The 115343-nt window shown below is 59.3% G+C and carries 105 protein-coding genes, 2 tRNA genes and 3 pseudogenes (2 of these 110 running past the window's edge); 48 read left to right on the plus strand and 62 right to left on the minus strand.

What is annotated here, in order from left to right; all coding sequences use genetic code 11:
- From ACA066_RS01385 to ACA066_RS01445, 13 genes and pseudogenes are all read right to left on the minus strand, one after another.
- Positions 1-269 carry the 5' end (the start) of a hypothetical protein gene (locus ACA066_RS01385; protein WP_497697830.1) on the minus strand. The gene continues 727 nt to the left of window position 1, outside the view, so 269 of the gene's 996 nt are visible here — the first part of the coding sequence; the start codon lies at positions 267-269; the stop codon falls past the left edge of the window.
- A gap of 99 nt (positions 270-368) precedes the next feature.
- Positions 369-851 carry a TIR domain-containing protein gene (locus tag ACA066_RS01390; RefSeq protein ID WP_497697831.1) on the minus strand — a complete coding sequence of 161 codons (483 nt, stop codon included), beginning with the start codon at positions 849-851 and terminating at the stop codon, positions 369-371.
- Between the two features lies 1 nt (position 852).
- Positions 853-2283: pseudogene (locus tag ACA066_RS01395) on the minus strand (SIR2 family protein).
- A gap of 569 nt (positions 2284-2852) precedes the next feature.
- Positions 2853-3128: a hypothetical protein gene (locus ACA066_RS01400; protein ID WP_448193577.1), complete on the minus strand. Its 276-nt coding sequence runs from the start codon at positions 3126-3128 to the stop codon at positions 2853-2855.
- Positions 3125-4105 carry an integrase domain-containing protein gene (locus ACA066_RS01405; RefSeq protein ID WP_497697832.1) on the minus strand — a complete coding sequence of 327 codons (981 nt, stop codon included), beginning with the start codon at positions 4103-4105 and terminating at the stop codon, positions 3125-3127. The genes ACA066_RS01400 and ACA066_RS01405 overlap by 4 nt, the downstream gene beginning before the upstream one ends.
- A 906-nt stretch (positions 4106-5011) precedes the next feature.
- Positions 5012-6340, minus strand: a complete 1329-nt coding sequence (locus ACA066_RS01410) for a tyrosine-type recombinase/integrase (protein WP_497697833.1) — start codon at positions 6338-6340, stop codon at positions 5012-5014.
- Positions 6341-6504: 164 nt separating this feature from the next.
- Positions 6505-6580, minus strand: a tRNA-Thr gene (locus ACA066_RS01415).
- A 119-nt stretch (positions 6581-6699) separates the two neighbouring features.
- Positions 6700-7950, minus strand: coding sequence for a nucleoside deaminase (locus tag ACA066_RS01420; RefSeq protein ID WP_497697834.1), 1251 nt, complete (start codon positions 7948-7950; stop codon positions 6700-6702).
- Between the two features lie 298 nt (positions 7951-8248).
- Positions 8249-9478, minus strand: coding sequence for a methyltransferase (locus tag ACA066_RS01425; RefSeq protein ID WP_497697835.1), 1230 nt, complete (start codon positions 9476-9478; stop codon positions 8249-8251).
- Positions 9459-10148 carry an ABC transporter permease gene (locus ACA066_RS01430; RefSeq protein WP_214380216.1) on the minus strand — a complete coding sequence of 230 codons (690 nt, stop codon included), beginning with the start codon at positions 10146-10148 and terminating at the stop codon, positions 9459-9461. The genes ACA066_RS01425 and ACA066_RS01430 overlap by 20 nt, the downstream gene beginning before the upstream one ends.
- A complete protein-coding gene (locus ACA066_RS01435) occupies positions 10145-10840 on the minus strand; it encodes an ABC transporter permease (protein ID WP_214380217.1) in 696 nt (231 codons plus the stop codon). Before ACA066_RS01435 ends, ACA066_RS01430 begins: the two co-directional genes overlap by 4 nt.
- 78 nt (positions 10841-10918) lie before the next feature.
- Positions 10919-11665, minus strand: coding sequence for an ABC transporter substrate-binding protein (locus tag ACA066_RS01440; RefSeq protein ID WP_497697836.1), 747 nt, complete (start codon positions 11663-11665; stop codon positions 10919-10921).
- 13 nt (positions 11666-11678) lie between these two features.
- Positions 11679-12452 carry an ABC transporter ATP-binding protein gene (locus ACA066_RS01445; RefSeq protein ID WP_007897462.1) on the minus strand — a complete coding sequence of 258 codons (774 nt, stop codon included), beginning with the start codon at positions 12450-12452 and terminating at the stop codon, positions 11679-11681.
- Between the two features lie 552 nt (positions 12453-13004).
- Here ACA066_RS01445 and gabP point away from each other — a divergent pair.
- Positions 13005-14396 (plus strand): GABA permease, encoded by a 1392-nt coding sequence (gene gabP / locus ACA066_RS01450; RefSeq protein ID WP_497697837.1) that lies wholly within the window; start codon positions 13005-13007, stop codon positions 14394-14396.
- A gap of 367 nt (positions 14397-14763) precedes the next feature.
- Positions 14764-15090: a hypothetical protein gene (locus ACA066_RS01455; protein ID WP_017336019.1), complete on the plus strand. Its 327-nt coding sequence runs from the start codon at positions 14764-14766 to the stop codon at positions 15088-15090.
- An 85-nt stretch (positions 15091-15175) separates the two neighbouring features.
- Here ACA066_RS01455 and vapC read toward each other — a convergent pair whose 3' ends face one another.
- The 6 genes from vapC to ACA066_RS01485 form a co-directional block, all read right to left on the minus strand.
- Positions 15176-15583, minus strand: a complete 408-nt coding sequence (vapC, locus tag ACA066_RS01460) for a type II toxin-antitoxin system tRNA(fMet)-specific endonuclease VapC (protein WP_497697838.1) — start codon at positions 15581-15583, stop codon at positions 15176-15178.
- Positions 15583-15813, minus strand: coding sequence for a type II toxin-antitoxin system VapB family antitoxin (gene vapB / locus ACA066_RS01465; protein ID WP_017336021.1), 231 nt, complete (start codon positions 15811-15813; stop codon positions 15583-15585). The genes vapC and vapB overlap by 1 nt, the downstream gene beginning before the upstream one ends.
- Before the next feature lie 179 nt (positions 15814-15992).
- Entirely contained in the window at positions 15993-16445 is a 453-nt protein-coding gene (locus tag ACA066_RS01470) for a hypothetical protein (RefSeq protein ID WP_214380222.1), read from the minus strand.
- Positions 16446-16451: 6 nt separating this feature from the next.
- Positions 16452-16868: a hypothetical protein gene (locus ACA066_RS01475; RefSeq protein WP_497697839.1), complete on the minus strand. Its 417-nt coding sequence runs from the start codon at positions 16866-16868 to the stop codon at positions 16452-16454.
- Positions 16869-16888: 20 nt separating this feature from the next.
- On the minus strand, positions 16889-17869 hold the full coding sequence (locus ACA066_RS01480; RefSeq protein WP_497697840.1) for an alpha/beta hydrolase family protein: 981 nt from the start codon (positions 17867-17869) through the stop codon (positions 16889-16891).
- A gap of 69 nt (positions 17870-17938) precedes the next feature.
- On the minus strand, positions 17939-18997 hold the full coding sequence (locus ACA066_RS01485; RefSeq protein ID WP_497697841.1) for a PDDEXK nuclease domain-containing protein: 1059 nt from the start codon (positions 18995-18997) through the stop codon (positions 17939-17941).
- 261 nt (positions 18998-19258) lie between these two features.
- Between ACA066_RS01485 and ACA066_RS01490 the strand changes: the two genes are divergently transcribed.
- Positions 19259-19708 carry a carboxypeptidase regulatory-like domain-containing protein gene (locus ACA066_RS01490; protein ID WP_497697842.1) on the plus strand — a complete coding sequence of 150 codons (450 nt, stop codon included), beginning with the start codon at positions 19259-19261 and terminating at the stop codon, positions 19706-19708.
- 86 nt (positions 19709-19794) lie between these two features.
- Here ACA066_RS01490 and ACA066_RS01495 read toward each other — a convergent pair whose 3' ends face one another.
- From ACA066_RS01495 to ACA066_RS01525, 7 genes are all read right to left on the minus strand, one after another.
- Positions 19795-20586 (minus strand): TSUP family transporter, encoded by a 792-nt coding sequence (locus ACA066_RS01495; RefSeq protein WP_497699792.1) that lies wholly within the window; start codon positions 20584-20586, stop codon positions 19795-19797.
- 70 nt (positions 20587-20656) lie between these two features.
- Positions 20657-21736: a hypothetical protein gene (locus tag ACA066_RS01500; protein WP_497697843.1), complete on the minus strand. Its 1080-nt coding sequence runs from the start codon at positions 21734-21736 to the stop codon at positions 20657-20659.
- Between the two features lie 295 nt (positions 21737-22031).
- Positions 22032-22107: transfer RNA gene (locus ACA066_RS01505), tRNA-Phe, on the minus strand.
- 103 nt (positions 22108-22210) lie between these two features.
- Positions 22211-22483: an oxidative damage protection protein gene (locus tag ACA066_RS01510; protein ID WP_008149405.1), complete on the minus strand. Its 273-nt coding sequence runs from the start codon at positions 22481-22483 to the stop codon at positions 22211-22213.
- Positions 22480-23547, minus strand: a complete 1068-nt coding sequence (gene mutY / locus ACA066_RS01515; RefSeq protein ID WP_497697844.1) for an A/G-specific adenine glycosylase — start codon at positions 23545-23547, stop codon at positions 22480-22482. Before mutY ends, ACA066_RS01510 begins: the two co-directional genes overlap by 4 nt.
- Positions 23544-25769, minus strand: coding sequence for an AsmA family protein (locus tag ACA066_RS01520; RefSeq protein ID WP_497697845.1), 2226 nt, complete (start codon positions 25767-25769; stop codon positions 23544-23546). The genes mutY and ACA066_RS01520 overlap by 4 nt, the downstream gene beginning before the upstream one ends.
- An 84-nt stretch (positions 25770-25853) precedes the next feature.
- Positions 25854-26258, minus strand: coding sequence for an acetyl-CoA sensor PanZ family protein (locus tag ACA066_RS01525; RefSeq protein WP_497697846.1), 405 nt, complete (start codon positions 26256-26258; stop codon positions 25854-25856).
- A gap of 222 nt (positions 26259-26480) precedes the next feature.
- Between ACA066_RS01525 and ACA066_RS01530 the strand changes: the two genes are divergently transcribed.
- From ACA066_RS01530 to ACA066_RS01560, 7 genes are all read left to right on the plus strand, one after another.
- Positions 26481-28145 (plus strand): OFA family MFS transporter, encoded by a 1665-nt coding sequence (locus ACA066_RS01530; RefSeq protein ID WP_497697847.1) that lies wholly within the window; start codon positions 26481-26483, stop codon positions 28143-28145.
- A 272-nt stretch (positions 28146-28417) separates the two neighbouring features.
- Entirely contained in the window at positions 28418-29011 is a 594-nt protein-coding gene (hisB, locus tag ACA066_RS01535; protein WP_003218037.1) for an imidazoleglycerol-phosphate dehydratase HisB, read from the plus strand.
- Positions 29011-29649 (plus strand): imidazole glycerol phosphate synthase subunit HisH, encoded by a 639-nt coding sequence (gene hisH / locus ACA066_RS01540; RefSeq protein WP_497697848.1) that lies wholly within the window; start codon positions 29011-29013, stop codon positions 29647-29649. Before hisB ends, hisH begins: the two co-directional genes overlap by 1 nt.
- Positions 29650-29907 carry a DUF2164 domain-containing protein gene (locus ACA066_RS01545; RefSeq protein WP_090176775.1) on the plus strand — a complete coding sequence of 86 codons (258 nt, stop codon included), beginning with the start codon at positions 29650-29652 and terminating at the stop codon, positions 29905-29907.
- Between the two features lie 101 nt (positions 29908-30008).
- Positions 30009-30746, plus strand: a complete 738-nt coding sequence (gene hisA, locus ACA066_RS01550; protein WP_017336056.1) for a 1-(5-phosphoribosyl)-5-[(5-phosphoribosylamino)methylideneamino]imidazole-4-carboxamide isomerase — start codon at positions 30009-30011, stop codon at positions 30744-30746.
- A 9-nt stretch (positions 30747-30755) separates the two neighbouring features.
- Positions 30756-31526, plus strand: coding sequence for an imidazole glycerol phosphate synthase subunit HisF (gene hisF, locus ACA066_RS01555; RefSeq protein WP_497697849.1), 771 nt, complete (start codon positions 30756-30758; stop codon positions 31524-31526).
- Positions 31527-31604: 78 nt separating this feature from the next.
- Positions 31605-32360, plus strand: coding sequence for a substrate-binding periplasmic protein (locus ACA066_RS01560; RefSeq protein WP_497697850.1), 756 nt, complete (start codon positions 31605-31607; stop codon positions 32358-32360).
- Between the two features lie 4 nt (positions 32361-32364).
- Here ACA066_RS01560 and ACA066_RS01565 read toward each other — a convergent pair whose 3' ends face one another.
- The 5 genes from ACA066_RS01565 to gpmI form a co-directional block, all read right to left on the minus strand.
- Positions 32365-33603 (minus strand): trypsin-like peptidase domain-containing protein, encoded by a 1239-nt coding sequence (locus ACA066_RS01565; protein ID WP_497697851.1) that lies wholly within the window; start codon positions 33601-33603, stop codon positions 32365-32367.
- A 105-nt stretch (positions 33604-33708) separates the two neighbouring features.
- Positions 33709-34491 (minus strand): divergent polysaccharide deacetylase family protein, encoded by a 783-nt coding sequence (locus ACA066_RS01570; protein WP_497697852.1) that lies wholly within the window; start codon positions 34489-34491, stop codon positions 33709-33711.
- Between the two features lies 1 nt (position 34492).
- Positions 34493-35812 (minus strand): S41 family peptidase, encoded by a 1320-nt coding sequence (locus ACA066_RS01575; protein ID WP_497697853.1) that lies wholly within the window; start codon positions 35810-35812, stop codon positions 34493-34495.
- A 34-nt stretch (positions 35813-35846) separates the two neighbouring features.
- Positions 35847-37142 (minus strand): murein hydrolase activator EnvC family protein, encoded by a 1296-nt coding sequence (locus ACA066_RS01580; protein WP_497697854.1) that lies wholly within the window; start codon positions 37140-37142, stop codon positions 35847-35849.
- Between the two features lie 303 nt (positions 37143-37445).
- On the minus strand, positions 37446-38975 hold the full coding sequence (gene gpmI / locus ACA066_RS01585) for a 2,3-bisphosphoglycerate-independent phosphoglycerate mutase (RefSeq protein WP_497697855.1): 1530 nt from the start codon (positions 38973-38975) through the stop codon (positions 37446-37448).
- A 154-nt stretch (positions 38976-39129) separates the two neighbouring features.
- On the opposite strand from gpmI, the gene ACA066_RS01590 reads away from it, so the two are divergent.
- Genes ACA066_RS01590 through secB form a run of 3 tightly spaced genes read left to right on the plus strand, consistent with a single transcriptional unit; the run spans position 39130 to position 40326 of the window.
- Complete coding sequence (locus tag ACA066_RS01590) at positions 39130-39543, plus strand: rhodanese-like domain-containing protein (RefSeq protein ID WP_497697856.1); 414 nt, start codon at positions 39130-39132, stop codon at positions 39541-39543.
- Between the two features lies 1 nt (position 39544).
- Positions 39545-39799: a glutaredoxin 3 gene (gene grxC / locus ACA066_RS01595; RefSeq protein WP_461952279.1), complete on the plus strand. Its 255-nt coding sequence runs from the start codon at positions 39545-39547 to the stop codon at positions 39797-39799.
- 41 nt (positions 39800-39840) lie between these two features.
- Positions 39841-40326, plus strand: a complete 486-nt coding sequence (secB, locus tag ACA066_RS01600; RefSeq protein WP_007949026.1) for a protein-export chaperone SecB — start codon at positions 39841-39843, stop codon at positions 40324-40326.
- A gap of 132 nt (positions 40327-40458) precedes the next feature.
- Here secB and ACA066_RS01605 read toward each other — a convergent pair whose 3' ends face one another.
- Positions 40459-40914, minus strand: coding sequence for a tRNA (cytidine(34)-2'-O)-methyltransferase (locus tag ACA066_RS01605; protein ID WP_007949025.1), 456 nt, complete (start codon positions 40912-40914; stop codon positions 40459-40461).
- On the opposite strand from ACA066_RS01605, the gene ACA066_RS01610 reads away from it, so the two are divergent.
- Positions 40913-41353: a hypothetical protein gene (locus ACA066_RS01610; protein WP_497697857.1), complete on the plus strand. Its 441-nt coding sequence runs from the start codon at positions 40913-40915 to the stop codon at positions 41351-41353. The two genes, ACA066_RS01605 and ACA066_RS01610, sit on opposite strands and share 2 nt — an antisense overlap.
- Positions 41354-41897: 544 nt before the next feature.
- Here ACA066_RS01610 and ntrC read toward each other — a convergent pair.
- The 5 genes from ntrC to glnA all read right to left on the minus strand — a co-directional run bounded on the left by ntrC (position 41898) and on the right by glnA (position 47454).
- Positions 41898-43334 (minus strand): nitrogen regulation protein NR(I), encoded by a 1437-nt coding sequence (ntrC, locus tag ACA066_RS01615; protein WP_064675450.1) that lies wholly within the window; start codon positions 43332-43334, stop codon positions 41898-41900.
- Complete coding sequence (glnL, locus tag ACA066_RS01620) at positions 43331-44416, minus strand: nitrogen regulation protein NR(II) (RefSeq protein ID WP_497697858.1); 1086 nt, start codon at positions 44414-44416, stop codon at positions 43331-43333. Before glnL ends, ntrC begins: the two co-directional genes overlap by 4 nt.
- Before the next feature lie 230 nt (positions 44417-44646).
- On the minus strand, positions 44647-45267 hold the full coding sequence (locus tag ACA066_RS01625; protein ID WP_497697859.1) for a DUF4124 domain-containing protein: 621 nt from the start codon (positions 45265-45267) through the stop codon (positions 44647-44649).
- Positions 45264-45773, minus strand: coding sequence for a DUF4124 domain-containing protein (locus ACA066_RS01630; protein ID WP_497697860.1), 510 nt, complete (start codon positions 45771-45773; stop codon positions 45264-45266). The genes ACA066_RS01625 and ACA066_RS01630 overlap by 4 nt, the downstream gene beginning before the upstream one ends.
- A 274-nt stretch (positions 45774-46047) precedes the next feature.
- Positions 46048-47454, minus strand: a complete 1407-nt coding sequence (gene glnA / locus ACA066_RS01635; protein WP_258697983.1) for a glutamate--ammonia ligase — start codon at positions 47452-47454, stop codon at positions 46048-46050.
- A 328-nt stretch (positions 47455-47782) separates the two neighbouring features.
- Here glnA and thiI point away from each other — a divergent pair, with 328 nt between their 5' ends.
- Both thiI and typA read left to right on the plus strand, forming a co-directional pair.
- A complete protein-coding gene (thiI, locus tag ACA066_RS01640; protein WP_497697861.1) occupies positions 47783-49237 on the plus strand; it encodes a tRNA uracil 4-sulfurtransferase ThiI in 1455 nt (484 codons plus the stop codon).
- Between the two features lie 139 nt (positions 49238-49376).
- The gene (gene typA, locus ACA066_RS01645) at positions 49377-51197 is read left to right on the plus strand and encodes a translational GTPase TypA (RefSeq protein WP_462008397.1); all 1821 of its coding nucleotides are present in this window, start codon (positions 49377-49379) and stop codon (positions 51195-51197) included.
- A 188-nt stretch (positions 51198-51385) separates the two neighbouring features.
- Here the strand turns inward: typA and ACA066_RS01650 are convergent, their stop codons facing one another.
- The gene (locus ACA066_RS01650; RefSeq protein WP_027922155.1) at positions 51386-51826 is read right to left on the minus strand and encodes a YkgJ family cysteine cluster protein; all 441 of its coding nucleotides are present in this window, start codon (positions 51824-51826) and stop codon (positions 51386-51388) included.
- Positions 51827-52084: 258 nt separating this feature from the next.
- On the opposite strand from ACA066_RS01650, the gene ACA066_RS01655 reads away from it, so the two are divergent.
- The 5 genes from ACA066_RS01655 to ACA066_RS01675 all read left to right on the plus strand — a co-directional run bounded on the left by ACA066_RS01655 (position 52085) and on the right by ACA066_RS01675 (position 61586).
- The gene (locus tag ACA066_RS01655) at positions 52085-54535 is read left to right on the plus strand and encodes a glycogen/starch/alpha-glucan phosphorylase (RefSeq protein ID WP_497697862.1); all 2451 of its coding nucleotides are present in this window, start codon (positions 52085-52087) and stop codon (positions 54533-54535) included.
- 224 nt (positions 54536-54759) lie between these two features.
- Positions 54760-58362 carry a DUF2339 domain-containing protein gene (locus ACA066_RS01660; RefSeq protein WP_497697863.1) on the plus strand — a complete coding sequence of 1201 codons (3603 nt, stop codon included), beginning with the start codon at positions 54760-54762 and terminating at the stop codon, positions 58360-58362.
- Positions 58359-59732, plus strand: a complete 1374-nt coding sequence (locus tag ACA066_RS01665; protein ID WP_497697864.1) for a DUF3999 domain-containing protein — start codon at positions 58359-58361, stop codon at positions 59730-59732. The genes ACA066_RS01660 and ACA066_RS01665 overlap by 4 nt, the downstream gene beginning before the upstream one ends.
- A gap of 237 nt (positions 59733-59969) precedes the next feature.
- On the plus strand, positions 59970-60980 hold the full coding sequence (locus ACA066_RS01670; RefSeq protein ID WP_497697865.1) for a class 1 fructose-bisphosphatase: 1011 nt from the start codon (positions 59970-59972) through the stop codon (positions 60978-60980).
- Between the two features lie 3 nt (positions 60981-60983).
- Positions 60984-61586 (plus strand): DUF924 family protein, encoded by a 603-nt coding sequence (locus ACA066_RS01675; protein WP_497697866.1) that lies wholly within the window; start codon positions 60984-60986, stop codon positions 61584-61586.
- A 117-nt stretch (positions 61587-61703) separates the two neighbouring features.
- Here ACA066_RS01675 and ACA066_RS01680 read toward each other — a convergent pair whose 3' ends face one another.
- Both ACA066_RS01680 and ACA066_RS01685 read right to left on the minus strand, forming a co-directional pair.
- Positions 61704-62468 carry a methyl-accepting chemotaxis protein gene (locus ACA066_RS01680; RefSeq protein WP_371927683.1) on the minus strand — a complete coding sequence of 255 codons (765 nt, stop codon included), beginning with the start codon at positions 62466-62468 and terminating at the stop codon, positions 61704-61706.
- 93 nt (positions 62469-62561) lie between these two features.
- A pseudogene (locus tag ACA066_RS01685) lies at positions 62562-63596 on the minus strand (HAMP domain-containing protein); the annotation flags it as partial.
- A gap of 282 nt (positions 63597-63878) precedes the next feature.
- Between ACA066_RS01685 and ACA066_RS01690 the strand changes: the two are divergent.
- Entirely contained in the window at positions 63879-64133 is a 255-nt protein-coding gene (locus ACA066_RS01690; RefSeq protein ID WP_007907841.1) for a hypothetical protein, read from the plus strand.
- A gap of 31 nt (positions 64134-64164) precedes the next feature.
- The gene (locus ACA066_RS01695; RefSeq protein ID WP_214380261.1) at positions 64165-64734 is read left to right on the plus strand and encodes a lipocalin family protein; all 570 of its coding nucleotides are present in this window, start codon (positions 64165-64167) and stop codon (positions 64732-64734) included.
- A 105-nt stretch (positions 64735-64839) separates the two neighbouring features.
- On the opposite strand, the gene ACA066_RS01700 is transcribed toward ACA066_RS01695, so the two are convergent.
- Positions 64840-66204 (minus strand): formimidoylglutamate deiminase, encoded by a 1365-nt coding sequence (locus tag ACA066_RS01700; protein ID WP_497697867.1) that lies wholly within the window; start codon positions 66202-66204, stop codon positions 64840-64842.
- Positions 66205-66350: 146 nt separating this feature from the next.
- Here ACA066_RS01700 and hutC point away from each other — a divergent pair, with 146 nt between their 5' ends.
- The 20 genes from hutC (at position 66351) to ACA066_RS01800 (ending at position 91006) form a co-directional block, all read left to right on the plus strand.
- Positions 66351-67061 (plus strand): histidine utilization transcriptional repressor HutC, encoded by a 711-nt coding sequence (hutC, locus tag ACA066_RS01705; protein WP_174602685.1) that lies wholly within the window; start codon positions 66351-66353, stop codon positions 67059-67061.
- Positions 67058-67630 (plus strand): HutD/Ves family protein, encoded by a 573-nt coding sequence (locus ACA066_RS01710; protein WP_497697868.1) that lies wholly within the window; start codon positions 67058-67060, stop codon positions 67628-67630. The genes hutC and ACA066_RS01710 overlap by 4 nt, the downstream gene beginning before the upstream one ends.
- A 496-nt stretch (positions 67631-68126) precedes the next feature.
- Positions 68127-69809 carry a urocanate hydratase gene (hutU, locus tag ACA066_RS01715; RefSeq protein WP_497697869.1) on the plus strand — a complete coding sequence of 561 codons (1683 nt, stop codon included), beginning with the start codon at positions 68127-68129 and terminating at the stop codon, positions 69807-69809.
- Between the two features lie 145 nt (positions 69810-69954).
- Entirely contained in the window at positions 69955-71427 is a 1473-nt protein-coding gene (locus ACA066_RS01720) for a purine-cytosine permease family protein (protein WP_497697870.1), read from the plus strand.
- Between the two features lie 68 nt (positions 71428-71495).
- The gene (locus tag ACA066_RS01725; protein WP_497697871.1) at positions 71496-72464 is read left to right on the plus strand and encodes an ABC transporter substrate-binding protein; all 969 of its coding nucleotides are present in this window, start codon (positions 71496-71498) and stop codon (positions 72462-72464) included.
- A 69-nt stretch (positions 72465-72533) separates the two neighbouring features.
- Positions 72534-73385, plus strand: a complete 852-nt coding sequence (locus tag ACA066_RS01730) for an ABC transporter permease (RefSeq protein ID WP_008058061.1) — start codon at positions 72534-72536, stop codon at positions 73383-73385.
- Positions 73382-74212 carry a quaternary amine ABC transporter ATP-binding protein gene (locus ACA066_RS01735; protein ID WP_497697872.1) on the plus strand — a complete coding sequence of 277 codons (831 nt, stop codon included), beginning with the start codon at positions 73382-73384 and terminating at the stop codon, positions 74210-74212. Before ACA066_RS01730 ends, ACA066_RS01735 begins: the two co-directional genes overlap by 4 nt.
- Positions 74213-74366: 154 nt before the next feature.
- The gene (gene hutH / locus ACA066_RS01740; RefSeq protein ID WP_497697873.1) at positions 74367-75890 is read left to right on the plus strand and encodes a histidine ammonia-lyase; all 1524 of its coding nucleotides are present in this window, start codon (positions 74367-74369) and stop codon (positions 75888-75890) included.
- A gap of 115 nt (positions 75891-76005) precedes the next feature.
- Complete coding sequence (gene hutH, locus ACA066_RS01745) at positions 76006-77538, plus strand: histidine ammonia-lyase (protein ID WP_497697874.1); 1533 nt, start codon at positions 76006-76008, stop codon at positions 77536-77538.
- 101 nt (positions 77539-77639) lie between these two features.
- Positions 77640-78845 (plus strand): imidazolonepropionase, encoded by a 1206-nt coding sequence (gene hutI, locus ACA066_RS01750; protein ID WP_497697875.1) that lies wholly within the window; start codon positions 77640-77642, stop codon positions 78843-78845.
- Between the two features lie 10 nt (positions 78846-78855).
- Entirely contained in the window at positions 78856-79659 is an 804-nt protein-coding gene (gene hutG, locus ACA066_RS01755) for an N-formylglutamate deformylase (protein ID WP_497697876.1), read from the plus strand.
- 272 nt (positions 79660-79931) lie between these two features.
- Entirely contained in the window at positions 79932-80888 is a 957-nt protein-coding gene (locus ACA066_RS01760) for a choline ABC transporter substrate-binding protein (RefSeq protein ID WP_497697877.1), read from the plus strand.
- A 175-nt stretch (positions 80889-81063) separates the two neighbouring features.
- Entirely contained in the window at positions 81064-82017 is a 954-nt protein-coding gene (locus tag ACA066_RS01765) for an alpha/beta hydrolase (protein WP_497697878.1), read from the plus strand.
- Between the two features lie 81 nt (positions 82018-82098).
- Positions 82099-83070, plus strand: coding sequence for a prolyl aminopeptidase (gene pip / locus ACA066_RS01770; RefSeq protein WP_497697879.1), 972 nt, complete (start codon positions 82099-82101; stop codon positions 83068-83070).
- Entirely contained in the window at positions 83067-83504 is a 438-nt protein-coding gene (gene dtd / locus ACA066_RS01775) for a D-aminoacyl-tRNA deacylase (RefSeq protein WP_497697880.1), read from the plus strand. The genes pip and dtd overlap by 4 nt, the downstream gene beginning before the upstream one ends.
- Before the next feature lie 321 nt (positions 83505-83825).
- Positions 83826-85640 carry a glucan biosynthesis protein G gene (locus ACA066_RS01780; RefSeq protein WP_497697881.1) on the plus strand — a complete coding sequence of 605 codons (1815 nt, stop codon included), beginning with the start codon at positions 83826-83828 and terminating at the stop codon, positions 85638-85640.
- Positions 85633-88203 (plus strand): glucans biosynthesis glucosyltransferase MdoH, encoded by a 2571-nt coding sequence (gene mdoH, locus ACA066_RS01785; protein WP_497697882.1) that lies wholly within the window; start codon positions 85633-85635, stop codon positions 88201-88203. The genes ACA066_RS01780 and mdoH overlap by 8 nt, the downstream gene beginning before the upstream one ends.
- 187 nt (positions 88204-88390) lie before the next feature.
- Entirely contained in the window at positions 88391-89188 is a 798-nt protein-coding gene (locus tag ACA066_RS01790; RefSeq protein WP_497699793.1) for a transporter substrate-binding domain-containing protein, read from the plus strand.
- Positions 89189-89319: 131 nt separating this feature from the next.
- Complete coding sequence (locus ACA066_RS01795; RefSeq protein WP_497697883.1) at positions 89320-90279, plus strand: amino acid ABC transporter permease; 960 nt, start codon at positions 89320-89322, stop codon at positions 90277-90279.
- Entirely contained in the window at positions 90272-91006 is a 735-nt protein-coding gene (locus ACA066_RS01800; protein WP_253435182.1) for an amino acid ABC transporter ATP-binding protein, read from the plus strand. The genes ACA066_RS01795 and ACA066_RS01800 overlap by 8 nt, the downstream gene beginning before the upstream one ends.
- Positions 91007-91148: 142 nt before the next feature.
- Here the strand turns inward: ACA066_RS01800 and ACA066_RS01805 are convergent, their stop codons facing one another.
- From ACA066_RS01805 to ubiE, 11 genes and pseudogenes are all read right to left on the minus strand, one after another.
- Positions 91149-92021 carry a methyl-accepting chemotaxis protein gene (locus ACA066_RS01805; protein ID WP_497699794.1) on the minus strand — a complete coding sequence of 291 codons (873 nt, stop codon included), beginning with the start codon at positions 92019-92021 and terminating at the stop codon, positions 91149-91151.
- Positions 92007-93086, minus strand: a pseudogene (locus ACA066_RS01810) (methyl-accepting chemotaxis protein); the annotation flags it as partial. The gene ACA066_RS01805 and the pseudogene ACA066_RS01810, both read right to left, overlap by 15 nt.
- Positions 93087-93310: 224 nt before the next feature.
- Entirely contained in the window at positions 93311-94018 is a 708-nt protein-coding gene (locus ACA066_RS01815) for a 16S rRNA (uracil(1498)-N(3))-methyltransferase (protein WP_497697884.1), read from the minus strand.
- A complete protein-coding gene (gene tatC / locus ACA066_RS01820) occupies positions 94015-94809 on the minus strand; it encodes a twin-arginine translocase subunit TatC (RefSeq protein WP_008025235.1) in 795 nt (264 codons plus the stop codon). Before tatC ends, ACA066_RS01815 begins: the two co-directional genes overlap by 4 nt.
- Positions 94806-95258, minus strand: coding sequence for a Sec-independent protein translocase protein TatB (tatB, locus tag ACA066_RS01825; RefSeq protein ID WP_497697885.1), 453 nt, complete (start codon positions 95256-95258; stop codon positions 94806-94808). Before tatB ends, tatC begins: the two co-directional genes overlap by 4 nt.
- 10 nt (positions 95259-95268) lie before the next feature.
- A complete protein-coding gene (locus ACA066_RS01830; protein WP_497697886.1) occupies positions 95269-95547 on the minus strand; it encodes a twin-arginine translocase TatA/TatE family subunit in 279 nt (92 codons plus the stop codon).
- Between the two features lie 25 nt (positions 95548-95572).
- Positions 95573-95905, minus strand: a complete 333-nt coding sequence (locus tag ACA066_RS01835; RefSeq protein WP_008047820.1) for a phosphoribosyl-ATP diphosphatase — start codon at positions 95903-95905, stop codon at positions 95573-95575.
- Positions 95898-96299, minus strand: a complete 402-nt coding sequence (gene hisI, locus ACA066_RS01840) for a phosphoribosyl-AMP cyclohydrolase (protein ID WP_497697887.1) — start codon at positions 96297-96299, stop codon at positions 95898-95900. The genes ACA066_RS01835 and hisI overlap by 8 nt, the downstream gene beginning before the upstream one ends.
- A gap of 154 nt (positions 96300-96453) precedes the next feature.
- Entirely contained in the window at positions 96454-98058 is a 1605-nt protein-coding gene (ubiB, locus tag ACA066_RS01845; protein WP_497697888.1) for a ubiquinone biosynthesis regulatory protein kinase UbiB, read from the minus strand.
- A complete protein-coding gene (locus ACA066_RS01850) occupies positions 98055-98678 on the minus strand; it encodes a ubiquinone biosynthesis accessory factor UbiJ (protein ID WP_497697889.1) in 624 nt (207 codons plus the stop codon). The genes ubiB and ACA066_RS01850 overlap by 4 nt, the downstream gene beginning before the upstream one ends.
- Complete coding sequence (gene ubiE / locus ACA066_RS01855; protein ID WP_007948968.1) at positions 98678-99448, minus strand: bifunctional demethylmenaquinone methyltransferase/2-methoxy-6-polyprenyl-1,4-benzoquinol methylase UbiE; 771 nt, start codon at positions 99446-99448, stop codon at positions 98678-98680. The genes ACA066_RS01850 and ubiE overlap by 1 nt, the downstream gene beginning before the upstream one ends.
- Before the next feature lie 155 nt (positions 99449-99603).
- On the opposite strand from ubiE, the gene ACA066_RS01860 reads away from it, so the two are divergent.
- The 3 genes from ACA066_RS01860 to ACA066_RS01870 all read left to right on the plus strand — a co-directional run bounded on the left by ACA066_RS01860 (position 99604) and on the right by ACA066_RS01870 (position 101354).
- Positions 99604-99879, plus strand: coding sequence for a polyhydroxyalkanoic acid system family protein (locus tag ACA066_RS01860; RefSeq protein WP_497697890.1), 276 nt, complete (start codon positions 99604-99606; stop codon positions 99877-99879).
- Between the two features lie 250 nt (positions 99880-100129).
- Positions 100130-100552 (plus strand): phasin family protein, encoded by a 423-nt coding sequence (locus ACA066_RS01865; protein ID WP_497697891.1) that lies wholly within the window; start codon positions 100130-100132, stop codon positions 100550-100552.
- A 10-nt stretch (positions 100553-100562) separates the two neighbouring features.
- Positions 100563-101354 (plus strand): phasin family protein, encoded by a 792-nt coding sequence (locus ACA066_RS01870; protein ID WP_497697892.1) that lies wholly within the window; start codon positions 100563-100565, stop codon positions 101352-101354.
- 190 nt (positions 101355-101544) lie between these two features.
- Here the strand turns inward: ACA066_RS01870 and ACA066_RS01875 are convergent, their stop codons facing one another.
- The 10 genes from ACA066_RS01875 to ACA066_RS01920 form a co-directional block, all read right to left on the minus strand.
- The gene (locus ACA066_RS01875; RefSeq protein WP_150632735.1) at positions 101545-102165 is read right to left on the minus strand and encodes a TetR/AcrR family transcriptional regulator; all 621 of its coding nucleotides are present in this window, start codon (positions 102163-102165) and stop codon (positions 101545-101547) included.
- Positions 102166-102345: 180 nt separating this feature from the next.
- Positions 102346-104028, minus strand: a complete 1683-nt coding sequence (phaC, locus tag ACA066_RS01880) for a class II poly(R)-hydroxyalkanoic acid synthase (RefSeq protein WP_497697893.1) — start codon at positions 104026-104028, stop codon at positions 102346-102348.
- Between the two features lie 128 nt (positions 104029-104156).
- Positions 104157-105011 (minus strand): poly(3-hydroxyalkanoate) depolymerase, encoded by an 855-nt coding sequence (phaZ, locus tag ACA066_RS01885; protein WP_497697894.1) that lies wholly within the window; start codon positions 105009-105011, stop codon positions 104157-104159.
- Positions 105012-105160: 149 nt separating this feature from the next.
- A complete protein-coding gene (gene phaC / locus ACA066_RS01890) occupies positions 105161-106840 on the minus strand; it encodes a class II poly(R)-hydroxyalkanoic acid synthase (protein WP_497697895.1) in 1680 nt (559 codons plus the stop codon).
- Positions 106841-107098: 258 nt separating this feature from the next.
- Positions 107099-107470 carry a gamma-butyrobetaine hydroxylase family protein gene (locus ACA066_RS01895; RefSeq protein WP_497697896.1) on the minus strand — a complete coding sequence of 124 codons (372 nt, stop codon included), beginning with the start codon at positions 107468-107470 and terminating at the stop codon, positions 107099-107101.
- A gap of 80 nt (positions 107471-107550) precedes the next feature.
- The gene (hslU, locus tag ACA066_RS01900; protein WP_497697897.1) at positions 107551-108888 is read right to left on the minus strand and encodes an ATP-dependent protease ATPase subunit HslU; all 1338 of its coding nucleotides are present in this window, start codon (positions 108886-108888) and stop codon (positions 107551-107553) included.
- A 55-nt stretch (positions 108889-108943) separates the two neighbouring features.
- A complete protein-coding gene (gene hslV / locus ACA066_RS01905) occupies positions 108944-109474 on the minus strand; it encodes an ATP-dependent protease subunit HslV (protein ID WP_030129223.1) in 531 nt (176 codons plus the stop codon).
- Positions 109475-109761: 287 nt separating this feature from the next.
- Positions 109762-110460: an SPOR domain-containing protein gene (locus ACA066_RS01910; RefSeq protein WP_497697898.1), complete on the minus strand. Its 699-nt coding sequence runs from the start codon at positions 110458-110460 to the stop codon at positions 109762-109764.
- A gap of 1 nt (position 110461) precedes the next feature.
- On the minus strand, positions 110462-112198 hold the full coding sequence (gene argS, locus ACA066_RS01915; protein ID WP_497697899.1) for an arginine--tRNA ligase: 1737 nt from the start codon (positions 112196-112198) through the stop codon (positions 110462-110464).
- 239 nt (positions 112199-112437) lie between these two features.
- Complete coding sequence (locus ACA066_RS01920; protein ID WP_497697900.1) at positions 112438-114657, minus strand: primosomal protein N'; 2220 nt, start codon at positions 114655-114657, stop codon at positions 112438-112440.
- A gap of 289 nt (positions 114658-114946) precedes the next feature.
- Here ACA066_RS01920 and rpmE point away from each other — a divergent pair, with 289 nt between their 5' ends.
- Positions 114947-115177 (plus strand): 50S ribosomal protein L31, encoded by a 231-nt coding sequence (rpmE, locus tag ACA066_RS01925; protein WP_497697901.1) that lies wholly within the window; start codon positions 114947-114949, stop codon positions 115175-115177.
- Between the two features lie 14 nt (positions 115178-115191).
- Positions 115192-115343, plus strand: the start of a protein-coding gene (locus ACA066_RS01930) for a thermonuclease family protein (protein ID WP_497697902.1). Its footprint extends 652 nt past the window's final position; only the first 152 of its 804 coding nucleotides appear in the window; the start codon lies at positions 115192-115194; its stop codon lies off the right edge, out of view.

Below are 115343 nucleotides of genomic sequence, written 5' to 3' on the forward strand. Positions count from 1 at the left end.
TGATTTATTTGGTCTGGATCACTCATTGGCGGTCTTGTTTTGGCAAGTTCTGTCATTCGAAGGAGCATCATTCCATCAATACATACAGCCGCAGAGAATTTTCCCGTGTGATGCCAGATGACGGGTTCCGGAATTATACCTCGAAGTTTTTTACGTTCGACTTGGTCATCAAAATCAATCCATTCCTCAACCCAAAAGCCTTTCTCATCGTAGAATCCAATAAAATCTTCAATCCCATCGTTCATTGACTCTAAGTTCAAAATTAACATCCATAAAAGCTCAGTTTAAAAAAACGGGGTCAGACCACGATTTTCGTTATTTAACTGAAAACGTGGTCTAACCCCTATTCCCGCGTTGTCACCTATGATTCAGCCTTTACTGACCTTGATTGCATCTGAAATCCAACTTTCTATGTTATTTTTAATATCGTTATAAGCATCTGAAGCTTTTGGGGTGATACAAGGAGGTATTTTGGATACACCATTCCGTTTGTATGTAAAATGATCGAGAGGGTTTTTTCCTTTTTTACCAACGCCGTCGTTAGGGTCCTTGAGATCGTTTACATGTATCGCGAGCAAACCTTTTCTGTCATTCCATGCTTTTTTGATCTCGTGCTTGACCCAAGGCCGTTCAGAAGTTTTTTCGCCCACTAGAACAACCACGCAGTCACAGTCTTTCATTTTGCTATCGATCCAATCTTCAATAGCTTTGTCTCCTTTCTTTTTAACAGTCTCCCAATCGTTGGCTTCTACAGGCTGATTGCTTTCTAATGCGCCAATGTTACGCACTAGTTGGGTTCTCATTACGTCATTGTCAAAGTGAAAACTATAAAAAACTTTGGTCTTAGCCATTTTATTTTCCTAAGCGTTGGATGATGTTAATGGTTTTTTTGATTATTTCATGTTGTGTAAGTTTTTCGTCGTTTAGTTCCTTTATTAACGGATAAATCCAAGTGTTGGTTCCGAAATACTTGGTCGGATTTTCTTCAAGTTGTGAAGTTATGATCTTTGCCATATATCCTGTTGCTCCGATAGGGATCGGGATGACGCCATTACCAACCGCAATCTCAAACTCTCGCATTACGCCATTTGCTGGAATGATAGTGCCGTTATCATTTTTTTTATTTCCGAAAATGAAGAGTGCGATCCCCGAAAGCGCGATCATTCTTTGGCGATAATCTTCCCATAGGTCTGCGAGATTCTTGTTGTTAGTCTCAAATTGTGGGAAAGGCCTAACAATCAATTGGTCTTCTGAGAATTTTTAAGGGGCAGAGTAGATTGCCTCAAGCGCACCGTTTATTACTGCGCTCCCGACTCCCCATCCAAAACCATTTACAATTCGTAAGTTAGTGATGATGAGCTTTTTGCTTAGTTCGTGAATAAAAGATTGCGCTTCAGATCTTTGCCAATCGCCATATTCTTCGGCACTTCCTGATATGAATATAGTTTTCTTTCTGAAACGTATTTCTATCTCTTTAAGTATCTCTGTTATGGTTTCGTATTCGTCTACGAGTACCGTCTGAATTTTGTATCTTTTCAGGTCGTTTATTTTAAGTTCTTGTTTTCGGGTTTTGTATTTAAATGCTTCGTCGCAGTCATTGCTGAGTCGACTTTCACGTTTCATGAAGCAGTAATGTTGTTTGTTGCTGCTGGTACGAAGCCTGCTTAAAACATAGTCTAAGTTTGGATCGGTGAAGCTGAAGCCGATAAAAAGAAATGTCTTTGATATTAAATCACCGCTCAGAGCTGTGATGAACTGTTCATGTGTCTTGTAGTATTCTTCATACTGCTCCTTTGCAATTATTGCCTTGGATGGAGAGCTTGCATCTCCATGCATCTTGTAAACGACAACATCTCGTTTAGGTTTAGTGTTCGCTAACTGGTCTATTTCATGCTTTATATCAACAACTTTAAGTGCTTCTTTAAGGCTGTCTTCGATCAATGTGTCATAATTTGTTGTCCAATATGTAGGTATTGGAAGTCTTGCGAGTATTTTATGGTTAATCGAGCTTTCAGCTTGTTCGGAAAATTCCTCAAGGATTTTTTTTGTTATTCCTGCCTTGCTGGCTCGGTGATTTACATGGTATTGCGCAAGTGAAATTAAGTCGTGTTCATCATCAATTTTTAAACCAAGTTCGTCTGCGATGTCCCTTAGTAGTTCTTTCCAATCTACATAACCTGAACTTTTTGACATCCCTGCGCCAGCAAAGATCGCAACGTTCTTTTCGGCAATATCCTTCACAAACTCTTTTATGAAGGCCTCAATTTCGTGGTCGAAAGCCATGTTGTTCTCGTTGTTGAAAGTTGACTGGGTTTAAATTTTCATCACAGCGCTGACTCGACAATCTTTTGTGTGATGTGTTTGGGTGTGTGGGGTTTTAATATTTTGCGCACTAATAGTGTTAGTGTTGGTGTTAAATATGGTTAAACTTATCGGGCTAAGTTTTATTGGCGTTTTTCTAACTGAAAAAAAATCAACAGTAAGTTGAGGCTTCCGCGGTTCTATGCGTTGTTCTGCATGGCAGACAAAAAAATTTTCCGAAGACTGGGAAGCGGTAGAAATGTACACATTGACGTCCTTGTCGCAACCAGCAGCAAGCCAGTAGGTGGCACTATGCTATCCGCGTCTAGGCTGCTCGAATAGGTACCTAGACTAAAGAAAGGCAAATGATCTACCTCAAATTGTAAGACGAAGAAAACGTACTCTGAGAATCATCTGGCCAGCCTCTTCCACCACAAGGAGGTGGGGAGGCCGGCCAGATGATTCTCAGATCTATTTTTGGAAGAAAAGGGGACGAAGAAAAGGGCAGATCTATTCTTAGCCCTCTGCCTTTGCCGTTTTCTGACCTTCGCTTAGCGGATGAGCTGCCAGGATTTTCCTAGGCGATGAGTGAGTAATTGCATGGTCAGCAAGTAGTAATAGCGCGTCGATTCAGTGCGCTGGTTTAGGTGGTGATTCAAAAACCACTCAAGGTGTTTTCTCTGCCAAGTCCATGGATTGTCGCGTTGCCAGCGCTCAGCTATTGCTGTTTGGATAGTCTTCGCCTGACGAAGGTGGCGTTGGCGCGTGGTGTGAGACCCAGTCAGGACGCCCTCCAGGAACAGCTCCATATCGAATGGCTTGCTCATGTTCGACCACCGATATAAGTCGATACCACGTCGATACGGCCGTGCCCCAGCTCATAGCTGATTTGTACTCGGGCCTCCTGATCTAGGCGTCGGTCGAGTTGATAGCAATGGCCACCGTTGATGGGTGCGGGGTAGTGGGTGATTTTTTCATAGCGTTCGCACGCATAGGCTGCCCGCAATTCGTGGAAGCCTTTGAGGTCGTGCTTATGGATGATGTCCCGTGCGGGACGGACGATTCCCTGCACAAAATCGAGGTAGCTTTCGTTCGGTGCAAGCAGGTTGCAGCTACCGTCGAGCAAAACCTGTTCGGCAAACTTCAGTGCGTCGACAATATGATTATCTACCGTAATCCAGCGAGGTGCTGAAGCGCCTGAACGGCCACCTTTGGTGCCGTCCTGGATGTTGATCTTGCCGAATTGCTTAGCTTCACGTTTTAGACGGGGAAGGTCGGCCAATATCGCCTCGCGCAAGCGCATACCGGTGACTCGCGCTAACTGAGCGATGGCCGCGGCGCGCGGCTGCTGGTTTTCGCAAAGCACCTCTACGATCCGCTTCACCTGTTCGCGGTCTTGGCCTTGCGGCACTGAACGACGAACACTGGTGCGCCGCATTCCCAGCGCCTTGCTCGGACTCGGCACTTTTACATACTGATCACCGCGAAGCGCGGCTATGGTTCGGTTCACACTGGACAACCGATTTTGCGCGGTCGCGATGGCAAGTTCGCCTTGTTCAACTTGGTGACGCAGATATCCGGCGTAGTCCAGCAAGGTTTGCCGATCAATCTGCCGAGCATCGTTAAACCCCGGGCCATCCTCCGACCGACACCAGCGCACAAACGCCTGCCAGCGATCACCGTGCGCCTTCACCGTGCCGTAATGCCCGCCGCCAAACAGATCTTTTAGCGCTTGCGGCCCGGCATAGCTCAGCTGCCGACCATAGCCAAAATTGCGCCCATCCCGTCTACCGACCAACGCCATGATCACATTCCTCTCGAAGCCAAACTCTTAAAACCTTCCCCCACGTCATCCCGCCAAGAATCTTGAGTGTTATCAGGGATCAAGGCCCCTGCGACCTGTGAGGGTTGTCCACTAACGCGGGACTGGCGGCTCCTTACGACCGGGAGCTTGGGCATCTCATGATCTGGCCTCCTGATCACTTCCGAGGAAGTGGGCGGGTGGAGGCTGCATTGGCTGACGAGACCAGCGCCGCGAGATCCTGAGTCAGGTGAAGGCAGTGAAGCGACGACCGGGGCATACCTGACTGTCAGTCAGGTGCAGTCCATTCCGTGGGCTGCGGCACCATCATCGGCATCGCTGTTGCTGGTGACATCGGTGTTTGTCGCGCCGATTGTCACGAGGGGGAATGCCGCAAAGCCTGGTACGAGGTGGGCTGCAGCAGTGGTAGGAGCGCCCGTCTCTTTCCGGAAGAAAGAGACGGGCGCAGGTTGGCGCAATGAAATGGCCAAGCGGATAGATTGCTGCAGGGCAGCTGGGGAGGGGGATGTATTTGCCGCAATGGCAATGATCTGAAGTAGGCATCCATCACTCGGTGAGTGACCGTGCGAGCCGCCGGACGCTAATCGCACTTTGGGAGAACCACCACGGTGTGGCGTAGCCTTAAAGGTCCTGGCTACCTGGGTTGCTGTCAACGACAGCGCTTTGCCCGATCTTTTCTACGCCTGTGGATAATTCGGGTCAAGGCCCGTATTTTCGGGCGTTCTTCGGCTGTGGATGAAACTATCCACCGGTGGAAATCTGTGGTTTTCCACAGACAGTTTGCGTGGGCTTTAGATTTTTTAAATGAGGTCCATCCAAGCAGGGCGGCTTTGCAGCCCCGCTTGGATGGACCCGCGTGGAAGGGCGGACTGCGGTGATCTCTTTGGCTTACCCACGTTTGGATGCGCCACGGCTATTTTGTAGGGCGGTAATGTTGTCGCCGACCGGGTGAGCGAATTCGTGGGGCGTCACATGCCCATGGCGGTTGGCGTCGATGTAGTTGCTCCAGCACGCCATGATTAGCCGACGCTGTTCGAGGAATTCGGCCTTGTGGATATAAGCGGCGCGCACGCGGTTGCGTTCCTTGTGGCTCATTTGTCTTTCGATGGCTGCGTCGGTCCATAACCCGGACTCCAGCAGGGCGCTACAGGCCATGGTCCTGAAGCCGTGGCCGCACACGTCCTTGCTGGTGTCATAGCCGACGTTGCGGAGCATGGTGTTAACCGTGTTCTCGGACATGGGCTTCCAGTACTTGTGGTCGCCCGGTAGCACCAACTCTGAAAAGCGACTGAGGCTGCGCAGGCGCTCCAGTATTTCGATGACCTGCGGCGAGAGCGGGACCATTTGAATGTCGCCGTTCATTTTGGTCCCACGTGTGGAGTTGCGTACCCCTTCAATCGGTGCGCGTGTATCGGGGATTTCCCACATGGCGCGTTGGAGGTCGAACTCACTCCATCGCGCGAAGCGCAGTTCGCTGGAGCGGACGAATACATGCAGCGTGAGCAGGACGGCAAGGCGCGTCAGCTCGCGGCCGTTGTAGTTGTCGATACGGTGTAGCAGTTCGGGTAGGCGGTTGAGGGATAGGGCCGGGCGATGGACTGTGCGCGGCGCGTGAATCGAGCCTGCCAGATCCAGTGCAGGATTCATGGTGATCTGCCGAGCCCTTTTGGCCCCGCGCATGATGGTGGATAAGTAGTTCTGTACCCTTAACGCCACATCCATGGTGCCGCGTTCCTTGATGCGCTGGGTGATCTCTAGCAGGTCATGGGTATCGAGTTCAGCGATGGGGCGTTGGCCGATCAGCGGGAAGACGTGGGTGCGCAGTCGGCTCATTACGGTTTTTGCGTGGCCTTCGGTCCAGCGGCGGGACATATCAGCGTGCCACTCCAGGGCAACGGTTTCGAAAAGCAGTGCCGCCCGCTGGGCTACGATCCTGGCCTTCTTCTTTTCTTCCATTGGGTCGAGGTTGTCTAGCAGCAACGCCTTGGCTTCGTCTCGCTTACGTCGTGCGACGGAAAGGGTAACGATGGGGTAATTGCCGATGATGAGCGTACCTTCCTTGCCGCTGGGCTTGGTGTACTTCAAGCGCCAGGTCTTCACGCCATTGGGTTTGACGAAAAGGTACATGCCGCCGCCGTCGAACAGTTTGTAGGCGCGTTCGCGGGTTTTGGCCGTGCGGCATTGCAGGTCGCTGAGGGGGATCGCTAGACGTGGCATAGGGGTACGCGCTCCTGACCGGGAAATCGCAATACCCCTAACATACCCTCGGGGAAGGGGGATTTTGTTGGATCCCGACAGAGGGTCCTGGAACGAAAAAACCCGCCAAAGGGCGGGTTTTCGGGGCTTCCAGAGCATTCGGTGGAATGCAATGGAGCCTAATGTGGTGCCGGCACCAGGAGTCGAACCCGGGACCTACTGATTACAAGTCAGTTGCTCTACCAACTGAGCTATACCGGCGTGTTAGGGCGACGATTATAGCGATTGGATTGGTTCTGTAAACCCCTGAATTCAGACTATTTTTGCGCGGGTGTCCGACCAGCCCCGCGGACGGTTCTGCGGGGCTGGCCGGTGAAGCATTACACGCCGTTTTTAACGGCGTTGATCAAGTCCTGACTCAGCACTTGCGCGGGCGCCACTTGCACGCTTTGGGTGTAGAACGGCGGCAGGTTCTGGGCCAGTGTCGACAAGGCTTGCGGGGTGGTATTGCCCGGCAGCAACACGTATTGCAGATTGGACGGATAGCTCTGCGGCACAGGGCCTTCCATGGTCGAACCGTACGCACCGAAGGTCATCACGGCTTGCGGCGTTGTTGGGTCTGGGGCGTAGAGGAAGACGAAAGTGCCGTATTTCGGATGCGTCAGGTATTGCGCGGCTTCGGCGCGTACGGCCGGGTCGGGGTCGTTCATCAGGGTCCAGCGCATGACCGCATAGCTGCGTGTGGTTTCCATGAACGCTGTACGAATCGGCGACTCCTTCTCGGCGCCGCCCAGACACACCAACAAATTACCGAACGGATCGATGAGCGCTACCGAGTTGAATACCGGAGTTTTCGGGTTGGGTTGTGCAGTTTTCAGCAGCGGCGGGGCGAGTTCTGCGCCGGGGTCACGCGGGTTGGCCGATTGCACGGTCAGTGCGAACGGGCTGAGCGCCGTGAGTGCCTGGCGCACTTTGCTGTTGGCCGGCAGGGTGGCCGGGTTTTTTAATTGATCCGGTGGCAGACCGCTGTTGTTGCTGGCCTCGCGCACGGTGTTCACGCTGGCGGAGAAGATCGAACTGCAGAGGAAGTACGCTGCCGAATCGATCGTTTGGTTGGCAAAAACAGGACTGTTCGAGCCCTGATAGGCGCGGCTGACCGGCGCTGCAATGGCGTAATAGCCCCAAGTGTCCTGCGCTTGCTGGCGGATTTGCGGTGGCAGCGACGGAAAGGTGAACTGGCTGTTGTAGTTGATGCCTGCGTAGTCATCGATCGCACTGACGGCGACGTTGAATCCTGCGGTCAGCAGCGAACCGGCGCACATGGCGCACGGGTCCAGCGTGGTGACGACGGTCAATTGGTTGGGCGGTGGCAGGTTCAGTGGTGCAACGTTCTCGTAGTACCAGTCCACCAACTGTCGCTCGCCGTGGGCGGTCGGGTCGTGGGGTAGAAAGTAGGTGGTGCCACTGCCGGGAAAAGGCATCAGCACGTTGTTGTGCAATGCGGCGATGACCTCGCCCGTTGCGTTGTTGATGATGGCGCCGCCCACGGCGAAGGTTTGCTGCAGTGCAGCGTAAATGGCTTCGTTGGCGACGGTATCGACGGCTTCCTGCGCACTGTTCAATGTGCTCATTTTTTCCCAGCTCCTTGCTGTCCCTGACGTCAGAGAATTCTGACGCTTGGCAAAGATAGTTGAGGATCTCCAGGTCGTTTATGTTCTTTTGGCTTAATGCTTATGCACAACGGGGAGTCCGACGCACGCGGTTATGATCGAAAATGTGGATCCATTCTCATTTTCTCGCAAATGCCTGTTTTTCCGGTTTTTTATTCATGTGTACGAAAATTGAACAGTTTAGTTTCAGCCTTGAAACAGGCGCAGATATTGGATCCACGATATTTCATCAACAGAGTTATCCACAGGCTGTGGCTGTTTAGGCGCGTTCCGCCAGCAACAGGAAATTACGCGGCGTGAGTGGGGTTTCACAAAAGGTGCCGAGTCGAACGGTATAACCCTGCTCGGTTAGGAAAAGTGCTCGATCAAGGTTCAGCCAAAGCTCCAACGGGCGTCGGAAAAGTCCGCGCAACAGTTCCAGATTGCGTACTTCTGCCAGTCGCTGCCAACCGGCGGCTTCGATAGCTGACCAGTCTTGCGGACCGATTGTGGATAACTCTTTAAGTGCGGCCAAATAATGGCAGTAATCGGCGAAGGATCTGTCCAGCCAGGCGCTGGGCAGGGACGGCGTGGGCAGGTATTCATCAACGCCACGCAGCTGCCGTTGCAGCAGGTCGAACGCCAGGCGCCGGGCCATGGACGTATCGCGCTGACGTCGGACACGGGCACCGGCGGTGACGGTTTCGCTCATCGGGAGTGAAAGATCATCGAGTGACAGCTGTAGGTCGGAGCGCACACCGACAGAGGAAACTGGCTGGTACGCAGGAAGACTGATCCGGTTGTAGCAACACGGCGCAACCGCCATTTGTTTGCACCCGGCGGCGCTGGCAAGCTGGATCAGTCGCACATGCAGATCGCCACAGGCGTGCAGTGCGACAGGTGTGTGATCGGCGCTCAACAAAGAGGCGGCGCCAGGCGCAAGTACATCCTGCTCGACATGCAGCGCATGCAATTGATGACGCTGGCTAAGCGCCTGGCCACTGAGGACCAGTGCTGGATCGTGCTCAAGACAAGTGAGCAATTGACCGGGTTGCAGCAACCGCCGCCCCAAGTGGCCCTTGCCAGAGCACCAATCCAGCCAATGCTTGGGTGGCACAGCAAACGACAACCGACTGGCAAACGCTTCGATCTGCTGCCACTTGCGCCCCGGCACATCGACATTCAAGCGATGCCCGGCCGCTTCGAGCGCATGAGCCGGCAGCTCGGCCACAGAACCCAGCTCGAGGGCTGACGCCGCCAACGAAGCAAACGGTTCCGGCGCATCCAGCAGACAAGGTTGGTTATGACTGTTTTCCGCATCTTCCAGCGACCGCCCGCGTAGCCATAAAGCCAACTCCGGGTAGGACGTTTCCCAAGGAAGCTGCAGATGATTAAACGGTCGAGGCTTCCACAACGCCTGATGCTCAATCAGAAAAGCATCCAGCGCCGTGAAACGGGCGAGCAAGTCTTCGCCCGTCAACACGCGGGAATCAACGCCCCTGGCAGGCATCGACGCGCAACCAGCGCTCCAGCAGCTTGAAGCCGCGAACCAGCACGTAAGCCATCAGCAGATAGAACATGCCTGCGGCGAAGAAGATCTCCACCGGCAGATAAGTCCGGGCAATGATGGTGCGGGCCATGCCGGTCAGTTCCAGCAGGGTCACGGTGCTGGCCAGGGCACTGGCCTTGAGCATCAGGATCACTTCGTTGCTGTAGGCCGGCAGGCCGATACGCGCAGCACGAGGCAGGATGATGTAGAACAGCGCCTTGGCCCGGGACATCCCCAGCGCCCGTGCCGCTTCGATCTCGCCCGGTGGAATCGCCTGGATCGCGCCACGCAGAATCTCGGCGATGTAGGCCGCCGTGTGCAGCGTCATGGTCGCCGTGGCGCACCAGAACGGATTGCGCAGGTATGGCCACATCGAGCTGTTACGGATCGCATCGAACTGCGCCAGGCCGTAATAGACCAAAAACAGCTGAACCAGCAACGGCGTGCCACGGAAAAAGAAGATGTAGCCGTAGGGGAATGCGCGCACCCACCACAGGCGCGACGAGCGCGCGATGCCCAGCGGAATCGCCAGCAACAGACCGGCAATCACGGCAATGGCCACCAACTCCAGGGTCAGCGTCGCGCCCTGCGCCAGTTTCGGCAGCCACTTGATGATGACTTCCCAGTTCATTGGGTGCTCCTCGCGAAGCCGCGAGCGGCGCGTTTTTCCATGAAGTGCATGCCGGTCATGGCGAGAATCGTCAGGCCCAGGTACATGAACGCGGCCACCATATAGAACGTGAACGGCTGCTTGGACACGGTCACGCCGATTTGCGCGTGACGCATGATTTCTTCCAGGCCGATGACCGACACCAGCGCGGTGTCTTTCATCAGGATCATGAACAGGTTGCCCAGGCCGGGCAGGGCGATGCGCCACATCTGCGGCATGATCAATCGGGTGAAGATGCGCAATTTCGACAGGCCCAACGCCACGCCTGCTTCACGGTGACCTTTGGGGATGGCGAGGATCGCACCACGAAACACTTCCGTGGCGTAGGCGCCAAAGCACAGGCCCAGCGCAATCACGCCGGCGGCGAAGGCATTGAGTTCGAGGTCGGGATTGCCGAAAAACTCGCCAAGGGCACGCATCAGGTTGACTGTGCCGAAGTAGATCAACAGCACCCAGAGCAATTCCGGGATACCGCGAACCAGTGTCGAATAAGTGCCGCCAAGCCATTGCAGCGGCTTGTACGGGGAAGTCTTGGCCAAGGCGCCGAGCAAACCGAGCACCAGCCCGAGACACAGGGCCGAGAGTGCCAGTTTCACAGTCATCAGCGCACCAGCGGCGAGCGCCGGGCCGAATCCGTAGAGGTCGATAATCATGGATTTCTTTTCAAATCGCGGCAGGCAATGCCAGAGACTGGCACCGTCAGCGAACGGAGCCAGTCAGGCAGGTCAGAATCAATAGATGCTGAACGGGAAGTACTTGTCGTTGATCTTTTTGTAAGTGCCGTCAGCGACGATTTCTTTCAGTGCGGTGTTCAGCTTCGTGCGGATCTCATCGCCTTTACGTACTGCGATACCGATCTTGTCGCTTTCTTCCACCGGGTCGCCTTTGAATTCGTAAGACTTGCCGGCGTCGCTTTTCAGCCACTCGTAGTTGACGTATTTGTCCGCAAGGATGCCGTCCAGACGACCGGAAGTCAGATCGAGGTAAGCGTTTTCCTGGGTGTCATAGAGTTTGGTTTCAACGCCTGGCATGTTGTCTTCAAGCCAGGTGCCGGCCAGTGTCGCGCGCTGGGCGCCGATCACTTTGCCCTGCAGCGCATCCTTGTCGGTTTTGAAGTCGACGTTTTTCGGCGCGATGAATTGCAGCTTGTTCGAGTAGTACGGGTCGGTGAAGTCGACCGCTTGCTTGCGCTCGTCGGTGATCGACATCGAGGAGATCAGGAAGTCGAACTTCTTGGCGTTCAGGGCCGGGATGATGCCGTCCCAGTCGGACGTGACCACGGCGCATTCGACTTTCATCTTGGCGCACAGGGCGTCGCCGATTTCCTTGTCGAAGCCGACGACATTGCCACTGGCATCTTTGTTGTTGAACGGTGGGTAGGCCGCTTCGATGCCCATCTTCAGGGTTTCGGCCATGGCACCGGCGCTGAAGGCCAGGGTGACGGCGGCTGCCAGGAAGACCTTTTTGTAGTTCTGCATGCGGGTAGCTCCGTTAGCGGTTGCTGGACATGAATTGTTTGCAGCGCGCCGAAAGCGGGTTTTCGAACACCTGCTGTGGCGATCCTTGCTCTTCTACCAGGCCCTGGTGGAGGAACACCACTTCGCTGGACACCTGACGGGCGAACCCCATTTCGTGGGTGACCAGCAGCATGGTGCGGCCTTCTTCGGCCAGTGCGCGGATGACATTAAGTACTTCCTGGACCATTTCCGGGTCAAGGGCAGAGGTGGGTTCGTCGAACAGGATCACCTTGGGTTGCATCGCCAGCGTGCGGGCGATGGCCGCGCGTTGCTGCTGGCCGCCGGACAGTTGCGCCGGGTATGCATGGCGCTTGTCGGCGATGCCGACCTTGGCCAGCAAGGCTTCGGCGACTTCGATGGCTTCGGCCTTGCTCTGGCCGAGCACGCGACGCGGCGCTTCGATGATGTTGTCGAGCACGCTCATGTGCGGCCACAGATTAAAGTTTTGAAACACAAAACCAATCTCGCTGCGCAGGCGATTGATCTGCTTGCCGTCGGCCGCCACCAGTTCGCCGTTCTTGGCGGCTTTGAGCTTGAGTTCTTCGCCGGCCACCAGGATCTGACCCTGATGCGGGTTTTCCAGCAGGTTGATGCAACGCAGGAACGTGGACTTGCCGGAACCGGAGGAACCCAGGATCGAGATCACATCGCCGTCGCGGGCGGTCAGCGAGATGCCTTTGAGCACCTCAAGCTGTCCGTAGCGTTTGTGCAAGTTGCGGATTTCAAGCGCGGGCGTGGCCTCAGCCATGTGCGTTCCTCATAGTGTTTCGCTCCTGCTGTTGGTTGGCCTTCCTGGCGAGGCGGCCAACCTAGCATAGCGTCTGAATGGCAGCCAACAGCGCTACGGGTGGTAAACGGGTGGCATGTGGCAGGTTGTCGCATCGGTACAGCAGACTGTCGCGCTGCTATCAACCGAACAGCCGTTTGAACCAGTTGGGGGGCGGCTGTCCCGTAAAAAAGGGCGCGATGTTGCCAGCTTTGGCGGGGTGTTGGAAGCGCTAACCGGCCAAACGTTCCTGATACGCACTTTTATTGTGCGTTGAGCATTTCCTGGGTGTGTTTCCGGTGCGCAGATTCGTTCCTTAAGTGAGTCGCAGGGTAACGCTCTGGCAAAGTGCTATTGCTTTCAATGACTTGCGATGACTGTCCGGTCAGGACGAGATCGCCGGACTAGAGGGTTTTGAAACATTTTGGCGCACTTATTGCGTGCAGATTCCGGAACGCCCCGTTGGTTTCTTTTTACAGAAGAGAATTCACGGCGGGATGCATGCATTCGCTTTTCCTTACAAAGGTAGTTTCAATGAGCAATACCCAAAGCTCTAACGGCCTCGAACAGGGGCTCAAACCGCGGCATGTGACCATGCTGTCGATCGCCGGGGTTATCGGCGCCGGCCTGTTCGTTGGCTCGGGCCACGCAATCGCTGCAGCAGGCCCGGCCGTGCTGTTGGCCTACGCCGCCGCCGGTATGCTGGTGGTGTTGGTGATGCGCATGCTGGGTGAAATGGCGGTTGCCTCGCCAGACACCGGCTCCTTCTCGACATACGCCGATCGCGCGATCGGTCACTGGGCCGGTTTTACCATCGGCTGGTTGTACTGGTGGTTCTGGGTGCTGGTGATCCCGCTGGAGGCCAACGCCGCCGCAACCATCCTGCATGCCTGGTTCCCAGGCGTGGACATCTGGGCTTTCGCCCTGGTCATCACGATGCTGCTGACCGTCACCAACCTGTTCAGCGTGAAGAACTACGGCGAGTTCGAGTTCTGGTTCGCCCTGCTCAAAGTCGTGGCGATCATCGGCTTCATTATTCTCGGCGTTCTGGCGATCTTCGGTTTCCTGCCGAACAGTCAGGTCAGCGGCGTTTCGCACCTGTTTGACACCCAAGGCTTCCTGCCAAACGGCATGGGCGCGGTACTGGGCGCTATCCTGACCACCATGTTTTCCTTCATGGGCACCGAGATCGTAACCATCGCGGCCGCGGAATCGAAGAACCCTGGCAAGCAAATCTCCAAGGCCACCAACTCGGTGATCTGGCGGATCGGTTTGTTCTACCTCGTATCGATCTTCATCGTCGTGGCCCTGGTGCCATGGAACGACCCGGTACTGGCCAGCGTCGGTTCCTACCAGACCGTGCTTGAACGCATGGGCATCCCGAATGCCAAAATGATCGTCGACATTGTGGTGCTGGTTGCCGTGACCAGCTGCCTGAACTCGGCGCTCTACACGTCGTCGCGCATGATGTTTTCCCTGGGCAAACGCGGTGATGCGCCGGCCGTGTCCACGCGCACCAACAAGAGCGGCACGCCTTACTGGGCGGTGATGTTGTCCACGGGCGCAGCGTTCCTGGCCACATTCGCCAACTATGTGGCACCGACTGCGGTGTTCGAATTCCTGCTGGCCAGCTCCGGCGCCATCGCATTGCTGGTGTACCTGGTGATCGCAATCTCGCAACTGCGCATGCGCAAACAGCGCATGGGCCGCGGTGAAAAAATCGCCTTCAGCATGTGGCTGTTCCCGGGCCTGACCTACGCGGTGATCATCTTCATCGTCGCGGCCCTGACCATCATGTTGTTCCAGGACGCCCATCGCGTGGAAATCCTCGCGACCGGTTTCCTGAGCCTGTGTGTGGTGGCTGCCGGGTTGTTTGTGGCTCGCCGTCGTCGCAATGAGCAGCTGATTGGCGCGGTGGCGCGCTAGGTTTACGTCCACTGTCGATGTACCGAAAACGACCGCCATCAGCAATGATCGCGGTCGTTTTTGCTTTCATTCAGGGGCTTTATCGATCGGCTCTCTGATGGACACGATGATGTCGAGATAGTAGCCTTCCCGTCGAATGTGTATCTCGCTGTTGCGGGGTGCGATGGAGTTTCAGGACATGGATTGTTCGACGCCCCCAGCCTTCCTGGCTAAAGCCCTCGACCCTTTCTTGCCCGCTCCCTCATCTGATGCGTGTCACAGATGCATTTGCGTGCGCCTGCCGTTTGCGCGGCAGTCACGAGCCAACGCTGCATGGAGATAGCCCGGCCATTCAGCCAACCCATCTGGGCATCAAGGAGAGACAGGCATGGCGTTTACATCGGTTGTGTTCAAAAACCCTAACACCGGAGCCATGAAGGAAGCCCCGATCGGCTTCTCGTGGACCGTGTTTTTCTTTGGCTTCCTGCCGCCACTGTTCCGTGGCGACATCAAGTGGGCAGCGATCATGTTCATCGTGGCCTGCTTCACGTTCGGCCTCAGCAACTTCGTGTTCATGTTCATCTACAACAAGCTGTACGTGCGCGACCTGATCGGCGCCGGCTTCAAGGCCCAGTCCATCGCCAGCGGTGATCTGAGCTACGCCAGTGCCAAGGTCGGGATGGAAATCCCGCGTCTGGATGCTGTCGCTGCCTGATTGTTGTTTTTCAGGTTTGCAAAAAAAACGGCCGCTGTCAGTGATGACATGCGGCCGTTTTTGTTTTCGTCAGTTGTTTTTCGATTCAATCGGGGTGAACCCAGTCTTCTACACGTAATCCAGAAACCCGCTCGAACTCTCGCAGGTTGTTGGTTACGACAACTAATCCGCGTGAGCGCGCGTGCCCGGCAATCATCTGGTCATAGGGACCTATGGGCGTTCCAGCCTTTGCCAGTTCGGATCTAATCATTCCGGTGTGCGCAGCGGCCTCATTGTCGAAAGACAAAACCTCAAGACGTGCCGCGAACCCCTCAACCACGGCGATATTCTTTTCGGGAGTCGCAGATTTTTCGGCACCGTAGATCAGCTCCATCAGCGTCACCATACTGATGCACAACTGTCCGTCATGAAGGTTGAAGGCTTCTCTTACGATTTGCGGTTTGTTCTTGATGGTGAAGATGCAGATGTTGGTGTCGAGCATGAACTTGATCATCAGAACGACTCACGCTCCTGATCAGCGGGTTGGTCGCGATGGGACATGAAGTCGGTGCTCACTCCATCACCGTCGAACCAGCTGTCCCATGTTTCGTCTGCCGGGGTGATGATACGAGCCCTGCCGATGGCGACTACGTTGACTCGTTTTACATCGCTCGGCATTGCCACAGCTTTCGGAAGGCGAACAGCCTGGCTTCGATTGCTCATGAAAAGGGTGGTCTGTTCCATTTTGGCCTCCTGCGTTTTTGTGGCTATGGTGAACACAAAGAATAGAATTCTTTTGGGATATGTCAACGGGATATACGAAGCCTCTGACAAGAGGTCATATGGATTTTTGAGGATGGCTTCCAAAAAAACGGCTGCTGTCAGTGATGACATGCGGCCGTTTTTGTTTCTGACGACGATGCTTACTCGGCTTTTTCTTCCTGCGCGTCCAGCGACTGGCGATAGCTGTCCAGCGCATCGCCGAAGTCGGTGATGAACTGCGGATCGGTCAGCCAGGCCTGGGCGGCATCGCGGTCCATGCCGTCGGCCCACATGCGGTAGTCGATCAGCATGTCGGCGGCCAAGTGGGTGGCGGCCATGGCTTCGTTGTCGGCGTTTTCCATGTCCAGCAGTTCTGGATGGTCGCTGATGATTTGCGCGAGGTCCGACAGCAACGTCAGCAGCATATCGCTGCGGCTGGTGGCTTCCGCGTCGCGCATCTTGCTGAACATCGCCAGGGTGTATTCCGGGATCGGCTCGCCGATGTCGCCCAGGTCATCGTCCAGCGCGGCGGGTTTTCTGCCGTGGATATTGATCTGCCGGGCTTTGATCTTGGCGCGTTTGGCGCGTTTCTGTTGCTTGTTCAGGGATGCCATGGGAACTCAGTTCGGTTTCTGTTGGGTTTGGGCTGCGATGATGTCGGAAGCCGCTACATAGTCGGCCTGGAAGGCCGGGGATTCGATCCACGCCAGGGCGCCCGCTTCGTCCACTTCGGTGGACCATTGGCGATACTCGATCAGCGCGGCGAGGATGAAATCCATCGCGCCTTCTTCACCTTCCTGCTCGTACACCAGTTCCAGCAATGGGTCTTCGAGGAACGCGACGCACATGGCTTGCTGACTGGTTTTTTCAGCGTCGATCATTTCCTTGAACAGTTCGGTGAGGTCCACCGATTCAAAGTCGATGCGATCGTCGTTCGGATCCAGCTCGACCGGCGCGGCAGCCCGTTGGGTGCGGTTCTGCTTGGCCTTGGCTTTGGCGCGGGTGGCGCGTTTTTGCTGCTTGTTGGCGGAGGCCATGGTTGTTGATCCGTCGTGCGTTAAAAGGACTCGCTGCGCGGTACTGTCCGCCCGGGGGTATCGGGGGCCAATTCGCCGTTTTGCAGCCAGGACAATGCAATGGGCCATAGTGTGGCTTGGTATGCGCTACGAAAAAAGGCGAAATGTCCGACTTCTGCTTCGCCGATGTCTTCGGGGGTGATTCGTAAGTGGGTGTTTGTACCGCCGCTGAAGTAGCGAAGCAGGCGTTCGATGGCTGCAATGGTGCCGTAAGGATCGTCGGTAATGCTGATGGCGAGGGTTTTAGCGGTCATCGTCGCGAAGGGTAGTGCACCGGTCTTGGCGGCGATGGCTCGACCGCTGGGGCGCATTTCGTATCGGCCGGTGGGCGTGGCCCAGTCGCGAACCACTCCGGCAGGCGTGTCTTCCAGCCAGCCAAGGCGCTTCCCGGGAAAGTATCCGCAGATCATCGTGAGCAGCGGCATCACCACATGCCATTTGCCGAACATCCGCCAACGATGAGCAGGCGCATAGTCGCGCCAGTAAGCGAATTGCGCACCGACGGTCACCAGGCGCCGGATCAGATGTCCTGAAGCTCCCAGGCCCGCCGCACAGCCCCCAAAGCTGTGGCCGACGACATCGATGGGCTGACCGGGGAATTCACGCTGAGCGCGCTTGAGCATTGCCTCGAAATCCAGCGCACCCCAGTCGGACCATGAGGCGGCGAGGTTTTTTAATGACGCAGGGCGTGATTCGCCGATGCCGCGGTAATCGTAGGTGATGACGTCGAAGCCGTTGGCGAACAGGTAGTCGGCGAAGCGCGAGTAGTGGCGGCAGCGGACGGAGGTGGCGGCGTTGATGATGACGACCGGGCGCACAATGTCCGGAACGGCGTGCCGCCAGGTGAAACCGCCGAGGATGAAGCCGTCTGCGGCGGGCTCCCTGAACGGTTCGCCAGAAGCGGAGGCTGGCAGCGGCAACTCGATTTGAGTGGGGGCCAGTGACGTGTCCTGAAAATTCATCGACTTCGGACCTTTGCGGGTAGCTGCCAACGATAGTCTTCACACCGCTTATGAACAATCCATCCGCGGCTATAGGGGGATCTGATCGAGCAGTCGCTCCTTTATTGCCGCCTGTTCCCTGTCCAGTTCCGCGCGTAGTTCCTCTTCGCTGGGCAGGATTGTTTTGTATTTACTGGCGAAGAGTTGTTCGTTGTCTTTCAACACCGAGTAGCGAACCACTGATTCATCTTTTTGCGCGCAGAGAATGATGCCGACGGTGGGACCATCCTCCGGTCCGCGTTTGAGGTCGTCATACATGCGCACGTACATGTCCATTTGGCCGACATCCTGATGAGTCAGTTCGCCGCGCTTGAGATCGAAGATGACGAAACACTTGAGCAGGTAGTTGTAGAACACCAGATCAATGTAGAAGTCTTTGCTTTCGGTGCTGATGCGTTGTTGGCGGGCGATGAAGGCAAATCCTTTTCCCAGTTCAAGCAGGAAGGCTTGAAGCTGATGGATCAGTGCCTGTTCGAGATTGGTTTCCTGAGTCAAGCCCGCGTTGGTCGAGCCAAGAAACTCCAGTATCACCGGATCCCTGATGAAATCCCGTGGCTGCGCTTTCATTTTTTGGATGTTGGTGGCGGCTTCCTGTTTGACGGCAGGTCGGTCGCGGCTTGTCAGCAGGCGTTCGTAGTAGAGGGTGTTGATCTGACGTTCAAGAGCGCGGCTTGACCAGTTTTGGTTGGCAGCTTCGTCCATATACCATTTGCGTGCGGTGTCACTATCGACTCGCAGCAACCTGCGGTAGTGGGTCCAGCTCAATTCGTGACGCAGTGCGTCTCGAATTGGAAACGCTTGATAAAACAATCGCATTTTTCGCAAGTTGGTTTCGTCAAAACCCTTACCAAACTCCACTGTCAGGACCTTCGCCAGCGTTGCCAGCAACTGCTTTCCATAACCCGCCCGCCGGGCCCCCTCCTGCTCAAACTCCACAATATGCCTCCCAATCTGCCAGCAGGTTTGCACCTGGACCGTATCGACCGCCCGCAGCACCTTCTGCCGTGCCTCACGGATCAGTTCGCCAAGATTGCCTAATAGCGAGGCGAGTTGTGGGTCTTGAGTGTTAGCGGGTTTGAGTGCGCTCATGAAGTCTTCCGCGTCTATGTGGACAGGCAGAAGAGGATTGCAGGGGAGGTAGGGGCGACGATGCCGGGCGCGGCTGAGAATTGGGAAGGAAAGCCCGATTGGTTTTGCGGGATCGCTCCGACGGCAATCCGTGTTGATGGAATACATCGCGTAGTCCATTTCGCAGTGACCCCAAGATCCAATCAATCTAAAACCGCCCGCACACAGGGAAATCAAAAATAAGGTAACGAATGGGTTCTGCGGAACCCGGGAGTGCCCATTATGAAACGTGTCCATGCATTCATTCTGCCGCTCGCCGCCGTGGGGTTGTTGATGTTTCCCGTCATGCTGCAGGCGGCCAGTCTGGAGCCGATCGACAGTTCAGGCGTTCAAGTTCAGCGGCAAGAGCAAAACGGGATTACCTATCTTTCCGGTGGCGTCGGCGAGGATGAGGCGAAGGCTATCCAGCAGACCACGGGATACAACCTGCACATGACTTTTGCGATCGGGCCGGAAAATAAATACGTCCCCGATGTAGAGGTGGCCATTCAGAAAGCCCAAGGGCAAACTGTGCTCACCCTGAGTGAGGCTGGCCCGCTGGTGTACGTTCAATTGCCGCCTGGCAAGTACACCGTAGTCGCAACGCGCAATGGCGAGGAACGACGTGACACGGCTGATGTGGGAAGCGGTGCGGCTCGCAATCTGGTCTTTCATTGGAACAGCGCCGAATAGAGGCGAATGAAAGAGGCAAAAGCATTGCGCGCGGGTCAGCTGCGATCAAAGTTAAAAGCAAGAACTGGTCCGCGCTGCACTGGTAATCACAGCGAAGTCACCGACTTAAGGACCGCGACGCGCAAAGGATTGCTTTCTACGCTCAGCAGCTTGATGGCCAAGGCGCAGCAGACCACGATCAACATGGGTTTGATCAGTCGTGGACCGACGCGAACAGCGGCGCGTGCACCCAATTGAGCGCCGATGAAGGCCGCCAGAGCCATGGCTATGGCAGTCGGCCAAATAATCACGCCCTTGGTAATGAAGACCGACAAAGAACCCAGGTTGCATGAGGCGTTGGCAAGTTTGGTAAAACTCATGGCCCGCATCATGCCCAGGCCGCAGAGAAGTACAAACCCGACAATAAAGAATGAGCCCACGCCGGGGCCAAATATGCCGTCGTAAAAGCCCAGGATCGGCGCGACGGTAAACGAAAAAAGCACAACGCCGATTCTCTTGCGTCGATCTTCATTGGCCAGCTTTGGCGAGAGCGCGAAATAGATGGCTACCAGAATCAGCATGACAGGCACGCAAACTTCCAGATAACGCTTATCAACAGAACTGACCAGCAAGGCACCACTGGCGCCGCCAATAAATCCGCATATCACCAGGAAACGGCCTTCGCGCCACTCGATCATTCCTTTGCGAGCAAAGGTTACCGTTGCCGAAACAGTTGCCGAAGCGGCCTGGAACTTGTTCGTTGCAATTGCACTGATCGGATCTACACCGGCCAGAAACAATGCAGGCAAGGTGATCAAGCCTCCACCGCCGGCAATCGCATCAAAAAAACCGGCGAAAAAAGCGACAAGCGCCAACATGCCTATTAAATCCCAAGACATTTCATTCCCTCTTTTATAGTTATTGGCCACAGTCACATGACTGTCCTTCAGCAGCTTGAACACTTAAAAATCAGCCCCGCAGCAGTAACGGGTCCTCTGAAATCACGACAGGGGAAGAAAATTTTGAAAGCCCGAAAATACGAACCAGGACCCGTCGGTTGTCCTTAATGACATCGCGACAGTGCAGGGCCCGGACGTTATTGATGACCATGGCCGACTCTTGCGTCAGCGAGTACTCGACTGGAGTTGCTTCGCCTACCCCCTGGCAAAGGGCGGCGTAGGCCGTTTTGACAAAATTCGAGGCGTTGTCGTTGACCGAAAAGCGATACGAGTTGAAGCGGGCTGCGAACCCGACCTTGTCGTCAAACTCCAGAATCGAAACGTTGCGGCCATCTTCCCCTTTGCCACTGACAAAAGAGTCGCTACGAGTGAACTGGAAGTTACCCGTGGTCAGTGCGAGGCAGTGCATGACGCCGATTTTTTCGAGTATGGGAGGCAGCGGAATGACCCGCGTAGGTTCCCGGCTCGGGTTCCACAGGGCGGAAAGTATGAGCGAGGACGGAGAGGGCGAGCGCCCGTCTTTCGCGTTCACGGCGCACCAGTAAGGCGCCTCGGTATGCGGGCCAAGCGCGAGGCCGGAGTGGGAACTCAGTTCTTTGATTTCCGGCTCGGCATTGATTTTGGTAAGTCCGCCACCTTTGAAGTTGGCGACCAATCGAACCAGCTTTCCTTCGTTGTCCATGTCATAGGCAAAGGAGCTGTTATCCACCAGTTTCAACAAGATCTGATTTCGGGCGGCCAGGCAAAGGACGTCGTGTCGATTTTCCAGGGATGACAGGTCTGGCAGTTCATTTGGAGGGCTGGTATCGGTGATTTTTTGCAGCCCTTCAAAAATCAACACGCAAACAAGGCCATTGGAGTAGGCCGCCAGCAGTTCGCATTGGTCTTTCGAAAACGAGAACTTTAATTCGGTGGCTGCCAGAGAGGCTTTGGACTTGGCGCCTGGTGCCTGCGGACCGCCGATGGCGGCCAGTTCTTCGGCGAACCTGTGAAGCAATATTGACTGCCGAATATCAAAGCTGAAAATTCTGATTTCCTGCTCAGTAAAAAGCTCAGCGTTTTCGACGTCCTGTTTGATGGCGTCAGTCATTGTCTACATCCCTGTTGTGTATCTGCTCCCGGTTATGCGGCAGCTCCTTCTCCGATTCTGCCCAACCCGGTGATCAGCGTATGTCATCCATTTCCGTTAAAGCATACGGAGTGTTCCGGTAGGCCTGAGAGACTGTCGAGACTCAGCTCCGAAAGCTATACAGGCGCTTGCTGGCGGGTGATAGGACGTAGGGAATTGATGCTTTGTCCGGTGCTTCGATAGTGACTGGAACAGTGCCCACCAAATCCCGGGCATAAAAAAACCCTGAATCTTGCGATTCAGGGTTTTCGGTATTTGGTGCCCAGAGACGGAATCGAACCGCCGACACGGGGATTTTCAATCCCCTGCTCTACCGACTGAGCTATCTGGGCAACGGGGCGCATTAAACTGGTTTTTCAGGGGGTCGTCAAGAAAGTTTTCAAAAAAATTTTAATTATTACCGTCGCTTACGTTCCGACCCTCGAAAAAGCGGGATTATTCAGCCGGTGGAACGTAGCCGTCAGCCTTGGCGTATTCCTCGCCGGAAAAGAACTTGTCCATCTCGCCCTGAAGGTATTTGCGGTCTTCGGCGTTCATCATGTTCAGGCGTTTTTCATTGATCAGCAGGGTCTGGTGTTTCTGCCAGTCGGCCCAGGCCTTGGCGGAGACGTGGTCAAAAATGTCCTGACCTTTTGCCCCCGGGAATGGAGCGCGCTCCAGGGCGGGTAGTTCTTCTTTGTACTTGCGACACATGATGGTGCGGGTCATGACGACTCTCCTGCGTTCAATACGGCGGCCGCGCGTTCGAGCAAGGTTTTGACCGGGGCGGCAAGGCCCAGGCGCGGCGGGGTGGCGAGGTTATACCAGAGCCAGTCGGCCTCGGCCACGTGATGGCCGGCCTCCTGGACCTGAACCAGCCAGGGTTCGATGGATAACTGAAAATGGCTGAACGTGTGCACCAGACTCGGCAGCGCCTGTTGGCTGCCCAGTTCCAGCGAGTGCTGCGAAGCCAGATGCGGCAGGTCATCGAGGTCGTCGAGTTCCGGCAGGCTCCAGAGACCGCCCCACAAGCCCGTGGAAGGGCGGCGGTAAAGCAGAATCGCGCCCTCGCCGTTGGCGAGCATCGGCATCAGCGTGCGTTTCTGTGGCACGGCTTTGCGCGGTTTGGGGATCGGGTAGCGGGTTTCCAGGCCGAGCATGTGCGCTTCGCAGCCCTTTTCCAGCGGGCAGAGCAGGCAGCTCGGTTTGCTGCGGGTGCAAAGCGTGGCGCCCAGATCCATCATCGCCTGGGTGTAGGCGTTGACCCGATCATGGGGCGTGAAGCGCTCAGCGTTCGCCCACAGCTGTTTGGCGACTTTCGGTTCGCCCGGATAACCCTCCTGCGCCGTAAATCGCGCCAGCACCCGTTTGACGTTGCCATCAAGGATCGGCGCCCGCAGGCCCATGCTCAGGCTGGCGATGGCGCCGGCCGTGGACAGGCCGATCCCCGGCAACTCAACCAGCTTTTCCACATCCCGCGGAAATTCGCCGCCGTACTCGGCAACGACGATCTTCGCGGTTTTCTGCAAATTGCGCGCGCGGGTGTAGTAGCCGAGGCCGGTCCACAGGTGCAGCACTTCATCTTCCGGCGCAGCGGCCAGCGCTTCGACCGTCGGCAACGAGGCCATGAAACGGTCGAAGTAATTCAGCACAGTGCTGACCTGGGTCTGCTGCAACATGATTTCCGAGACCCATACCCGATACGGTGTGATGCCTTGTTGCCAAGGCAAGTCGTGGCGGCCGTGGCGGTCGTACCAATCCAGCACCGCCGATGAAAACTGCTCGGATCTCATCGCTTGAACAGCCCCTTCAATGCGTTTTTCAGTTCAGGGCTGACCTTGTCGCCAAGCTTCTCGTCGATCTTTTCGCTGATCTTGTCGCCGGCCATTTTGGTGGCGACCTGGCCCATGCGTTCGTTGTCGAGGCGGCAAGCCTTGGCGCCGAGTTCCAGCGGGCCGCGGCAGCGCAGCGGCCATTCGATGCCGACGAATTTATCGCCGACCTGACAGGCCGGATCCGGCATGGCGCTCGTATCGCCTTCGACAAGGATGCCAACGCGGTAATCCATGCCCAGCACCCGCAGGTCGACGTCGCCGTCACCCTTCACGGTCATGCCCGGAATACGAACTTTCAGGTCCGGGTTGCTGGCCACGCCGTTGCGGAAGGTCAGGTTGCCTTTCAGCTCCTGGAACGGTGTGTCCTTGCCCCGCGGCTCGCCGCTGAGGGTTTTGCGGTTGAGCGTGGCGATGCCTTTGCACAGTTGCTGTTCGAGGTTGGCATTGAGCAGCACGCCGTTGTTGATGACGAAGCTGGCGTTGCCGTTGAGGGTTTCGATCAGCGCTTTCTGGCTGTTGCCATTGCCGGTCAGGCTGCTGTCGAGCGTGACCAGGCCTTTGACCGGCGGATTTTTACCCTGGCTTTCGAGGATTTTTTCCACAGGCACTTTGCTGATGCGCGTCTGCATGTTCAGCGCCGGTGCCTGTTGGCGAACGTCAAGGGTGCCCTTGGATTCGAAGGTGCCGTCGTACAGGTCGCCGCGCAGGTTCTCAAGGGTCAGCAGGCCTTCCTTGCCATTGGCCTTGAGCGCCGCGTTCTGGATTGGCAGTTTGTCGAGGGTCAACTGGCCAAACGTCAGGTCAGCGTCCACATCAAGCTTGCTCAGGCGTTCCACCGGCAACAGGCGCTCGCTGCTCCATGCGTCTTTGGTGGGCTTCTCCGGCAGCGGCGTGCTGCCCGCACCGGCCATGGCATCGGCTTCGGTGCTGGCTACTTCGGCCTTACGCACTTGTGTCGCGCTGTTGGCTTCGGCGGATTTTGGCGGCAGGTAACGGTCGACATTGAAGGTGTCAGCCTTGAGGACTGCTCGTAACGATTGCTTGGCGAAGTCCTCGACGGCGATGCGGCCGGTGAAGGTGCTGTCGTCGACTTTCAGGTTGATGCTGTCGAACACGACGCTGGTCGGCGTACCGGCAACGCGGCTGACCAGTTCGACTTTGCTCAGGCTGCCCTCCGCCATGGCCGGGAGTGTCTGGCCGATGCTGTCGACGAACTTCGCCAGGTCGAACTGGGCAATCGAAATGCCGCCGTTGATTTGCGGTGTCTTGTCGAGGTCGTTGACCTTCAGCTCACCCAGTGCGCGCAGTTGGTTGGCAGAGATCTTGATGCCGGTCCATTCGGCGACGTTCGCCGCTTTATCCAGCAACAACTGGCCTTGGGCGGCGAAGGTCACCGTTTTGCCTTGCAGCGGATCGCCAGCGACTTCACCGGACAGCTTCATATCTTCGAATTTGTAGCGTTGCAGGGCGCGCTCGAAACGTAGCTCGCCATTGAGCTCGGTACGCACCCGCAGAACCGGCTGATTGGTGCCGAGGAACGCGGTGAGTTTGACCGGGATGTTGGTGGAGTCGTGGACCGGCCCGGTGCTCAGCTGGATGCTTTCGGCGCTGAACTGCTTGCCGGTCTTCTCGTCGCTGTATTCAACGCGGGCGTTATTGACGGTCAGGCTGTCGATGTCCAGGCGAATCGGCTGCGCAGGTTTTTCCACCTGGACGGTGGTTTCCGGTGCAGGTTCGCCAGGAGTGACGGGAGGCGCAGTCGGATTGGCAGGCGTCGGCACCTTGCCGATGTCTTCCCAGTTGCCGTGGCCGTCCTTGTCGCGGTTAAGGCGCAGGTTCAGGCCTTCGACGCGTACATCGCTCATCTGCACTTCACGGCGCAGCAGTGGCAGCACGCGCACCGACAGGCCGAGCATCTGCAAGTCAGCGAACGGCTCGGTGGGTTTGGCCAGGGTCGCGACACTGGCTTCGTGCAATTCCAGGCCGAGCCACGGGAACAGGCTCCAGCCGATGTCGCCATTGAGCGTCAGCTCGATGTGGGCCTTGTCGCGGGCAATCTGGCGGATCTCGTCTTTATAGTCGTTGGGATCGAAGAGGTGGGTCAGGGCAAAGCCCAGCGCCACAATGATCAGCAACAGCCCGAGAAGTACCAGGCCCAGGATTTTGCCGAACGCTTTCATGGGCGAGTCCTTGTAGTTAGTCGAATTCGAATATAGCCGGGGAGTATAGCGCTCCGAAGCGGACGACCGGTCAGCGATCAGCGATCAGCCCGGCAGTGTATCCAGCGGCACTTTCAGCTTGGCCGCCAGTGCTTGTGCCTCAAGGTGCCCGGCGGGCGCCAGCAGGCGTAATATCGCGCCCGATTGGGACGCCATTGCCTGGGCTTGGTTCACCAGCCGTTCAGCAACCCCGCGACGGCGGGTGATTTTTCGTACACATAGCTGGGAAAGATGCCAGACGTCCTGGTGCCTTTGCAGGCGTGCGGCCCCCAACAGGCGATCGTTGAAACGCCCGCCGATCAGCGAACCTTCCCGCAGGCAGCTTTCGATCAACTGCACATCACCGGCAAACGGAGCGAACAGCCAGTCCGGCGCGTCGCGGTAGATCTTCTGCAGGTCCTGCTGATCCTGATAGCTGGCTTCGTTCAGCAACTCGACGATGATAGGCATTGTGGCTCCTTCAGTGGTACGAGAACAGACAACTTGCGAAAAGGTGATATCAGTTTGGTTTTTCTGTCACGTGCAAATGGTAACCTCTGCCAGTTCGTCCGTCCTTCTGCGACGTGATGTCGCACCAAAATAGAGCTCCACCTTAAAAACAGTCATGCGTGCGCATAAAGGCTGGGGGGTGGGGAGTACTGGCGAACCATACTAATAATTGGGGGATACACAATGACCACGAGCATCACGGCGGACGGCCTCAGCGCCGACCAGCCCTCGTTCCTGTCCAAGGAGCGCATCATCGCCAAGCCCGGTTTCAACCGTTGGCTGGTACCACCGGCCGCGTTGGCCATCCACCTCTGCATCGGCATGGCTTACGGCTTTTCGGTGTTCTGGCTGCCACTGTCCAAGGCGCTGGGCGTGACCAAGGCAGTGGCCTGCGCACCGGACATGAGTTTCATCTCGCAGGTTTTCTCGTCGCAATGCGACTGGCCGATCTCGATGCTCGGCTGGATCTACACCCTGTTCTTCATCTTCCTTGGCTGCTCGGCAGCGATCTGGGGTGGCTGGCTGGAACACGCCGGGCCGCGCAAGGCTGGCGTTGTATCGGCTCTGTGCTGGTGTGGTGGTCTGCTGATTTCGGCGCTCGGCGTGTATACGCACCAGATCTGGCTGATGTGGATCGGTTCCGGGGTCATTGGCGGTATCGGCCTGGGCCTGGGTTACATCTCGCCGGTCTCGACCCTGATCAAGTGGTTCCCGGACAAGCGCGGCATGGCGACCGGCATGGCGATCATGGGTTTCGGTGGTGGTGCGATGGTTGGTGCTCCGCTGGCTGCGGCCTTGATGGGGCACTTCGCGTCGGCAGACAGCGTGGGCGTGTGGCAGAGCTTCCTGGTGATGGCCGCGATCTACTTCGTGTTCATGATCGGCGGCGCACTGTCCTACCGCGTTCCGCCAACTGGCTGGAAGCCTGAAGGCTGGACCGCTCCGGCGAAAAAAGCCTCGAACGCAATGATCACCCATCGTCACGTGCACGTGAATGTGGCGTGGAAGACTCCACAATTCCGTCTGGTGTGGCTGGTGCTGTGCCTGAACGTTTCTGCCGGTATCGGCATCCTCGGCATGGCTTCGCCGCTGTTGCAGGAAGTGTTCGCCGGCAAATTGCTCGGCACTGACCAGACGTTTGGTCAACTGGACGCGGGCCAATTGGCCTCGATTGCCGCGATTGCTGCCGGTTTCACCGGTTTGCTGAGCCTGTTCAACATCGGCGGGCGGTTCTTCTGGGCGTCGTTCTCGGATTACCTGGGCCGTAAGAACACCTATTTTGTGTTCTTCGCGCTGGGTTTTGCGCTGTACGCGCTGATCCCGAACCTCGGTCACCTGGGCAACGTTGCGCTTTTCGTCGCGGCGTTCTGCGTCATCCTGTCGATGTACGGCGGTGGTTTTGCGACGGTGCCGGCTTACCTTGCAGACCTGTTCGGTACGCAAATGGTCGGCGCGATCCACGGTCGTCTGCTGACGGCATGGGCTGCCGCAGGCGTATTGGGTCCGGTGTTGGTGAACTACCTGCGTGAGTATCAGCTGAGCATCGGCGTTGAACGCGCCGCAGCCTATGACATCACCTTGTACATCCTCGCGGGCCTGCTGGTGCTGGGTTTCATCTGCAACCTGTTGGTGCGTCCGGTGGCCGACAAGTACTTCATGACCGACGCCGAACTGGCCGCCGAACAGGCGCTGGGCCATGACAAAGGCGCTGACAGTAGCACCGTGTTGGAGTGGAAGGCGGCTGCGGGCACCAAGCCTTTGGCGGTTGCTGCGTGGCTGGTGGTTGGGATTCCGTTGGCGTGGGGTGTTTGGGTGACCCTGCAGAAAACGGCAGTGCTTTTCCACTAAGTAAACGGTAAGCGCATCACCCCTGTGGGAGCGAGCCTGCTCGCGATGACGGAGTGTCAGTCAACATCTATGTGGCTGACACTCCGTCATCGCGAGCAGGCTCGCTCCCACATTTGTTTCCGGTATGACCATGAAATCGGCTTGTACTGACATGTCTATCCCCGACGCCACTGAATTCACTCCGTCAGTCATATCACCTCTCGTGTTTCTGTTTCCCGCCCGCGCCCCTATAATGGCTGCCTTTTTCGCCCAATGATTTTGCGGAGCTGGTGATGGCCGAACGTAAGGCGTCAGTCGAGCGCGACACTCTGGAAACCCAGATCAAAGCCTCGATCAACCTGGATGGCACCGGAAAGGCCCGATTCGATATCGGTGTTCCTTTTCTTGAGCACATGCTGGACCAGATCGCCCGTCACGGGCTGATCGACCTGGATATTGTCAGCAAGGGCGACCTGCATATCGACGACCACCACACCGTGGAAGACGTCGGTATCACACTCGGTCAGGCCTTCGCCAAAGCCATCGGCGACAAAAAAGGCATCCGTCGCTACGGCCACGCCTACGTCCCGCTCGATGAAGCGCTGTCGCGCGTGGTGATCGACTTCTCCGGCCGTCCGGGCCTGCAGATGCATGTTCCCTACACCCGCGCCACCGTCGGCGGTTTCGACGTTGACCTGTTCCAGGAATTCTTCCAAGGCTTCGTCAACCATGCCCTGGTCAGCCTGCACATCGACAACCTGCGTGGCACCAACACCCACCACCAGATCGAAACCGTGTTCAAGGCATTCGGCCGCGCACTGCGCATGGCCGTAGAGCTCGATGACCGCATGGCCGGTCAGATGCCATCGACCAAAGGCGTTCTGTAATGCAGACGGTCGCGGTTATCGATTACGGCATGGGCAACCTGCACTCGGTGGCCAAGGCCCTCGAGCACGTCGGTGCCGGCAAGGTCCTGATCACCAGCGATGCCGACGTGATTCGCGAAGCCGACCGGGTGGTTTTCCCCGGCGTCGGCGCGATTCGCGATTGCATGGCGGAAATCCGTCGCCTGGGCTTCGATTCGCTGGTGCGTGAGGTCAGCCAGGACCGTCCGTTCCTCGGCATCTGTGTCGGCATGCAAGCCTTGCTCGACAGCAGTGAAGAGAACGACGGCGTCGACTGCATCGGCCTGTTCCCGGGCGCGGTGAAGTTCTTCGGCAAAGACCTGCATGAAGATGGCGAACACCTGAAAGTCCCGCACATGGGCTGGAACGAAGTGAAGCAGACGATCTCGCATCCGCTGTGGCACAACATTCCGGACCTGGCGCGTTTCTACTTCGTGCACAGCTACTACATCGCTGCCGCTAATGCGCGGCAGGTGGTGGGTGGCGGTCACTACGGTGTCGATTTCGCTGCGGCGCTGGCCGATGGCTCGCGTTTCGCCGTGCAGTTTCACCCGGAGAAGAGCCATACCCATGGCCTGCAATTGCTGCAGAACTTTGCTGCGTGGGATGGTCGCTGGTAAATGGCCGTCAAGAAGAAGCCGCCGATCCTGACCCTCACTCCCGAACAGGAGAACGAGGCCAATCACAAGATCAAGCGCTTCATGGAGGATCGCTTCGAACTGGACCTCGGTTCGTTCGAAGCAGCCGAAATCCTTGAGCTGTTTACCCGCGAAATTGCTCCGCACTATTACAACAGGGCGATTTTCGATGTGCAGACGCACCTCAAAGAGAGGTTCGAAAGCATCGAAAGCGACCTGTGGGCGCTCGAGAAAGAATAGGAGCAGCGGCAAGCTTTAAGCTGCAAGCTGCAAGAAGTAGAAACGCGTGCGTGCTTGCAGCTTATAGCTTGCAGCTTGCAGCTCTTTGACGAAGGAAAAGCATGCTAATTATTCCCGCTATCGATCTCAAAGACGGTGCCTGTGTTCGTCTGCGCCAGGGCCGCATGGAAGATTCCACAGTGTTCTCCGATGACCCGGTGAGCATGGCTGCCAAGTGGGTGGAGGGCGGTTGCCGCCGTCTGCATCTGGTCGACCTGAACGGCGCCTTCGAAGGCCAGCCGGTCAACGGCGAAGTGGTCACCGCCATCGCCAAGCGCTACCCGAACCTGCCGATCCAGATCGGCGGCGGTATCCGTTCCCTGGAAACCATCGAGCACTACGTGAAAGCGGGCGTGAGCTACGTGATCATCGGCACCAAAGCCGTGAAAGATCCGGCTTTCGTGGCTGAAGCCTGCCGCGCGTTCCCGGGCAAGGTTATCGTCGGTCTGGACGCCAAAGACGGTTTCGTCGCCACCGACGGCTGGGCTGAAATCAGCACCGTTCAGGTCATCGACCTGGCCAAGCAATTTGAAGCCGATGGCGTGTCTGCGATCGTTTATACCGACATCGCCAAAGACGGCATGATGCAGGGCTGCAACGTGCCGTTCACCGCTGCGCTGGCCGCGGCCACGCGCATTCCGGTCATCGCGTCCGGCGGCATTCACAACCTCGGTGACATCAAGTCGCTGCTCGACGCGAAGGCGCCTGGCATCATCGGCGCGATCACCGGCCGGGCGATCTACGAAGGCACCCTCGACGTCGCTGAAGCGCAAGCTTTCTGCGATTCGTACAAAGGCTGAGGACTGACCATGGCGCTGGCCAAACGCATCATCCCTTGCCTGGACGTGGATAACGGCCGGGTGGTCAAGGGCGTCAAGTTCGAGAACATTCGTGACGCCGGTGACCCGGTGGAAATCGCCCGTCGCTACGACGAGCAGGGTGCCGACGAGATTACCTTTCTCGACATCACCGCCAGCGTCGACGGTCGCGACACCACGCTGCACACCGTTGAACGCATGGCCAGCCAGGTGTTTATTCCGCTGACCGTGGGCGGCGGCGTGCGCACCGTGCAGGACATTCGCAATCTGCTGAATGCCGGCGCGGACAAAGTCTCGATCAACACCGCCGCGGTGTTCAACCCGGAATTCGTTGGCGAGGCTGCGCAGCATTTCGGTTCGCAGTGCATCGTTGTCGCCATCGACGCCAAGAAGGTCTCCGGCCAGGGCGAAACTCCGCGCTGGGAAATCTTCACTCACGGCGGACGCAAGCCGACCGGTCTCGATGCCGTTGAATGGGCCAAGAAGATGGAAGGCCTGGGTGCCGGTGAAATTCTGCTGACCAGCATGGATCAGGATGGCATGAAAAACGGCTTTGATCTGGGCGTTACCCGCGCCATCAGCGATGCGCTGGGTATTCCGGTCATTGCTTCCGGCGGTGTCGGCAACCTTCAGCATTTGGCGGACGGCATTCTCGAAGGCCACGCCAGCGCGGTATTGGCGGCGAGTATTTTCCACTTCGGCGAATACACCGTGCAGGAAGCCAAGGCCTACATGGCTCATCGCGGCATCGTGATGCGCTAAACAAACCGATACAGGCCAGTGGACATCATGGCGGGCTCAGGGCACTCTTGGGTACGCCATGGATCTCGGTAGCCAGACATGCTCAAACGCCTTCTTCTTGCCCTCGCCGGCGCTTCTCTATTGCTCATCAATGGAGTGCACGCTGCAGAAAATCCTGACGCCGACCTCGTGTTGCTGACGGAAAACTTCCCGCCTTACAACATGGCCAAGAACGGCAAGAACTTCGCTCAGGACGAGAACATCAATGGCATCGCCGTGGACATAGTCCGTGAGATGTTCAAACGCGCCGATATCACCTACAGCCTGACGCTGCGTTTCCCTTGGGAGCGAATCTACAAACTCGCCCTCGAGAAACCGGGTTATGGCGTGTTCGTGATGGCGCGGTTGCCGGATCGCGAAAAGCTCTTCAAGTGGGTCGGCCCGATTGGCCCGGATGACTGGATCATGCTGGCCAAGGCGGACAGCAAAATCAGCCTGGAAACGCTGGAAGATGCGCGCAAGTACAGGATCGGCGCGTACAAAGGCGACGCGATTGCCGAGACACTGGCCAAGCAAGGGCTGAAGCCGATTGTTGTGCTTCGGGATCAGGACAATGCGAAGAAGCTCGTCAGTGGTCAGATTGATCTATGGGCTACAGGCGACCCGGCGGGCCGTTATCTTGCGCGACAGGACGGAGTGACCGGACTCAAGACGGTACTGCGTTTTAACAGTGCCGAGTTGTACCTTGCCTTGAACAAGGACGTGCCAGATGAGGTGGTGGCGAGGCTTCAAGCTGCGCTGGATCAGCTGCGCAAGGAAGGCGTGGTGGATGACATCATGGCGCGGTATTTGTAGCACGTTACTTCGACGTAGTCTGAAGGCTCACCTCCGGTGTTGCGCTCAAATACACGGCCATCGTGTAAACGTTGTTCAGTTTTGCCCTTGTAACGTGTTGACGTGCGGAACCCACACCGATAACGCACAGCGCGTGCGCCCCGTTAACAGGCCCGATTTGCGTGTTGATAAAAGCGTCTTCACTGGGGATGGCCGCGCTGTAACCGGCGGGATCCTTACAGTCTCTGGCGTCATGGGCCGTTTTGTAGCGATAGAAGGTCGCATCGAGGGAAAACCGGAAGTTCCATGTCGGCAATACAATCTGTCCAGCCGCGTTTTCCGTTCTATAGACGACCGACTTGAATTTCCACGGTTCCGTGACAGTCAGATCGCTCGGTTCCAGGGAGCAGTCAGAGCCGTCACTGGTGAAGACGCCGTCGATAAAGCAATAGGTCAAAAAGTTGGCGGAGTAGCTGTAGTTGAAGCGTGCCGCCTGGCACGATGATGAGAGTTCGCAGCCAGGGGCTGTCGGTGAGTTGCGCAAAGCACCGATCTTGCTGACGATGCCGGTGATTTCATTGGTACGACGATCCAGCATCGGGCTGCCAGAGCTGCCTGCAGAAAGGTCACATCCGTTTCTCATCGCCAGTGGAAACACACCGGGATGATCGATGAACGTTCCAGCGGTTTGTTCATTGCAAACACTTAAACGAAGCCCCTGTTCAGCAAAGCCGCCAGGCGCGCCCACGTTCAGTACATCATGGTTCTCGTGAGTTTGATGGGAGGCGAGTTTGAGCGGGTTGATGCCGGCTTGAATCAACGACGCTAATGTGGCGTCTATCTCCATCACCGCAAGGTCGGTACCTGCCAGGCTGCTCCATCGGGCGTAACGGATGGCAAACCGGCGATGACGTTGAGGTGTGTCATGGAAGTAGTGAAAAGTGACACTCGCCTCCAGAGGCAGGTTGGTTAGCGCCGAACCGTATTGAAAGTGCGCACAATGACCGCTGGTGAGTAAATAAGCAGGGCCAGTGGCGCGGCCCTGTCTGTTTCGTGTGTCCAGAAGAACGGCACTGCAGGTTTCTCCCGATTTCAGGCGAAGTCGTCCGACGCCGCTCCAGAGTTCATAACGGTGTTCGCTGTTTTGCAGTGCTCTGGAGATCGAGCCGTTGATGGCGCCTTCGCCGAGATCGCGCGCCTGCGCCGTGGTATGTGCGAGAAGGCTGGCCAGGGCGGTCAGGCAGAAGTAACTAAGGGATTTCATGTCCATTCCTTGGTGATGAAATTCAGGTGTGCACTATCGTGGCACGGCACTGGGTACCAAGAGACATACATAGTTATCGCGAAACAAAAACGCAGTGGTGATCAATTATCGGGCAGGTGGCAGGCGGTATTGTCCTTCCTTGCCGTGAGCAGCCGTTGCACGGTTGCCACGCACGCTGATCATCTGTTTGATATCGATCCAGTCGATGCCCTGAGCTTTCAGCTTCGGCAACTCGCGCTCCAGCACCGCCAGCGTCTGCGGGTAGGGATGGCAGATCATCACCGCCGAACCCTGCTTGCGCGCCAGATTGATCGCGGTCTGTAGCTGCGTGAATATCGCTGCTTCCGTGCGCTCATCATCCAGAAACACATCCCGCGAAACACTCGCCAACCCGATCTTCTGCGCCTCGGCCGCCGCCACGGTTTGCGCGCTGGTGCGACTGTCGACGAAGAACTTGTGCCGACGCTGCAAGTCCGCCATCAACCAGGCCATGGCGGCTGGCTGAGCGGTCATGCGGCTGCCCATGTGATTGTTGATGCCAGCGGTATAGGGCACGACCTTGAACGCCGCATTCAGGCGCTTCTCGAGTTCGTCTACGGGCAAGTCAGGATGCCAGGCGAACGGTCCCGTGGCCGGGTCCATCGGCATGTGCAGGATGACGATCTTGCCAGCGCGATGGGCTTCGCGGGCGAATTCGGTGGCGTGGGGTGTGTCGGGCATGATCGCCGTGGTCACCGGGCCGGGCAGGGTCAGCACGCGGCGATCCCGGGGCAGGTTCTGCCCCAGGTCATCGATGATCAGCGTGATGTAGGCCTTTTGAGGGGCGGGCGCCGCGTGAGCAACACCCGCCAGACAGCACAACAGGCCGAGGAGTAACCGCAGGCGCATCTCAGCGGCCGGAGGTGATGCTCAACCCTTTGAGCAGGCTCAGGGCCTGAGCCAACTGGTAATCATCATCCTGCGGCATCGGCTTGGCTTTGCTGCTGGAACCGGTCGGTTTGTCGGCGCCGCCGTTGCCATTGCCCAGGTGACCTTGCAGATCGGCTTCCTTGAAGTACTCGCCATCCTGCTCGCTGGTGATCTTGGCCTTGCGTACTTCGATATCCGGGACGATGCCCTGGGCCTGGATCGAGCGGCCGTTCGGCGTGTAGTACAGCGCCGTGGTGATCTTCAGTGCGCGGTCGTTGTTCAGCGGCAGCACGGTTTGCACCGAGCCCTTGCCGAAACTGGTGGTGCCCATGACCACCGCGCGTTTCTGATCCTGAAGGGCGCCGGCCACAATTTCCGAGGCCGAGGCGCTGCCACCGTTGATCAATGCAACCATCGGCACGGCTTCGCTTTCGTCTTTGCCGGTGGCGGAGAAGCGCAGCTCGGAATTGGCGATGCGGCCCTTGGTGTAAACGATCAGGCCTTTGGTGATGAAGTGGTCGACCACTTCCACTGCCGCTTGCAGCACGCCGCCCGGGTTGTTGCGCAGGTCGAGGATGATGCCGTTGAGCTTCTTGCCGTTGTCCTTGCGCAGCTTGGCCAGGGCTTTGGAGACTTCTTCACCGGTCTTGACTTGGAACTGGGTGATGCGGATGTAGCCGTAGCCCGACTCCAGCAGCTGGGCCTTGACGCTCTTCACCTGGATGATGGCGCGGGCCAGGGTCACGTCGAACGGCGTGCCGCCATCGCGAACCAGGGTCAGGGTGATTTTCTGGCCGATCTTGCCGCGCATCTTGTCCACGGCTTCGGTCATGCTCTGGCCGCGAGTCGGCTGGCCGTTGATCTTGACGATAAAGTCGCCGGCCTGGATGCCAGCCTTGGAGGCCGGGGTGTCATCGATAGGCGAAACCACCTTGATGAAACCGTCTTCGGCGCCGACTTCGATGCCCAGGCCGCCGAATTCGCCGCTGGTGCTTTCCTGCAATTCAGCGAAGTCTTCCGGGCCCAGGTAGGCGGAGTGCGGATCGAGGTTGCTGAGCATGCCCTTGATGGCGTTTTCCAGCAGGGTCTTGTCGTCTACCGGCTCGACATAGGCTGCCTTGATCCGATCCATGACCTCGGCAAAGGTGCGTAACTCTTCCAGCGGCAACGGCGCCTTGGTGGTCGCAGCAGTGCCCGCCGGCGCGACCGCCGGAGCCGGTTGAGCAGCGAACGCCAGAGGCGCGCCGATCACCAGGGCGATCGTCAGGGCCAGCGAGGTAAGACGGGACAAATGCAGCATGTCGAACGAACTCCTAATGTAGGTGACTCAACGCCTATCCTTGCGCGCGGCACCATTGCGCCGGATCACTCGGGTGACCCTGCTGACGAATAGCGAAATACAGCGCTGGTGTGTCCTGCCCGCCACTGTTACCGACAGTGGAGATGGACTCACCGGCTTTTACCACGTCACCCGCAGACTTGAGCAGCGTCTGGTTGTGACCGTAAAGACTCAAGAAACCGTTGCCGTGGTCGAGAATCACCAGCAAGCCGGCACCGCGCAACCAGTCGGCAAACACCACGCGACCGCCATGCACGGCATGCACCTGGCTGCCGGCGGAGGCGCTGATCATCACGCCGTCCCACTTGGTGCGGGCGTCGTCACCACGGGATTCGCCAAAGCGTGCCAGCAGTCGACCATCAACGGGCCACGGAAGTTTTCCCCGGGTTGCAGCAAAAGGACCACCGAAGGTCTCGCCTGAACTGGAAACCAGTGCGCCGGGAGTCGGTTTGGCGGGTTTGCGTGGGGCGTCAGTGGCAGCGTCTGCTTCAGCCTGAGCCTCACGTAAACGCTTTTTTTCGGCTTCCTGCTGGGCAATCAGCGCTTTTTGCCGCGCTTCTTCTGCCTCTCGTGCCTGGCGGGCCAGGGTTTCTTCGATGGTTTTAAGGACTTTAGACAGGTCCGCCTGATCCTGCTCGCGGGCGGCCAGCTTCTGGTCGCGAGCCTTTACGTCGTCGCTGAGCTTGGCCAGGACTTGCTGGCGTTCCTGACGGACTTTGTCGAGTTCATCACGCTGGCTGTCGAGGCTGCTCTTCTGCACCAGCAATTGCGCTTGTTGCAGGGCGATGTCTTTTTCGACGTTGGCCAGTTGGCGCAGGGTTTCGTTGAAATTCTTCAGCTGCTCCAGGCGGGCCTGGCTCAGGTAATCGTAATAGGTGAGGGTGCGGGCGAATTTTTCCGGGTTCTGCTGGTTGAGCAACAGCTTCAAGTACTCCTGACGGCCGTTTTGATAGGCCGCGCGGGCCTGAATGGCGATCAGTCGCTGCTGTTCAATGCGCGCGCTCTGGAGTTTTTTTTTCTCACCATCGAGTCGCTGCAGCTCGGATTCGCTTTTCTTCAGCTCTTTTTGCAGGGCTTCGACCTGCTTCTCGAGCTTGCCCATCTCGGTCTCGGTGCCCTTGAGGTCTTTCTGCACACCGGATTTTTCTTCCTGAAGCTTGCCCAACAGTTTTTTCAGCTCGGCAATGTCCTGACGCGTGGCGTCCAACTGTTGTTGGGTTTGCGCGCGCTCGTCAGCGAAGGCCGGTTGGAGCAGGCAAGTCAGAGCAAGGGCTATCAGGACGCGAAGCATAGAGGCGGGCGACACCAGGGAAAGGGACGGCCTAGTATGCCCGCCATGAGCTGCAAAAAAAACGCCCAATTGGGGCTGTGTGATAACCGGCCTGCAAAACACTGAAACTAATGTGGGAGCTAGCCTTTGTGGCGAGGGGGCTTGCCCCCGTTGGGTCGCGAAGCGGCCCCAAAATCTGCAATCGCGGCGTATCAGGTACACCGCCTGCAATGGTTTTACGACTGCTACGCAGCCGAACGGGGGCAAGCCCCCTCGCCACAAAGGCTCGCTCCCACAGGGCTTTTGCAGTGTTGTAGAGGCTGATTACACCAGTATCGAAGTACCGGTCATTTCAGCTGGTTTCTCAAGCCCCAGCAGCATCAACATGGTCGGCGCCACATCCGCCAGCACGCCGCCATCGCGAACCTTGAAGTCACGCTTGCCGACATAAATGAACGGCACCGGCTCGGTGGTGTGCGCGGTGTGCGCCTGGCCGGTGGATTCGTCAGACATTTGCTCGACGTTGCCGTGGTCGGCGGTAATCAGCGCTTCACCGCCGACTTTTTCCAGCGCATCGACGATGCGGCCGACGCACAGGTCCAGGCATTCCACGGCTTTTACCGCTGCATCAAACACACCGCTGTGGCCGACCATGTCGCCGTTGGCGTAGTTGACCACGATCACGTCGTAACGCTGGTTTACGATGGCGTCGACGATGCGGTCGGTGACTTCCGGCGCGCTCATTTCCGGCTGCAAGTCATAAGTGGCGACTTTCGGCGACGGGATCAGGATGCGTTCTTCGCCCGGGAACGGTTCTTCACGACCGCCGGAGAAGAAGAAGGTCACGTGGGCATATTTCTCGGTTTCGGCGATGCGCAGCTGGGTCTTGCCGTTTTTCGCCAGGTAGTCGCCCAGCACGTTGTCCAGGCTGCCAGCGGCGAAAGCCGATGGCGCAGGGATGCTGGCGGCGTATTGGGTCAGCATGACGAAGCCGGCAAGTTTTGGCTGGCGCGCACGTTCGAATTCCTTGAAGTCGTCTTCGACGAACACGCGGGTCAGTTCGCGGGCGCGGTCGGCGCGGAAGTTCATGAACACCACGGCGTCGCCGTCTTCGACTTTCACCGGCTCACCGATGGACGTGGCTTTGACGAACTCGTCGCTCTCGCCACGTTCGTACGCGGCTTGCAGGCCTTCCTGGGCGGTGGCGGCGTTGAATTCGCCGTTGCCATCGACAATCAGGTTGTAGGCCTGGGACACGCGGTCCCAACGGTTGTCACGGTCCATGGCGAAGTAACGGCCGATAATGCTGGCGATCCGGCCTTTGCCCAGGGCCTGGAAGGTCGTGTCGAGCAGTTCGATCGACGACTGAGCGCTTTTCGGCGGCGTGTCACGGCCATCGAGGAAGGCGTGCAGATAGATTTTTTCCGCGCCGCGCTTGTAGGCCAGTTCAGCCATGGCAACCAGGTGATCCTGGTGGCTGTGCACCCCGCCATCGGACAGCAGGCCCATGAAGTGCACGGCTTTGCCGGCAGCAACGGCTTTATCCACAGCCGCGCAGATGGTCGGGTTCTCGAAGAACTCACCGTCGCGGATCGATTTGGTCACGCGCGTAAAGTCCTGATACACAACGCGGCCGGCACCGAGGTTCATGTGGCCGACTTCGGAGTTGCCCATCTGGCCATCCGGCAGACCGACGTCCATGCCGCTGCCCGAGATCAGACCATTCGGCACGGTGGCCCACAAGCGGTCCAGAACGGGCTTCTTCGCCGCATAGATGGCGTTGGATTCAGGGCTCTCACTGTGACCGAAGCCGTCGAGAATAATCAGGACCAAAGGTTTAGGCGTGGTAGTCATGGATTCCGCTCGTGGCTGAATGAAAAGAGGGGCATAGAAAAAGGGAGTGGCAGTTTAAAGCGAAGTTCCGACGGCGTCACCGCCGGACGGGGTTTGGCCCACCATAGTGGCTGTGTATACTGGCCGACATTTTAACGCCCTGGAACCTCCTTCGATGGTTGCTAACCTGATTCAATTCGCCACTAACCACTATCTGCTCGTCGGTATCTTCGTCGTACTGCTGGCGTTGCTGATCGCGTATCAGATGCAAGGCGGCGGCCGCAGCCTGAGCACCGGTGAACTGACCGGCCTGGTCAACAAGGACGCGGGCGTTGTGATCGACATCCGTCCAACCAAGGATTTCGCCGCCGGTCACATTGTTGGCGCGGTGAACATTCCTCACGACAAACTGGCCGCGCGCGTCGGCGAACTGGAAAAGCACAAGGCCAAGACCATCATCCTGGTCGACGCCATGGGCCAGACCGCCGGCACGCATGCCCGCGAGCTGATGAAGTCCGGTTTCATCGCCGCCAAACTGTCCGGCGGTATCTCCAGCTGGAAAGGCGACAATCTGCCGCTGGTGAAGTGATATGAGCAACGTCGTCGTCTATTCCAGCGATTACTGCGGTTATTGTTCCCGGGCCAAGCAACTGCTCGAGAACAAAGGCGTGGCCTTCGAAGAGATCAAGGTCGATGGCAAGCCGCAGGTGCGTGCCGCCATGGCTCAGAAGGCCGGGCGCACGTCCGTGCCGCAGATCTGGATCGGTGAGCGCCACGTTGGCGGTTGTGATGATTTGTTTGCCCTTGAGCGCGCCGGCAAGCTCGACGCCATGCTCAAGGCCTGAATGCCTTCCCTATAAGACCCCAAGATCAGAAAGGATCTGAGATGACTGACCAACAGAACACTGCAGCCAGCGAAGAAGAAACCGCACCGCAATTCTCCTTGCAGCGCATCTACGTACGTGACTTGTCCTTCGAAGCTCCGAAAAGCCCGGCGATCTTCCGCCAGCAGTGGGAGCCGAGCGTCGGTCTGGATCTGAACACCCGTCAAAAGGCCCTGGAAGGCGACTTCCACGAAGTCGTGCTGACCCTGTCCGTGACCGTGAAAAACGGTGACGAAGTGGCGTTCATCGCTGAAGTGCAACAGGCCGGGATCTTCCTGATCAAGAACCTGGACGACGCTTCGATGAGCCACACCCTCGGCGCGTTCTGCCCGAACATCCTGTTCCCGTACGCTCGCGAAACCCTGGACAGCCTGGTGACCCGCGGTTCTTTCCCGGCCCTGATGCTGGCTCCGGTGAACTTCGATGCGCTGTACGCGCAAGAGCTGCAACGCATGCAGGCGGCTGGCGAGACTCCGACCGTTCAATAAGCGGTCTCAAGCGCCAAAGCAATTTCAATGTGGGAGCGAGCCTGCTCGCGAATAGGGAGTGTCAGTTGACATCAATGTCGCCTGACACACCGCTTTCGCGAGCAGGCTCGCTCCCACATTAGTTTTGCGGTGTTATTTGAAACCGAGTTGGCGCCAGCCTTCGTAGACGGCAACCGCCACGGTGTTCGACAGGTTCAGGCTGCGACAGCCTTCACGCATCGGCAGACGCAAGCGTTGTTCACCAGGCAGCGCATCCAGCACTTCCGCCGGCAAGCCACGGCTTTCCGGACCAAACAGGAACGCGTCGCCCTCGGCGAAACTGGCATCGTGAAACGGCCGCGAACCTTTGGTGGTAAAGGCGAACAGCCGCGGATGACCAAGGCTTTCCAGACAGCTGGCGAGGTCTGCGTGGCGTTGCAGGGTGGCATACTCGTGGTAGTCGAGGCCGGCCCGGCGCAGGCGCTTGTCGTCCATCTCGAAGCCCAACGGTTCGATCAAATGCAGGTGGCAGCCACTGTTGGCGCACAGCCTGATAACGTTGCCGGTATTCGGCGGAATTTCTGGTTGGAAAAGGATGACGTGAAACATGCACGGCTCCGAAGGCAAAGATGACGGGCATTCTACGCCGCAAGCGGACCCGCGTTCGAAACTATTCCCGCGGGTGATGGGGTCGCTGGCGATTGTCGGGGTCATGGTGGGGCTGATGATCGGTCGCCTGACCACGCCCGACCCCAGCGAACTGCAGCAAGTCGATGTGACGAACGATGGGCTGGTGGTGTGGTTCAACAATGAGCCCAAGAGCCATGGCGAGTTTGTGGACGGCAGCCTGGCGCTGCTGTTCGAGGCTGAAGGCAAGGCGCAGAAAGGTCAGCTCAAGCTCAACAACAAGAGCGTGAACTGGCGGGTGCGTTCGAGTGATGGGGGATTGTTGCTGTCGGTCGTGGCGGCCCGGCCACTGCAGGGCGAGTGGGCCGGTAGCGAGGTCGATGACCGCTGGCGGCTGGAGATCCATCTCCGAGAGCAATAAAAGAGGGAATCCCCGGCCTGCCTGTACCAAGGTTCCCAAAACGGCAGGGCTCGCGCATTGTGTCGTGAGCCCGGTGTAAAGAAGGAACCCCTGACCTGCCTGTATCAAGGGCCCCAAAACTGTTTGGGCTCGTCGCAACTGCGGTGTGAGCCCGATGTAAAGAGGGGAATCCCCGGCCTGCCTGTACCAAGGTCCCCGAAACCGGGTAGTGAACTGAATCACTGAATGGACTATTGCAGGGGGCGTGCCAGGTTTTAACAAGTTGAAACAGAAACGCTCTCTGAAACGCCGAAAGCCCCGGATTACGGGGCTTTCGTGTTTTTTCGATAAGGGTTCGATTGCGAAAAATGGCGGAGTTTTGAATCAGCAGTCGTGCGCGATTGCGGTTCACGGTGCCTTGCGGCGGTGCACAAGGCCCCAAAAGCTTCGCGGGCAAGCCTCGCTCCTACAGGTCCTGCGCCAACTATTGAAAATGGCGCAAATCCTGTAGGAGCAAGGCTTGCCCGCGAATGGATGTAACTGTCAGCGAAGAGCTAAAGGCTGCTTAACCCTCTTCCCCTTCATCATCATCCCCACCATCCACCTTCATCCCCAATTCCTTGATCTTGCGTGTCAGGGTATTACGCCCCCAACCCAGCAAAACCGCGGCATCGCGGCGGCGGCCAGCGGTGTGTTTGAGGGCGGTTTCAATCATGATCCGCTCAAACGCCGGCACCGCACTGTCGAGCAGGCTCGACTGACCACGCGCCAGCGCCTGATCAGCCCACTGACGCAGCGCTTGCTCCCAATTGGTCACCGGCGCCGAATCCTGCGGCAGGCTCAGCAATTCCGGCGGCAGGTCGCTGATGTGCACTTCGCGACCCGAAGCCATCACCGTGATCCAGCGGCAGGTATTCTCCAGCTGACGCACGTTGCCGCCCCACGGCAGGTTCTTCAGGTATTCCTCGGTTTCGCTTTTCAGCAGCTTCGGCTCCACCGCCAGTTCTTGCGCGGCGCGGCTGAGGAAGTGCTTGGCGAGCGTCGGGATGTCTTCGCGACGGTCCGACAGCCGCGGTATATGAATGCGGATCACGTTGAGGCGGTGGAACAAGTCCTCACGGAATTTCCCGGCGTGCACCAGGGTTTCCAGATTCTGGTGCGTCGCGGCGATGATTCGCACATCAACCTTGACCGGCACATGACCGCCGACGCGGTAGAACTCGCCGTCGGCCAGCACGCGCAGTAAACGGGTTTGCGTGTCCGCCGGCATGTCGCCGATTTCATCAAGGAACAGCGTACCGCCGTCCGCCTGCTCGAAACGGCCGCGACGCAGATTGGCCGCGCCGGTGAACGCGCCTTTTTCATGGCCGAACAGTTCGGACTCCATCAGATCCTTCGGGATCGCCGCCATGTTCAGCGCAATGAACGGCGAAGCCGCCCGTGGACTGTGACGGTGCAGGGCGTGGGCCACCAGCTCTTTACCGGTCCCGGATTCGCCGTTGATCAGCACGGTGATGTTGGAGTGGCTCAAGCGCCCGATGGCGCGAAACACTTCCTGCATCGCTGGCGCTTCGCCGATGATTTCCGGGGTGCGGGTCAAGGCGACCGGGACTTCCAGACCTTGCTGTTCCTGGGCATGCTGGTTCGCGCGCTTGACCAGCGACACGGCTTCGTCCACGTCGAACGGCTTGGGCAGGTACTCAAACGCACCGCCCTGATAGGACGCGACAGCGCTGTCCAGATCGGAGTGCGCGGTCATGATGATCACTGGCAACCGTGGGTGTTGCTCGCGAATCCGTGCCAGAAGGTCCAGACCGCTGGCACCCGGCATGCGGATGTCGGAGATGATCACGTCCGGCTGCTGGCGCGCCAGACGGCTCATCACGCCATCGGCGCTGTCGAAGCTTTGCGTGGTCATGCCTTCTTGTTGCAAGGCTTTTTCCAGGACCCAACGGATAGAACGGTCGTCATCGACGATCCACACGGTTTCACTACGGCTCATGTCGATGTGGCTCCTTGTTCCAGTGGCAGAAAGATCGAGAAGGTGGTGTGGCCTGGGTGGCTGTCACATTCGATCAGGCCCTGGTGCTGGCTGATGATGTTCTGGGTAATGGCCAGGCCCAGCCCGGTACCGTCCGGACGGCCGCTGACCATGGGAAAGAAGATGGTTTCCTGCAACTCGGCGGGAATGCCCGGACCGTTGTCGATGATTTCGATCTTGGTCACCAGGCGATGGCGCACATGGCCGATGGTGAACTGGCGCATGGCGCGGGTGCGCAAAGTGATGCGGCCCAGGCGCAGCTCGTTCTGGCTGCTGATGGCCTGCATCGCGTTGCGCACGATGTTCAGGACGGCCTGAATCATCTGCTCGCGGTCGATCAGGACGTCGGGAATGCTCGGGTCGTAGTCGCGCACCAGCGTGATGCAGCCTTGGCTTTCCGCCTCGACCAAATGACAGACGCGTTCAAGCACTTCGTGGACGTTGCACATGGCCAGCGACGGCAGTTTGTTGGAGCCGAGCATGCGGTCCACGAGGTTTCGCAGGCGGTCGGCTTCTTCAATGATGACGTTGGTGTAATCGCGCAGACTTTCTTCCGGCAGTTCGCGGGCGAGCAACTGGGCTGCGCCGCGAATCCCGCCCAAGGGGTTCTTGATTTCATGAGCCAGGCCGCGCACCAGCATCTTGCTGGTTTCCTGTTTCGACAGCTGCGCCTCTTCCTTGGTGATCCGCAACAAGCGGTCCCGCGGATGGACTTCCAGCAGCAGCATGGTGGCGCCGTTGGCCAGGATCGGTGTTACCGCGTAATCGACGGTCAGCGTCTGGCCGGTGAGGGCCGTGAGCATCGCTTCGCGCTTGGTAAATGGATGCGCCTGCTCGACCGCCTGACGCAGGGAATTGAGTGCTTCGGTGGATTCGGTGAACAACTCGCTGATGAACTGCCCATGGCTACGCTGGCCGCTGATGGCCAGGAGCATCTCCGCCGCCGGGTTCATGTACTCGAGGCGCAGTTCGGCATCGAGCAGAATGGTGGCGGTGGTGAGGTTGTCGAGTAGCAAACGGTGTAGTGCGTCGCTAATGGTCATCGGGACCTCTTTTGGAGCAGGGCGCGCGCATGAATAAAGCGCTGATGCGAGGAAAATGCAAAAACCAAACCAAGGCTCCGAAAAGAAGCGTTAAAGGCCTGAAACGGGCGTTTGACGCTCGTTTGCGTGGCGCTCTGCCAGCTTTCGCGGGTACTTTCGAACCAAAATGGGTTGGAATGTGGGTACGGTGCAACCTATTGCACCAATATAGTGCGCAAAGCTGAGCGACGCTAAAAGAAGCGCTGGAAGAGATTTTTTTCTTCTTCAGGTTTGTCTTTGAGCGGACATTCCGGTCGTTGGCCGTAGTCGGTTAACGTGCAGGGTTTGACCTGACGTTTTTGCGCGAGGGAGATGCGCAGCATGTGGAAGGGTTGATTGGCCGTGCGCTCGACGGTACGGCCGTGCTCATCGAGAATTTCTACCGACAGGTTATGGCTGCCGCGGTCGATGTTGCCCAAGGCAAATACCGGGCTCGGACCGGGTTCAGCGGTGGGCTGCCCGTCCAGCAACAAACGGTAGCGATGACCCCGTTGCAGGCCGGGTTCGCTGGTGATGCTGACAATCAACTCGCCGGCGCTGTTGCGGATCGTGGCGTCGGGCTCGGGCACCAGTACTCTGAGTAGGTCGTAGCGGAGCAGAGGTTTGGTTTCGGTTTTTTTCTCGGCAATCACCGGCGTTGCGCCGGTCGGGGTGGCGGACATGCGGTTGTTCGTCGCTAACGGCACGCGCTTGGCGTTGCGGGAACCGGGCTGGTCAGTGAAGACCCGATTGCCCTGGGCGTCGATGTAAGTGAAGACTTCGGCCGACACGGGCAGCACGATCAGGCAGGCGATCAACAGCCACAACCTCACGGCTTGTGCACCCGCTGGACGGTGAAGGTCACGATCGGACTCTGCTGGACGACGTCTTCCCCCTCGATCACCTGGACCGCGAGGCTGTGAGTGCCGCGGTCAATGTTGACCAGTTGCAGGATCGGCACGTTGCTCGGCTGGCCGTAAGGCTGATCGTCCAGCAACAACCTGAATAAATGCGGACCTTGCAGGCGGGGTTTGATCAGCACGTTGACGGTGAAGGTGCCGTTGTTAGCGCGCAGCGCCTCGGTGGTGGGCAAGTTGGTCAGCTCCAGCACCTCGTAGGCGCTGCGCGGCTGTTCGCGGCTGGTGGCTTCGACAGGTGGGGCCGGAGGTGCCTGGCGCTCGACACTATTGAGCGGTGGCAACTCGACCGGCTGAGCCTCGACGCCATCGGGTGGTTGATTGCTGTAGGCGGTGTTGCCGTTGGCGTCAGTGTACTTATAGATCTGCGCTGCGGCGGGCAGGGCGATCAACAGCAGCATCAATAGAAAACCACGACCCATAAAATCGACCAGAAACGAAAGCGTTGGGTAGCAGCATAGGTCAGGGCTGGGGATTGGCCCAAGCGGTTAACATTTGGGCATGATTTACCGATCTCTCCCAAACACCACAAATCCCCTGTAGGAGCCGGCTTGCTGGCGATGGCGCCCGCGAGAACGCTATCGCCAGCAAGCCGGCTCCTACAGGGGACATTGTCGGCCGTTAAATCGCGTCCACAAAAAAGGCCTCCCGAAGGAGGCCTCTTTTTGTCACGCCGCTTGTGCAGACGCTACCGGATCAGCAGCTGTAGTACAGCTCGTATTCCAGTGGGTGTACGAAGGTACGAACCTTGATTTCTTCTTCGCTTTTCAGAGCGATGTAAGCGTCGATGAAGTCATCGGAGAACACGCCGCCTTTGGTCAGGAACGCACGACCTTTGTCCAGCTCTTCCAGGGCTTCTTTCAGGCTGCCGCAAACTTGTGGGATCTCTTTCGCCTCTTCAGGCGGCAGGTCGTACAGGTTTTTGTCAGCTGCGTCGCCAGGGTGGATCTTGTTCTGGATGCCGTCCAGGCCAGCCATCAGCAGTGCAGCGAAGCCCAGGTACGGGTTGGCTGCCGGATCCGGGAAGCGGGCTTCGATACGGCGAGCGCGAGGGCTGGACACGTAAGGAATACGGATCGAAGCGGAACGGTTGCGAGCCGAGTAGGCCAGCATGACCGGGGCTTCAAAACCTGGGACCAGACGCTTGTAGGAGTTGGTCGACGGGTTGGTGAAGCCGTTCAGGGCCTTACCGTGCTTGATGATGCCGCCGATGAAGTACAGAGCGGTGTCGGACAGGCCGGCATAGCCTTCACCAGCGAAGGTGTTCTTGCCATCTTTGGCGATGGACAGGTGAACGTGCATACCCGAACCGTTGTCGCCGTACAGAGGCTTAGGCATGAAGGTCGCGGTGCGGCCGTAGGCATCGGCAACGTTGTGTACGCAGTACTTCAGGGTCTGAACTTCGTCAGCCTTGGCTACCAGGGTGTTGAATTTCACACCGATTTCGTTCTGACCGGCAGTCGCCACTTCGTGGTGGTGAACTTCGATGGTCAGGCCCATTTCTTCCATGGCGTTGCACATGGAGGTACGGATTTCGTGGTCGTGGTCGAACGGCGGAACCGGGAAGTAGCCGCCTTTGACGCCTGGACGGTGGCCTTTGTTGCCGCCTTCCACGTCCTGGTCGGACATCCACGAACCTTGTTCGGAGTAGATCTTGAACATCGAGCCGGAGATGTCGGACTTGAACTTCACTTCGTCGAAGATGAAAAATTCTGGTTCCGGACCAACAAATACGGTGTCACCGATACCGGTCGACTTCAGGTATTCCTCAGCGCGCTTGGCGATCGCACGTGGGTCGCGGTCGTAGCCTTGCATGGTCGAAGGCTCGATCACGTCGCAAACCAGGATCAGGGTCGGCTCTTCGGTGAACGGGTCGAGGACGGCAGTGCTGTCGTCCGGCATCAGGATCATGTCGGAGGCTTCGATGCCTTTCCAGCCAGCGATGGAGGAACCGTCGAACATTTTGCCTTCTTCGAAGAAAGCTTCATCCAGCGCGTCGCGAGCCGGCATGGTCACGTGGTGCTGAGTGCCTTTGGTGTCCGTGAAGCGCAGATCAATCCACTTGACGTCATGATCTTTGATGAGTTGAACCGACTTCGACATAGTGTCCTCCGGGTGGATTAGGGCTGGTAGTGGATGCCCTTAAATGTTTGTGATGCCGGCGCGAATACTCTGCCAAGGCAACCTGCCTCACAAGGGAGCAAATTGCATGCCAGTGCCCCAGCATGGGTTTTTTGCCCCAATATCACGCTTATAAAGGCACGAAGCACCGATGCGCGCAAAATCACGCCCTTTAATGTAGCGTTAAATTCCTCAAATGATCCGTTTTGGTGCGTGGAAAACCTTCTGCACATTAACTGGTTAAACCTTGAGCAATTTCCGCTATAATCCGCGCCCCCCTTTTTCGGCTGGCCCAGCACGCGCTGTTTTCATGAAACTAATCGTAAAAGTCTTCCCCGAGATCACCATCAAGAGCCGCCCGGTACGGATGCGTTTCATCCGCCAGTTGGCTAAAAACATCCGCACCGTGCTCCGCGATCTGGACCCGGCCGTGGTGGTGAACGGTGTGTGGGACAATCTCGAGCTTGAAACCCGCGTGACTGAGCCCAAAGTCCTGAAGGACATGACCGAGCGCCTGAGCTGCATGCCGGGTATCGCGCATTTCCTGCAGGTCGACGAATACCCGTTGGGCGACTTCGATGACATCGTCGCCAAGTGCAAGCTGCACTTCGGTGATTCGCTGGCCGGGAAGATTTTTTCGGTGCGCTGCAAACGCGCCGGCAAACATGAATTCAGTTCGATGGATGTCGAGAAATACGTCGGCAGCCAACTGCGTCGTCAGTGCGGTGCCGCCGGAATCTCGCTGAAAACGCCTGCAATCGAAGTCCGCATCGAAATTCGCGACAAACGGTTGTTTGTGATCCACAGCCAGCACAACAGCATCGGCGGTTATCCGCTGGGTGCACTGGAGCAGACGCTTGTACTGATGTCCGGCGGCTTCGATTCCACTGTTGCCGCTTACCAGATCATGCGCCGTGGCCTGATGAGCCATTTCTGCTTCTTCAATCTGGGCGGGCGGGCCCATGAACTGGGCGTCATGGAAGTCGCGCACTTCATCTGGAAGAAGTACGGCAGCTCCCAACGCGTGTTATTTGTCAGTGTGCCGTTCGAGGAAGTGCTGGGAGAAATTCTCGGGAAAGTCGATAACAGTCATATGGGTGTAGTTTTGAAGCGTATGATGTTGCGCGCTGCTTCCCGTATTGCCGATCGGCTGGACATCGAAGCGCTGGTTACCGGCGAAGCGATTTCCCAGGTGTCGAGCCAGACGCTGCCGAACCTGTCCGTGATCGACTGCGTGACCGACAAGCTGGTCTTGCGTCCGCTGATCGCCAGTCACAAGCAGGACATCATCGACCTGGCCAACGAAATCGGCACTGCCGACTTCGCCAAGCACATGCCGGAGTATTGCGGGGTCATCTCGGTGAACCCCAAGACCCACGCCAAGCGTCCGCGTGTGGAGCATGAAGAGAAAGAATTCGACATGGCGGTCCTTGAGCGTGCGCTCGAGAACGCCAAACTGGTGCCGATCGATCGCGTGATCGACGAATTGGGCCAGGACTTGCAGATCGAAGAAGTCAGCGAAGCACTGGCGGGCCAGATCATCATCGACATCCGTCACCCGGATGCCGCTGAAGACGAGCCGCTGGAACTCGGTGGCATTGAGGTACAGACGATGCCGTTTTATGCATTGAACGCTCGTTTCAAGGAACTGGACCCTACTCGCCAGTACCTGCTGTATTGCGACAAAGGCGTGATGAGTCGCCTGCATGCCCACCATTTGCTCAGTGAGGGGCATGCCAATGTGCGCGTTTATCGACCGAGCTAAGAGCCCGGGGCTGTTTGCCTGTGGCCTGCGTCATCGGCCCCCCGACTCTGCCGTCAAGCTGTAACGGCAAGGCCTGACTCTACTGTTAATCGCTGCCAAGACTTGTCAGCACACCGAATCCTCTGATCGAGATACACAAGTGATCGAAAATCTACGCAACATCGCCATCATTGCTCACGTTGACCATGGTAAAACCACCCTGGTAGACAAACTCTTGCGTCAATCCGGCACTCTGGAGCGCAACGAGCTCAACGACGAGCGCGTGATGGACTCCAACGACCAGGAGAAAGAGCGCGGTATTACCATTCTGGCGAAAAACACCGCCATCAACTGGAACGGCTTCCACATCAACATCGTGGACACCCCGGGCCACGCCGACTTCGGCGGCGAAGTTGAACGCGTAATGTCGATGGTCGACTCCGTTCTGCTGCTGGTTGACGCTCAAGACGGCCCTATGCCGCAAACCCGTTTCGTGACCAAGAAGGCTTTCGAAGCCGGCCTGCGTCCGATCGTGGTCATCAACAAGGTTGACCGTCCAGGCGCACGTCCGGACTGGGTTCTGGACCAGATCTTCGACCTGTTCGACAACCTGGGTGCCACCGAAGAACAGCTGGACTTCAAAGTCGTCTACGCCTCGGCCCTGAACGGTATTGCCGGTCTGGAACACACCGCCATGGCGGAAGACATGACCCCGCTGTACCAGTCGATCGTCGACAACGTACCGGCGCCGAAAGTCGACCGTGACGGTCCGTTCCAGATGCAGATCTCCGCTCTGGACTACAACAGCTTCCTGGGTGTTATCGGCGTTGGCCGTATCGCTCGTGGTCGCATCAAGCCGAACACTCCGGTTGTCGCTATCGACGCCGACGGCAAGAAGCGTAACGGTCGTATCCTGAAGCTGATGGGTCACCACGGTCTGCACCGTATCGACGTTGAAGAAGCAGCTGCCGGCGACATCGTCTGCATCAGCGGCTTCGACCAGCTGTTCATCTCCGACACTCTGTGCGACCCACTGAACGTCGAAGCGATGAAGCCGCTGACCGTTGACGAACCAACCGTTTCCATGACCTTCCAGGTAAACGACTCGCCTTTCTGCGGTAAAGAAGGCAAGTTCGTGACTTCCCGTAACATCAAGGAACGTCTGGACAAAGAGCTGCTGTACAACGTTGCTCTGCGCGTTGAAGAAGGCGACTCGGCTGACAAGTTCAAAGTCTCCGGCCGTGGTGAGCTGCACCTCTCGGTACTGATCGAAACCATGCGTCGCGAAGGCTTCGAAATGGGTGTTGGTCGTCCGGAAGTGATCATCCGCATGGTTGACGGCGTGAAGCACGAACCGTACGAAAACGTGACCATCGACCTGCCGGAAGAATCGCAAGGTTCGATCATGGAGCAGATCGGTATCCGTAAAGGCGACCTGACCAACATGGTTCCGGATGGCAAGGGTCGTGTGCGCCTTGAGTACAACATCCCGGCCCGTGGCCTGATCGGTTTCCGTAACGAGTTCCTGACCCTGACCTCCGGTGCAGGCATCCTGACTTCGATCTTCGACCGTTACGACGTGATGAAGTCCGGCGACATGTCCGGCCGTCAGAACGGCGTGCTGGTTTCGGTTGCTACCGGTAAGGCTCTGACTTACTCGCTGGAAACCCTGCAAGCTCGCGGCAAACTGTTCCTGGGTCACGGTGAAGACGTGTACGAAGGTCAAATCGTCGGCATCAACAGCCGCGACAACGACCTGGGCGTCAACCCAACCAAAGGCAAGAAGCTCGACAACATGCGTGCCTCGGGTAAAGACGAAACCATCGCTCTGGTTCCGCCTATCCGTTTCACCCTGGAACAAGCTCTTGAGTTCGTGCAAGAAGACGAACTGTGCGAAGTGACTCCTAAGTCCATCCGTCTTCGCAAGAAGATCCTGGGCGAAAGCGAGCGTACCCGCGCTGCCAAGAAGTCCGGTAACTGAGTCATTTAGTTAGCTGACAAAAAAACGCCCCCGACCGCAAGGTCGGGGGCGTTTTTGTTTGTCCGGGGTTTGTGCGGTGTCTGTTCCGGCCCCTTCGCGGGCAAGCCTCGCTCCTACAGGGATCGCGTAAATCCTGTAGGAGCGAGGCTTGCCCGCGAAAGCAATCTGTCAGGCAGCGAGATTCCGGATCAAAACTTCTCTAGCGTGCGACGGCTACTGCTGGTCTCACGAGCCACTTCCTTCGGCTTGTAAGCGCAATACCCCGGCCGCGGCCCGATTTTCGGGTGATTGCGGCAAGTATCCGGGCGCTTTTCATAAATAGTGCACAGACGGCTCTTACGATCCAGGTACAGGCAATCGTTGTTGCTCATGCGCTGGAGGGTGAAGATCTCGGTTTTCTGGCTGTAGCGCTCGACGATCCCTTCCTTCTGCAACCGCTTGGCGATGTTCTTCGCCGGTTCGCCGCGCTCGAACTCGTCGACGATGCCGATACGGATCAGATCCTTGATCTTGACCTCGACCGGCAAGGTGCAGCAGCTGGATACACACGAGCCGCACATCGGCGCAGAATATTTGGCCCAGGTATCGAGGCGATCGATCTCTGCGGCGGCGATCAGGTTGGGCTTCATCATCGGTTGTTACCAGCGTGTGTATCAGGGCGCGCGATCATACCGGGACTGGTGGATTTTTGAACAACCTTTCGCCAGATTTTTTCTTTGCGCCCAATAAACACCGTTAATCCGGCACGGCCCCTGCATTGATTCAGACACACGACAATGTAATGCCGGCCTATCTCGCACTAACAGGAAAAACTGCCGAACCAGAGCCCACGCCGCCTGTCTGACCGTCTAGGCTGAACTACTTCACGCTCGCTCGAGGTCCTATCGATGACTCAAGAACCACTTGTTCGCGAAGCAGAGGTGGCCGCATTTCGCGACGCCGTCTTGACCAAGCTCACCTACGCGGTGGGTAAAGACCCGGATCACGCCTTCGACCACGACTGGTTCGAGGCCATTGCGCTGGCCGCGCGCGATCACATGGTCGAGCACTGGATGGATCACACCCGGCAGATCTATCGCAAAGGTCAAAAGCGGGTTTACTACCTCTCCCTGGAATTTCTCATTGGCCGGCTGCTCTACGACAGCCTGAGCAACCTGGGCCTGCTGGACGTTGCTCGCGAAGCGATGACCGAGCTCGGTGTCGATATTGAGCGCATCCGCCTGCTGGAGCCCGATGCGGCCCTGGGTAACGGTGGCCTCGGTCGTCTGGCGGCGTGCTTCATGGAAAGCATGTCGACCCTCGGCATCGCCGGCCATGGTTACGGCATTCGGTATGAACACGGCTTGTTCCGTCAGGCGATTGTCGATGGCTGGCAGCAGGAACAGACCGAGCACTGGCTGGATTTCGGTAACCCATGGGAATTCGAACGGCCAGAAGTCGTTTACACGATCGGCTTCGGCGGCAGCGTGGAAACCGTCACCGACGAAAACGGCAAGTCCAAGCAAGTCTGGTCCCCGGCGGAAACCGTGCGCGCCATTGCTTACGACACGCCGGTAGTCGGCTGGCGCGGGGCGAGCGTCAACACGTTGCGCTTGTGGCGTGCCCGCGCGATGGAAGATTTGCACCTTGAGCGCTTCAACGCCGGCGACCACTTGGGCGCGGTCGCGGAAGTGGCCCGGGCGGAAAGTATTTCCCGTGTGCTCTACCCGGCGGACAGTACCGAAGCCGGCCAGGAACTGCGCCTGCGCCAGGAATACTTCTTTGTCGCTGCGTCTCTCCAGGATTTGCTGCGCCGCCACCGCAACATGCACACCTCGGTGCTGACCCTGGGCGATCACGCGGCGATCCAGCTCAACGACACGCACCCGTCCATTGCCGTGGCCGAACTGATGCGTCAATTGGTCGATGTCTACGACGTGGCGTGGGACGCCGCGTGGCAGGTCACCGTCGACACGCTCTCGTACACCAACCACACGCTGTTGCCGGAAGCGCTGGAAACCTGGCCGGTCGGTTTGATGGAGAGAATGCTGCCGCGGCACATGCAGATCATTTACCTGATCAACGCCCAGCACATCGACTCGCTGCGCGCCAAAGGCATTCACGATTTTGACGTGCTGCGCGCGGTATCGCTGATCGAGGAAGACAATGGCCGCCGTGTGCGCATGGGAAACCTCGCGTTTCTTGGCTCCCATAGCGTTAACGGCGTGTCCGGGCTGCACACGCAGCTGATGCGCAAAACCGTGTTCTCCGAACTGCACAAGCTTTACCCGGAGCGGATCAACAACAAGACCAACGGCATTACGTTCCGCCGCTGGTTGTATCAGGCCAACTCGGAGTTGACCTCGATGCTGGTGGACGCCCTCGGCCCTGATCTTTTGGATAACCCGGAAGAGCGCTTGCTTGATCTGGAGCCGTTCGCTGAAAAAGCCGCGTTCCGCAAGGCCTTCGCCGAGCAGCGCCTGCACAGCAAGAAAGCCCTGGCGTACATCATTCATGAGCGGCTTGGGGTCGCGGTCAACCCGGCGGCGATGTTCGACGTTCAGGTCAAACGGATTCACGAGTACAAACGTCAGTTGCTCAACCTGCTGCACACCGTCGCGCTGTATCAGGCGATCCGCGCCGAGCCGGAAATCGACTGGGTACCGCGGGTGAAAATCTTCGCCGGCAAGGCCGCGGCCAGTTATCACCAGGCCAAGCTGATCATCAAACTGACCAACGACATCGCCCGGGTAGTGAACAACGACCCGACCGTGCGCGGTTTGCTCAAAGTGGTGTTCTTGCCCAACTACAACGTCAGCCTGGCGGAGAGCATCATTCCGGCGGCGGATTTGTCGGAGCAGATTTCCACCGCAGGTTTTGAAGCCTCGGGCACCAGTAACATGAAATTCGGCCTCAACGGCGCGCTTAGCATCGGCACCCTGGACGGCGCCAACGTGGAAATGTGCGAACGCATTGGCGTCGAGCACATGTTTATCTTCGGCCTCAGCGCGCAGCAGGTGGAAGCCCGCAAGCAGAACCACGAGTTCAGCGCGGTGCCGGACATTGCCGCGTCCCATCGACTCAATGACGTGCTGCAAGCGATTCGCGGCGGGGTGTTCTCGCCGGATGATCCGTCCCGTTACGCAGGCTTGATCGATTCGCTGATCGACTACGACCGCTTCCTGGTCTGCGCCGATTTCGATTCCTACTGGGATGCGCAGATGCGCGTGGAAGCCCATTGGCACGATTCGAACGAGTGGTGGCGTTCAGCAGTGTTGAACACGTCCCGGATGGGCTGGTTCTCCTCCGACCGGACCATTCGCGAGTACGCCACGGATATCTGGAAAGCATTGGAGTAACTTTTAGCAATAATTGCGAGCAAGGTCCGACGGTTGTTGGACCTGGTCGATATACTAAGCACCAGTTTCAGTGAGCGCTGCGCCAACGTCATCGCGGGCAAGCCTTGCTCCTACAGGATATGCACAAGTCGCAAGAGCGGCACATAACCTGTAGGAGCAAGGCTTGCCCGCGATGGCGTCAGCGCAGACGCTACAAGGCAATGGGCCGCTTAGGGATATCGACCATGCAATGGATGTTCATGCTGATTGGGCTGGTGCTGGGTTGGATACTCGACGAGTCGTTCAGCGACGCGCTGTTGGGCGCGTTGCTCGGGTTGGGTATCGGCCAGGCCGTTCGCATCGGCCGTTTGGGTTCGCAAGCGACTGAACAGCGCGTTCTGCTGGAGCAGGCGCAAGTAGCGTTGAATGCGGTCCAGCAACGCCTGGCCTTGCTGGAGGTGTCTGGCGTCAAGGCGCCTGAAGCCAGCGAGCCGGTTGTCGAGGAACCGGTTGCCAGTGACCCCACTCCCTCTCCTGTATTCATTCTCGAAGAAATCCCTGTCTCGACCCCGGAGATGGTCTGGGAGCTTCCGCCCCAACTCGAACCGATCACCGCAACGGCGACGCAAACCAGCCGCCCGCTGCCCGACGATGTCTGGAAAGCCGAGCCAGTCGCCCGCGAGCCGCAGCAACCCGCCGTCCCCCGTGGTCCGAACTTCATCGAAAGGGCCATCAGCGGCGCGCGTAACTGGCTGTTCGGTGGCAACACCGTGCTGCGGGTCGGTGTGGTGCTGTTGTTCCTTGGTCTGGCGTTTTTGCTGCGTTATGCCACCGAAGGCATGGTGGTGCCGATCGAACTGCGTTACGCCGGGGTCGCGGCGGCTGCGTTGGGTTTGCTGGGGCTCGGTTGGTGGCTGCGCCATCGCAACAACCACTATGCGTTGATGCTGCAAGGCACCGGGATTGCCGTGTTGTACCTGACGGTGTTTGCGGCCATGCGTTTGCATCCACTGCTCGATCCGACGGTGGCGCTCGGTCTGCTGGTGGCGGTGACGGTGTTCTCCGCCATTCTGGCGATAACCCAGGATTCCCTGGCACTGGCATGCGCCGCGGCGTTGGGCGGATTCGCTGCGCCGATCCTGACGTCCACCGGCGCCGGCAACCACGTCGCGCTGTTCAGCTACTTCGCCTTGCTCAACGCCGGCATTCTCGCCATCGCCTGGTACAAGGCCTGGCGGCTGCTCAACCTGATCGGTTTCGTCGGCACCTTTGGTATCGGTTTCGCCTGGGGCCTGCGCTCCTACACGCCGGAACTTCTGTGGAGCACCGAACCGTTCCTGATTCTGTTCTTCCTGATGTACCTGGCTATCGGCCTGCTGTTCGCACGGCGCAAGTTGCTGGAAATGAGCGACGCGCCCGAGGACGACAGCCGCGAGGCACTGCTGCGCTGGTCGGCGCGTAAAGGTGACTACGTCGACGGCACGATGTTGTTCGGCCCGCCACTGGTGGGTTTCGGCTTGCAGTTCGCGCTGGTGCAGCACCTGGAATTTGCCGCCGCCTTCAGCGCCCTCGCGCTGGGCATGATCTACATGGGGCTTGCGCGTCTGCTGATGGGCGGACGGGCGCTGCTGCTGGCGGAAACCTGTCTGGCGCTGGGGGTGATCTTCGCCAGCCTGGCGATTCCGCTGGGTCTCGATGCGCGCTGGACCTCCGCCGCCTGGGCCGTGGAAGGCGCCGGGATTTTCTGGCTCGGCCTGCGTCAGCAACGACCACTGGCCCGCGCGTTTGCCTTGCTGCTGCAACTGGGGTCGGCGCTGGCGTTTCTCAGTGAGTTGCGGATCGGCGAAAGCAGCCTGCTCGATGGCGCACCGCTGGGCGCGTTGATGCTCGGCGTGGCGTTGCTGTTCAGCTTCTACCAATTGCGCAACGCCTTGCCCGAGCAAACGTCGGAGTGGGAGCGCAAAGGCCTGCCGGTGTTGGCGTGCCTTGGCCTGACCTTTCTCTATGTGCTGGCGCCGCTGTTCTTCTTCACTCACGGCACCGCGATCAGTTGGGCACTGGCCGGTCTGGTGACGTTGTTTGTCGGCCTGCGCCTGCAATCGCGCACCTTCCTGTTTGCCGCGTTCGCTGTGCAGTTGCTGGGAGGAGCGTTGTTCCTGCTGCGGTTGCAAGGCGCGAGTGGTGAGTCCGGCGCGGTGTTCAGCGCAGGTTGGAACGGCTTGCTCAGCGCGTCCCTGATCGGTCTGGCGTTGATCGCCGGCATGTTGCTGGCAGCGCGGGACGACATGGTGCGTAGCGACGTTCGGCTGTTGCGCGGTTTGTCGGTGGTGTTGCTGGCCGGTCTGGTGCTGATCAATCTGGCGGTGCTGTTCGTGCTGCCGTGGCAAACCGCGAGCGCGGTGTGGGCGGCCAGCGGTTTGTTCATCATCTGGCTGAGCCTGTACTTGAAGCAGCGCGTGAGTTTTGTCTTCGGTCTGCTGCTGCAGGTGATCGGTGGTGCGGCGTTCCTGTTCGCCGGGCCGGATCTGCTGGGGCCGCTGGCCAGCGAAGGATTGAAACCCCTGGCGCACAGCGGTTTCTGGACGCCGTTGGTGTTGGGATTGGCCGCGTTGGTCGGGGCCTGGCGCTTGCAGCTCGGCAATCATGCTTCGGCGTTTGATGGGCTGAGCTTGCAGCGTTTGTCCGAAGTGCTGCTGGTGTGGGGCGCCGGTTGGTGGGCACTGGCGTGGATCAGTGAAGTGCTGCGGTTTGCACCGGTGAATGTTCAAGCGACCTTGTTGCTGGTGGTCGCGGCGGTGAGCGTGGCGTTGTGGGCCGTGTTGGCGTTGCGCCTGAAATGGTCGTCGCTGGGCTTGCTCTGCACCTTGCTGATACCTGCTGCGGGTGTGGTGTTACTCGCAGCCTGGCACTCGCGTTATCACCCGGCGGCGGATTTCGGTTGGCTGGCCTGGGCGGCGGTGTTTGTCTTGCACTTCATGTCACTGCGGCGTCTGGCGCCGATGCTGCCGGCGCGGGCTCTGAGCACTGCTCATGTGCTCGGCTGCTGGCTGTTGATCGGGGTGCTGGCGCTGGAGCTGCGCTTCGGCCTGCTGTTGCTGTCCGAGCAGTACAACGCCTGGCGCTGGTTGGGTTGGGCGATGCTGCCGAGTCTGTACCTGGTGCTGATGGCCGCGCCACGCAACTGGCCTTGGCCGGTATCGGCTTATTCGCGCGAATACCGACTGTACGCGGCGGCACCTCTGGCGTTGCTGATGCTCGGCTGGTTCTGGCTGGCGAACATCGTCAGCGACGGCACAGCCGAACCGTTGCCTTACGTGCCGCTGATCAATCCGCTGGAATTGGGCCTGCTGTTTGCGCTGTTCGGGGTTTATGTCTGGGCGCGCAGCGCAGTGACGCAACTGGCGATCCGCCAGGACATCTTTGATCACGCCACGCAACTGATTGCCGGCGTTTCGCTGTTCGCGTTCTTTACCGCGCTGGTGAACCGCACGGCTCACCACTGGGGCGGCGTACCGTTCGAACTGGATTTGCTGCTCGCGTCGATGCAGGTGCAGGCCGGTCTGTCGATCGTCTGGACTTTGATGGCCCTGAGTCTGATGATCGGCGGCCATCTGCGGCATCGTCGCGAAGTCTGGCTGATTGGCGCGGCGTTGATCGGCGTCGTGGTGGCCAAACTGTTCTTTGTCGAACTGAGTAACCGCGGCGGGCTGGCGCGGATCGTCTCGTTTATCGGCGTGGGTGTGTTGCTGTTGGTGGTGGGCTATTTCGCCCCGTTGCCGCCCAAGCGCGCCGACGCCGCGCCGGAATCTGAAAAACCGGCTCCGCAAACCGAAGGAGTGTCGTCTTGAGTCAGAAGCTGAACCTGGTCTGGTTGGGCGCTGTTGCCATGGGAGTGGCGCTGTCGGCTGGCGCGCAGGAAAAACCGGCGGATTTCGCCACGCAAGTGCCGTTGACCGTGAGTGGTGAGGGGCCGTGGTATCGCCTCGAATTGCCCTTGACCGTGCAATTGAATGCGCGGCAGACCGATCTGAGCGACGTGCGAGTGTTCAACGCTGCGGGTGAGGCTCAGGCCTATGCCTTGGCGCGGGAAACGGCGCCAACCCGCGAAAACCGTACCCTGACCGATGTGAAGTGGTTCCCGCTGTACAACTCCGCGGACGCCACCGAACGCGCGCCGAGTGTGCGGGTGCAATCGAGCGCCAATGGCACGCTGGTCGAAGTGCAGCCGTCGAGTCAGCTGGAGGCGGGCGAAGAAGTGCTGCGTGGCTGGTTGCTCGACGCCAGCGGCATCAAGGCACCGTTGCAGCAGTTGATCCTCGACTGGACCAGCGAGCGCGACGGCTTCCAGCGTTTCAGCGTCGAAGCCAGCGACGATTTGCAGCATTGGCAGTCGTGGGGTGACGGGCAGGTGGCGCGACTGACCTTTGCCGACGAGCGGGTCGAGCAGCATGAAGTCGGCTTGCCGGGGCAATCGGCGCGCTATCTGCGTTTGTTGTGGAGCACGCCGCAGTCGGCGCCGACGCTGACCTCGGTGCAACTGGAAAGCGCCAGCACCCGCAGCCTGCCGCTGCCGTTGGTCTGGTCGCAACCGTTGGCAGGCAGCAGCGTGAAGGCCGGGGAATACACCTGGCAATTGCCGATGGGGCTGAATGTCGAGCGCTTGCAGGTCGAGTTGAGTCAGCCGAACAGCCTGGCGCCGGTGACCTTGTCCGGTCGTCGGGACAGCAGCCTGCCGTGGCAGCCGCTGAGCAGCGGCTTGCTCTATCGCCTGACCCAGAGTGGCCAGGACGTGGTGCAGAACGAATTGCAGTTGCCTGGGCAAACGTTGCAGCAATTGAAGTTGACGGTGGACGAGCGGGGCGGTGGTTTGGGTGCCGAAGCGCCGACTGTGAAGTTTGCTGTTCGCTCGACGCAATTGGTGTTCCTGGCGCGCGGTGCCGGGCCTTATACGCTGGTGTTGGGCAGTGCGACGGTGAAGGCGGCGAACCTGCCGTTGTCGACACTGATTCCGGATTACAGCGCGGCGAAGTGGGCGACGTTGGGCAAGGCGACGGTGGATAGCGGGGTGGTGGCGACACCGACATCGACAGTCACGTCGACTTCGCAGGTTGGAACGAACTGGAAGAAGTTCGGGTTGTGGGCGGTGTTGTTGCTGAGTGTTCTGTTTTTGGCGGCGATGGCGTTCAGTCTGCTGCGCAAGCCCCCGGTAAAACCTTGAAGGCGGGTGCTTCGCCCCCGATCGTCAGCAGGCTGGCTCCCACAGTTAATCGCATTCCCCTGTGGGAGCCAGCCTGCTGGCGAATGCGGTTTATCGGACGGTAAAAATGCCGGTTTCGAACTACGCTAAACCCGGCACATGAACTCTATTGGGTGTTCCACGTCTGATAGGAGGAAATGCGCCCCGACTCGCGTTAAACTGCGCGGGTTTTTAGCCCCCCATTCCACGGAGCCTTCCATGTCCCGCGTTACCCTGAGTCGCTATTTGATTGAGCAGACCCGTAGCAACAACACTCCTGCCGATCTGCGCTTCCTGATCGAAGTGGTGGCGCGTGCCTGCAAGGAAATCAGCCACGCCGTGTCCAAAGGCGCCCTGGGTGGTGTTCTGGGCAGCATGGGCACCGAAAACGTCCAAGGTGAAGTGCAGAAAAAACTCGACGTGATCTCCAACGAGATCCTGCTCGAAGCCAACGAATGGGGCGGTCACCTGGCCGGCATGGCGTCCGAAGAAATGGACAATGCCTACCAGATTCCGGGCAAATACCCGAAAGGCGCCTACCTGCTGGTATTCGACCCGCTGGACGGTTCGTCGAACATCGATATCAACGCGCCGGTCGGTACGATCTTCTCGGTGCTGCGTTGCCCGAGCGAATACCTGAGCCAGAACGAAGCGTTGAACGAAAAGGCCTTCCTGCAGCCAGGCACCGAGCAGGTAGCCGCCGGTTATGCCATCTACGGCCCTCAGACCATGCTGGTTCTGACCCTGGGCGACGGCGTCAAAGGCTTCACGCTGGACCGTGAGATGGGCAGCTTCGCACTGACTCACGAAGACATCACCATTCCTGAAACGACGCAGGAATTCGCGATCAACGCGTCCAACCAGCGTCACTGGGAAGCTCCGGTACAACGTTACGTCGGCGAATTGCTGGCTGGCGACGAAGGCCCGCTGAAAAAGAATTACAACATGCGCTGGGTCGCTGCGATGGTTGCCGACGTGCACCGCATCCTGACCCGTGGCGGCCTGTTCATGTACCCACGCGACAGCCGCGAGCCGTCGAAGCCGGGCAAACTGCGCCTGATGTACGAAGCCAACCCGATGTCGTTCCTGGTTGAGCAGGCAGGCGGCGCCTCTACCGATGGTCACCAGCGCATTCTCGATATTCAGCCGGAAGGCTTGCACCAGCGCGTAGCGGTGTTCCTCGGCTCGAAAGAAGAAGTCGCACGCGTCACGGCTTACCACAAGGAATAAACCATGGCCGCGCCCTGGCAGCCGTTGCTCGAATGGTGGTTCGGAAACTCCGAATCACCCAACGAAACAGCGGCTGAGAAGGGCAAGTTATGGTTCGGCAAGCGCGACAGCCAGGACCTCGAAGCGCAGACGCGTTTCGGGGACTGGGTCGAGCAGGCACTGGCCGGCGGATTGACTGACTGGGCGCAACGCCCTGACGGTTGGCTGGCCCTGGTGCTGCTGCTCGATCAACTCCCGCGAATGATCTATCGCGACACTCCCAAATCCTTTGCCGGCGATCTCAGGGCGCAGGCTCTCGTAGCGCAAGGCATTGTTGCGGATTTCGATCGACAGTTGCGGCCGATTCAGCGGGTGTTTATCTACCTGGTGTTTGAGCATTGCGAGAATCTGGCGGTGCAGAATGAAGCTGTCTCGCGCTATATCGATCTTGTGGCTCAACAGCCGGAGGCCGAAAGGAAACTCTTTACCGACTATCTGAGCTATGCCGAGAAGCATCAGCAGGTGATTGCGCGGTTTGGGCGGTTTCCGCATCGCAATGCGGTGTTGGGAAGGGAATCGACGGCTGAGGAATTAGAGTTTCTCTCGAAGCCTGGGTCTCGGTTTTAGATTTCCATTGCGGCTGATGCCGTCATCGCCAGCAGGCTGGCTCCCACAATAGATTTGTGTCGATCACAAACCCCCTGTGGGAGCCAGCCTGCTGGCGATGGGGCCAGTGAAAGCGCCTTAGATCCTGAAGCTACCCACCAACTGCTTCAACCGCGCCGCCTGCTGTTCAAGGTCAGAACACGCGCGCAACGTCGCTTGCAGGTTCTCCACCCCTTCCTGATTCAGCGTGTTGATCTCAGTGATGTCGACGTTGATCGATTCCACCACGGCGGTCTGCTCTTCGGTCGCCGTCGCCACGGACTGGTTCATCCCGTCGATCTCGCCGATGCGCTGGGTCACGCTGCCGAGGCGCTCGCCAGCCTGGTTGGCGATGCCGACGCTGCTTTCGCTCTGGCGCTGGCTGTCGGTCATGGTGCTCACCGCTTCGCGGGCGCCGACTTGCAGTTCCTCGATCATCTTCTGCACTTGCTGCGCCGAATCCTGGGTGCGGTGGGCGAGGTTGCGGACTTCGTCGGCCACCACGGCAAAACCGCGTCCGGCTTCACCGGCCCGGGCTGCTTCGATGGCGGCGTTCAACGCCAACAGGTTGGTCTGCTGCGAGATGCTGGTGATCACTTCCAGAATCTGCCCGATGTTCACCGTGTTGCTGTTGAGCGTTTCGATGTTGCCGCAGGAATCGCTGATCTTCGCCGACAGCTGCTGCATCGCCGCGATGGTTTTATCCACCACCTGTTGACCGTCTTCGGCCAGGGCGCGCGCGTCGCTCGAGTGCTGCGAGGCGAGGGCGGCGTTCTGGGCGATTTCCTGGGCGGCGGCGCCTAGTTCGTTGATGGCAGCGGCCACGCTGCTGGTGCGCGAAGCTTGCTGGTCGGAGTTGAACATCGACGAGTTGGACGCGGCGACGACGCGCAGTGCGACTTCGTTGACCTGGCCGGTGGCCGAGGACACTTCGCGGATCGAGGTGTGAATACGTTCTACAAAACGATTGAACGAGGTGCCCAGCGCACCGAATTCGTCATGGCCGTGAATGATCAGGCGTTTGGTCAGGTCACCTTCGCCTTCGGCGATGTCATGCATGGCGCGGCCCATGGTCAGCAGCGGCTGCATCAGGAAACTGATCAGCATGCCCAGCAACGCGATGATGATCACTACGGCGATGACCATGGCAATGATCGCCGAGGTGCGGAATTCGTTGATCATCGAGAACGCGGTGTCCTGATCCAGCACCAGCGCCACGTACCAGTCTGCCGACGGCACGCCGTTGACGTGGGTGAAGGAGATGAACTGGCGCTTGCCGTCGATCTCGACTTCTTTCATGCCCGGGCTGACTTGAGGGGCACCGTTCGGGTAGGCATCGGCCAGGTTCTTGAGGACCAATTTGCTGTCCGGGTGAATCAGAATCTTGCCGTCGGCGCTGACGATGAATGCATGACCGTGACCGCTGAAGTTCAGCGAGTTGATGATCGCGCTGACGCTGGACAGGTCAATGTCGGCGCCGGCGACGCCGATCATCTGGCCCTGGCGCTGCACCGGCGTGGCGACGGTGATCACCAGTTTGCCGGAGGACGCAGCGATGTACGGTTCGGTGACGATGGTCTGTTGCGCGCTGTTGGCTGCCTTGTACCAGCCGCGTGCGCGAGGGTCGTAGTCCGCGGCACGATTGCCGGCCGGAACCGAAAACATCACACCGTCGGTGCCGCCAAAGTAGCTCAGCTGGAAGTTGCTGGTGTAGGCGGGCAGGTCGATGGCGCGCTTGAGGTTGGCCAGGGCACTGCCATCCACCACGATCTGCTGGGACATCGATTGCAGCAACTGAATGCGGCTTTCCAGCCAGGTCTTGATGTTGCTGGTGGTCAGGCTGCCGAGTTCCTGCATCGACGATTCGGTATTGCTGCGCAGCGTCTGCCGCTGGCGGTAGTCGTTGAACAGGATGAAACAGGCAAACGCAACGGCCACCACGAGGGCGGCAGCCAACAGGATTTTGTGGCTGAACTTCATGTTTCTGGTCATTAAATGAGCTACCGCGGAGGGTCTGGTCAACAAGGGGGCGCCAATGTGCCACAGGAACGGGCTTTGCGCTGCTTTTATGTCGACTGGTCGGCGACAAAGATGAGCCGACTTTTGCCAAAACCGACGAAATGCTCAACAGCAAAAGAAAGTGACTGATTTTTCGGCAAAAGGCAGACGAGCGGCCCGATAAATAGGCGCTTGGTCAGGGAACCAGACAGGGGTTTTCTCTTCTAAGCTTCAGCTTGGCAGCCATGCCATTCACTTCGCCCCAGGAGCTACACCATGTCGCTGCGTTCCATCGCTTTGCTTTCGTTCTGCGTGTTGTTGGCCGCATGCGGCAAGATCAATCAGGAAAATTATTCGAAGCTGTCGACTGGCATGCCCAAGGCCGAGGTTGAAACCTTGCTGGGCAAACCCACCGACTGCTCGGGCGCGCTCGGCATGTCCAGTTGCACCTGGGGCGACAAGAACAGCTTTATCAGCGTGCAGTACGCCGGTGACAAAGTGTTGATGTTTTCCGGCCAAGGCCTGAAGTAATCCGGGGCGATGCGCCCACGGGAGAAAAACAATGAAGCGGTTATTGATCCTCCTTTTTGCCGGCCTGGTATTGGCCGGCTGCGCCACTTCTGGCGAAGATCCGTTGGCGCCGAAAACCGTCGACAGCGTCAATCTGAAGAAGTACCAAGGGACCTGGTACGAGTTGGCGCGTCTGCCGATGTATTTCCAGCGCAACTGTGCGCAATCCGAAGCCCATTACACGCTCAAGCCGGACGGTAACGTGCTGGTGCTGAACCGCTGCCTGACGGCGGACTGGCAATGGGAGGAGGCCAAGGGCACGGCGTATCCGCAAGTCCCGGGCAAGACCGACAAATTGTGGGTCGAGTTCGACAACTGGTTCTCGCGACTGATTCCGGGTGTGGCGAAGGGCGAGTACTGGGTGTTGTTCGTCAGTGAAGACTACAAGACCGCCATCGTCGGCGACCCGAGCCGCCGCTATCTGTGGCTGCTGTCGCGAACCCCGACGGTCAACGGTGTAGTGCGCGAAGAACTGCTGAGCAAGGCGCGTCAGCAGGGGTATGACACGACGCGGCTGATCTGGCGTGCGACGGATACGCAGATGGCCAAGACCTCGAACTGATTACGCAACCCTTGTACGAGCCGGCTTGCTGGCGATGGAGTGTCAGTCGACTTCAATGTAGCTGACACATCATCGCCAGCAAGCCGGCTCCTACAAGGGGTCGTATCAGCCCAGGAGATCGCGCAGGACCTGGGTGAAGGCGCGGTTACTTTCTTCTTCCCCGGCATGACGCCCATCCCGCACAACCCACTGGCCATTGACCAGCACATCGCGCACCTGGCGATCGCCACCGGCAAACAACCAACGATTGAGAATCCCGTCGCCACTGGCGGTCGCCAGGTACGGATCGCTACCGTCCAGCACCAGCCAATCCGCCCGTTTGCCAACCTCCAGCGCACCAATCGGCTGACCCAACGCCTGCGCGCCGCCGTCCAGTGCCGCGTCATACAGTGTGCGACCCACCATCGGCTGATCCGCGCCATACAAACGGTTACGCCGCTGATCGCGCAAACGCTGGCCGTATTCCAGCCAGCGCAATTCTTCCACCACGCTCAATGACACATGGCTGTCGGAACCGATGCCCATGCGCCCGCCCTGGGCGAGGAAATCCACGGCCGGGAAAATCCCGTCGCCGAGGTTGGCCTCGGTGGTCAGGCACAGGCCGGCGATGGCGCGACTCTTGGTCATCAGCGTGACTTCTTCCGGATTGGCGTGGGTCGCGTGAACCAGGCACCAGCGCTGATCGACTTCGGTGTTTTCGTACAGCCATTGCAGAGGGCGACGGCCGCTCCAGCTCAGGCAGTCATCGACCTCCTTCTGCTGTTCGGCGATGTGAATATGCACCGGGCACTGCTTGTCGCTGGCCGCCAGCACTTCGCTGATCTGCTGTGGCGTTACCGCGCGCAATGAGTGGAAACACAAACCCAGCGACTGCGCCGGTTGCTGCGCCAGGATCGGCTGCAAGCGCGATTGAAGCTTCAGGTAGTTTTCCGTGCTGTTGATAAAACGACGCTGGCCGTCGTTCGGTGCCTGGCCGCCGAAACCGGAATGGCTGTAGAGCACTGGCAACAGGGTCAAACCAATACCGGCGGAGCTGGCCGCCTGGCTGATACGCAGCGCCAGTTCGGCGGGATCTGCGTAGGGTTGGCCGCTCGTGTCGTGGTGCACGTAATGAAATTCCGCAACCGAGGTGTAACCGGCCTTGAGCATTTCGATGTACAGCTGACGGGCGATGACGCCGAGTTGATCCGGGCTGATTTTTCCGACGAGCCGGTACATCAGATCGCGCCAGGTCCAGAAACTGTCGTTCGGATTACCGGCCACTTCCGCCAACCCGGCCATCGCTCGCTGGAACGCGTGGGAGTGCAGATTCGGCATCCCCGGCAGCAGCGGACCGCTTAGCCGTTCGGCGCCATCTGCCTGGGAATCGGCCTGGATATGGGTCAAAACGCCGTCGACGCTGACCTCAAGACGTACATTGTTGGCCCATCCACTAGGCAGCAGCGCGCGTTCGGCAAAGAAGGCGGACATGGTTCAGCACCCCATCGTGTGTTATTTGTATATACATATACAGACGTTTGCCTGCCCGGTAAACTCCGGCAAGCTAGCAACCTTTACTAAATGACCAAGGATTAACCGTGCCGACTCCGCCTACAGTGTCACCGTTGGCCGCGAACATGGGCGACAGTCCGGCGCCCTTGTACGCCCGCGTCAAACAGATGATCACCCAGCAAATCGACAGTGGAAACTGGCCTCCGCACTACCGCGTTCCGTCGGAAAGCGAGCTGGTCAGCCAACTCGGTTTCAGCCGCATGACCATCAACCGCGCACTGCGCGAGATGACCGCCGATGGTCTGTTGGTGCGCATGCAGGGCGTCGGCACGTTCGTCGCCGAGCCGAAAAGCCAGTCCGCGCTGTTTGAAGTGCACAACATCGCCGACGAAATCGCCTCCCGTGGCCATCGCCACACGTGCCAGGTGATCACGCTCGAAGAAGAGGCCGCCGGTTCCGAGCGCGCCCTGGCCCTGGACATGCGTGAAGGCCAGAAGGTCTTCCACTCGCTGATCGTGCATTTCGAAAACGACATTCCGGTGCAAATCGAAGACCGTTTCGTCAACGCGCTGGTGGCGCCCGATTACCTCAAGCAGGATTTCACCCTGCAAACCCCTTACGCCTACCTGAACCAGGTCGCGCCACTGACCGAAGGCGAGCACGTGGTCGAGGCGATTCTGGCCGAGGCCAGCGAGTGCAAATTGCTGCAGATTGAAAAGGGCGAGCCGTGCCTGCTGATCCGTCGCCGCACCTGGTCCGGCCGTCAGCCCGTGACCGCCGCCCGTTTGATACACCCCGGTTCCCGTCATCGTCTGGAAGGACGCTTTCATAAATGAGTCAGGTTAAGGTTTTACGCGCTGTCGATTACCCACGCATGCCGTGGAAAAATGGCGGTGGCAGCACCGAAGAAATCACCCGCGACGCGGGCACTGGCCTTGATGGTTTCGGCTGGCGCCTGTCGATTGCCGATATCGGTGAGTCGGGCGGGTTTTCTACCTTCGCCGGTTACGAGCGGATCATCACCGTGTTGCAGGGCGACGGCATGACCTTGTCGGTTGATGGCCAGCTCACGCGGCCGTTGTTACCGCTGGACCCGTTTGCCTTCAGCGGCGAAAGCCAGGTGTCCTGCACGTTGATTGGTGGTCCGATTCGCGACTTCAACCTGATTTATGCGCCGCAGCGTTACAGCGCGCGGTTGCAGTGGCTGGACGGTGAGCAGCGGTTTTTCAGCGAGGCCGGGACTTTGCTGGTGTTCAGTGTGAGCGAAGCACTTGAGGTGAAGGTCGGTAACAATGCCCAGCAATTGGGTCGTCATGACTGCTTGCAACTCGACGGTAACGTGGGTTTGCTGGAAGTTGCCAGCAATAGCTCGTGCTGCGTGATTGAACTGACTGTACGCGGTTAAATGTGGCGAGGGAGCTTGCTCCCGCTCGGCTGCGCAGCAGTCGTAAATCCTTAATCCCGGTTCCATCTGTTACAACGCATGCTCCCGGTTTTGGGTCTGCTTCGCAGCCCAGCGGGAGCAAGCTCCCTCGCCACAAAAGCTGTCCTCATCCGTTTCCCATTGCGCACCACTTTGTTACCGAACGCCCCAGCGCGGCGCAAAACCACGCTCAAGTAACAAGCCATCACCCCTTCGCCAAATCCCCCCGAAAAATTTCATCTTCCGCAAACCCTTGATTTGCAGGCTTTCCAGCCCGTTCAAAGTTTTTCTTGAAAGCCCATCCAATAAGTTGGCCGCTTGATTGCATATGCTTGTATGTACAAGTAAAGACGTATGCGTATGAGTCGACCGAGACTCTCCGCAGCGTCCACTGATTCGCTTGTGGCGCAACGATGCGCACAGGCTGGCATACCCACCGCCAGGGTTGGTTTGGATTGATCGCTGAGGAGTCTTTTTCGTGACTGACATTAAACCTACTAAGTTTCGTGACGTTGAAATCCGCGCTGCCCGCGGTAACAAGCTGACCGCCAAGAGCTGGCTGACTGAAGCGCCGCTGCGCATGCTGATGAACAACCTCGACCCGGAAGTCGCCGAGAACCCTAAAGAACTGGTGGTTTACGGTGGTATCGGTCGTGCGGCGCGTAACTGGGAATGCTACGACAAGATCGTCGAAAGCCTGACCAACCTGAATGACGACGAGACCCTGCTGGTGCAATCCGGCAAGCCGGTCGGCGTATTCAAGACCCACAGCAACGCCCCGCGCGTGCTGATCGCCAACTCCAACCTGGTGCCGCACTGGGCGAGCTGGGAACACTTCAACGAACTCGACGCCAAAGGCCTGGCCATGTACGGCCAGATGACCGCCGGCAGCTGGATCTACATCGGCAGCCAGGGCATCGTCCAGGGCACCTACGAAACCTTCGTCGAAGCCGGTCGCCAACACTACAACGATGACTTGAAAGGTCGTTGGGTCCTGACCGCAGGTCTCGGCGGCATGGGCGGCGCTCAACCACTGGCCGCAACCCTGGCCGGCGCGTGCTCGCTGAACATCGAATGCCAGCAGGTCAGCATCGATTTCCGTCTGAACAGCCGTTATGTCGACGAGCAAGCCACCGACCTCGACGACGCGCTGGCCCGCATCGCCAAGTACACCAAGGAAGGCAAGGCGATTTCCATCGCTCTGCTGGGCAACGCGGCTGAAATTCTGCCGGAACTGGTCAAGCGCGGCGTGCGCCCGGACATGGTCACCGACCAGACCAGCGCCCACGACCCGCTCAACGGTTACCTGCCGGCCGGCTGGACTTGGGAAGAGTATCGCGCTCGCGCCAAGACCGAGCCTGCTGCCGTGGTCAAAGCCGCCAAGCAATCGATGGCCGTGCACGTCAAAGCGATGTTGGATTTCCAGAAAATGGGCATCCCGACCTTCGACTACGGCAACAACATCCGTCAGATGGCGCAAGAAGAAGGCGTCGAAAACGCATTCGACTTCCCAGGCTTCGTACCGGCTTACATCCGTCCGCTGTTCTGCCGCGGCATCGGCCCGTTCCGTTGGGCTGCGCTGTCGGGTAACGCCGAAGACATCTACAAAACCGACGCCAAGGTCAAAGAACTGATCCCGGACGACGCGCACCTGCACAACTGGCTGGACATGGCGCGCGAGCGCATCAGCTTCCAGGGTCTGCCGGCCCGTATCTGCTGGGTTGGCCTGGGCCTGCGCGCCAAGCTCGGTCTGGCGTTCAACGAAATGGTACGCAGCGGTGAATTGTCCGCGCCAATCGTCATCGGTCGTGACCACCTGGACTCCGGCTCGGTCGCCAGCCCGAACCGCGAAACCGAGTCGATGCAGGACGGTTCCGACGCCGTGTCCGACTGGCCACTGCTCAACGCTCTGCTCAACACCGCGAGCGGCGCGACCTGGGTTTCCCTGCACCACGGCGGCGGCGTCGGCATGGGCTTCTCCCAGCACTCGGGCATGGTGATTGTCTGCGACGGTACTGACGAAGCGGCCGAGCGTATCGCTCGCGTTCTGCACAACGACCCGGCGACTGGCGTTATGCGTCACGCCGATGCGGGTTACCAGATCGCGATCGATTGCGCCAAGGAACAAGGGCTGAACCTGCCGATGATTACCGGCAAGTAATGCTTGCCCGTGTAGGAGCAAAGCTTGCTCGCGATAGCGATGTGTCAGCCAGTGCAGATGTTGAATTTGCCGACCTCATCGCGAGCAAGCTCGGCTCCTACGGGGATTGCGTAAACCCACAATAACAATCCACAGAGGTTGAATCATGGCTGTTAACAACGATCGTGCAGGCAGCAAACCATTGATCGAGAAACGCTCGATCGACTACATCCCGGAAGCGGAGAGACACGGTCGTCTGTTGAGCCAGTTCACCCTGTGGATGGGTGCCAACCTGCAAATCACCGCGATTGTGACGGGTGCGCTGGCGGTGGTGCTCGGTGGTGACGTGTTCTGGTCGTTGATCGGCCTGTTGATCGGGCAACTGCTCGGCGGTGGCGTGATGGCGCTGCATGCCGCGCAAGGGCCCAAACTTGGCCTGCCGCAGATGATTTCCAGCCGTGTGCAGTTCGGTGTTTATGGCGCGGCCATCCCGATCGTGCTGGTCTGTTTGATGTACCTCGGCTTCACCGCAACGGGAACCGTGTTATCCGGCCAGGCGCTGGGCCAGTTGTTTGGCGTCAGTGACACCGTCGGTATCCTCATCTTCGCCAGTGTCATCGTGCTGGTCACGGTGCTCGGTTATCGGGTGATCCATTGGATCGGCCGTGTTGCCAGTGTCATTGGCGTGATTGCCTTTGTTTACCTGTTCAGCCGTCTGGTGAGCCAGGTTGACGTTGGCGCACTGTTGCAAATCCGCCACTTCAGCTGGAGCAGCTTCCTGCTTGCGGTGTCGCTCGCGGCGTCCTGGCAGATCGCCTTCGGCCCCTACGTGGCTGACTATTCACGCTACCTGCCGAGCAAGACTTCCTCGGTGAAAACCTTTTTCGCCGCGGGCGCGGGTTCGGTCATTGGCGCACAGGTGGCGATGGTCCTCGGCGTGTTCGCTGCCGCTTCGGCCAACGGGCAATTCGCCGGCCACGAAGTGGCCTACATCGTTGGTCTGGGCGGTACCGGTGCCACCGCTGCGCTGCTGTACTTCAGCATCGCGTTCGGCAAGGTCACCATTTCCACGCTGAACTCCTACGGCAGCTTCATGTGCATTGCGACCATCATCAGCGGCTTCCGTGGACACCTGCAGGTAACGCGCTTGCAGCGGCTGGTCTTCGTGCTGGTCATCGTCGGTGCTGCGACCCTGATCGCGTTGCTCGGTCAGCACTCGTTCCTCGGTGCGTTCAAGTCCTTCATCCTGTTCCTGCTGGCGTTCTTTACGCCATGGAGCGCGATCAACCTGGTGGACTACTACTGCATCACCCGCGAGCGCTATGACGTGCCGGCGCTGTCCGATCCGAACGGTCGCTACGGCCGCTGGAACATGCTCGGTATCAGCATCTATGTGTTCGGTGTGCTGGTGCAGCTGCCGTTCATTTCCACCAAGTTCTATACCGGTCCGCTGGTGGCAACTCTGGGTGATGTGGATATTTCCTGGATCATCGGTCTGGTGCTTCCCGCAGCCCTGTATTACGTGTGTGCGAAAAAATGGCACGGCACAGTGCCCGATCAACTGATTCTGCCGGTCGAGCAGGACAGCGTTGTACAACCTAAAACAAGCGGGGCCGGTCGCGCTGCGGCGCAGGCCTGATTGGACGTGGATAGGGCTGGATGCCTCTTGACTGCCGTAAGCCAATTCATGATTAGGAGCGTCACACAATGAAATCGAACAAGACCCTGCTGACCACATTGCTTTCCATGGGCCTGCTGGCCAGTGCCGGCGCCACTCAGGCTGCCGGTTGGTGCGAGTCGGGCAAACCGGTGAAATTCGCCGGCCTGAACTGGGAAAGCGCCATGCTGCTGACCGACGTGATGCAAATCGTGTTGGAGAAGGGCTACGACTGCAAGACGGACAGCCTGCCAGGCAACTCCATCACCATGGAAAACGCCCTGAGCAGCAACGACATTCAAGTGTTTGCCGAAGAGTGGGTTGGCCGCAGCGAAGTCTGGAACAAGGCCGAGAAGGCCGGCAAAGTCGTCGGTGTCGGCGCTCCGGTGGTGGGTGCGATCGAAGGCTGGTACGTGCCGCGTTACGTGATCGAAGGCGACGCCAAGCGCAAGCTGGAACCCAAGGCGCCGGACCTGAAAAACATCGCCGACCTGGCCAAGTACGCCGCCGTGTTCAAGGATCAGGAAGAGCCATCGAAGGGCCGTTTCTACAACTGCCCGGCCGGCTGGACCTGTGAGCTGGACAACAGCGAAATGCTGAAAAGCTACGGCCTGGAAAGCACCTACACCAACTTCCGTCCAGGCACCGGCCCGGCGCTGGATGCCGCCGTACTGTCGAGCTACAAGCGCGGCGAGCCGATCCTGTTCTACTACTGGTCGCCAACTCCGCTGATGGGCCAGGTTGACCTGGTCAAACTTGAAGAGAAGCCAGGCGTGGACAAGCGCGTGACCATCAAGGTCGGCCTGTCCAAGACCTTCCACGAGCAAGCCCCGGAACTGGTTGCGGTGCTGGAAAAGGTCAACCTGCCGATCGACCTGCTTAACCAGAACCTCGGACGCATGGCCAAAGAGCGGATCGAGTCGCCAAAACTGGCCAAGATCTTCTTGAAGGAACATCCTGAAGTCTGGCACGCATGGGTGAGCGAAGACGCAGCCAAGAAAATCGACGCGGCCTTGTAGGTTGAGCCTCTCCGGCTGCCCTGAGTGGCAGTCGGTGCTTGATCGCAACCCCTTGATTGAGAGTCTCTTATGTTTCCCGAAAGCTTTACCTTTTCCATCGCCGACTGGGTCAACGGTTGGGTCGATTCGCTGGTCACCAACTACGGCGACGTGTTCCGCAGCATCTCCGACACCCTATTGTGGGCCATCGTCAATCTTGAAGGGCTGCTGCGTGCGGCGCCCTGGTGGCTGATGCTGGCCATCGTGGCGGGCGTTGCCTGGCACGCGACCCGTAAAGTCGTGACCACCGCCGTCATAGTCGGTTTGCTGTTTCTGGTAGGCGCAGTCGGCCTCTGGGACAAGCTGATGCAAACGCTCGCGCTGATGATGGTGGCCACGGTCATTTCGGTGCTGATCGGCATTCCGCTGGGCATTCTCTCGGCGCGCAGCAATCGCCTGCGTTCGGTGCTGATGCCGTTGCTGGACATCATGCAGACCATGCCGAGTTTCGTGTACCTGATCCCGGTGCTGATGCTGTTCGGCCTGGGCAAGGTTCCGGCGATTTTCGCCACCGTGATCTACGCCGCGCCGCCGCTGATCCGCTTGACTGATCTGGGCATTCGCCAGGTTGACGGCGAAGTGATGGAAGCGATCAACGCCTTTGGTGCCAACCGCTGGCAGCAACTGTTTGGCGTGCAACTGCCGCTGGCCCTGCCGAGCATCATGGCCGGGATCAACCAGACCACCATGATGGCCCTGTCGATGGTGGTGATTGCCTCGATGATCGGTGCCCGTGGCCTGGGCGAAGATGTGTTGGTGGGGATTCAGACCCTCAACGTCGGACGTGGCCTTGAAGCCGGTCTGGCGATCGTGATTCTGGCAGTGGTGATCGACCGCATTACACAGGCGTACGGTCGTGCACGGCATGAGGTGAGCAAATGAACAACGAAGCCATCAGCAAGATCGAAGTCAAAAACGTCTTCAAGATTTTCGGCAACCGTTCCAGGGAAGCGCTGGGCATGATTGGCCAGGGCAAGACCAAGGATCAGGTGCTGGCCGAAACCGGCTGTGTGGTCGGCGTGAACGACCTGTCGTTGAGCATCGGTAGCGGCGAGATCTTCGTGATCATGGGCCTGTCCGGTTCCGGCAAATCGACCCTGGTGCGCCACTTCAACCGCCTGATCGACCCAACCAGCGGCGCGATCCTGGTGGATGGCGTGGACATCCTGCAATACGACATGGAAGCCCTGCGCGAATTTCGCCGGCGCAAGATCAGCATGGTGTTCCAGAGCTTCGGCCTGCTGCCGCACAAGACCGTGGTGGACAACGTCGCCTACGGCCTGAAAGTGCGTGGCGAGACCAAGCAAATGTGCTCCGAGCGCGCGCTGCACTGGATCAATACCGTGGGCCTCAAGGGCTACGAAAACAAATACCCGCATCAGCTCTCGGGCGGCATGCGGCAGCGTGTGGGCCTGGCTCGTGCCTTGGCGGCGGACACCGACATCATCCTGATGGACGAAGCGTTCAGTGCGCTCGATCCGCTGATCCGCGCGGAGATGCAGGACCAGTTGCTGGAACTGCAAAAGACCCTGCACAAGACCATCGTCTTCATCACCCACGACCTCGACGAGGCCGTGCGCATCGGCAACCGCATCGCGATCCTCAAGGATGGCCGCCTGATTCAGGTCGGCACGCCGCGAGAGATCCTGCATTCGCCGGCGGATGAGTATGTCGACCGGTTCGTACAGCGGCGGGCGGCTGTGGTTTAAGAGGTTTGTGGCGGGACTGCTTTTGTGGCGAGGGAGCTTGCTCCCGCTCGAGCGCGCAGCGGTCGCAAAATTTTGGGGCCGCTACGCAGCCCAGCGGGAGCAAGCTCCCTCGCCACAGTTGTCACATGGCCATGAATTATTTATGAGGCTCCAGATGTCCCAGGCTGAAAATATCGTTATCGCCCACGCCCCTCTGCGTTGGCAGGATGTGGTCGCCGTAGCCCGCCACGGCGCGCCGCTCGAGCTGTCGACCCAGGCCTGGGCGCGGATCGAGAACGCTCAGGCGATCGTCCAGCGCATCGTCACCAGCGGCGAACGCGCTTACGGCGTCAACACCGGTCTGGGTGCGCTGTGCAACGTCTCTCTGAAAGACGAGCAACTCAGCCAGCTGTCGCGCAACACCTTGCTCAGTCACGCCTGTGGCGTTGGCGCGCCACTGGCCGACGAACAGACGCGCGCGATCATGTGCGCAGCGATCCGCAACTACAGCCACGGCAAGTCCGGCATTCATCGCCGGGTGGTCGAAGCGCTGCTGGCGCTGCTCAATCGCGGTATCACCCCGCAAGTGCCGTCCCAGGGCTCGGTGGGTTACCTGACCCACATGGCGCACATCGGCATCGCGTTGCTGGGCGTCGGCAATGTCAGCTATCGCGGGCAGATCGTTCCTGCGCAACAGGCCCTGGCTGAAGAAGGTCTGCATCCGGTTCAACTCGGCGCCAAAGACGGCTTGTGCCTGGTCAACGGCACGCCGTGCATGACCGGCCTCAGCTCCCTGGCGATTGCCGATGCCACGCGCCTGCTGCAATGGGCCGACGTGATCGGCGCCATGAGCTTCGAGGCCCAGCGCGGCCAGATCGCGGCGTTCGATGCCGAAATCATCGCCCTCAAACCGCACCCGGGCATGCAGCAGGTCGGTATCAACCTGCGTTCACTGCTCGATGGCAGTGAAGTGATTGCGTCGAGCAAAGGCATCCGCACCCAGGATGCGCTGAGCATCCGTTCGATCCCGCAGGTCCACGGCGCTGCACGGGATCAACTGGCGCACGCGATTCAACAGATCGAAACCGAACTCAACGGTTGCACCGACAACCCGTTGCTGCTGGGCACGCCGGACAATTTCCGCATCATGTCCCAGGCCAACCCGCACGGTCAGTCCGTGGCCATGGCCGCTGATTTGCTGGCCATCGCCATGGCGGAAATCGGCTCCATCGCCGAGCGACGTCTCGACCGTTTGATCAACCCGCATGTCAGCGGTCTGCCGGCATTCCTGGTGGCCAATCCGGGGGTGAACTCCGGGATGATGATCGTGCAATACGTCGCCGCTTCGCTGTGTGCGGAAAACCGTCAACTGGCGCAACCGGCGGTGCTCGACAACTACGTCACTTCGGGCTTGCAGGAAGACCACCTGAGCATGGGCACCAACGCCGCGCTGAAGCTGCAACGCGCGCTGGAAAACTGCACGCAGATCCTCGCCATCGAGTACCTGCTGGCGGCTCAGGCATTTGAATTCCTGAAAGAACAGCGCTTCGGCGCCGGCACCGATACCGCATGGCGTCTGCTGCGTGAACGGGTTCCGGCTTACGATCAGGACCGCTGGCTGGCGCCCGATATCGCCGCTGCAGCAAGCGTGTTGAAAGACCCGATTTTGCTGCGCAAGGCTTTACCGAATCTGAACTGATTTCCACAACACCAGCGTGCCAAGGCGCGGCTCCCCAAAAGGCGAGACGCGACGGACAACGGACATCTCCGGAGCGTCTGGTGAGTTAATAAAAAACTCTCAAAAGGAGCTCGAAATGACTGCGCTAAACCTGATCCCCGGCCAACTGAGCCTTGCCCAACTGCGTGATATCTATCAGCAACCGGTCAAAATCACCCTCGACGACAGCGCCTCGGCGCAGATCGAAGCCAGCGTTGCCTGCGTGGAACAGATCCTCGCCGAGAACCGCACCGCCTACGGCATCAACACCGGTTTCGGCCTGCTGGCCTCGACCCGCATCGCCAGCGAAGACCTGGAAAACCTGCAGCGCTCGCTGGTGCTGTCCCACGCCGCCGGTGTGGGCGAGCCGATCAGCGACGCGCTGGTGCGACTGGTCATGGTGCTCAAGGTCAACAGCCTGAGCCGTGGTTTCTCCGGTATTCGCCGCGTGGTCATCGACGCGCTGATCGCCCTGATCAACGCCGAGGTTTACCCGCACATTCCATTGAAAGGTTCGGTCGGTGCCTCCGGCGACCTGGCGCCGTTGGCCCACATGTCGCTGGTGCTGCTGGGTGAAGGCAAGGCGCGCTACAAAGGCGAATGGATGGAAGCCACCGAAGCGCTGAAAGTCGCCGGCCTGACTCCGCTGACCCTGGCCGCGAAAGAAGGCCTGGCGCTGCTCAACGGCACTCAGGTGTCCACCGCTTACGCGCTGCGCGGTCTGTTTGAAGGTGAAGATCTGTTTGCGGGCGCCCTGGCCTTGGGCGGTCTGACCGTCGAAGCGGTGCTGGGTTCGCGCTCGCCGTTCGACGCGCGCATTCACGCCGCGCGTGGCCAGAAAGGCCAGATCGACGCCGCTGCCGCTTACCGCGACCTGCTGGGCGAGCGCAGTGAAGTCTCCGACTCGCACCAGAACTGCGAAAAAGTTCAGGACCCGTACTCCCTGCGCTGCCAGCCGCAAGTCATGGGCGCCTGCCTGACCCAGTTCCGTCAGGCCGCCGAGGTGCTTGCCGTCGAAGCCAACGCCGTCTCGGATAACCCGTTGGTGTTTGCTGCTGAAGGTGACGTGATCTCCGGCGGTAACTTCCACGCCGAACCCGTCGCGATGGCCGCCGACAACATGGCCTTGGCCATCGCTGAAATCGGCTCGCTGAGCGAACGCCGCATCTCGCTGATGATGGACAAGCACATGTCACAACTGCCGCCGTTCCTGGTGGCCAATGGCGGCGTGAACTCCGGTTTCATGATCGCTCAAGTGACTGCTGCGGCCCTCGCCAGTGAAAACAAGGCGTTGTCCCATCCGCATTCGGTGGACAGCCTGCCGACGTCGGCGAACCAGGAAGACCACGTGTCCATGGCACCGGCTGCCGGGAAGCGTTTGTGGGAAATGGCGGAAAACACTCGCGGGGTTCTGGCGGTGGAATGGTTGGCTGCAGTTCAGGGGCTGGACCTGCGTGATGGTCTGAAGACTTCGCCGAAACTGGAAAAGGCTCGGGCGATTCTGCGTAGAGAAGTGCCTTTCTATGAGAAGGATCGCTTCTTTGCGCCGGACATCAATGCGGCGACTGAGCTGTTGGCGACGCGTTGCCTGAATGAACTGGTCGCGGCCAGGCTTTTGCCGAGCCTGTGATGTACTCATCGCCAGCAGGCTGGCTCCCACAGTTGCATTGCGCATCCCTGTGGGAGCCAGCCTGCTGGCGATTCGAATTTGAATACTGTGGAGACTAAGGGATGAAAACCCTCTGGCAACACTGCCACGTCGCAACCATGGCGCAAGGCGTCTACTCGATCATCGAGGATGCGGCCATCGTGACGTCCGGTGCGCGCATTGAGTGGATCGGCCCTCGCGCTGAACTGCCGGTGGGCGAATACCCTGCCGTCAACGATTTGAAAGGGGCCTGGGTCACCCCGGGCCTGATCGACTGCCACACCCATACGGTGTTCGGCGGTAACCGCAGCGGTGAATTCGAACAGCGTCTGCAAGGCGTCAGCTATGCGGAAATCGCAGCAGCCGGTGGCGGCATTGCCAGTACCGTACGCGCCACCCGCGCGGCAACCGAAGACGAGCTGTTCGCCAGCGCCGCCAAGCGTCTGAAAAGCCTGATGCGCGACGGCGTGACCACGGTCGAAATGAAATCCGGCTACGGCCTGGACCTGGCCAGCGAACGCAAGATCCTGCGAGTGATTCGTCGTCTCGGCGCCGAACTGCCGATCAGCGTGCGCAGCACCTGCCTGGCGGCCCACGCCTTGCCGCCGGAGTATGTGGACCGCGCCGACGACTACATCGATCACATCTGCGCCGAGATGCTCCCCGCGCTCGCCACCGAAGGCCTGGTAGATGCGGTGGACGCGTTCTGCGAATACCTGGCGTTTTCGCCGGCGCAGGTCGAGCGCGTGTTCATCACCGCACAAGAGCTCGGCTTGCCGGTGAAACTGCACGCCGAGCAATTGTCGTCGCTGCACGGTTCGAGTCTGGCGGCGCGTTATCACGCACTGTCGGCCGACCACCTGGAGTTCATGACCGAAGAAGACGCCATCGCCATGGCCGAGTCCGGCACCGTTGCCGTGTTGCTGCCCGGCGCGTTCTACTTCCTGCGTGAAACCCAATTGCCGCCGATGGACGCGCTGCGCAAACACGGCGTGAAAATCGCTATCGCCAGCGACCTCAATCCCGGCACTTCGCCTGCGCTGTCGCTGCGCCTGATGCTGAACATGGCCTGCACCTGTTTCCGCATGACCCCGGAAGAAGCCCTGGCCGGTGCAACGATTCATGCCGCCACCGCGTTGGGCATGGCCGAGACACATGGCTCGCTGGAAGTCGGCAAGTTCGCGGACTTCGTCGCCTGGCAAATCGATCGTCCCGCCGACCTGTCGTACTGGCTGGGCGGTGACCTGGAGAAACGCGTCGTGCGTCACGGCGTTGAAACGTGCGTTTAGGAGAACAGTTGTGGATAAGGTTCTGAACTTCAAACAAGGCCACGTGCCGCTGCTGATCAGCATGCCCCACGCCGGCCTGCGCCTGACCCCGGCGGTCGAAGCCGGGTTGATCCCCGACGCGAAAAGCCTGCCGGACACCGACTGGCACATCCCCAGGCTTTACGAGTTCGCCGCCGAGCTTGGCGCCAGTACGTTGGCCGCCGAGTACTCGCGGTTTGTCATCGACCTGAACCGACCGTCCGACGACAAGCCTTTGTACGCAGGAGCGACCACCGGCCTGTACCCGGCGACGCTGTTCGACGGCATTCCGTTGTTCCGTGAGGGTATGGAGCCTTCGGCAGCGAAGCGCGCGACCTATCTGGAACAGGTCTGGACGCCGTATCACAGCACGCTGCAGAACGAATTGGCGCGGCTGAAAGCCGAATTCGGCTATGCGCTGCTGTTCGATGCGCATTCGATCCGCTCGATCATCCCGCACCTGTTTGACGGCAAGCTGCCGGACTTCAACCTCGGCACGTTCAACGGCGCCAGTTGCGATCCACAGTTGGCCACTCAACTGGAAGCGATCTGCGCGCGGCACGACGACTACAGCCATGTGCTGAACGGTCGTTTCAAGGGCGGCCACATCACCCGGCACTACGGCAATCCGGCGGAAAACATTCACGCGGTGCAACTGGAGTTGGGACAGTGCACTTACATGGAAGAGTTTGAGCCGTTCCGCTATCGCCCGGACCTGGCGGCGCCAACGCAAGTGGTGCTCAAGGAATTGCTGCAAGGGCTGCTGGCGTGGGGCGAAAAGCACTACAACGCATAACCCTGCGGCAGCGAGTTCTTGTGGCGAGGGGGCTTGCCCCCGTTGGGCTGCGGAGCAGCCCCAAAAAATCTGCGACCGCTTCGCGCTCGAACGGGGGCAAGCCCCCTCGCCACAGGTTTACATTCGCGTCGATACCTCTTGGATTCTGTCGCCACCGTGCAAATCTCAGTCGCCACAGTTCGCTTTTCCCCTCTCGACGCTGCGTAATGTTCGGGCCACGGTGCACAAAGACACCGGCCCTCACAATAATCTGCCGCACGAGAACGCCCTCTATGACAAGCACCAAAGGTTTGTTCACCCGCTGTCTCTCAATCCTCTGCGGTACCGCTCTCCTGAGCACCAGTGTTCTGGCCAGTGACGACGCTTCCTGCAAAGCCGTGCGCATGGGCGTGGTCAACTGGACCGACGTGATCGCCACCAGCGGCATGGCCGATGTGTTGCTCAACGGCCTTGGCTACGAAAGCAAGCAGACCAGCGCCGTGCAGCAAATCATCTTCGCCGGCATCCGCGACAAGCGCCTCGACATCTTCCTCGGTTACTGGAAACCGGCGATGGACAGCAACATTGCCCCGTTCGTGGCCGCCAATCAGCTGAAGGTCATGGCCAAACCCAGCCTGGCCGACGCCCAGGCAACGCTCGCCGTGCCGGAGTACGTCGCCGACGCCGGGCTGAAAACCTTCGCCGACATCGCCAAATTCAAAGACAAGCTCGGCGGCAAGATCTACGGCATCGAGCCGGGCAGCGGCGCCAACACCACCATAAAAACCATGATCGAGACCGATCACTTCGGCTTGAAGGATTTCAAGCTGATCGAGTCCGGTGAGGCCGGCATGCTGGCCGCCGTTCAGCGGGCGGTGAATCGCAAGGAGTTCGTGGTGTTCGTCGGCTGGACCCCGCACCCGATGAACATCAACATGAAAATCACCTACCTGACCGGCAGCGAAGATGTTTACGGGCCGAACGAAGGGGCGGCCACGGTCTCCACCGTGACGTCACCGGACTACGCCGAACGTTGCCCGAACGTGAACCGATTGCTGGAGAACCTGACGTTCACCGCCGCTCAGGAAAGTCAGCTGATGGTGCCGATCATGGAGCGCAAGACGCCGCAGGACGTTGCCAGGCAATGGCTGCGTGATCACCCTGAAGATCTGCAACGCTGGCTCGCAGGCGTCACCAGTTTTGATGGCAAGGACGGCGTAGCCACCGTACAGGCCAGCCTGAAAAACTGACCAAGGGCGAACGAGACCACTGTGGCGGGGGCTTGCCCCCGTTGGGCTGCGAAGCGGCCCCAAGATATCGGATAGACCGTAGATTTTGCGAGTGCTACGCACTCGAACGGGGGCAAGCGCCCTCGCCACAAAAGCCGCACATTCACCAACCGCTGGACTGACTGGCAACAGGCTCATGGCTTCTTACCCGCTTTCCGAACAGATGGCGGTTTTCGTCGAGAAAACCATCAGCTTCAACAGCACTGACAGCAGCCTCGCCGGGCTGCGCCAGGCCTACAGCGAGATGTGTCGGGCATTCACCCCGCCACGTCCCGCCGGGCTGTACGTGGTGGATTTTGAATTGGCCGGCGTGCCGGTGCGCTCGTATCAGCCGCCGGTTTCGCCGTCGACCGGCGGTGGCCCGTGCATTGTGTATCTGCACGGCGGCGGTTGGGTGGTGGGGGATCTGGATTCCCACGACTTCATCTGCGCCGAACTGGCGTCGACGCTCCGCGTGTTGGTGATCGCCGTCGATTACCGTCTGGCGCCGGAGCATCCGTTTCCGGCGGGGTTCAACGATTGTCTGGGTGTGTGGCGGGCGTTGCGAACCGGGCCATTCCCGCTTGATCCCGCGCGTACGCTGGTGGCCGGCGACAGTGCCGGTGGTAATCTCGCCGCCGCGCTTTGCCTGGCATTGCGCGACGCGGGTGAGCCATTGCCGGCTGCGCAGGTCCTGATCTATCCCGGCCTCGGTGGCGACCAGCGACTGGCGTCGCGCAGCGAATGCGTCGACGCGCCGTTGCTCAGCAGCAGTGACGTGGACTGTTATCACGCCTTGTACTTGCGCGGCAGTCGACAGCCGGGCGCCTATGCGATGCCGTTGCTCGCCGAGGATCTCGGCGGCTTGCCGCCGGCGCTGATCGCCGTGGCGCAATTCGACCCGCTGCGCGATGACGGTGTGCATTACGCCGAACGACTGAACGCCGCGGGCGTGGTCGCAACACTTTATTACGGCGAGGGGCTGGTTCACGGCTGTTTGCGAGGGCGGGGCCAGGTCGCCGAGGTCGATGCGCTCTATGAAACGCTGCTCGGCTATCTGGCTGAAAAAACGGGCGACAAAACTCTGGCTCAGCAAGGGCATGCTCATTGACGTAATTCGGGTTTATGATGCCGGACGGCAGAATAATAGAAGTCCCCCCAGGGATGACCTCGACCCCTTACGGAGCGCGCAATGCAGACTTTGTACCCGCAGATCAAACCCCACGCCCGGCACGATCTGGCCGTCGATGAAACCCACACCCTGTATGTCGACGAAAGCGGTTCACCGGAAGGTTTGCCGGTGGTGTACATCCACGGCGGTCCCGGCGCCGGGTGTGATGCACAGAGTCGCTGCTTTTTTGATCCGAACCTGTATCGCATCGTCACCTTCGACCAGCGCGGTTGCGGTCGCTCCACCCCCCACGCCAGCCTGGAAAACAACACCACCTGGGATCTGGTTGCCGACCTTGAGCGGATTCGCCAGCACCTGGGCATCGACAAATGGGTGCTGTTCGGCGGTTCGTGGGGCTCGACCCTGGCGCTGGCCTACGCGCAAACCCACCCGGAGCGTGTGCACGGTCTGATTCTGCGCGGGATTTTTCTCTGCCGTCCGCAGGAAATCGAATGGTTCTATCAGGCGGGCGCCAGCCGTCTGTTCCCCGATTACTGGCAGGACTACATCGCGCCGATCCCGCAGGATGAGCGCGAAGACCTGCTCAGCGCTTTCCACAAACGCCTGACCGGCAACGACCAGATTGCTCAGATGCACGCGGCCAAGGCCTGGTCCACCTGGGAAGGCCGGACGGCGACCTTGCGCCCGAACCCGCTGGTGGTCGATCGTTTCTCCGAGCCACAGCGCGCGTTGTCGATTGCCCGCATTGAATGTCATTACTTCACCAACAATGCGTTCCTCGAGCCGAACCAGCTGATCCGCGACATGGGCAAGATCGCCCATTTGCCAGGCGTGATCGTGCACGGTCGTTATGACGTGATCTGTCCACTGGATAACGCCTGGGAATTGCATCAGAACTGGCCGAACAGTGAATTGCAGGTCATCCGTGACGCCGGGCATGCCGCTTCCGAGCCGGGCATTACCGATGCACTGGTGCGCGCCGCCAATCAGATGGCCCGGCGCTTGCTCGACCTGTCCCCTGAAGAAGCATGAAGGGCCTGTTGCAACGCGTGCGTGGCGCGCGAGTCGAGGTAGCGGGGGAGGTGGTAGGTGCAGTCGATCAGGGTTTGCTGGTTCTGGTAGCGGTCGAGCCCGAGGATACTCGGGCCAGCGCCGACAAACTTCTGCATAAGCTGCTTAACTATCGTGTATTCAGTGACGCCGAGGGCAAGATGAATCTGTCCCTGGCGGATGTCGGTGGCGGGTTGCTGCTGGTCTCTCAGTTCACCCTGGCCGCCGACACCAGAAGCGGGTTGCGCCCGGGTTTTTCGACCGCTGCCCCTCCGGCGCTGGGCAAGGAGCTTTTCGACTATCTATTAGGGAAAGCGAAACAGGTGCATGGCACTGTGGCATCAGGTAGATTCGGCGCGGATATGCAGGTGCACCTGGTCAATGATGGCCCGGTAACCTTCCTGTTACAGACCTGAAAGTGCTTGAAACAAGTTTTTAAGGGCTTTTTCACTGAAAACAGGGCTTTTTCGCGATAAATACTTTGTTGCGCCTGATGCGTTGTAACGCGGCCTACTAGATAATCGCGCGCTACGGGGATCAGCGTTCGTTGGTCCATTTTGACTTAGGTAGAGACTTGTCCTGGACCTGTTGGGGAATCATTTGGCCCCATAGGAGTCGGAACAATGCTCGCCAACTTGGCAAGAGTGGTTTGTAGGGGCGGGATTTTCATGCCGCACACCTCACAAACTCTTTAACTGGCCGTTGGTTTTTTGATCTGTTTTCGGCGAGGGTTGCTCGTGATTGTTAGTCCCTGTATTGCACCAAAATTGTCTGCCAAACGGTTACGAAGCGCTCTGGTAGCGGGCTCTGCCCTGCTCTGCCTGCTCAGCGCCGGCCAGCTTTGGGCATTCAGTCTGGATGACGTGTCGGCCAAGGCAAAGGAGCTGGCCGGGCAGAAGTACGAAGCCCCGCGCAGTAACCTGCCGAACGAATTCCGTGAAATGAAATTCGCGGACTATCAGAAAATTCGCTTCCGCACCGAGAAAGCGGAGTGGGCTGATCAGAAAACCCCGTTCAAGCTGTCCTTCTATCACCAGGGCATGCACTTCGATACGCCGGTGAAAATCAACGAAATCACGGCTAACACCGTCGAAGAGATCAAGTACGATCCAAGTCGTTTCGATTTCGGCGATGTCAAGTTCGATCCTAAAGCCACCGAACAGCTGGGTTATGCCGGCTTCCGTGTGCTGTACCCGATCAACAAGGCCGACAAGCAAGACGAAATCATGACCATGCTCGGCGCGAGTTACTTCCGCGTTATAGGCAAGGGTCACACGTATGGCTTGTCCGCTCGCGGCATGGCCATCGATACCGCGTTGCCGTCCGGCGAAGAATTCCCGCGTTTCACCGAGTTCTGGATTGAACAGCCAAAACCGGGTGACAAGCACCTGGTGATCTTCGCCCTGCTGGATTCGCCACGCGCCACCGGTGCGTATCGCCTGACCCTGCGTCCGGGCAGCGACACCGTTGTCGACGTCAAGGCCCAAATGTTCCTGCGTGACAAGGTCACCAAGCTCGGCGTTGCGCCGCTGACCAGCATGTTCCTGTTTGGCGCGAACCAGCCTTCCAAAGTGTTGAACTATCGTCGCGAACTGCATGACTCCAGCGGTCTGTCGATCCATGCCGGCAACGGTGAGTGGATCTGGCGCCCGCTGAACAACCCGAAACACCTGGCGGTGAGCAACTTCTCGATCGAGAACCCGCGTGGTTTCGGCTTGCTGCAACGTGGCCGTGACTTCAGTCACTACGAAGACCTCGATGACCGCTACGACAAACGCCCAAGTGCCTGGATCGAGCCAAAAGGCGACTGGGGCAAGGGTTCTGTCGACCTGGTTGAAATCCCGACCGCCGACGAAACCAACGACAACATCGTTGCGTTCTGGAGTCCGGAAAAACTGCCGGAGCCTGGCCAGCCGCTGGAGTTCGGCTACCGCATGCACTGGACCATCGACGAAGCCGCGCTTCACGCGCCTGACAGCGCTTGGGTCCAACAGACCCTGCGTTCCACGGGTGACGTGAAACAGTCCAACCTGATTCGCCAGCCGGACGGCAGCGTTGCCTACCTGGTGGACTTCGAAGGCCCGTCCCTGGCGGCCTTGTCCCCGGATGCGGACGTTCGCAGCCAGGTCAGCGTTGGCGACAACGCCGAGCTGGTCGAGAACAGTGTGCGTTACAACCCTGAAACCAAAGGCTGGCGCCTGACCCTGCGGATGAAGATCAAGGATCCGGGCAAGTCCACAGAGCTGCGTGCAGCACTGGTCCAGAACATCGTGCCTGCTGATCTCGCCAAGTCTTCGGTTCCAGCGTCCAATTCTTCTGTTGCCAAGGCTGACAAGGTTGCTGCCAGGCAAGCGGAGAAAGCGGACAAGGAAGCCAAGGCCGCCGAGACCAAACAGGCCGAGGCCAAGCCAGTCGTAGATGCCAAGGACAAGGACAACAAAGACGCCATGCAGCCAGCTGCTGCGGACGCGGCCCCAGCCACACCGGAATCGGCACCGACTGAAGAAGTCCTGACCGAGACCTGGAGCTACCAGTTGCCTGCCGATGAGTAATTCTCAAGTTCAGCCAGAGACTCTTGCCGAGTATCTGGCGCATTTACCGATGACCGACCAGCAGCGCGCGGAACTCGCGGGCTGCCAGTCCTTCAGCGAGTTGCACCAGCGTTTGTCGTCCTCGACGTTCGACGCACCGACCGAGGCTGCTCAAGCCTCGGTGGGCCGTCGTCTGACCCTGAACACCGCAGAAGAGCTGGAAGAAGCGGAAATGCTGGCGCTCGACGCCAGCGGTCGGGTTTGCCTCAAGGCAACCCCGCCGATCCGCCGGACCAAAGTCGTGCCCGAGCCGTGGCGTACCAACATTCTGGTGCGTGGCTGGCGGCGTCTGACCGGTCGCACCAATCCGCCGGCCCCGCCGAAGGACGAGAACGTGCTGCCGGCGGCTCGCTGGCGCACCGTCGGTTCGATCCGACGTTACATCCTGCTGGTACTGATGCTCGGTCAAACCATCGTCGCCGGCTGGTACATGAAAGGCATCATGCCGTACCAGGGCTGGTCGTTCGTCGACCTGAACGAAGTCCTGCATCAACCCCTGATGCAAACCGTCACGCAAGTGCTGCCGTATGCACTGCAAACCAGCATCCTGATTCTGTTCGGGATTCTGTTCTGCTGGGTGTCGGCCGGTTTCTGGACGGCACTGATGGGCTTCCTTGAGTTGCTCACCGGTCACGACAAATACCGCATTTCCGGTAAAAGTGCCGGCAACGAGCCGATCGCCAAGGACGCGCGCACCGCACTGGTGATGCCGATCTGCAACGAAGACGTGCCTCGGGTGTTCGCCGGTTTGCGCGCGACGTTCGAGTCGGTGGCCGCCACGGGTGACCTGGATCGCTTCGACTTTTTCGTCCTCAGCGACAGTAACGATGCCGATATCTGTGTTGCCGAGCAGCAGGCCTGGCTGGACGTCTGCCGTGAAGCCAAGGGCTTCGGCAAGATCTTCTATCGCCGCCGCCGCCGTCGGGTAAAACGCAAAAGCGGCAACCTCGACGACTTCTGCCGTCGCTGGGGTGGTGACTACAAGTACATGGTCGTGCTCGACGCTGACTCCGTGATGAGCGGCGAGTGCCTGACCAGTCTGGTGCGCTTGATGGAAGCCACGCCGGACGCCGGGATCATTCAAACCGCGCCGCGTGCTTCGGGCATGGACACGCTGTATGCGCGCATGCAGCAGTTTGCGACCCGTGTGTACGGTCCGCTGTTTACCGCCGGTCTGCACTTCTGGCAGTTGGGCGAATCCCACTACTGGGGCCACAACGCGATCATCCGCATGAAGCCGTTTATCGAGCACTGCGCCCTGGCGCCGTTGCCGGGTAAAGGCGCGTTCGCTGGTGCGATCCTGTCTCACGACTTCGTCGAAGCCGCGCTGATGCGCCGTGCCGGCTGGGGCGTGTGGATTGCCTACGACTTGCCGGGCAGCTACGAAGAACTGCCGCCGAACCTGCTGGACGAACTCAAGCGTGACCGTCGCTGGTGCCACGGTAACCTGATGAACTTCCGTCTGTTCCTGGTCAAGGGCATGCACCCGGTTCACCGTGCGGTGTTCCTGACCGGCGTGATGTCTTACCTGTCGGCGCCGCTGTGGTTCTTCTTCCTCGTGCTGTCGACGGCGCTGCTGGCGGTCAACACGCTGATGGAGCCGCAGTACTTCCTGGAACCGCGTCAGCTCTATCCGTTGTGGCCACAATGGCACCCGGACAAGGCGATCGCGTTGTTCTCGACCACCATCGTGCTGCTGTTCCTGCCGAAGTTGTTGAGCATCATCCTGATCTGGGCCAAGGGCGCGAAAGAGTTCGGCGGCAAGTTCAAGGTGACTATGTCGATGCTGCTGGAGGTACTGTTCTCCATGTTGCTGGCGCCGGTGCGGATGATTTTCCACACCCGCTTCGTGCTCGCTGCATTCCTGGGCTGGGCCGCGACCTGGAACTCGCCGCAACGTGACGACGACTCCACGCCGTGGAGCGAAGCAGTCAAGCGCCACGGTCCGCAAACCCTGCTGGGCTTCTTCTGGGCGCTGCTGGTGATCTGGCTGAATCCGAGCTTCCTCTGGTGGCTGGTGCCGATCGTCGGTTCGTTGATGCTGTCGATTCCGGTGTCGGTGATCTCCAGTCGCGTGGGCCTGGGTCTCAAGTCCCGTGACGAGAGCCTGTTCCTGATCCCTGAGGAATACAATCCGCCACAGGCGTTGCTGGCAACCGACCAGTACACCCATGAAAACCGTTACCACGCGCTGAAAGACGGCTTCATCCGTTCGGTGGTCGATCCTCAGCAGAACGCCCTGGCATGCTCGCTGGCGACTTCGCGTCACCGTGAAGCCGAGCCGATCGAGTGGCTGCGGATCGAACGGGTACGCCATGCAATGAAAGTCGGGCCTGACGGTCTGACCAACAATGAGCGGGTGCAACTGCTGAGCGATCCGGTGGCACTGGCTCGTTTGCATGAGCAGGTCTGGAACGAAGGTCATCCGGATTGGCTGAAAGCCTGGCGCCAATCGGTGAAAGCCGATCCCCATGCGCCGCTGCTGCCGCTCAAGCCACTGAGTGCGCAACCGCAGTTGGCATAACAAAGAACCCCGCGAAAGCGGGGTTTTTTTTGTCTCATCGTTCCCAAACACTTGTGCAAACGAGCGAGTACGTTAGGATCCGTCCCCGAATTGGTGCGCCCGGATAATTTTTGTCCGTATCGATGCGTTTCCTGAGGGGAGCCGCCGTTTGCGCGCCTCATAACGCAATGGGTTTGGGGACATGATGATGAAGAAGTTTCTGTCGATGCTGCTGGTCGGTGTCACGGCATTGGTTGCAGTCAGCGCGGCGCAGGCCGGTGCCATCGATGACGCGGTCAAGCGCGGCACGCTGAAAGTCGGCATGGACCCGACCTACATGCCGTTCGAAATGACCAACAAGCGCGGCGAGATCATCGGTTTCGAAGTCGACATCCTCAAAGCCATGACCAAGGCCATGGGCGTCAAGCTGGAACTGGTGTCCACCGGTTACGACGGCATCATCCCGGCCCTGCTGACCGACAAGTTCGACATGATCGGCAGCGGCATGACCCTGACCCAGGAGCGCAACCTGCGCCTGAACTTCAGCGAACCGTTCATCGTGGTCGGCCAGACCTTGCTGATCCGCAAGGAGCTGGAAGGCACCATCAAGTCCTACAAAGACCTGAACACCGCCGACTACCGCATCACCTCCAAGCTCGGCACCACCGGCGAAATGGTTGCCAAAAAGCTGATCTCCAAAGCCAAGTACCACGGCTACGACAACGAGCAGGAAGCGGTGCTCGACGTGGTCAACGGCAAGGCCGACGCCTTCATCTACGACGCGCCATACAACGTTGTGGCCGTGAACAAGGTCGGCAACGGCAAGCTGGTGTTCCTCGACAAGCCGTTCACCTACGAGCCGCTGGCCTTCGGTCTGAAGAAGGGTGACTACGACAGCATCAACTTCATCAACAACTTCCTGCACCAGATCCGCGAAGACGGCACCTACGATCGCATCCATGACAAGTGGTTCAAAGACACCGCCTGGCTCAAGGGCATGGAATAAGCGCCGGTCAGACTGACCGCGCCGCGCTCCATCGCCAGCAGGCTGGCTCCCACACTGAAATGCATTCCCCTGTGGGAGCCAGCCTGCTGGCGATGACGGCCTCCAAGGCAACACAAATTCCGGAACCCGCAATGAAGCAGAAAAAAGCCCAATGGCCCTGGCACGTTTTGACCGTGCTGGTGCTGATCGGCCTGGCCGGCGCGTTGTATTACGCCACCTCGCTGATGTCCTACGAATGGCGCTGGAACCGCGTACCGCAGTACTTCGCCTACCATGCCGAAGAATCCCAGCGCGCCGCCGACATTTCGACCGTCAGCGAACTGGTGCGCAAAGGCGACAAGGCTGAAGTCACCCTGCGGAACGACGCGGGTGCCGAGCAGTACCTGACCGTCGACGACAACAGCCTGCAAGTCGCCCAGGGCGATGATGTGGCTGAAGGCGACGTGATCGGCGTGACTCGCCATTGGGCCGCAGGACCGCTGATGTGGGGTCTTTGGACCACCTTGTGGCTGTCCGTGGTGTCGGGCGTGCTCGGCTTGCTGATCGGCCTGGCCACCGGCCTGTGCCGTCTGTCGAACAACCCGACCCTGCGTGACCTCTCGACGATTTACGTCGAACTGGTGCGCGGTACACCGTTGCTGGTGCAGATTTTCATTTTCTACTTCTTCATCGGCACCGTGATGAACCTGTCGCGGGAATTCGCCGGGATCGCGGCGCTGTCGTTGTTCACCGGTGCGTATGTCGCGGAAATCATCCGCTCCGGCGTGCAATCCATCGCCCGAGGTCAGAACGAAGCCGCTCGCTCGCTGGGTTTGAGCGCGGGCCAGTCGATGCGCCATGTGGTGCTGCCGCAAGCGTTCAAACGCGTACTGCCGCCGCTCGCCGGGCAATTCATCAGCCTGGTCAAGGACACCTCGCTGGTGTCGGTGATCGCGATTACCGAGCTGCTGAAAAGCGGTCGCGAAGTCATCACCACCTCGTTTTCGCCGTTCGAAATCCTGTTCTGCGTGGCCGGCCTGTATTTGTTGATCAACCTGCCGCTGTCGAAAATCGCCAGCCGGCTTGAGCGGAGGCTCGCGCAAAGTGATTGAAGTCCGCGATCTGGTAAAAGTCTTCGACACCCGCGGCCATGTGGTGCGCGCGGTGGATAACGTCAGCACAACCGTCGCCAAGGGCGAAGTGCTGGTGGTGATCGGGCCGTCCGGTTCCGGCAAGTCGACCTTCCTGCGCTGCCTCAATGGCCTGGAAGAATTCGACTCGGGCTCGGTGAGCATCGACGGCCTGCAACTGGCCGACCCGAAAACCGACGTCAATGCCTACCGCCGCGAAGTTGGCATGGTGTTCCAGCATTTCAACCTGTTTCCGCACATGACCGTGCTGGAAAACCTCTGCCTCGCCCAGAAGGTCGTGCGCAAGCGCGGCAAGAAGGAACGCGAGGCCAAGGCGTTGGCGTTGCTGGAAAAGGTTGGTATTGCGCAGAAGGCCAACGAGTATCCGTCGCGCCTGTCCGGCGGTCAGCAACAGCGCGTGGCGATTGCCCGCGCATTAGCCATGGAACCCAAGGTCATGCTGTTCGATGAGCCGACCTCGGCGCTCGATCCGGAAATGGTTGGCGAAGTGCTGGACGTGATGAAGACCCTGGCCGTGGAAGGCATGACCATGGTCTGCGTTACCCACGAGATGGGCTTTGCGCGGGAAGTGGCGGATCGGGTGCTGTTCTTTGATCACGGCAAACTGTTGGAAGATGCTTCGCCGGCGGAATTCTTTGATGCACCGAAGGATCCGCGGGCGCAGGCCTTCCTTCGTCAGGTCCTCTAACAGCAGCGCCTTGGAGGCCGCTAATCGCTAGCAGGCTAGCTCCCACAGTGGATTTGTGGTGTTCATACCAAACCCTGTGGGAGCCAGCCTGCTGGCGATTGCATCAACTCGGTTCCAAGCGGACCGAGGCATGCAAATCACCTCAAACCTTGAACCTGCCCACCAGCATCTGCAAATGCGTCCCCAACCGCGCCAGCTCGACGCTGGAGGCCGCAGTTTCTTCGCTGGCTGCCGAGGTCTGCTCGGACACATCGCGTACGTTGAGCACGCTACGGTTGATCTCTTCAGCCACCGCGCTCTGCTGCTCGGCCGCTGCGGCGATCTGCTGGTTCATCGACTGGATCGCCGACACGGTGCGGGTGATGCTTTCCAGTGAGCCACCGGCACGGCGGGTCAGTTCGACGCTGCTGTCGGTCAGGCTGCGGCTGTTGTCCATGATGGTCGCGACTTGCTGGGTGCCGGTTTGCAGGCCGACGATCAGCTCTTCGATTTCTTCGGTGGACTTCTGGGTGCGCTGGGCCAGGCTGCGTACTTCATCGGCGACCACCGCAAAACCACGCCCTGCTTCACCGGCGCGGGCGGCTTCGATCGCGGCGTTAAGCGCCAGCAGGTTGGTTTGCTGGGCGACGGATTTGATCACGTCGAGCACGCTGCCGATCTTGTCGCTTTCGCGTTTCAGGTGACCCATGGCTTCGGTGGAGTTGCCGACTTCAAGGGCCAGGCGCTCGATCTGCGCGATGGCTTCGCCGACTACCTTGTCACCTTCGCGGGCCTGCTGATCGGCGGCAAGAGCGGCTTCAGAGGCTTCTTCGGCGTTGCGTGCGACTTCCTGCACGGTGGCGGTCATTTCGTTCATTGCGGTTGCCACCTGATCGGTCTCGACCTTCTGGCTGTTGACCCCGGCGCTGGTCTGCTCGGTCACTGCGGACAGTTCTTCGGCGGCGCTGGCGATTTGCGTGACGCCATCGCTGATGCCGCCGATCAATTCGCGCAGGCCCAGGGTCATGTTCTGCATGGCGCGCTGGAGTTGACCGAGTTCGTCCTGGCGCTCGGAAACGAGGTTCTGGGTCAAGTCGCCGGCGGCAATGCGCTCGGCCACTTTCAGCGTCTGGCTCAATGGAATGACGATCTGCCGGGTGATCGCCCATGCCGCGAAGAGGCCGAAGACCAGCGCCAGGGCGGTGGCCAGCAACAGCATGTGTTTGGCGTGTGCCGCATCGGTGTCACGCACGACGGTTTGCGAGGCGGTGAGTTTTTTGCTGACGTCGAGCAGGATGTCGCCTTGCGCGGCCATGCGTTTCAGAGCGGCGGCGCTGGCGACCTGGGAGTCGCGGAACTGGCTGACAGCGGCGCGGTAGGCCTTGAGCGAGTCCGTGGCTTGTTGCAGGTTGGCGATGTGCTGTTCCGGCAATCTGGATGGCAGGCTTTCGAGGTTTTTCAGCGCATTGTCGATGGCATCCAGCGCCGGTTGTTCGGCTTCGGTCTTGCCACTGTAGGTATAGCCGCGCACCTGGAAACGGGCCTGCTGGATCAGTTTGCTCAGATCGATCACGCTGTTGAAATCGGCGACGCTTTCACCTTGCAGCATGGATTTTTCGACTTCGGCCACGCGTGCCACGGCGTTATCGGCCGTGGCGCCGAGTTTGCTGCGAGCGTCTTCGCGGTTGGCGCCCGCCTGGGTCATGGCGGCGAAGGCTTGTTTGTATTCGCTGACGGCAGCCAATTGCTGGTCGATCATCGCTACGTCGGCCGGTTGTTCGATCAGCGTGCGCGCGGTTTTCAGTCCGGTGTCGAGTTGGCCGAGCAGGTCGTTGACGGCGCCCGGTCCTTGTTCGCCACGGCGCATCTCGTAATCCAGGCGGGCCAGGCGCAAGTCCTTGGTCAACTCATTGAGGCTGGAAATGAACCCCAGCTTGTCACCGCGACTGATCACGTCACTCAGGCCGGTCCAGCCGGTAACGGTGATCAACAACGTCAGAAGCAGCACCAGACCGAAGCCGACACCCAGTTTGCGATTAACGCTGACGTTCCCCAGTTTCTCGGCTAGCCATCGGTACATGCTGCAACTCCCTCGGACCATTATTGGTTTTATGGGAGGTGTATCGGCTGGTGGGCGGGAATCTGTAGGCACGACGCAAGTTTGGCATGGGTAACCTGTGGCGAGGGAGCTTGCTCCCGCTCGGCTGCGAAGCAGTCGTAAAACCAGTCACCGCGATATCGGGGAATAAAAACGATGGCCGCTTCGCGACCAAGCGGGAGCAAGCTCCCTCGCCACTGGGTTTGGAGTGAAGCTCAGGGATGGGGTCAGAACAGGCGGGCGAGCAACGCGGTGACGGCGGTTTCGACGCGCAGGATGCGCTCGCCGAGCTGTACCGGTTGCAGGCCGGATTTGCCGAGCAAATCGATTTCGTAGGGAATCCAGCCGCCTTCCGGGCCGATGGCCAGTGTCACCGGTTCGCTCAGGCCGCGGGGGCAGGGCGGGTAATTGCCGGGATGACCGACCAGGCCGAGGGTGCCTTCGGTGATCGCTGGCAGTCGATCTTCGACGAACGGTTTGAAGCGCTTTTCGATGACAATTTCAGGCAACACGCTGTCCCGGGCCTGTTCGAGGCCGAGGATCAGTTGCTCGCGAATCGCTTCAGGTTCGAGAAACGGTGTCTGCCAGAAGCTCTTCTCGACGCGGTAGCTATTCACTAGCACGATCCGCGGCACACCCATGGCTGCCACGGTCTGAAACACCCGACGCAGCATTTTTGGCCGCGGAAGGGCCAATACCAGGGTCAGCGGCAGCTTGGCCGGTGGCGGTTGGTCGAGGGTGACGCGCAGTTCGGCTTCATCAGTGTCCAGGCGCAGCACTTCGGCCGAACCCATCAGGCCGCCGATACGCCCGACGCGCAGGCTGTCACCCACTTCACAGCGGTGGACTTCCTGCATGTGCGTCAACCGGCGATCACGCAGGATCGCCCGGTCGGCCGCAATGAAATCGGCCTCTTCGAGGAGCAGCAGGTTCACGCTTGGGTCGCTGGCGGCTGGTCGTTGTGATCGTCAACCGGCTGGTCGTCCGGATGGTCGCCGCGTTTGCTGATCAGGCCGCCGAACAGGATGCCGATTTCAAACAGCAGCCACATCGGTACGGCCAGCAGCGTCTGCGAAAAGATGTCCGGTGGCGTCAGGATCATGCCGACCACGAAGCAGCCAATGATCACGTACGGGCGGATTTTCTTCAGGTATTTGACGTCGACCACGCCGATCCACACCAGCAGCACCACCGCCACCGGGATTTCAAACGCCACGCCGAAGGCGAAGAACAACGTCATGACGAAGTCGAGGTAGCTGCTGATGTCGGTCATCATCTCCACGCCGGCCGGGGTGGCGGCGGCGAAGAATTTGAAGATCAGCGGGAACACCAGGTAGTAGGCGAACGCCATACCGGCGTAGAACAGCATGATGCTCGATACCAGCAAGGGGACGGCGATGCGTTTTTCATGCTTGTACAGGCCTGGCGCAATGAAGCCCCAGATCTGATGCAGGATCACCGGGATCGCCAGGAACAGCGACACCATCATGGTCAGCTTCAGCGGCGTCAGGAACGGCGACGACACGTCGGTGGCGATCATCGTCGCGCCCACCGGCAGGTATTGCCGCAGTGGCGTGGAGACGAAGGTGTAGATCTGCTGGGTGAAGGCGAACAACCCGGCGAAGATGATGAAGATCGCCGCTACGCAGCGCAGCAGACGGGTACGCAACTCGGTGAGGTGCGAAACCAGCGGCATGTGCTGGTCGTTTTCTGGGAGATCGCTCATGGGGCTCGCGGCGGCAAAGTGGTGTCGTGAGGAGCCGGCGTTGTCGGCGCGGCGGCATGAGCAACGGGTTCTACATGCGCCACGACCGGCGCCGCTTCGACCGCTTTCACGGTTTCCGTCGGCGCAGCAGCAGGCGCGGATTCTGTTGTCGATGCATGGATCGTCTGCTCCGCCACCGGCTGAACCGGAGTGGCTTCCTGCTGAGTCGGCGTGAAAATCTTCCGCGCCTCCTGTTCCAGCGACAGAATGTGCTCGTTGTGCAGTTGCCGACGAATCTCGTCGGCACCGATTTCACGTTCAACTTCCTGTTTGATCGCGTTGAAGCTGCGCTTCAGACGCCCGACCCACAGGCCGGCCGTGCGCGCAGCCCCCGGCAGACGTTCGGGGCCCAGCACCAGCAGGGCCACAAGGCCGACGAGCAGCAGTTCAGAGAAGCTGATACCAAACATTAGTCAGTGCTCACACGTCTTTGCGGATCGGCTCTTCGACTTTTTGCGCCTGCACGTCGATGGTGTGCGGCTGGTTCACGGACTGTGTGGTTTGTGGTTGAACCGGTGGCACCGGTTGGGCCGGGGTCACGGTAGGGTCGACGGGTTTGTCTTCATCATTCATGGCTTTGCGAAAGCCCCTGATCGACTCGCCCACGTCAGTACCGAGGTTTTTCAGTTTCTTGGTGCCGAACACCAAAACGACAACAACCAGGATGACGATCCAGTGTTTCCAGTCAAAAATGCCCATGTTGCTGCTCCTTTCTAATAATTGTTCAGGCGGACGGGCGCGAGGCTTTCTCGGCGTGTCCGGACAGACCGAAACGACGGTCCAGTTCATCGAGTACAGCCTGTGGATGCTGCCCCAGTTGGGCGAGCATTACCATGCTGTGGAACCACAAATCGGCGGTCTCGTAGATCACATCGCTGCAGTCACCGCTGATGGCGGCGTCCTTGGCGGCAATGATGGTTTCGACCGACTCTTCGCCGACTTTTTCCAGAATCTTGTTTAAGCCCTTGTGGTACAGGCTGGCGACGTAAGAGCTGTCGGCGGCGGCGCCTTTGCGCTCTTCCAGCACTTCGGCCAGTCGGGTGAGAGTGTCACTCATGTGTGTGCCCTGCGGAATAGATGGCGTGCGGGTCTTTGAGAACCGGGTCGACGGTTGTCCAGTCGCCGTTCTCGAAGACGCGATAGAAGCAGCTCTGGCGGCCGGTATGGCAGGCGATGTCGCCGATCTGCTCGACCATCAGGATGATCACGTCGGCGTCGCAGTCCAGGCGCATCTCATGCAGGGTCTGCACGTGGCCGGACTCTTCGCCCTTGCGCCACAGCTTGCCACGGGAACGTGACCAGTAAATGGCGCGGTTCTCGGCAGCGGTCAGTTCCAGCGCTTCGCGGTTCATCCAGGCCATCATCAGGACGCGCCCGGTCTTGTGATCCTGGGCAATCGCCGGCACCAGGCCGTCGGCGTCCCACTTGATCTCGTCCAGCCAGTTGTTCATCTTCAGTTCCTGAAGTAGCTCCAAGCTTTAAGCTTTAAGCTGCAAGTAAAAGCCAGTGCGCTTCGGTCTTTCGTAATGTGCAACGTGCAAATCTACAAGCGTTGCTGCGAATATCGCTTGAAGCTTGCAGCTTATAACTTGCAGCTTATTCGTGCTATCGGCGAACGACCAGATACAAGCCGACGGCCATCATGATTCCGGCCGGCCAGTAAGCCAGTTCGTTCAGCGGCCCGCCTGCGGCGAGTATCGAGCCGCCGGCCAGATGGGCTGTGCCGAGCAGGCGCAGGAACCAGTCGTCCCGGCGTCGATGCCACGGTGGTGGCGGGTCGTAGGCGTGGGGCTGTGACATGCGTTCAAGCAAGTCGCGGGCCATATTGGCCAGGTGCGGCAGCTGTTCGAACTGGCTCTGCACGTTGCCGAGCAAGGCTTTGGGGCTGACGCGTTCACGCATCCAGCGCTCAAGGAATGGCTGCGCGGTGTTCCACAAATCGAGGTCCGGGTACAACTGACGGCCGAGGCCTTCGATGTTCAGCAGGGTTTTTTGCAGCAGCACCAACTGCGGCTGCACTTCCATGTTGAAACGTCGAGCGGTCTGGAAAAGACGCATCAGCACCTGACCGAATGAAATATCTTTTAACGGTTTTTCGAAGATCGGCTCGCACACCGTACGGATCGCCGCTTCGAATTCGTTGAGTCTGGTTTCCGCCGGCACCCAGCCCGAATCGATGTGCAATTGCGCCACACGACGGTAATCACGCTTGAAGAACGCGAACAGGTTGCGCGCCAGGTAATCCTGGTCTTCCGGGGTCAGGCTGCCGACGATGCCGCAGTCGATCGCAATGTACTGCGGGCTCCACGGGTTGACGGTGCTGACGAAGATGTTGCCCGGGTGCATGTCGGCGTGAAAGAAACTGTCGCGGAACACCTGGGTGAAGAAGATTTCCACCCCGCGCTCGGCGAGCATTTTCATGTCGGTGCGTTGATCGGCGAGGGTCGCCAGATCGGTTACCTGAATCCCGTAGATGCGCTCCATCACCAGCACTTTCGGCCGGCACCAGTCCCAATAGACTTGCGGCACATACAGCAGCGGCGAGCCGTCGAAGTTGCGCTTCAACTGGCTGGCGTTGGCCGCCTCGCGCAACAGGTCGAGTTCGTCGTAGATGGTTTTTTCGTAGTCGCTGACCACGTCCACCGGGTGCAGCAGGCGTGCGTCGGCGGAGAGTTTTTCCGCGGCGCGGGCGAGGATGAACAGCCACGCCAGATCCTGCGCGATGATGGGTTTCAGCCCGGGGCGGATGACTTTGACGACGACTTCTTCGCCGGTTTTCAGCTGCGCGGCATGCACCTGCGCCACCGAAGCGGAGGCCAGCGGTTCGACGTCAAAGCGGCTGAACACTTCACTGATTTTCTTGCCGAGCTGTTCTTCGATCAGCTTGACCGACACTTGCGAATCGAACGGCGGCACGCGGTCCTGCAACTTCATCAACTCGTCGGCGATGTCTTCCGGCAGCAGATCGCGGCGGGTGGACAGGATCTGCCCGAACTTGATGAAAATCGGCCCGAGGTCCTGCAGCGCCAGGCGCAATCGGGCGCCGCGACTCAGGTCCAGCGTCTTGCGCGGGAACCAGCGCCACGGCAAGGCGTAGCGCAGCGCCAGCAAAAACCAAGGCAGCGGCAGGGCGAACAGCAGGTCATCGAGGCGGTAGCGAATCACAACGCGCTGGATGCGCAACAAACGGCGGACGGCAAGCAGCTTCATGCGTTATCGCTTGGGTCGAGGGATCGGGAAAGGCGCTCGAAACGCGCCTCGAGACGTTCCAGATCGAGTTTGATCTGGTCCAGTTCACTGAAACGGGCTTCGGCTTCGCGCTGACCGACGAGGGTGCGCGATTCTTCGGCCAGGTATTCGCCCAGGTTCTGATTGAGGCTGGCGAACCCTTGCTGATACCAGCGTGCGCGGTTGCGCAGGTGACCGCCGACCAGGTACGTGGCGACAGGGCCGAGCCAGCGTGAGAGTTCGTACTCCCAGTCCAGCTCGAGGTCCTGAAGGATCGCCGCCAGTTCCAGCAACAGGCCGCTGTCACCGTCGAGTTCAACTTCAGGGCCATGCAGGACCGAGGCCTTGTCCTTGCTCAGCGCCAGTTTCAACAGACTGGAGGCCGGTGCACGCAAGGTGCAGTCGGCGCCGGTTTCCCAGTGGGACGCCAACATCAAACCTTCGTCGCTGGGCAGGATGAACAGTTGCAGCACCGGGCTGCGGCAATCGACGGCAATCACCTTGCCGCTCAAATGCGCCAGCCGCGGCAGCGCCGTGCTGTCGAGACGCAGCACCCGGTTCAGACCGAGTTCAACGCTGGCGAGCAGGCCGGCCAGCAACATCAGGGTTTGATGCCGCGGTGCAGGGCGACGATGCCTGCGGTCATGTTGTGATAGGTCACGCGGTCGAAACCGGCCTCGACCATCATCGACTTCAGGGTTTCCTGATTCGGGTGCATGCGGATCGATTCGGCCAGGTAGCGATAGCTTTCCGAGTCGTTGGTGATCAGCTTGCCCATCAGCGGCATGAAGGCGAACGAGTAGGCGTCGTAGGCCTTGGACATCAGCGCGTTGGTCGGCTTGGAGAATTCCAGCACCAGCAAACGGCCGCCCGGCTTGAGGACGCGCAGCATCGAACGCAGGGCGTCTTCTTTGTGCGTGACGTTGCGCAGGCCGAATGCGATGGTCACGCAATCGAAATGGTTGTCCGGGAACGGCAGCTTTTCAGCATCGGCCTGGACGAATTCGACGTTGCCGGCCACGCCGAGATCCAGCAGGCGGTCACGGCCGACCTTGAGCATGGATTCGTTGATGTCGGCCAGCACCACCTGGCCGGTCGGGCCCACGAGGTGCGAGAATTTTTTGGTCAGGTCGCCGGTGCCACCGGCGATGTCCAGCACGCGGTTGCCGGTGCGCACGCCCGACAGCTCGATCGCGAAACGCTTCCACAAGCGGTGCATGCCGCCCGACAGGAGGTCGTTCATCAAGTCGTACTTGGCGGCTACCGAGTGGAAAACCTCAGCGACTTTTTCCGCTTTTTGGCTTTCCGGAACGTTTTTGAAACCGAAGTGCGTGGTGGGTTCGGCATCGCTGCCTTTGCGCTGATCAGTCATATCGCTGTCACCAGAAGAGAATGCGGGACATTCTAATCCCGGTGGCCTGCTTTGTCTTGGCAAGGCTGAAGGTAAGATAGGCAACCGCCGAGACGTTTTGCCGCAGCAGCGGTCAAGATGCTTCAGGAAAGTATCCATAAAGCAGGAGTCATTCGATGGCCCGTATTAGTGTTGAACGTGCCCACGGCCTGGGCAAGGAAACGGCCCGCGAGAAGGCCGACCAGTTGGCGCAGAAGCTGTCCGATCAATATGGCCTGGAGCCGCAGTGGTCTGGCGACACCTTGAACCTCAGGCGCTCGGGTGTGAAAGGTGCGGTGCATGTCAGCGAAGATTCGATCCGCGTCGATGTGGAGTTGGGCCTGATGATGTCGGCCATGAGCGGCATGATCAAATCAGAAATCGAAAAGGCCCTCGATAAAGCGTTGGTTTGACCGGCTTCGATTTGTGAATGCAATCCCTGTAGGAGCCGAGCTTGCTCGCGATGACGGTGTATCAGTCCACATTCATTTTGAATGATGAACCGCTATCGCGAGCAAGCTCGGCTCCTACAGGTTGAGGTGTGTGGCACCACCTGTTTATGTCAGTTGTTAGGGTGCCGTTTCTAATTTTTCTCCCTACTTTGTGCCTGAGCCCGACTCTTTCACGGGCAGTTCCTCAAACCTTCTGCGCGTGAGGTGCACCATGGCCAAAGTTATTTTGAAGAAAAAAATCGACGCTTCGACAACAGCTCTGAGCGACGTTAAATCCTATGCCCGCAAGATCTGGCTGGCAGGCCTGGGTGCCTATACCAAGGTCGGCCAAGAGGGCAGCGAGTACTTTCAAGAGTTGGTCAAGGCGGGTCAAACTGTTGAAACCAAAGGAAAAAAGCTAGTTGCCGAGAAACTTGAAGCCGCTAACGCCGAGATCGATGAAGCCAAGAGTGAAGTGAGCACGTTCCGAGGCAAGGTCGAAGTTCAACTCGACAAGGTCGAGAAGGCTTTTGACTCGCGTGTTGCAAGTGCCTTGAATCGTATCGGCATTCCGTCTAAACATGACGTTGAGACACTCTCTGCTAAGCTCGATGAGCTGACGGCATTGCTCGAACGCGTCGCGCGTAAATCTTAAGGAGAACGGGATGGCTGGTAAAAAGAACACCGAAAAAGAAGGCAGCTCGTGGATTGGGAAAGTCGAAGACTACTCCCGCAAAATCTGGCTGGCTGGTTTAGGCGTGTACTCGAAGATCGACACTGACGGCAGCAAGCTCTTCGATGCATTGGTCAAAGACGGCGAGAAAGCCGAGAAGCTCACCAAGAACGCTGTCGGCAAAAAAGTCGATGACGTCAAGGATTCCGCTTCCTCGGCCAAGTCGCGCATCAGTGGCGTGAAAGATCGTGCGCTGGGCAAGTGGGATGAGCTGGAAGGAGCTTTCGACAAGCGCCTGAACAGCGCCATTTCGCGCCTGGGCGTACCGAGCCGTAACGAAGTGAAAGCGCTGCACAGCAAGGTCGATACCCTGACCAAGCAAATCGAACGACTCACCGGTGCCAAGGTTGCGCCAGTTGCGGCGAAAACCGCAGCGGCCAAACCTGCTGCTAAAACGGCTGCCAAAACTGCCGCAGCAAAACCTGCAGCAGCCAAGGCAGCGGCCAAACCGGTCGCCGCAAAAGCCGCAGCCAAACCAGCTGCCAAACCTGCAGCGAAAACCGCAGCTGCCAAACCGGCAGTCAAGCCAGCGGCAAAACCTGCCGCAGCGAAGAAGCCGGCAGTGAAAAAACCGGCAGCGCCGAAAGCCGCTGCACCGAAACCAGCAGTGGCTGCCGCCAAACCGGCAACCCCGGTCAGCGCGTCGAACTCCGCTGCTGCACCGACCCCTGCTGCAACCCCGACTGCCGCGCCAGCTCCATCGACGCCAACCAGTCAGTCCTGATTTCAGGGCTCAAAAAAACGCCCGGCCTGCAAAGGTCGGGCGTTTTTGTTTGTGCACGATTTTGAAAACACCGCGGCCCCTGTGGGAGCTAGCCTGCTAGCGATAGCGGTTCATCAGTCAACAACAATGTCGACGGATAAATCGCTATCGCTAGCAGGCTAGCTCCCACAGGGACCGCGGTGTTCAGGAGTTACTCGTGCTCTTCGAGGTACTGCAACGCCAGTTGCTCAGTCGCGACCTTGATCGGCGGCAGCAGATGCGGCGCCACCAGCATCATGATCTGATACACCACCAGCCTCACTTCACCCTCACGATCCAGAATCCGCTGATAGTCCAGCGAGAACAGCAGCGTCATGGTGATCTGCTCCACCAATTGCCCCAGCGCTTGCGTGTCGCTGACCAATTGCCCCTGAGCCTTCAGCCGCGCCAGCAATGAAGCCAGCGTGCGCTTCAGCGCATTGAGCAGGTTGCGTATCCCTTTGGCCAGTTTCGGCAGACGCCCGGCGAGGTTCGACAGGTCCTGGAACAGAAACCGGTAATGAGCCAGGCGCTCGACGATCAAATGCAGAAACAGCCAATAGTCTTCAGGGGCCAGTTCCACGTCGGACGGCGGATCGAGCAGCGGCGCGAGCTCCGCCTGGAAGCGCTCGAACAACCCGAGAATCAGCGGTTCCTTGCCGTGGAAGTGGTAGTAGAGGTTGCCCGGGCTGATGCCCATTTCGTTGGCAACTTCCATGGTGGAGACGTTCGGTTCGCCCTTCTGGTTAAACAACTGCAGGGCACATTCGAGGATCCGGTCGCGGGTTTTCATCCAGTCTTCTTAATGATCAGGTCATGCTACGGTCAATTGGCCCCCTGTAGGAGCGAGCTTGCTCGCGAAAAACGAAAGGCCAACGCGGTTAGCCAGGCAGTGCGCGTTATCGTTAACGTCCATCGCGAGCAAGCTCGCTCCTACAGAAGATCAAAGTGGCAGAGGTGTTAGCCAACTCTTTCAGCGCACGCGCACGTAAGTACCGGGTGCCGCCTCCATCGGTGGATAGTTCTGGTTGCCGAGCGCCATGTGGGTTTCTTTCTGCGCGCCCGAGCGTTCCTGAATCCAGCCCAGCCATTGCGTCCACCAGCTGCCGTCGACTTGCTTGGCGTCGTAATACCAGGCCCGTGGATCGCCGCTCAGTTTCGTGCTTTCGATGAAATTGGCTTTCGGGTTTGAGGGTGGGTTGAGAATGCTCTGCACATGCCCGCTGTTGGACAGCACGAAGCGCCGCTCGCCACCCAGCAGCAGGGTCGAGCGATACACCGCATCCCACGGGGTGATGTGGTCGTTGATACCGGCCACGCTGAAGCTGTCGACGGTGACTTTCTGCAAATCGATCGGCGTGCCGCACACTTCAAGACCGCCCGGATGACTCAGCGGGTTGTGCTTGAAGAAGTCCAGCAGGTCGCCGTGAAAGGCTGCCGGCAGACGCGTGTTGTCGTTGTTCCAGTAGAGAATGTCGAACGCCGGCGGTTCCTTGCCCAACAGGTAGTTGTTGACGAAGTAGCTCCAGATCAAATCGTTGGGGCGCATCCAGGCAAAGACCTTGGCCATGTCGCGCCCGTCCAGCACACCCTTCTGATAGGAGCGGCGCTTGGCCGCTTCCAGGGTCTGCTCGTCGGCGAACAGGGTGGCCGGGCTGTCCATCTGGCTGTCGAGCAGGCTGACCAGGTACGTCGCGCTGGACACCCGCCGCAGTTGCCGTTTGGCCTGCAAATGACCTTGCAGCGCGGCAATGGTCAGCCCGCCAGCGCAGGCGCCCATCAGATTCACTTCACGAGCGCCGGTGATCGCCCGGCACACATTCATTGCTTCTTCCACGGCTTCGACGTAGGTCGACAAGCCCCATTCGCGATGGCGCACATCCGGGTTGCGCCAACTGATCATGAAGGTCTGCAGGCCGTTTTTCAGGGCGAACTGAACGAAGCTGTTGCTCGGGCTCAGGTCGAAAATGTAGTACTTGTTGATCTGTGGCGGCACCACCAGCAGCGGTTTGGAATACTGCTTCTCGCTCATCGGCTTGTACTGGATCAGCTCCAGCAGCTCATTGCGAAACACCACGGAGCCGGTGGTGGTGGCGACCGTTTTGCCGACCTCGAACGCCTGCTTGGTGACTTGCCTGGGCAGGCCGTCGTTGTGCAGGAAATCATCGACCAGATGACTGATGCCGCGCACCAGGCTGTTGCCGCCGGAGTTGAAAATCTCCTTGATCGCCAGCGGATTGAGCAGGGTGTTGGACGGTGACACCGCGTCGTTGAGCAAGGCGAATGCAAAGTGGGCGCGGGCGCGATCGTCCGGGGTCATGTTGCTTTCGTCGATCCAGCTTTTGACCTGCTTCTGCCAACTCAGGTACGCCTGCAGGCTGCGGCGATAGAACGGGTTGAGGCTCCAGGCCGGGTCGGCAAAGCGACTGTCCTGCGGGTTGGTCGGGTGCAGGGTTTCGCCCAGCAACACCCGCCCCAATTGACCGCCCAGCTTCAAGGCGTGCCGGGCGCTGTGCACCGGGTTGCGCAAACCATGGGCGGCAACACTGCGCAGGGTTGACATCAGATCCCGACCACGTAGGCCGGTAATCGCACTCTGTGCGTTGATGAACGCGGCGGGAGTGGGCAAAAACTCCCTCGCTGGCTTTTCGCGCATGACTCAACACTCCTTCGTCTTCAGGCCAAAAACAAATACACCGAACCAGAACACCATAGACGCTGTAACGGGTTGTTGCGCGGCGCGGCGTCTTGCCGACCCCTTTTTGTAACAAAAGCCGGGGTCGGTTAACCGCCCAATGGCGCCGGATGCGGATGCATCACGGCGCGCAGCCGTTCTTCCTCGAGGAATTTCATGATGATCGGCGCCACGGCCTCGGCACGGGTGATCAGGAACAGATGCCCGTCATCGATGATGTGCAACTGAGCATTGGGAATTCGCCAGGCCAGCACCCGCATGTTGATCAGCGGGATCAGCGGATCGTCGTCACCCGCCAGCACCAGTGTCGGCTGGTGGAGCTTGTGCAGCCAGTGAATGCTGGTCCAGCCGAGGCCTGCGAACAGCTGCCAGTAGTAACCGAGCTTGCCTGCCGAACGCACTTTTGCCGCATGGCTGGCGGCGAGGGTCGGATCGCGACGGAACGAGCCGCCGTAGATCATTGGCGCAATGCGAATCACGTGAGATGGCTGGATGTAGCGCCGTGGGCTGGCCATCATCCACAGCACTTTCGGTTTGCCCGGCACCATCAGCGCACCGGCTGCCGTGGCCGCTAAAACGAGTTTTTTGCAGCGCTCCGGGTAGTCGTAGGCGAACTGCTGGGCGAGGGCACCACCCCACGACACACCGATCACGTTGACTTGCCCGTAATCGAGATAGTCGAGCATCCGCGCCGTGAGTCTGGCCAGGCCCGGAAAACGGTACGGCCGGTTCGGCGTCGACGAGCCGCCTACACCCGGGACATCGAAAGCGATGACTTCGAGGTCCGGGTCCAACGCCGCGACGAACGGAAACACCAGCTCCAGGTTGGCGCCGATGCCATTGAAAATCAGCAAGGGCGTCAAGTGAGGCTTGCCGGGGCGTACCGCCGTACGGAGGGTCTGGCCATCCAGGTCGACGGTACGAAAAATGAACGGTTGCGGCATGCTTCAAGCCCTGTGGGTTAATTCATCCCCGATCCCCTGTAGGAGCTGAGCTTGCTCGCGAAAGCGGTGGGTCAGTCGACAGTTGCGTTGACTGACCCACCGCTTTCGCGAGCAAGCTCAGCTCCTACAGGTAAAACGAGGTGTGTCAGTTACCGCTCGTGTACGTAAGTGCCTGGAGCTGCTTCACCCGCGGGATAAGCCTTGTTGCCCAGTTTTGTCGGAGCTTTTTTCAGTTCGCCCGAACGTTCCGCTTGCCACGCCTGCCAGTGCAGCCACCAGGAATCGGTGTGCTTGGTAGAGTTCTCTTGCCAGTCCTCGGCCTTCAACGGCATCTCGACGCTGGTCATGTAGCGTGATTTCGGGTTGCCTGGCGGGTTCAGAATGCTCTGGATGTGACCGCTGCTGGACAACACGAACTCGACCTTGCCGCCAAACAGTTGCGCCGATTTGTAGCAGGACTTCCATGGCGTGATGTGGTCGTTGGTGCCGGCCAGGGAAAAGATGTCCGCCGTGACCTGTTTCAGGTTGATCGCCGTGCCGCACACTTCCAGTGCGTCCGGACGGATCAGTGGGTTTTTTTTGAACAGCTCGATCAGGTCGCCGTGGAACGCGGCGGGCAATCGTGTGGTGTCGTTGTTCCAGAACAGGATGTCGAACACCGGCGGCTCGTTGCCGAGCAGGTAGTTGTTGACCCAGTAGTTCCAGATCAAGTCATTGGGGCGCATCCAGGCGAACACCTTCGCCATGTCACGGCCTTCCAGCACACCGGCCTGATAAGAATGGCGCTTGGCGGCTTCGAGGGTCTGCTCGTCGACGAACAGGGCCACGTCGCTGTCCAAGGTAGTGTCCAGCACGCTGACCAGCAGCGTCAGGGCGTTGACCTTGTTCTCGCCGATCGCCGCGTAGTGGCCCAGCAGGGCGGTGCAGGTGATGCCGCCGGAGCAGGCGCCGAGCATGTTCACGTCTTTGCTGCCGGTGATCGCGGTGACCACGTCGACCGCTTCCTTGAGCGCTTCGATGTAGGTCGAAAGGCCCCACTCGCGTTGCTCCTTGGTCGGGTTACGCCAGCTGACGATGAAGGTCTGCACGTGATTGCGCAGGCAAAAACGCGCCAGGCTTTTGTCCGGGCTCAGGTCGAAGACGTAGAACTTGTTGATCTGCGGCGGCACCACCAGCAATGGGCGCTCGTGCACCTGCTCGGTGGTCGGCCGGTACTGGATCAGCTCCAGCACGTCGTTGCGGAACACCACTGCGCCTTCGGTCACGCCCAGGCTCTTGCCGACTTCGAATGCGCCCATGTTGACCTGGCTCGGCATACCGCCGTTGTGCACCAGATCCTTGGCCAGGTGCGAGAGGCCGTCGAGCAGGCTCTTGCCACCGGTTTCGAAGAAGCGTTTGACCGCCGCCGGATTGGCCGCACTGTTGGTCGGGGCCATGGCTTCGGTCATGAGGTTGATCACGAAGTGCCCGCGTGCCACATCCTTGGGCCCGAGGTTGCTGTCGCCGATCCAGTCGTGGAGTTCCTTGCGCCACGCCAGGTAAGTTTGCAGATAACGTTTGTAGAGCGGGTTCTGGCTCCAGGCCGGATCGGCGAAGCGACGGTCCTCGCTGGTAGGTTGCAGCCCGGATTTGCCGAACAGTACGTTCTTGAGTTCAAGGCCGAAATGAGCGACATGCCTGGCGCTATGAACCGGTTGCCTGATGGCCTGCCTGAGCACCATTCGAGCAGAAGCCAGTAGATCCTTTCCACGTAGCCCAACGACAGGATTCAGCCCCAAGGTGTTTTCCGAGGCCTGATACTTCAAGTCATCGTTATTCACTTTACTCATCTACGACGCTCCATTGTCCTGAGGCGAGTACCAGGGACCAGTTGTGTAGGTACACAGCCAATGCCAGGTACTACTGCTCGGGTGACCGTTAATGCTGCATCACTGTTTTTTAGTTCAGAGAGCACTGCAGGGAACTTGCCAGTTCCATTGGTTACCCGAGTTTAATTTTTTTCGCAAGCAGGCTAATGACTGACCTTGCGGCCAAGCATTCAAACAGATGAAATTAGAAAATGCCCTCTAACGCGCAAGAGGCTCGGGCTAGAGCATCAGCCTGACGACAGACTCGTTCGGATCACGTGTTTTGCCGGCAGCTTTCAGTTCGGCAAGATAATCGTTCCAGAGATCCTCCTGACGCACGCCCAACTGGTACAAATAGTCCCAGGTGAACAGGCCGCTGTCGTGGCCATCGTCGAAGGTCAATTTCAGTGCGTACTGACCGGCCGGTTCTACTTTGGTCAGGCCTACGCCGATCTTGCCAAATTGCAGGATAGGTTTGCCGTGGCCCTGGACCTCGGCGGAAGGAGAGTGCACGCGCAGGAACTCGGCGGGCAGGTGATGTTCCTCGCCGGACGCGTATTTCAGCGACAGGGTTTTCGAGGCTTTGTGCAGTTTGATGTCGGTGGGAATCATGGAAAAGGCCTTGGGCGGCAAGCTACAAGCTACAAGCTTAACTCCATCAGCTTGCAGCTTGCAGCTTGCAGCTTGCAGCTCTACAAAATGTAGCGCGACAGATCTTCGTTCTGCGCCAATTCGCCCAGGTGGCTGTTGACGTAGTCGGCGTCGATCAGGATCACTTTGCCGTCGTGGGCGCTGGCCAGATCGCCGGCGCTGAACGACACCTCTTCGAGCAGTCGCTCAAGCAAGGTGTGCAGGCGACGTGCACCGATGTTCTCGGTCTTCTCGTTGACCTGCCAGGCGATCTCGGCGATGCGCTTGATGCCGTCCGGCTGGAACTCGATGGCCAGACCTTCGGTTTTCAGCAGTGCGCAATATTGCTCGGTGAGCGACGCGTGCGGCTCGCTGAGAATTCGTTCGAAGTCTTCAGGCGTCAGCGCCTTCAGCTCGACCCGGATCGGCAGGCGACCTTGCAGCTCGGGCACCAGGTCGCTCGGCTTGCTCAAGTGGAACGCGCCGGAGGCGATAAACAGGATGTGATCGGTCTTGACCATGCCCAGTTTGGTGTTGACGGTGCAGCCTTCGATCAGCGGCAGCAAATCGCGCTGCACGCCTTCACGGGATACATCAACGCCACCGGAGTTACCGCGCTTGGCAACCTTGTCGATTTCGTCGATGAACACAATGCCGTGCTGCTCGACCGCTTCCAGCGCCTTGGCCTTCAACTCTTCATCGTTGACCAGGCGGCTCGCTTCTTCGTCGCGGACCAGTTTCAGCGCTTCCTTGACCTTGAGCTTGCGGCTCTTGCGTTTGCCCTTGCCCATGTTGGCGAACAGGCTCTGCAACTGATTGGTCATTTCTTCCATGCCCGGTGGCGCGGAGATATCGACGCCGGCCACTTCGGCGACTTCGATTTCGATCTCCTTGTCATCCAGCTGACCTTCGCGCAGGCGCTTGCGGAACAGCTGGCGGGTGTTGGAGTCGGCCGACGGGGCGTCATCGTTGTTGAAGCCCATGCGCGCCGGTGGCAGCAGGGCGTCGAGGATACGCTCTTCGGCGGCGTCTTCAGCGCGGTGGCGAACCTTGGTCATTTCCTGTTCGCGCAGCAGTTTGATGGCGGCGTCAGCCAGATCTCGAATGATCGACTCAACGTCGCGACCGACGTAGCCGACTTCGGTGAACTTGGTCGCTTCGACTTTGATGAACGGCGCGTTGGCCAGTTTGGCCAGGCGACGGGCGATCTCGGTTTTACCGACACCGGTCGGGCCGATCATCAGGATGTTCTTGGGCGTTACTTCAACGCGCAGCTCTTCCGGCAGCTGCATCCGGCGCCAGCGGTTACGCAGCGCGATGGCGACGGCGCGCTTGGCATCGTCCTGGCCGATGATATGGCGGTTGAGTTCGTGGACGATTTCACGGGGAGTCATGGACATAGTAATTGGCGGTCCTCAAGCAAAAGTGAGCCGTGGCGCTAAGGCCGGAACAGGCTTACTCGGCGAGGTCCTGCTCCTCAATGGTGAAGGTGTGGTTGGTGAATACGCAGATGTCGCCGGCGATGCCGAGCGCGGTTTCGACGATTTCGCGGGCCGACAGATCGGTTTTCTTCAGTAGCGCGCTGGCGGCGGCCTGGGCGTAACCGCCACCGGAGCCCATGGCGATCAGGCCTTCTTCGGGTTCGACCACGTCGCCGTTGCCGGTGATGATCAGGGAAGCGTCTTTATTGGCGACCGCGAGCATGGCTTCGAGGCGGCTGAGGGTGCGGTCGGTGCGCCACTCTTTGGCGAGTTCGACGGCGGCGCGAACCAGGTGACCCTGATGTTTCTCGAGCTGGCCTTCGAAGCGCTCGAAGAGGGTGAAGGCGTCAGCGGTGGCCCCGGCAAAACCGGCGATGACCTGACCGTGGTACAGGCGACGAACTTTCTTCGCGTTGCCTTTCATCACGGTATTGCCGAGAGAAACCTGGCCGTCGCCGCCCATGACGACTTTGCCGTGGCGGCGAACTGAAACGATGGTGGTCAAGGGAGAGTCTCCACGCAGCGGGGCGAAAATGCCTTATGCCAACTCATATGGGGGTGGTGGAGAGGATTTCAACTGCGGGACTTGGCGGGGGACGAATGGCGTACGGTGAACCTGTGGCGAGGGGGCTTGCCCCCGTTGGGCCGCGAAGCGGCCCTGAAGTCAGGCGCCGCGTAGCTTCAGTCAGGGCGGGGATTATGGTTTTACGGTCGCTGCGCAACCGAACGGGGGCAAGCCCCCTCGCCACAAAAGCAACCTACGCCTTCAGGTAAGGGCCCCGCCATCAAGAGTCAGCGGTTCTGGCGTTGTTGTAACAACAGGTTGCTGAACCCTGCGCCGGACAGTTGTTTCTGAGCGGTGGTCAGCTGTTCGCGGTTGCTGAACGGCCCGACCAGCACCCGATACCAGGTCTCGTCCTTCACGGTGCCGGATTCAACCGCCACAGCCTGACCGAGCAGGATGATCTGCGCACGCACCTTGTCCGCATCGGCTTCCTTGCGGAACGAGCCGGCCTGCAGGAAGAACTTGGTCACCGGCGCTGCCTTGGTCACGGGCGGTGGTGGCGGCGGGGTGATGCCAGCCAATGCTGCCTGGGCGCGGGCAGTGTCGATCTTTGCCGCTTCCGCTGGCGTTACCGGCGTGGTCGGTACGGCCGGCGTCGGCGGGGTTTTCTCCGGCACCGCATCCGGCGGCACGATGACTTCCGATTCCGGCAGCAGGGTGTAGAAGTCGTACTTCGGCTTCACCGGTTGCGTCGGGCTCGGCGGGGTCTTGTTGGCCTCGGCGATCTTGGTGGCTTTCTGCTGCTCGATCTTCTCGCGCTTGACGCTCTCGCTGCCCTTGCCCGGCTCCAGCTTCATCAGGAACACAATGAACGCGCCGACCGACAGGCCGATCGCCATCCACAGCCAGCCCGGAATCGGTTGCTTTGCAGGAGCTTGGTAACGGCTGGCGCCACGCTTGGGTGCAGGTTTTTTCTTGGCAGCCAACTTACATACGCTCCAGAGTTTCCAGACCCAAGAGTTCCAGGCCTTGCTTGAGAGTGCGGCCGGTCAGCGCGGCGAGGCGCAGGCGGCTTTGCATTTGCGCCGGGGTTTCAGCACTGAGGATCGGGCAGTTCTCGTAGAAGCTGGAGAACAGGCCGGCAACGTCGTACAGGTAGGTGCAGAGGATGTGCGGAGTGCCTTTCTCAGAAACGTTGTTCAGTATTTCACCGAATTGCGCGAGTTTTGCCGCCAGCTCATGTTCATGCGCGGCTTCAAGAACGATCTGGCCCTCGACTTCGCTGAAGTCCTTGCCGAGCTTGCGGAACACACCGGCCACGCGGGTGTAGGCGTACAGCAAGTACGGCGCGGTGTTGCCTTCGAAGTTCAGCATCAGGTCGAAGTTGAAGCTGTAGTCGCTGGTGCGGTGCTTGGACAGGTCGGCGTATTTCACCGCGCCGATGCCCACGACTTTGGCGATGTTGCGCAGCTCGGACTCGGCCAGCTCCGGGTTCTTGTCCTTCACCAGGGTGTAGGCGCGTTCCTGGGCTTCGGTCAGCAGGTCGATCAGCTTCACGGTGCCACCGTCACGGGTCTTGAATGGACGGCCATCGGCGCCGTTCATGGTGCCGAAGCCCATGTGTTCCATTTCCATCGGGTGCGTCACGAAGCCGGCCTTGCGGGCAACGGCGAACACTTGCTGGAAGTGCAGGGCCTGGCGCTGGTCGACAAAGTACAGCGCGCGATCAGCCTTCAGCTTGCCACTGCGATAGCGCACGGCCGCCAGGTCGGTGGTGGCGTAGAGGTAGCCGCCATCGGCCTTGACGATGATCACCGGCAGCGGGTCGCCGTCAGCATTCTTGAATTCGTCGAGGAACACGCACTGGGCGCCGTTGCTCTCGACCAGCATGCCAGCGGCCTTGAGATCGTTGACCACGTTGATCAGGTCGTCGTTGTAGGCGCTTTCGCCCATCACGTCGGCCATGGTCAGTTTGACGTTCAGCAGTTCGTAGATTTTCTGGCAATGGGACAGCGAGATGTCCTTGAACTTGGTCCACAGCGCCAGGCAATCGGCATCGCCGGCCTGCAGCTTGACCACCAGGCCACGGGCGCGATCGGCAAACTCTTCGGATTCGTCGAAGCGTTGCTTGGCGGCGCGGTAGAAGTTTTCCAGGTCGGACAGCTCGTCGCTGGTGATCGGGTTTTCCTGCAGATACGCCATCAGCATGCCGAACTGGGTGCCCCAGTCGCCGACGTGGTTCTGACGGATCACTTCGTCGCCGAGGAACTCCAGCACGCGGGCCACGCCGTCGCCGATGATGGTCGAGCGCAAGTGGCCGACGTGCATCTCTTTGGCGAGATTAGGGGCCGACAAGTCAACCACGGTGCGTTGCACCGGGCCTGCCTTGCGCACGCCGACGTGCTCGTCAGTCAAAGCGGCATCAAGGCGCGTGGCCAGGGCCTGGGTGTTCTGGAAGAAGTTCAGGAAGCCGGGACCGGCGATTTCGGTCTTGGTGACGTTTTCGTCGGCCGGCAGCGCGGCGATGATTTTCTCGGCCAGATCCCGCGGCTTCATGCCCGCAGGCTTGGCCAGCATCATGGCGATGTTGCTGGCGAAATCGCCGTTCTTCTTGTCGCGGGAGTTTTCCACCTGGATCGCCGGCGACAGGCCTTCAGGCAACACACCTTCGTTGACGAGTTGGGTGATGGCTTGTTGGATCAGCTGGCGAATGGTGTCTTTCATGGTCTTCTCTTTCGACCGCAAGCGCGGCGGCGCTTCGATGCGCTGGTGGAAAAACTGGGCATTATCCGTTGCGAAGGCGGGCTTGCCAACTATAGCGGGCAGGTTGTGGATATGTGGTGACAAATAGACCGCTATCGCGAGCAGGCTCGCTCCCACAATGGATCTCGAGTGTTCACCTGTTTTGCGCTCCCCACAAAACCCCTGTGGGAGCGAGCCTGCTCGCGATGGCGATCTCTAAATCAATACAAATCGACCGGATCCACATCGAGAGACCACCGCACCGCCCGCCCACTCGGCATCTGCTCCAGCACCAGCAGCCAACTGGCCAGCAACCGATGCAACGGCGCCCGAGCCGTCGCCTGCAACAACAACTGCGCGCGATAACGCCCGGCCCGACGTTCCATCGGTGCCGGCACCGGGCCGAGCAATTCGATCCCGGTCAGATTCTGTTCTGCCAGCAAACGCTCGGCCTCGCTGCACGCCTCGTCGAGAAAGCCTTCCGCCTGTCCCGGTTTATGCGCTTCCGCCCGCAGCAGCGCCAAATGCGCAAACGGCGGTAAACCGGCAGAGCGCCGCTCGCTCAGCGCCTGCTCGGCAAAGGCGAAATAACCTTGTTCGGTCAGTTGCACCAGCAGCGGATGGTCCGCCAGATGCGTCTGGATAATCACCTTGCCCGGCTCTTCAGCCCGGCCCGCACGCCCGGCGACCTGGACGATCAACTGCGCCATGCGCTCGCTGGCGCGGAAGTCGCCGGAGAACAATCCACCGTCGGCATCGAGAATCGACACCAGCGTCACCCGTGGAAAGTGGTGCCCTTTGGCAAGCATCTGTGTGCCGACCAGAATGCACGGCTGACCTTTCTGAATGGTCGCGAACAATTGATTCATCGCGTCCTTGCGCGATGTGCTGTCGCGGTCAACCCGCAGCACGGGAACGTCCGGAAACAGAATGGCCAAGCGTTCTTCGGCACGCTCGGTGCCGGCGCCCACCGGCCGCAAATCCACTTTGCCGCACTTCGGACAATGCCGGGGCACGCGTTCGACGTAGCCGCAATGGTGGCAGCGCAGTTCGCCGGAGCGCTGGTGCACGGTCATCCGCGCATCGCAGCGCTGGCATTCGGACATCCAGCCACAGTCATGACAAAGCAGGGTTGGGGCAAAACCTCGGCGGTTGAGGAACACCAGCACTTGCTGGCCGGCGGCCAGGGTCTGACCGATGGCTTGCTGCATTGGCCCGGAAATGCCGCTGTCGAGCGGGCGACTTTTCACATCCAGACGAAGGAATCGCGGCTGCTTGGCGCCGCCGGCGCGTTCATTCAGACGCAGGAGACCATACCGGCCGGTGTAGGCGTTGTGCAGGCTTTCCAGCGAAGGCGTGGCGGAGCCGAGCACGATCGGGATGTTTTCCTGCCGTGCGCGCACCAATGCCAGGTCACGGGCGTGATAGCGCAGGCCTTCCTGCTGTTTATAGGACCCGTCGTGCTCTTCGTCGATGATGATCAGGCCGGGGTTCTTCATCGGTGTGAACAGCGCGGAACGGGTGCCGATAATAATGTCGGCGTCGCCATCCCGGGCGGCGAGCCAGGCTTCAAGGCGCTCGCGGTCGTTGACTGCCGAGTGGATCAGCGCGATGCGCGCATTGAACCGCTGCTCGAAGCGCGCCAGGGTTTGCGGGCCGAGGTTGATCTCCGGGATCAGCACCAGCGCCTGCTTGCCGGCTTCGAGGGTTTCACGGATCAGCTGCAAATAGACTTCGGTCTTGCCGCTACCGGTGACGCCGGCCAGCAGGAACGCGTGATAGCTGTCGAAACCGGCGCGAATCGCTTCATACGCGGCGCGCTGTTCGGGATTGAGCGGCAACTCAGGTTGCGCCAGCCAATGCTCGTGGCGCGCGCCGGGAGCGTGCTTGCGGATTTCGACTTGTACCAGATCCTTGGCCAGCAGCAGATCGAGGCTGTCCTTGCTCAGCATCAGTTTGCTCAGCAATTGATGAGCGACGCCGTGGGGATGCTGGGCCAGGGTCGCCAGCGCCTCACGCTGACGCGGGGCGCGGGCGATGCGCGGGTCATCGAGGCTGGCGCCGGGCGCGGCGGACCAGAAACGTTCCTGACGTGCTTCGGCCAGCTCGCCCTGGCGCAGCAACACAGGCAGCGCCCAACTCAAGGTGTCGCCGAGGCTGTGCTGATAATACTGGGAAGTCCACAGGCACAGCTTGAACAGCGCTGGCGGCAAGGGTGGTGTTGCGTCGAGCAGGGCCAGGGCCGGCTTGAGCTTTTCTGCCGGGACTTCACTGGTGTCGGTGACCTCCACCAGAATGCCGATCATCTCCCGCCGGCCGAACGGCACCCTCAGGCGCATGCCCGGGTGCAACTGGGCGCGCAAGACCCCGGCCGGAGCTCGGTAGTCGAACAGGCGGCGCAGGGGCGAAGGCAGGGCGAGGCGCAGAATGGCGTCGGGCACGCGGGGGGATCTCGATAAACGGACAGTAAAGAAGTCAGGCGCATATTAATTGTGGGAGCGGGCTTGCTCGCGAATACGGTGGATCAGACACATCATCGTTGCCTGACACACCGTATTCGCGAGCAAGCCCGCTCTCCCACACGGATCGCGTATTGGCCGGGAGCCTAGCAGACGGTCGGTCTCAGCGACAGCTTGCGTGATTGAGATTGTCTGGTAGAATCCGCGGCCTAATTACGTGCGGTATTCAACAATAGTGTTGGGTGGCGGCGCGCAGCCTGAGGAAGACACCATGAAAGCTGATATCCATCCAGAATACCCAGCCATTGCTGTTACTTGCAGCTGTGGCAACAAGTTCGAAACCCGTTCGACTTTCGGCAAAGCCCTGGCGATCGACGTTTGCAACGAGTGCCACCCGTTCTACACCGGTAAGCAAAAGACTCTGGACACTGGCGGCCGCGTTCAGCGCTTCGCAGACCGTTTCGGTGCTTTCGGCAAGAAACCTGCTGCTGCAGCAGAGTAAGGTTCGAAGGCCCCATGGGCTTTACCTTGCTAATGAAAAAGGCGTCCCTTGCGGGCGCCTTTTTTGTGTCTGCGATTTGGCTGTCCGGCGCCCAGGCCTTTTGCCCGGCACCGGGCGGTCTGACACCTGTCGCGGTGCAACGTGTGGTGGATGGGGACACCTTGCG

The sequence above is a fragment of the Pseudomonas sp. LBUM1651 genome (assembly GCF_059716135.1).

Bases quoted from the DNA above. Each gene is read 5' to 3' on its own strand.
- ACA066_RS01410 (WP_497697833.1), bottom strand. From the start codon at position 6,340: ATGCCACGTCTAGCGATCCCCCTCAGCGACCTGCAATGCCGCACGGCC.
- phaC (WP_497697895.1), bottom strand. From the start codon at position 106,840: ATGAGTAAAGTGAATAACGATGACTTGAAGTATCAGGCCTCGGAAAAC.
- ACA066_RS01730 (WP_008058061.1), top strand. From the start codon at position 72,534: ATGTTTCCCGAAAGCTTTACCTTTTCCATCGCCGACTGGGTCAACGGT.
- ACA066_RS01520 (WP_497697845.1), bottom strand. From the start codon at position 25,769: ATGAAAGCGTTCGGCAAAATCCTGGGCCTGGTACTTCTCGGGCTGTTG.
- secB (WP_007949026.1), top strand. From the start codon at position 39,841: ATGACTGACCAACAGAACACTGCAGCCAGCGAAGAAGAAACCGCACCG.
- ACA066_RS01445 (WP_007897462.1), bottom strand. From the start codon at position 12,452: ATGGCTGAGGCCACGCCCGCGCTTGAAATCCGCAACTTGCACAAACGC.
- ACA066_RS01570 (WP_497697852.1), bottom strand. From the start codon at position 34,491: ATGCGCCTGCGGTTACTCCTCGGCCTGTTGTGCTGTCTGGCGGGTGTT.
- grxC (WP_461952279.1), top strand. From the start codon at position 39,545: ATGAGCAACGTCGTCGTCTATTCCAGCGATTACTGCGGTTATTGTTCC.
- ACA066_RS01495 (WP_497699792.1), bottom strand. From the start codon at position 20,586: ATGTCTTGGGATTTAATAGGCATGTTGGCGCTTGTCGCTTTTTTCGCC.
- hutH (WP_497697874.1), top strand. From the start codon at position 76,006: ATGACTGCGCTAAACCTGATCCCCGGCCAACTGAGCCTTGCCCAACTG.
- ACA066_RS01700 (WP_497697867.1), bottom strand. From the start codon at position 66,204: ATGTCCGCCTTCTTTGCCGAACGCGCGCTGCTGCCTAGTGGATGGGCC.
- pip (WP_497697879.1), top strand. From the start codon at position 82,099: ATGCAGACTTTGTACCCGCAGATCAAACCCCACGCCCGGCACGATCTG.
- hutH (WP_497697873.1), top strand. From the start codon at position 74,367: ATGTCCCAGGCTGAAAATATCGTTATCGCCCACGCCCCTCTGCGTTGG.
- gabP (WP_497697837.1), top strand. From the start codon at position 13,005: ATGAGCAATACCCAAAGCTCTAACGGCCTCGAACAGGGGCTCAAACCG.
- dtd (WP_497697880.1), top strand. From the start codon at position 83,067: ATGAAGGGCCTGTTGCAACGCGTGCGTGGCGCGCGAGTCGAGGTAGCG.
- ACA066_RS01720 (WP_497697870.1), top strand. From the start codon at position 69,955: ATGGCTGTTAACAACGATCGTGCAGGCAGCAAACCATTGATCGAGAAA.
- ACA066_RS01660 (WP_497697863.1), top strand. From the start codon at position 54,760: ATGCAATGGATGTTCATGCTGATTGGGCTGGTGCTGGGTTGGATACTC.
- hisA (WP_017336056.1), top strand. From the start codon at position 30,009: ATGCTAATTATTCCCGCTATCGATCTCAAAGACGGTGCCTGTGTTCGT.
- rpmE (WP_497697901.1), top strand. From the start codon at position 114,947: ATGAAAGCTGATATCCATCCAGAATACCCAGCCATTGCTGTTACTTGC.
- hslU (WP_497697897.1), bottom strand. From the start codon at position 108,888: ATGTCCATGACTCCCCGTGAAATCGTCCACGAACTCAACCGCCATATC.
- tatB (WP_497697885.1), bottom strand. From the start codon at position 95,258: ATGTTTGGTATCAGCTTCTCTGAACTGCTGCTCGTCGGCCTTGTGGCC.
- mdoH (WP_497697882.1), top strand. From the start codon at position 85,633: ATGAGTAATTCTCAAGTTCAGCCAGAGACTCTTGCCGAGTATCTGGCG.
- ubiB (WP_497697888.1), bottom strand. From the start codon at position 98,058: ATGAAGCTGCTTGCCGTCCGCCGTTTGTTGCGCATCCAGCGCGTTGTG.
- ACA066_RS01675 (WP_497697866.1), top strand. From the start codon at position 60,984: ATGGCCGCGCCCTGGCAGCCGTTGCTCGAATGGTGGTTCGGAAACTCC.
- ACA066_RS01510 (WP_008149405.1), bottom strand. From the start codon at position 22,483: ATGACCCGCACCATCATGTGTCGCAAGTACAAAGAAGAACTACCCGCC.
- mutY (WP_497697844.1), bottom strand. From the start codon at position 23,547: ATGAGATCCGAGCAGTTTTCATCGGCGGTGCTGGATTGGTACGACCGC.
- ACA066_RS01760 (WP_497697877.1), top strand. From the start codon at position 79,932: ATGACAAGCACCAAAGGTTTGTTCACCCGCTGTCTCTCAATCCTCTGC.
- ACA066_RS01485 (WP_497697841.1), bottom strand. From the start codon at position 18,997: ATGAGCGCACTCAAACCCGCTAACACTCAAGACCCACAACTCGCCTCG.
- hutI (WP_497697875.1), top strand. From the start codon at position 77,640: ATGAAAACCCTCTGGCAACACTGCCACGTCGCAACCATGGCGCAAGGC.
- hisB (WP_003218037.1), top strand. From the start codon at position 28,418: ATGGCCGAACGTAAGGCGTCAGTCGAGCGCGACACTCTGGAAACCCAG.
- tatC (WP_008025235.1), bottom strand. From the start codon at position 94,809: ATGAGCGATCTCCCAGAAAACGACCAGCACATGCCGCTGGTTTCGCAC.
- ACA066_RS01470 (WP_214380222.1), bottom strand. From the start codon at position 16,445: ATGGCATCCCTGAACAAGCAACAGAAACGCGCCAAACGCGCCAAGATC.
- ACA066_RS01490 (WP_497697842.1), top strand. From the start codon at position 19,259: ATGAAACGTGTCCATGCATTCATTCTGCCGCTCGCCGCCGTGGGGTTG.
- ntrC (WP_064675450.1), bottom strand. From the start codon at position 43,334: ATGAGCCGTAGTGAAACCGTGTGGATCGTCGATGACGACCGTTCTATC.
- gpmI (WP_497697855.1), bottom strand. From the start codon at position 38,975: ATGACTACCACGCCTAAACCTTTGGTCCTGATTATTCTCGACGGCTTC.
- ACA066_RS01765 (WP_497697878.1), top strand. From the start codon at position 81,064: ATGGCTTCTTACCCGCTTTCCGAACAGATGGCGGTTTTCGTCGAGAAA.
- argS (WP_497697899.1), bottom strand. From the start codon at position 112,198: ATGAAAGACACCATTCGCCAGCTGATCCAACAAGCCATCACCCAACTC.
- vapB (WP_017336021.1), bottom strand. From the start codon at position 15,813: ATGGAACAGACCACCCTTTTCATGAGCAATCGAAGCCAGGCTGTTCGC.
- ACA066_RS01725 (WP_497697871.1), top strand. From the start codon at position 71,496: ATGAAATCGAACAAGACCCTGCTGACCACATTGCTTTCCATGGGCCTG.
- ACA066_RS01805 (WP_497699794.1), bottom strand. From the start codon at position 92,021: ATGCAGAACATGACCCTGGGCCTGCGCGAATTGATCGGCGGCATCAGC.
- hisI (WP_497697887.1), bottom strand. From the start codon at position 96,299: ATGAACAACTGGCTGGACGAGATCAAGTGGGACGCCGACGGCCTGGTG.
- ACA066_RS01390 (WP_497697831.1), bottom strand. From the start codon at position 851: ATGGCTAAGACCAAAGTTTTTTATAGTTTTCACTTTGACAATGACGTA.
- ACA066_RS01435 (WP_214380217.1), bottom strand. From the start codon at position 10,840: ATGATTATCGACCTCTACGGATTCGGCCCGGCGCTCGCCGCTGGTGCG.
- hutC (WP_174602685.1), top strand. From the start codon at position 66,351: ATGGGCGACAGTCCGGCGCCCTTGTACGCCCGCGTCAAACAGATGATC.
- ACA066_RS01610 (WP_497697857.1), top strand. From the start codon at position 40,913: ATGCACGGCTCCGAAGGCAAAGATGACGGGCATTCTACGCCGCAAGCG.
- ubiE (WP_007948968.1), bottom strand. From the start codon at position 99,448: ATGACTGATCAGCGCAAAGGCAGCGATGCCGAACCCACCACGCACTTC.
- ACA066_RS01655 (WP_497697862.1), top strand. From the start codon at position 52,085: ATGACTCAAGAACCACTTGTTCGCGAAGCAGAGGTGGCCGCATTTCGC.
- ACA066_RS01420 (WP_497697834.1), bottom strand. From the start codon at position 7,950: ATGAGCACATTGAACAGTGCGCAGGAAGCCGTCGATACCGTCGCCAAC.
- glnL (WP_497697858.1), bottom strand. From the start codon at position 44,416: ATGACCATTAGCGACGCACTACACCGTTTGCTACTCGACAACCTCACC.
- ACA066_RS01850 (WP_497697889.1), bottom strand. From the start codon at position 98,678: ATGTTGCTGGCCGGCCTGCTCGCCAGCGTTGAACTCGGTCTGAACCGG.
- phaZ (WP_497697894.1), bottom strand. From the start codon at position 105,011: ATGCCGCAACCGTTCATTTTTCGTACCGTCGACCTGGATGGCCAGACC.
- ACA066_RS01670 (WP_497697865.1), top strand. From the start codon at position 59,970: ATGTCCCGCGTTACCCTGAGTCGCTATTTGATTGAGCAGACCCGTAGC.
- ACA066_RS01455 (WP_017336019.1), top strand. From the start codon at position 14,764: ATGGCGTTTACATCGGTTGTGTTCAAAAACCCTAACACCGGAGCCATG.
- ACA066_RS01480 (WP_497697840.1), bottom strand. From the start codon at position 17,869: ATGAATTTTCAGGACACGTCACTGGCCCCCACTCAAATCGAGTTGCCG.
- ACA066_RS01590 (WP_497697856.1), top strand. From the start codon at position 39,130: ATGGTTGCTAACCTGATTCAATTCGCCACTAACCACTATCTGCTCGTC.
- ACA066_RS01695 (WP_214380261.1), top strand. From the start codon at position 64,165: ATGAAGCGGTTATTGATCCTCCTTTTTGCCGGCCTGGTATTGGCCGGC.
- thiI (WP_497697861.1), top strand. From the start codon at position 47,783: ATGAAACTAATCGTAAAAGTCTTCCCCGAGATCACCATCAAGAGCCGC.
- hisF (WP_497697849.1), top strand. From the start codon at position 30,756: ATGGCGCTGGCCAAACGCATCATCCCTTGCCTGGACGTGGATAACGGC.
- ACA066_RS01835 (WP_008047820.1), bottom strand. From the start codon at position 95,905: ATGAGTGACACTCTCACCCGACTGGCCGAAGTGCTGGAAGAGCGCAAA.
- ACA066_RS01525 (WP_497697846.1), bottom strand. From the start codon at position 26,258: ATGCCTATCATCGTCGAGTTGCTGAACGAAGCCAGCTATCAGGATCAG.
- ACA066_RS01430 (WP_214380216.1), bottom strand. From the start codon at position 10,148: ATGAACTGGGAAGTCATCATCAAGTGGCTGCCGAAACTGGCGCAGGGC.
- ACA066_RS01575 (WP_497697853.1), bottom strand. From the start codon at position 35,812: ATGCTGCATTTGTCCCGTCTTACCTCGCTGGCCCTGACGATCGCCCTG.
- ACA066_RS01500 (WP_497697843.1), bottom strand. From the start codon at position 21,736: ATGACTGACGCCATCAAACAGGACGTCGAAAACGCTGAGCTTTTTACT.
- ACA066_RS01400 (WP_448193577.1), bottom strand. From the start codon at position 3,128: ATGAGCAAGCCATTCGATATGGAGCTGTTCCTGGAGGGCGTCCTGACT.
- ACA066_RS01860 (WP_497697890.1), top strand. From the start codon at position 99,604: ATGGCCCGTATTAGTGTTGAACGTGCCCACGGCCTGGGCAAGGAAACG.
- ACA066_RS01870 (WP_497697892.1), top strand. From the start codon at position 100,563: ATGGCTGGTAAAAAGAACACCGAAAAAGAAGGCAGCTCGTGGATTGGG.
- ACA066_RS01795 (WP_497697883.1), top strand. From the start codon at position 89,320: ATGAAGCAGAAAAAAGCCCAATGGCCCTGGCACGTTTTGACCGTGCTG.
- ACA066_RS01710 (WP_497697868.1), top strand. From the start codon at position 67,058: ATGAGTCAGGTTAAGGTTTTACGCGCTGTCGATTACCCACGCATGCCG.
- ACA066_RS01690 (WP_007907841.1), top strand. From the start codon at position 63,879: ATGTCGCTGCGTTCCATCGCTTTGCTTTCGTTCTGCGTGTTGTTGGCC.
- ACA066_RS01630 (WP_497697860.1), bottom strand. From the start codon at position 45,773: ATGGGTCGTGGTTTTCTATTGATGCTGCTGTTGATCGCCCTGCCCGCC.
- ACA066_RS01475 (WP_497697839.1), bottom strand. From the start codon at position 16,868: ATGGCCTCCGCCAACAAGCAGCAAAAACGCGCCACCCGCGCCAAAGCC.
- ACA066_RS01405 (WP_497697832.1), bottom strand. From the start codon at position 4,105: ATGGCGTTGGTCGGTAGACGGGATGGGCGCAATTTTGGCTATGGTCGG.
- ACA066_RS01530 (WP_497697847.1), top strand. From the start codon at position 26,481: ATGACCACGAGCATCACGGCGGACGGCCTCAGCGCCGACCAGCCCTCG.
- glnA (WP_258697983.1), bottom strand. From the start codon at position 47,454: ATGTCGAAGTCGGTTCAACTCATCAAAGATCATGACGTCAAGTGGATT.
- ACA066_RS01425 (WP_497697835.1), bottom strand. From the start codon at position 9,478: ATGCCTGCCAGGGGCGTTGATTCCCGCGTGTTGACGGGCGAAGACTTG.
- ACA066_RS01565 (WP_497697851.1), bottom strand. From the start codon at position 33,603: ATGAAATCCCTTAGTTACTTCTGCCTGACCGCCCTGGCCAGCCTTCTC.
- ACA066_RS01650 (WP_027922155.1), bottom strand. From the start codon at position 51,826: ATGAAGCCCAACCTGATCGCCGCCGCAGAGATCGATCGCCTCGATACC.
- vapC (WP_497697838.1), bottom strand. From the start codon at position 15,583: ATGATCAAGTTCATGCTCGACACCAACATCTGCATCTTCACCATCAAG.
- ACA066_RS01865 (WP_497697891.1), top strand. From the start codon at position 100,130: ATGGCCAAAGTTATTTTGAAGAAAAAAATCGACGCTTCGACAACAGCT.
- ACA066_RS01545 (WP_090176775.1), top strand. From the start codon at position 29,650: ATGGCCGTCAAGAAGAAGCCGCCGATCCTGACCCTCACTCCCGAACAG.
- ACA066_RS01790 (WP_497699793.1), top strand. From the start codon at position 88,391: ATGAAGAAGTTTCTGTCGATGCTGCTGGTCGGTGTCACGGCATTGGTT.
- ACA066_RS01735 (WP_497697872.1), top strand. From the start codon at position 73,382: ATGAACAACGAAGCCATCAGCAAGATCGAAGTCAAAAACGTCTTCAAG.
- ACA066_RS01560 (WP_497697850.1), top strand. From the start codon at position 31,605: ATGCTCAAACGCCTTCTTCTTGCCCTCGCCGGCGCTTCTCTATTGCTC.
- ACA066_RS01680 (WP_371927683.1), bottom strand. From the start codon at position 62,468: ATGTTCAACTCCGACCAGCAAGCTTCGCGCACCAGCAGCGTGGCCGCT.
- ACA066_RS01580 (WP_497697854.1), bottom strand. From the start codon at position 37,142: ATGCTTCGCGTCCTGATAGCCCTTGCTCTGACTTGCCTGCTCCAACCG.
- ACA066_RS01830 (WP_497697886.1), bottom strand. From the start codon at position 95,547: ATGGGCATTTTTGACTGGAAACACTGGATCGTCATCCTGGTTGTTGTC.
- ACA066_RS01895 (WP_497697896.1), bottom strand. From the start codon at position 107,470: ATGATTCCCACCGACATCAAACTGCACAAAGCCTCGAAAACCCTGTCG.
- ACA066_RS01605 (WP_007949025.1), bottom strand. From the start codon at position 40,914: ATGTTTCACGTCATCCTTTTCCAACCAGAAATTCCGCCGAATACCGGC.
- ACA066_RS01440 (WP_497697836.1), bottom strand. From the start codon at position 11,665: ATGCAGAACTACAAAAAGGTCTTCCTGGCAGCCGCCGTCACCCTGGCC.
- phaC (WP_497697893.1), bottom strand. From the start codon at position 104,028: ATGCGCGAAAAGCCAGCGAGGGAGTTTTTGCCCACTCCCGCCGCGTTC.
- ACA066_RS01875 (WP_150632735.1), bottom strand. From the start codon at position 102,165: ATGAAAACCCGCGACCGGATCCTCGAATGTGCCCTGCAGTTGTTTAAC.
- hisH (WP_497697848.1), top strand. From the start codon at position 29,011: ATGCAGACGGTCGCGGTTATCGATTACGGCATGGGCAACCTGCACTCG.